This is a genomic window from Chromobacterium vaccinii, from assembly GCF_000971335.1.
In the GTDB taxonomy this organism is placed as follows: domain Bacteria; phylum Pseudomonadota; class Gammaproteobacteria; order Burkholderiales; family Chromobacteriaceae; genus Chromobacterium; species Chromobacterium vaccinii.
The window spans coordinates 56432-167782 of record NZ_JZJL01000004.1 but is presented as its reverse complement, the minus strand read 5'-3'; the positions used below and the strand labels follow the sequence as shown (position 1 = coordinate 167782).

Here is a 111351-nt window from a genome sequence, read left to right as displayed (position 1 = left end):
CGTGGTGCTTAAGGGCGAGCGGCCGCAGGGCGACGCCGCCAAGGCGGTGGCGGCCGAGCTGAAGAACTGGGTGGCGCACGAGATCGGCAAGATCGCGCAGCCGGACGACATCCGCTTCGGCGAAAACCTGCCCAAGACCCGTTCCGGCAAGATCATGCGCCGCCTGCTGCGCTCCATCGCCAAGGGCGAGGAAATCACGCAGGACGTGTCCACACTGGAGAATCCGCAAATCCTGGCGCAGCTGCAACAGCCGCTGTAAATCCCCGGTCCGCCGAGCCGGAGCCGCATCGCGGCTCCGGCTTTTTCATGTGCGGCCGCTCCTCTATTCCCCGTCATGATATTATGCCAAACTCAAATGGCATTCACCCCAGCCATACCGCAAGAGCTTCCTCCATGAAGAACAAGATCCTCCCCCTCGTCCGCCTCTCCTCGCTTTTCCTGGCGGCGGGATGCCTGTTCGCCGCGCCCGCCCGCGCCGACGAAGGCGGCCTGGGTTTCTGGCTGCCCGGCCAGATCGGCACCTTCGCCGCGGTGCGGAACGATCCAGGCTGGTCATGGACCTTCAGCGGCTATCACGCCTACGCCAATTCCGAGACCCGCAAGCAGAACAAAAACGGGCGGGTGCAGGACAGCGCCCTGAGCACGCCCAGCGACACCCTGTTCATCGCGCCCGCCTACACCTTCGCCACCCCGGTGGCCGGCGCGCAGGCGGCATTCTCGCTGACTGGCCTGTACGGCCGCACCGACGTCTACGACAACGAATCCACCACCACGGCGCGCGGCCGGACCCGCTCCGCCAGCAGCGACGACAGCCGCTCAGGCATCGGCGACCTGTACCCGATGGCCACGCTGAAATGGAAGCTGGGCAGCCACAACTACCTGGCTTACGCGACGATAGGCGTGCCGACGGGCGACTACGACGTCAACCGCGCCGCCAACCTCGGCCTCAACCACTGGTCGTACGACGCCGGCGGCGGCTACACCTATCTCAACGAGAACAGCGGCACCGAGTTCTCCGCCGTGCTCGGCTTCACCGTCAACCAGAAGAATCCGGACACCGGCTACCGCAACGGCGCCGACGCCCATCTGGACGTGTCGCTGTCGCAGTTTCTGAATGAGGATTTCCACATCGGCCTGGTCGGCTACGCCTACCACCAGCTCAGCAACGATTCCGCGCCCGGCATCGGCAACAAGAACCTGAAATCGCAAGTGGCCGCCCTGGGACCGCAAGCCGGCTACTTCTTCAAGGTGGGCAAGAACAAGTGGTACGCCAATCTGAAAGCCTACGACGAATTCGACGCCAAGAACCGCACCGCCGGCTGGAACGCCTGGCTGTCGCTGTTCGTGCCAATTTGATTTCCCACAGGATGGGCAAGCCCCAAGGCTTGCCCGCGCGAGCCTGTCAGGCTATCACGCTCCCGTCTTCATTCCGCAGGCCCCCACATGGGGGAAAATGGCTTTCCAGGCGTTCCGCCAATGCCGGCCCAAGCCTTCGGAATACCAGCTCCGCCCGCAGACTTGCGCCCCTCCGGCAAACGCATGGCGAAAGCCTACAACCTCCAAATGAAAGCCTGTAGCCGATGACGCCTTCCCCACCAGACTTCACTACCCTGAATGAAACAGAACTGGCTCGCCTTGACGCTCTCCTCGCCAGCGCTAATGAGAAATGGCCGTCGTTCTACGTGAATCGGCAACGCCCCTGCCCTTTCTTCATCGACGCGCCGGACGAAAACCTCGCTGGCTGGCTGGACGCTGGCCGCGTTGCGCCGGGACTAGCCATAGATCTGGGCTGCGGCCACGGCCGCAACGCCGTGCACCTGGCCGGCAAGGGATTTCGCGTTCGGGCCGTGGATTTCTCCGAATCCGCCATCGCCTGGGCCCGCGAGCGGGTCGCCGCCAGCGGGCAGCGCGTCGAAATCATCCAGGCCTCGGTATTCGAATTTCCATTCGAGGAAGGTTCGGCCGATCTGGTCTACGACGGCGGCTGCTTCCATCACCTCGCTCCGCATCGGCGGCATCAATACATGGCGCGTGTCGCCCGCATGCTGAGACCGGGCGGTCATTTCGGCCTGGTGTGCTTCGCGCCGTCAGGCGGCAGCGGACTCAGCGACGCCGAGGTATACGAGAAAAACAGCCTGGGCGGCGGGCTGGGGTACGACGAACGGCGCTTGCGCGAGCTATGGTCGCCATGGCTGGAAATAGAGGCCATCGCGCCGATGCGGGAGATGCCCGCATCCAGCCAGCTGTTCGGCAAGGATTTTCTGATGACGATGCTGGCGCGCAAAAAATAGGGCGGAAGCCCGGCGATATCGCGCTTCCGCCGCTGTTTGCAACTACGTTCCGGCTCACTCCAGCCGGAACCGCCCTATCATCTTGTCCTGCTCGGCCACGTCGGCGGCGGTGTCGTCGCAGTGCTGCAGCTGCACCTGGGCCGCGTCGCTGACGCGCTGGCCGATGTGCTGGATATTGCCGGCGCTGTCGTTGATTTCCTGCGTCATCCGGCTCTGGCGGTCGACCGCGCCGGCGATCTCGCCGTTCTTGGCGTTGATGTCGGAAATCACGTCCTGGATGCGCAGCAGCATCTCGCTGATCTGCTCGGCGTCCTTGACCGTGCTGCTGGCGCGCTCGCGGCTTTCGTCCATCTTCTGCCTCGCCTCGCCGACGCCGCGCTGCAGCTGCTCGATCATCGCGCGGATTTCCTGCGTCGCCTGCTGGGTTTGCGACGCCAGCTTGCGCACCTCGTCCGCCACCACCGCGAAGCCGCGCCCCATCTCGCCGGCTCGCGCCGCCTCGATCGCCGCGTTCAAGGCCAGCAAATTGGTTTGTTCGGCCACGCCGGTGATCACCCGGACGATGGACTCGATGTTCTTGCTGAACTCGGCCAGCTCGTTCATCGAGCGGGAGGTTTCGTCCAGCGTGTCGGCCAGGCGGCGTATCGACTGGCTGGACTGCGTCACCAGCGACACCCGGCTGCCGGTCTCCTCATGCGCCAGCCGCGCCGACTCGGCCACCGCGCCGGCGCTGGAGGTCATCTCGCCGGCGGCTTCGGCCATCTGGCGGATGGCCGCCACCAGTTGCTCCAGCTCCTGCTGCAGCCGGCTGGCCTCGCCGCTGCTCTGCCTCGCCTCTCCGGCGCTCTGTTCCGCGCCCTGCGACACCCGCGTCGAAATCTGGCGGATGTCGCCGATCAGCCGCTGCAGGTAGGCGATGAAGCGGTTCAGCTCCCGCGCCACTTCGCCGAATTCGTCATTGGACGATTCATCGACGCGGCGGGTCAGGTCGCCGTTGCCGCTGTTGAGCTCGGCCAGCGACAGCTTCAACTGCTGCAACGGCCGGCGCAGGATCTGCTGCATCAGCGTGCTCAGTATCGCCATGCTCAGCACCACGCCGATCACCGCGCCCCAAAAGCCGCGCCAGCCTATCTGCCTGGCCTCGGCCATCACCTTGTCCTCGTCCAGCACCACCCCCACCAGCCATTTGGCCGGCTGCAGGCGGTCCAGCGGGTGGAAGGCCACCATCAGCCGCTGGCCCCCGACCTCGAGCTCCTGCACCTTGTCGCCCAGCGCGGGCGCGGTGCCGCCGAACAGCTCGGCGACGCTCTTGCCGTTCAGCTTGGCGTCGGGATGGCTGATGATCTTGCCGTCGGACGACAGCAGGAAGGCGTAACCCGCGCCGTTGAACGTGGCGGTATTCAGCGCGTCCGAAACCGACTTCAGGCTCAAGTCGCCGCCGAAAGCCCCCTTGAACGCGCCCTTGTCGGTCAGCTTGGCCACCACCGAGATCAGGATCTCGCCGGACGCGGCGTCGGGGTAGGGATCGGTCAGGCCGACGCCGGCGGCGGCCTTGGCCACCGGGTACCACGGCCGCTTGCGGGCGTCCCAGGTCGGCGGCGGATTCCATGACGAATCGTTGGAGATCTTCTTGCCGTCGGTGTCCAGGCCGCCGAAGATCAGCTTGAATTCCTTCTTCAGCATCGGGCGCTGGAACACTTCCAGGATGCGATCGCCGCTGAAATTGGAATCTATGGTCTCCGACATCAGCTGGATTTGCGCCAGCTTGCCGTTCAGCCAGTTGGCGATCTGCTCGGCCAGCACCTGGCTGGTCTGGACCACCTCCTGCTCCTTGCCGCTGCGTATGCTGTCGGCGACGCTCAGGTATTGCAGCCACGACAGCGTGGACAAGGTGGCGGCCAGCACCAGCGCGGAAATCAGGCCGGCTTTGTGGGCGATTTTCATGACAGGCTGCCCGGAAAAGTGAGTATTTTCACCATAGCGCACCTGTACATACGTCCAAGCCATCTTGTTCATTTTTTTTACAAAAACCGTCTGTCCCTGCTAGCCGAGCGATACCCTGCCCACCCGGTAAAACTCGCTGACGCCGCCGCCGGCGGGCTCGCGCATCCGCCGCGACAAGCTCAGGCGGACCAAGGTCCAGCTCGCGGGATCGAAGGCTGCGGCGACGGCCAGCACATCCTCGCCGCCGCGCCAGCCTTCCTGAGCGGCCTTCAGAACATCCATGCCCGCCGAAGCCGCCATCGGCAGCCTCTCCACCAGCGCATAGCGAGCCTCAGCCACGTCGCCTCTCCATTGGCCGAACCAGGCAAACGCGCTCTCCACCGCCGGCCGGCCAAACGACGCGCACAGGGCGGCGAAGCCCGGGCCGGACAGGAAGTCGCGCATGCCTTCCGAAGTTCGCCACAGGTAGAACGGCGCGTAGGCGTTCACAGCCGCGCCATCCTCGCCCGCTCGGCTGTACAAATAGGCTTTGAGGCCCAGCCCCAGCAGGCCGTCGGTCAGATGGCCTCGCTCAGCGATGCGGCGCTCGATGATTTCCATCGGATAATCGGCCGGCAGCGCGATCCGGTAGCGCATGGCTATCATGGCCGCAGCGTCTCCGGCGGCAATTGCGACGCCTGGCGGCCATGGCTGAACGACCAGTTGTCCATCTCGCCATCGATCAACACCACCATCAGATCGGCTGGCGCCAGGCCCGGCGACGCGCTCAATCGCTCGGCCATCCTGGCGTAGAGCGCCGCCTTGGCCTCTTTGGTACGCGGCCGCCCCAAATGCAGCGTCACCTGCACGAAATCGTCGGAACGCGGGCCGCCGCCGTAATCCGGGTCGATGATCATCTCTTCGGCCTCATGTTGATGAATCACCTGGAAACGGTCCTTGGGCGGCACGGCGATGCACTCCACCATCGCTTGATGAATGCCGTCGGCCAGCGCGCGCAGATACTGCGGCGGCTTGCCTTTGCGCAGGGAAATGCGGGCATAGGGCATGACGCTCTCCTTATTCAGCTTGCGGGGTCAAAACCGCGTCCAATTGCTCAAGCGCGGCGGTGGCGGCTGGCCAGCCAGCATAGAAGGCCAGGTGGGTCAGCAGCTCGCCCAGCGCCTCGGCGCTCAAACCGTTCTCCAAGCCGCGACGCAAGTGGAAGTCCAGCGCATGCGGCCGGGCCTGGCCGATCAGGGCGGCAATGGTGGCCAGGCTGCGCTCGCGCGGGCTCAGGCCCGACCGCCGCCAGACATCGTCGAACAAGACCTGGCGCGACAATTCCGCCAGCTTGGGGGCCAGCCGGGGCATGGCGTCTGCATGGTTAAACATTCCTGGCTCCTTGGGTTGGGATGGCCATTGCACTGTAAACCAGTCACTAAATCCTTAAAATCAGATATATTTTTACAAATAGTTCCAAATTTCAGGACGGTTATCATGAGACGAACTTTATTGGATCTGGACGTGCTTGCCAGCCTCGCCTGCGGCGTGGAGCTGGGCAGCTTCGCCCGCGCGGCCGACAGGCTGGGCCGCTCCACCTCTGCCGTCAGCGCCCAGATGAAAAAGCTGGAGGAGCAGGCTGGAGTGGCCATTCTGCGGAAAAGCGGCCGCGGCCTGGAGCTGACGCCGGCCGGCGAGGTGCTGCTGTCCTACGCCCGCCGGCTGCTGGAGCTGAACGACGAGGCGGTGGAAGCGACGCGCGGCGCCTCATTGGCCGGCTGCGTGCGCCTGGGCCTGGCCGAGGATTTCGGCGAGGGCCTGCTGCCGCTGGCGCTGGGACGTTTCGCCCGCGCCTGCCCCGAAGTGCGGGTGGAAATGCGGGTGGCCCGCAGCCAGGAATTGCAGCAGCTGGTGATGGCCGGAGAACTGGATCTGGCGCTGGCCTGGGATTCCGGCCCCCGCGCGCCGCACAGCGCGGCCATCGGCCGCTACGCCGTGCACTGGATCGGCTCGGCCAGCGGCCAGCTCGCGCCCGGCCCGCTGCCGCTGGCGCTGTTCGATCCGCCCTGTGTCATCCGCGCCCAGGCATGCGGCGCGCTCGACCGGGCTGGCCGCCCCTGGCGCATGGCGGCCAGCGGCAGCAGCCTGGCTGGACTGTGGTCGGCGGTTCGCGCCGGGCTGGGCGTCAGCGCCCGCACCGCCGTCCAGCTGCCGCCCGGCCTGCGGATACTGGACCCGGCCCAGCACCGCCTGCCGCCCCTGCCCGCCATCGACCTGCTGCTGTGCCGCGCCGAAGCCCGTCCCGCAGCCCCGGCGCAGCGGCTGCACGACATTTTGCTGGCGCAATTGACCGCTCCGGGTGTTGAAGCGGAGGCGCTTAACATCGATAATTAACGGTTTTTGAAGCGGAATTCGAAGCATGCCCGTGATCAGCCTCGTCGAACGGATCGACGCCCTGCTGCCCCAGACCCAGTGCGGACAATGCAGCCACGCCGGCTGCCGCCCGTACGCGGAAGCGTTGGCGGAAGGCCGCGACCCGATCAACCGCTGCCCGCCGGGCGGCGAGGACGGCATCCGGGCGCTGGCGGAATTGCTGGGCAAGCCGGCCATCCCCTTCGATCCCGCCGGCCCGCAGCCCAAGCCGCGCGCGCTGGCCGTGATCCGCGAAGACAGCTGCATAGGCTGTACGCTGTGCATCCAGGCCTGTCCGGTGGACGCCATCGTCGGCGCGGCCAAACAGATGCACACCGTGATCGCCGACGAATGCACCGGCTGCGAACTGTGCCTGGCGCCCTGTCCGGTCGATTGCATCGACCTCGTCCCGGTGGCCGACCCCGCCGACGGCGAACGCGAGCGGGTGATGGCGCGCGCCGCCCAGGCGCGCAAGCGCTACGACGCCCGCCAGGCGCGCAAGGAACGCGACGCCGCCGACAAGGCCAAACGCCTGGCCGAGCGCGCCGCCGTGGCGGCGCAGCCTCAGTCAACCACGCCCTCCGCCCCAAGCGCCGAGCCTTCCCCGACGGTAAGCGCCGCCGACAAGAACGAGCTGATCCGCAAGGCGATGGAGCGCGCCAAACAGCAGGCGCCGGCAGCCGCCACCGCGTCCTCCGACAAGATGGCGGTGATACGCGCCGCGATGGAGCGCGCCGCCGCCATGAAGGCCGCCCAGCAAGAAGCAGACAAGGACCAAGAGTGAACGCCGCCACACGCCAAGAAATCTTCCGCCGCCTGCGCGACGACAACCCGCGTCCGACCACCGAACTGGAATATACGACGCCGTTCGAGCTGCTGATCTCGGTGCTGCTGTCGGCCCAGGCGACCGACGTGGGCGTCAACAAGGCGACGCGCCGGCTGTACCCGGTGGCCAACACCCCAACCGCGATGCTGGCGCTGGGCGAGGAAAGCCTGACCGAATACATCAAGACCATAGGCCTGTACAAGACCAAGGCCAAGAACGTGATCGCCACCTGCAGGCTGCTGCTGGAAAAACACGGCGGCGAGGTGCCGCAGACGCGCGAGGCGCTGGAAGCCCTGCCCGGGGTCGGCCGCAAGACCGCCAACGTGGTGCTCAACACCGCCTTCGGCCAGCCCACCATCGCGGTGGACACGCATATCTTCCGCGTCGCCAACCGCACCCGCATCGCGCTGGGCAAGGACGTGCGCGAAGTGGAGGACAAGCTGGTCAAGTTCGTGCCGGCTGAATTCAAGCTGGACGCGCACCACTGGCTGATCCTGCTCGGCCGCTACGTGTGCAAGGCCAGAAAACCCGAATGCCAACGCTGCGTGATCGCGGACCTCTGCGAATATCCGGCAAAACCGTTATGATAAAAATAGAGTCGAAATTCGATATCGATGACAGAAGACGGATTGTATATTCCACTGTTCGCCCCCATTTACCCTTTCGAATCAGCCAGCTAACAAGAGGATTGCCAGTGACAACGAGTCTTCGCATCATGGCCGGCGCCCTGCTCGCGGCGTCGTTACTGTCCGGCTGCGACAGAATCGAGCAGCTTGTCAAAGGCAGCAACCAGCCCGCCCCCGTCGCCATTCCCGCCCAGCAGGATGGCCGCGTAGCCATGCTGTTGCCCGACTTCACCCAGCTGGTCAGCCGCGACGGCCCGGCCGTGGTCAATATCCAGGCTACCCGCGAAAGCGGCGGAGCCGCGCCGCAACAAAGCGGCAACATGCCCTTCCCGGTGCCGGAAGACGACCCGCTGTACGACTTCTTCCGCCGCTTCATGCCCAACCAGCCGCCGCAGCAGGAGCAAGGACCGGAGGAAAGCGTATCCTACGGCTCCGGCTTCATCATCAGCAGCGACGGCTTCATCCTGACCAACGCCCACGTGGTGGCCGACGGCGGCCAGATTCGCGTCACGCTGACCGACAAGCGCGAACTGCGCGCCAAGCTGATGGGCCTGGACAAGCGTAGCGACGTGGCGCTGCTGAAGGTGGCCGCAGCCGACCTGCCGGTGGCCAAGATAGGCAATCCGGCCGATCTGAAGGTAGGCGAATGGGTGGCCGCCATCGGCGCGCCGTTCGGCTTCGACAACACCGTCACCGCCGGCATCGTCTCCGCCAAGGGCCGCAGCCTGCCGGACGAGACGCTGGTGCCCTTCATCCAGACCGACGTGGCGATCAATCCTGGCAATTCCGGCGGCCCGCTGTTCAACCTGCGCGGCGAAGTGGTCGGCATCAACTCGCAGATCTACAGCCGCTCCGGCGGCTTCATGGGCATTTCCTTCGCCATTCCGATCGACCTGGCGATGCAGGTGGCCGACCAGCTGAAGACCAAGGGCAAGGTCAGCCGCGGCCAGTTGGGCGTCAACATCCAGGAAGTGACCCAGGAACTGGCGCAGTCGTTCGGCCTGCAGCGCCCGTCCGGCGCGCTGGTGGTGCGCGTCGATCCCAAGGGTCCTGCCGCCAAGGCCGGCCTGCAAGCCGGCGACATCATCCTGAAGCTCAACAACCAGTCCATCGACAGCTCCAAGGACCTGCCGATGCTGGTGGGCTCGCTGGGCCCCGGCACCAAGATCAAGCTGGTGGTGTGGCGCAAGGGCTTCGAGAAGACGATGGAAGCCACGCTTGTGGAACAGGCGCCGGAGCCGGGCAACACCACGAAGCCGGCCAGCGACAACTCCCCGCAGGGCTACCAGTTCGGCAAACTGGGTCTGACGCTGAGCGAGCTGACGACCGACCAGCGCGCCGACCTCGGCATCCGCGGCGGCCTGCTGATCCAGAAATCGCAAGGCCCGGCCGCGCGCTCCGGCCTGATGCCGGGCGACATCATACTGGGGCTGAACCAGAACGACATCACCAGCATCAACGCGTTTGAAAAAGCGCTGGCCGGCGCCGGCGGCCACGCCGCGCTGCTGGTGCGCCGCGGCGAAGCGGTGCTCTACATCGCGCTGCGCACCGACTGAGCCCGTCCGCTCCGAATAAGCAACGCCGCCCAATGGGCGGCGTTTTTTCATCCCGTTTCCGCGTCTATAAATCGGACATGACTCGATTTCCCACCAATGGAGAACGCAATGGGCAAGCTGCGCGTAGCCTGCTTTTCCCTGTCCATAGACGGTTTCGGCGCGGGACCGGCGCAGAGCCTTGAGCACCCGCTGGGCATTGGCGGCATGGCCTTGCACCAATGGGCGTTCGCCACCGCCGCCTTCCAGCGCCTGCACAGCGGCGGCATCGGCGGCGAAGCCGGGGTGGACAACGGTTTCATCGAGCGCGGCTTCGACAATGTCGGCGCCTGGATATTGGGACGCAATATGTTCGGCCCGCTGCGCGGCCCCTGGCCCGATCTGGAATGGAAGGGATGGTGGGGCGAGGAACCGCCCTACCGCGTCCCGGTGTTCGTGCTGAGCCATCACCCCCGCCCCACTCTCGTCATGAAGGGTGGAACGACTTTCCACTTCATATCCGACGGCATCCTCTCCGCCCTGGATCGGGCCCGCGAAGCGGCCGGCGGCCGGGACGTGAGGCTGGGCGGCGGCGTCGATACGGTGCGGCAATACCTGCGCGCCGGCCTGATCGACGAGCTCCACCTCGCCATCGCGCCCACGCTGCTGGGAAGCGGCGAAGCCTTGTTCTCCGGGCTGGATCTTCCCGCGCTCGGCTACCAGTGCGAGGAGCTAGTGCCGGGCGAGCGGGCCTCCCACCTGCTGCTGCGCCGGCTCTGCGCGCCAGCCTGAGGCGGAAACAAAAAACGGAGCCCATGGGCTCCGCTTTGTCCGAACACGGCCCAGATCAGGCCGGATTGTGCAGCAGCGAGTTGCGCCGCGAGTAGCCGAAGTACACCACCAGGCCGATGATCAGCCAGGCGGCGAAGCAGGTCCAGGTCAGCAGCGACAGCTGGGTCATCAGGAAACCGCAGCACAGGATGGCCAGCGCCGGGATGGTGGGCACCGCCGGGCAGACGAACTTGCGCGGCAGGTCCGGCTCGCGCTTGCGCAGCACGATCACCGACAGCGCGATCAACGCGAATGCCGCCAGCGTGCCGATGTTCACCAGCTCGGCCAGCGTGTGCAGCGGCACGAAACCGGCCAGCAGCGCGATGATGGTGCCGATCAGCCAGGTGGCCTTGTACGGCGTGCCGTATTTCGGGTTCACCTCGGAGAAGATCTTGGGCAGCAGGCCGTCGCGGCTCATCGCGAACAGGATGCGGGTCTGGCCGTAGGTCATCACCAGGATCACCGTCATCATGCCCAGGATGGCGCCCAGATCGACGAAGCCGGCGAACCAGTCCAGCTTGGCCACCTGCAGCGCCAGCGACACCGGGTGGTCTACTCCGGCGAACTGCATGTAGGGCACGATGCCGGTCATGATGGCGGCCACCACCACGTACAGGATGGAGCACACCGCCAGCGACCAGATCACGCCGCGCGGAATGTCCTTGGCCGGGTTCTTCACTTCTTCAGCCGCGCAGGTGACCGCATCGAAGCCGATGAAGCTGAAGAACACGATGGCCGCGCCGTGGAACACGCCGGAGAAGCCGAACGGCAGCGCCGGTTCCCAGTTGGCAGGCTTCACGTGCCACACGCCGATGGCGATGAACAGCACCACCACCGCCACCTTGATCAGCACCACGATGTTGTTGACGCGCTTGGATTCCTTGATGCCGAAGGCCAGCAGCGCGGTGATGATCATCGCGATGCAGAAGGCCGGCAGGTTGAACAAGGTTTCCTTGCCCGGCACCGAGCCGGCGGCGGCGGTGAGCGCCTGCGGCAGCGTGACGCCGAAGCCGGACAACAGGCTCTGGAAGTAGCCGGACCAGCCGACGGACACCGCCGACGAGGCCAGCAGGTATTCCAGCAGCAGATCCCAGCCTATGATCCAGGCGATCAGCTCGCCCAGGGTGGCGTAAGCGTAGGTGTAAGTGGAGCCGGAAATCGGCAGCATGGAGGCGAATTCGGCATAGCACATCGCCGCGAAGCCGCAGGCGAAGGCGCTGATGACGAAGGAAAGCACCAGGCCGGGGCCGGCGATGGTGGCGCCGGTGCCGGTGAGCACGAAAATCCCGGTGCCGATGATGGCGCCGATGCCCAGCATGGTAAGGTCGAACGCGGAGAGCTCTTTTCTCAATCCGCGCGAAGTCTGAGCGGCGGCCAACATGCCCTGCACGCTCTTCTTGCGCATCAAACTCATTGTCTACTATCCCGTATCTTGCCCGCACCGGCCCGCGCCGCCGTACATGGCGGCGGCGCTGAAACGACAAGACGCCCGCTGTCCAGGCGGGCGCCTCATACTCGGATTCGGCTGTTTGTGATCTGATTTGTCCCACTGCGGCTGCCCTGTCTTGTCTGCCATATGCAGGCCATGCGCGCCGAGGCCATCGATACTACCGCAGGAGGCTGCGGTCACAATACGGGAAAACACCAATATCACACAAGCAAATAATCAATAGTCATAACAAACCAGTCACGGCAGCGGCATCCTGTCCACCAGCCGTCTCGCGGCCCGCTCCAGCTTGGCGCGGCGGTTGTCTCCATCGCCAAGCCGCTCCCGGCCGCTCCACAGTACCGCGCCATTTTCGCCCTTCACTGTCAGGCTCAGCTCGGCCCACTGCTCCAGCCGGTACGGCGGTTGCCGCCAGTAGCCGTCGTAACGCCAGTCCATAGGCTGCTCCACCCACTGCTGCCGCTGCTCCTCGGCGAAACACAGCCGCCAGCCCGGCGGCGGCCCCTCCTCCAGGCCCCGCAGCGCCAGCCTGGCGGACAGCCAGCCATGCCAATCGGCGCCGTCGCCGTCGGGCAGGCACTCCAGCCTGACGCGGGGCGTCGATGCCGCGGAGTCGCCGATATCCGCCCAGGCCAAGCCGGAAACCAACAGCAAGGCGGCCAAACCGCCCGTCAGCAAACCGCTCATCGCCCTCTCCCGATATGTCGTCATGCCAGACAGACTATCCCCAAACGACAAAGTGCCGCGACTCTCGCCGCGGCACCGTAAACAATCGTTTGCAAAACCGCTCAAGCCGCGTTTACCACCACGCCTCCAGCTGCACGCCGAAGGTATTGGCGTGGGTGCGGCCATTGGCGGCGAAGGTGGTCAGGTTGGCCTGCGCCGCCGCGTTGTTCCAGTTGTAATGGCTGGCGTACACCCGCAGCTCCGGCCGGGTCCAGAAGTCGGTATTGGGCGAGAACGCCACCGCCAGCGTGGCCTTGTTCAGCTGCTGCGCCGGCTGATCGTCGGCATTGCGCCGGGTCAGGCCGATCTCGGTCAGCAGCTTGATGTTGGCCGCCACGCCGTAGGACAAGCGGCCGCCGAGGGTGGCATCGCGGTATTTGGCGGCGTTGTCCGGCGCCGTCGTCTGCCAGCCGAGCACCGCCTGGCCGCCGAAGCGTCCGCGCTGCCAGTCCACCACTTCGGCGATGCGATTCTGCCGCGCGCCGGCCTGCGCCGCGCCGTTATTGTCGAGGTTATAAAACTGCCCGGACAGCGAGGCATGGCCGGTGGACGTTTGCAGGAACAGCGAATTGTTGACGCCCTGAGCCAGGAAATCCTTTTGATTGTGCAGCAGGCCCAGCGCCGCGCCGGGCTTGCCGATGGCGAAATCGCCTCCTATCGCCGCGCCGGTCAGCGTCAGTTTGCCGCCCGGGTTAGTCTCGATGCCGGCCAGCTGAAAATTGGCCCGGCGCGCGTTGTTGGGCGTGGCGTTGTCGTTGGCGTAGCTGCCGGACGAGGACACCGACAGGTTCAGCCTGACCTTGCCGACGGCGATGCCGTCCACGCCGGCGCCGTAGTTGTCGCCGTCCTGCATCAGCCAGTTGTCCAGGATGTGGATGTCCTGGACGCGGTGGTAGCGCTGGCCGGCCCACAGCGTCAGATTGGGCGCGAATTCCAGCCCGCTGATGTAGCCATAAACCTGCGAGGCGCTGGTCTTGCCGTTGTAGATGGTGGGCATCACGTAAGCGCCCCAGCTGACGCCGTTGCCCAGCGTCCATTTTTTGCCGACGCCGAATTCGATATAGGTGTCGCCCTCGTTGCCCAGGCGGAAATGCTGCAAATCGCCGCCCAGCTGGTATTGGCCCTTGGGCAGATTGTCGCCGGCGCTGCCGTAGAAGCCGCTGCGCAGATAGCCGTCGAACTGGAAGCCCATGTCGTCCAGCGCCTTCTTCACCGCGCCGCTCAATTGCTCGGCGCTGATCTGCGGCGCCGGCGCAGCGGCGGGCGCATCGTCCGCCCAGGCCGGCAGCACATTCCCCAACGGCATCAGCACGCACAGCCAGCTTATCGTTTTCGTCCTCATTCTTGTCTCCTTGTACTTATCGATGGTCGCGCGCCAGGCGCGGGCAAAGCTCCGCCCTGCCGGCCTGGCGGCCGGCATGAAAGCGGTATTCGGGTGCGGGGGCGGTTAGGAAACGCTTGGCGGCGCGGCCCGATACAGCAGCGAATGCCAGGGCCTCAACTGGCCATCGGCATGCGGCGGGTGGTTGGACAGCAGCAGCTCCAGCGCCCAGCCCTCCGGCACGGCGTCCGGCGGCGGCTGGTAATGGATGTTGTCGGCGCCGAAGTGGTTGATGACCAGCAGCACTTCACCGTCGCAGCGGCGGGTGTAGGCCCACAGGCTGGGATGGTCTGGCGTCAGGCAGCGGTAGTCGCCGTCGGCGAATACCCGGTATCGCTTGCGCAGCTGGATCAAGCGGCGGTAGTGATGCAGCGCGGAATGCTTGTCGCCGATGGCGGCGGCGACATTGATCTCGGCCGCGTCCGCCGCCACGGCTATCCACGGCTCCGCCGCGCTGAAGCCGGCGTTGGGGCTGTCGTCCCACTGCATCGGCGTGCGGGCGTTGTCGCGCGAGCGCTGGCGTATCACCGCCATCGCCTCGGCGTCGGCATAGCCCTCCGCCAGCAGCTGGCGATAGGCGTTCAGGCTTTCCACGTCGCGCAGCTGGCCGATATCGGCGAAGCCAGGGTCGGCCATGCCGATCTCCTCGCCCTGATAGATATAGGGCGTGCCCTGCAGACCGTGCAGCGCGGTGGCCAGCATCTTGGCGGACTCGGTGCGCCAGCGGCCGTCGTCGCCGAAACGCGACAGCGCGCGCGGCTGGTCGTGATTGCACCAGAACAGCGCGTTCCAGCCGCCGCCGGCGTGCATGCCGTTTTGCCAGTCGGACAGGATGCGCTTGAGCGCGATGAAGTCCACCGACCCCGGCCGCCACTTTTCGCCATCCGGATAATCCACCTTCAGATGGTGGAAGTTGAAGGTCATGCTCAGCTCGCGCCGGTCCGGCCGGCTGTAGGCGATGCAGTGCTCCAGCGAGGTGGACGACATCTCGCCCACCGTCATCAACTCATGGCCGTCGAACACTTCGCGGTGCATCTGCTGCAGGTATTCATGCACGCGCGGGCCATCGGTGTAGAAGTGGCGGCCGTCGCTGTCGTCTTCGGAGAAGGCCGGGTCCTTGGAGATCAGGTTGATCACGTCCAGACGGAAGCCGGCCACGCCCTTGTCGCGCCAGAAGCGCATCATCTCGAACACCGCCTGGCGCAGCGCCGGGTTGTCCCAGTTCAGATCGGCCTGGGTCTTGTCGAACAAATGCAGATAGTACTGGCCGCTGGCGGGGTCCTTCTCCCAGGCGCTGCCGCCGAACTTGGACTGCCAGTTGTTCGGCGCGTCGCGCCAGATGTAGAAGTCGCGGTAAGGGTTGCCCCTGCCCTTCAAGGCCTCCTGGAACCAGGCATGCTCGGTGGAGGTGTGGTTGACCACGATGTCCAGCATCACGCCAATGCCTCGCCGCTTGGCCTCGGCCAGCAGCAGCTCGAAGTCTTCCATGCTGCCGTAGGCCGGGTCGATGCTGTAATAGTCGCTGACGTCGTAGCCGTTGTCATGCTGCGGCGAGCGGTAGAACGGCGTCAACCACAGGTAGTCCACGCCCAGCCAGGCCAGGTAATCCAGCCTGTCCGCCACGCCCAGCAGGTCGCCGGTGGCTTGGTTGCGGTGGCTGCTGAAGCTCTTGGGGTAGATCTGATACACCACCGCCTGTTTCATGTCCTTACGCATGTTGCGTGGCCTCCTCTTGGGCAGCCGCCGTCAACTGGCGGCGCGCCAGCAGCCAGGTCAGGCCGAAGGGCACGATCAGCGCCACCAGCATGCCCGCCAGGAACAGCGGGATGTACTGCGGAATGATGGAGATGAAGGCCGGCAGGCCGCCGACGCCTATCGCCGACGCCTTGACGTGGCCCAGGCTGATCAGCACCGCCGCGCAGGCGGAGCCGGCCAGCGCCGCGTAGAACGGCAGCTTGTAACGCAGATTGACGCCGAACATCGCCGGCTCGGTGATGCCGAAGAAGGCCGATATCGCCGAGGTGGACGCCATGTTCTTGTCGTTGGCGCTCCTGGCCAGCCAGAACATCGCCAGCGCGGCGCTGCCCTGCGCGATATTGGACAAGGCGATCATCGGCCAGATGAAGGTGCCGCCCTGGCTGGCAATCAGCTGCAGGTCTACCGCGATGAACATATGGTGCATGCCGGTCAGCACCAGCGGCGCGTACAGCGCGCCGAACAAGGCCGCGCCCAGCCACGGCGCCAGATTGAACACATAGACCAGCGCGTCGGTGACGGCGATGCCGAGGTGGCGGGCCAAGGGGCCAATCACCGCCAGCGCCAAAAAGCCGCTGACCGCGATGGTGACAATCGGCACCACCAGCAGTTGCACCGCGTTGGGCACCCGGGGCCGCAGCCACAGTTCAACGCGGCACATCACCCAGGCGGCGGCCAGGATGGGCAGGATCTGGCCCTGATAGCCCACTTTTTCGATATGCAGGCCAAACAGGTCGAAGTAAGGCACCGACGCGCCATCCAGCCCCGCCGCCGCCTTGCCGTAACCCCAGGCATTGAGCAGGTCCGGATGCACCAGCAGCAGGCCCAGCACGATGCCCAGAATCTCGCTGCCGCCAAAGCGCTTGGCGGCGGACCAGCCCACCAGCGCCGGCAGGAAGACAAAGGACGTGTTGGCCATCATATTGATCAGCCCCCACAGTCCGGACAGGCCCGGATAGGCGTCCAGCAGGCTCCTGCCCTCTATGAACATGCCCTTGGCGCCCAGCAGGTTATTGGCGCCCATCAACAGGCCGGCGATGACGATGGCCGGCAATATCGGCATGAACACGTCCGAGAACACCTTCACCAGTTGCTGCAGCCGGTTCTGCTTGGCGTCGCCGCTGGCCTTGACGTCGGCGATGGTGGCGCGGGCCACGCCGCCCTGCTTCACCATCTCGGCGTAGACGCGGTCCACGTCGCCGGCGCCGATGACGATCTGGAACACGCCGGCATTGCTGAAGTGGCCCTTCACCAGCGCCACCTGCCGCAGCGCGTCGCTGTTGACCTTGGCTTCGTCGTGCAAAGAGATGCGTAGCCGGGTGAGGCAGTGCGCAGCCTGGCGGATATTGGCCGCGCCGCCGATGTTTTGCAGTATCTGCGCGGCGATCGCCTGATAGTCGTGACTCATCATCCCTCCCTGTACCTTGTTGCGGCGGTCGGTTTGCTTCCGGCAACGATGCCGGAAATCCGCCTATTTGTGGTGATTGTCTGCATAACAACTTTGGGCAAGTTAACTCGTACATACAAGTTGGTCAACACTCGTCTGTACGAGTTTGCGAAAAGTCAAACCGACTGCCGCCATTTCGCAACAGCGGCAAAGAGAAGGCCCGGGCGGATGACTCCGCGCCGGGCCGGTCTCATTCATCTGCTTTGCAATCAACGGTGGATCGCCCCTGCGGGGCATCCACCCTACGAAACACCGCCTGCCGTAGGGCGGAATCCCGGCAAAGCCGGGAGTTCCGCCGGGTCGCCGGGTCGCAGAGTCCCAGAAATCATGGCAGTATCCGAGATACGTGGTATTTGCCGCATTCCTATGGGCAGGACGCGGCAATGAATAGCGCTCTAACCTTGTGCTCAAGCCGACTCGCAACGGCTGGGCACTACAGGCCGGCCATTTCATTCCAAGCCTTCCATGCCCAGCCGCCGCTCGCGGCTCAGCTTGAAAATTAGCACTCACATGAGCGTCATGAGATTTGAAAATTCTGGTTCCCATTTCGAGATGTCTATTGCCATTGAGGACGATCCGGCCACTCAGAACCGCGGCGACGTATACATCACGATTGACGTACTGTCAGGTGGTTTTAGGGGGCGCAACGATCTTTGGGTTTTTGATGGGGAGTTCTCTGCCTTTTGCGCTGCTCTCATTTCACTAGAGCACTCGCTCAATGGCGAGGCCACACTAGAATCCATGTCGCCCGATGAGCTTAAGCTCCGCATCTTTTCCGTGAATAGTCGCGGGCACTTGGCGGTAGAGGGCAACACGGGATACTGGTCCCAAGACCAAGAGGGCTCTTTTTGGCATTCCGTGTCGTTTGGCTTTTCGTTTGAGCCTCAGCAACTCACAAGAGCGCTCACGGCACGGTGGATACGGGGCGAGGGCTAACAATTCATTCAAGCCGAACCGGCGCCGCCGGTCGGCTTAACTCAGCCGCGGGGCCACTTAGTTCATCCTCTGGTGGGCTTATGTACTATTTAACTTCTTCAAACATCGTACTCCTCGAAGGAACAGACCACGATTTCCACCGATTCAGCCAGATGAAATTAACCGTGGCCTGCCTCCCCTTCCCAAAGTCCGCTTACACAAAACTCCGGGCCCCCTCGCCCTGAGAGAAAACGCTAGCGCCGCGCAATATCCGTGAAATAAAACTTGTCCAGCCGATGCCGCGATTCGGTGTATTCGAATAGCCGGCCGTCGTAGAGGTGGGTCAGGTTTTTGACCACGATCACATGGTCCATGCCGTTCAGGTCCAGGTAGCGGCGGTCGTCGTCGTTGCAGGGTTGGGCTTCGATGATGCGCTGGGCGTAGCTGATGGTCAGCCCCAGATCCTGCTCGATGTAGCGGTAGATGGAGCCGGCGGCGATGTCCGCGTTCAAGCCGGGCACCAGGCCGGCGACAAAGTGGTTGATGTCCAGGATCACGTTTTCGCCGTCGATATTGCGCACCCGCTTGATCTTGACGATGCCGGTGCCCTCGGCCAGACCGGTGGCCTTGGCCAGCGGCGCGTCGGCCGGCTGTTCCGCCAGCTCCGCCACTTGCGACACCACCTTGCGCCCCATGCGCTCGTTCATTTCCTGGAAGCTGACGATGCCGCTGAGCTGGAATTCGATATTGCCCGGCTTGAGCACGAACATGCCCTTGCCGTGGATTTTCTGCACGTAGCCGCGCTCTTGCAGCATGTCCACCGCCTTGCGCACGGTGCCGCGGCTGGCGTCGTAGCTGTGCATCAGCTCGGATTCGGATGGGATGCGCTCGCCCTGGGCGTAGCGCCGGTTATCGATGTCGGCGACGATGTCGGAATAGATCTGATGGTATTTGTTCACGTTGTTTGTCTTCTTGTGCGCGCGGCCCCTGCGCGGCGAGGCCCTACCTTAGCAAGCCGCGGCCGGCGCGGCAAACCGCCCTCAATCCCAATAGCCCGGCGCGGCGTAGGCAGCTTTCAGATGTTCGATGAAATGCCGCACCCTGGCCGGCAGCAGCTTGCGCTGCGGCACCACCGCGTACACCGGGTAGTCCGGTGACGAGAAATCGTCTAGCACCGTCGCCAGCCGGCCCTCGGACAGATCGTCCTTCACCTCCCACAGCGAGCGCCAGGCCAGGCCCAGGCCCTGCAGCGCCCAGTCGTGCAGCACCGCGCCGTCGTTGCACTCCAGCGCGCCTGACACTTTCAGGTTCACCGGCTTGCCGTCCACCACGAAACTCCAGCCGCGGCTCTGGCTTTCCCCCAGCGACAGGCATTGGTGATGCTGTAGATCCTCCAGCGCCCGCGGCGCGCCGCGGATGGCCAGATAAGCGGGCGACGCCACCACCACGCGATGGTTTTCCGCCAGCCGGATCGCCACCAGGCCGGAATCGGACAGGTCGGAGATGCGGATGGCGCAGTCGACGCGGTCGCGCTGCAGGTCCACCAGCCGGTCGGACAGGTCCAGCGTCACCTTCACCTCCGGATGCAGGCGCTGGAAGGCGGCGACATGCGGCGCCACGTGGCGGCGGCCGAAGCCGGCCGGCGCGGACAAGCGCAGATGGCCGCGCGCTCTGCCGCTGCCGGACGCCACCGCCGCCTCGGCCTCTGTCAGATCGGCCAGTATCCGCTGGCAGTCCTCGTAAAACGCCTCGCCCTCCTGCGTCGGCGTGACGCTGCGGGTGGTGCGCGCCAACAGGCGCACGCCCAGCCGCTCCTCCAGCGCGTCCAGGCGCCGGCCCACCATGGCCGGCACCACGCCCAGCTGCCGCGCCGCGGCCGACAGGCTGCCCAGCCCCACCACCGCGACAAAGGTCTCCAGCTGCTTCAGCTCGCTCATTATCTACCTAAAAGTAAAAAATGTTATGTTTTTCATGCCATTTCTTTTTACTTGGATGGCGAATAGACTGTCAAACATTGCATTGCAGCATCATCATGTCATTTCCCCTACCAAGGAGCGCGCGCATGGCAGTCAATCTCCCGCAGGGCGTGGAAGTTCTCGCCGACATCACTCCGGCCTACGCCGAAATCCTCACCCCCGAGGCGCTGGCCTTCGTCGCCAAGCTGCATCGCCGCTTCGAGCCGACCCGGCGCGAGCGCATCGCCGCCCGCGCCGCGCGCCAGGCCGAGCTGGACGCCGGCAAGCTGCCGGACTTCCTGCCGGAAACCGCCGCCGTGCGCGCAAGCAACTGGAAAATCGCGCCGCTGCCGCAGGACCTGCTGGACCGCCGCGTGGAAATCACCGGCCCGGTGGAGCGCAAGATGATGATCAACGCGCTGAATTCCGGCGCCAAGAGCTTCATGGCCGACTTCGAGGACTCCAACTGCCCGAGCTGGGACAACCAGATCGCCGGCCAGATCAATGTCCGCGACGCCTACCGCAAGACCATTTCCTTCCAGAGCCCGGAAGGCAAGCAATACCAGCTGAACGACGCCGTCGCCACCCTGCTGCTGCGCCCGCGCGGCTGGCACCTGATGGAAAAGCACGTCAAGGTGGACGGCGAGATCGTGTCCGGCAGCCTGTTCGACTTCGGCCTGTCGTTCTTCCACAACATCCATTACCTGCGCGAAAACGGCAGCGCCACCTATTACTACCTGCCCAAGATGGAAAGCCATCTGGAAGCGCGCCTGTGGAACGACGTCTTCGCGTTCGCCCAGAGCGAGCTGAACGTCCCGCAGGGCACGATCAAGGCCACGGTGCTGATCGAGACCATCCTCGCCGCCTTCGAGATGGACGAAATCCTCTACGAGCTGCGCGAGCACTCCGCCGGCCTCAACGCCGGCCGCTGGGACTACATCTTCAGCTGCATCAAGAAGTTCAAGCAGAACCGCGACTTCTGCCTGGCCAACCGCGCGCTGATCACGATGACCGTGCCCTTCATGCGCGCCTACGCGCTGCTGCTGCTGAAAACCTGCCACCACCGCGACGCGCCGGCCATCGGCGGCATGGCGGCGCTGATTCCGATCAAGAACGACGCGGCCGCCAACGAGAAGGCGCTGGCCGGCGTCAAGGCCGACAAGGACCGCGACGCCACCGACGGCTACGACGGCGGCTGGGTGGCCCACCCGGGCCTGGTGCCGATCGCCGACGCGGCGTTCACCGCGGCGCTGGGCGAAGCGCCGAACCAGATCGCCAAGCAGCGCCCGGACGTGCAGGTTTCCGCCGCCGACCTGCTGAACTTCCAGCCGGAAGCGCCGATCACCGAAGCGGGTCTCGCCATGAACATCAACGTCGGCATCCAATACCTGGGTTCCTGGATTTCCGGCAACGGCTGCGTGCCCATCCACAACCTGATGGAAGACGCCGCCACCGCCGAGATCTCGCGTTCGCAGATCTGGCAGTGGATACGCTCGCCCAAAGGCGTGCTGGACGACGGCCGCAAGGTGACGGTTGAGCTGTTCCGCGAGCTGCAGGCCCGCGAAGTGGCCAAGCTGCAAGCCGAATACGGCGCGCGCTGGACCCGGCAATACGAAGACGCGGCCAAAATGTTCGACCTGTTGACCACCTCGGACGATTTCGTCGAGTTCCTGACGCTGCCGGGCTACGAGTACATCGCCTGATCGGCTCTCCGGCTATCCGAACGGCCCCTTCCGGGGCCTTTTGGCATTTTTGCCCACGGCGGAGGCATCCGCAGGCACGGAACCTGCGCTTGCCAAGCCGATCGAAGCGGAGTCTACTTCCCTCACATTCAGCCAAGGAGCCGAAATGAGAAAAAACCGAATCAAGCCCATGCTGCTGTGCTTCATGCTGGCCGGCGCGGCGCCGCTGGCCTCCGCCGCCGACGGCGTTCAGCTCAATCTGTCGGCCAGCGCCCAGCGCGATGTCGCCAACGACCAGATCAGCGCCACCCTGTATGTGCAACAAAGCAACAACCAGGCCGCAGTGCTGGCCGATAGGCTGAACAAGGCCACCGCCAACGGCATGGCCATCGGCCGCGGCTACAAGGACGTGCAGCTGTCCAGCGGCAGCTACAGCACCTGGCCCAGCTACGACAAGAACGGCAAGATCACCGGCTGGCAAGGCCGTTCCGAAATCCAGCTGAAGAGCAAGGACTTCGCCCAGGCCGCCGAGCTGATCTCCAAGCTGCAGCAGACCATGCTGCTGGAAGGCGTGCAGTTCGGCGTCTCCGACGAGGCCCGCCGCAAGGCCGAGCAAAGCATGATTCCCGAGGCCATCTCCAATCTGAAGAATCAGGCGGAAGTGGCCGCGCGCGCGCTGGGCAAGAACACGGTAAACATCCAGCAGCTGGACATCGGCCAGCAGAACCACGGCTTCCGGCCGCCTGTCATGATGATGAAGGCGGCGATGGCGGGGGCCGAGTCCAACGTCAGCCAGCCCGACCTGCAGCCGGGCCAGACCCAGCTGCAACTGCAAGTCAGCGGCAAGGTTGAACTCAAGTAAGGCTTTCAGCCCCCGCCCGCTTGCGCTAAAGTAAGCACTACGCTCGCCGGCCCCGCCTCGGGGCCGGCGTCATCTTCCGATCCCTCGCCATCGCTCCTAACATGAAACTGATCGCCTCTTTGACCAGCCCCTATGCCCGCAAGGTGCGCATCGTGCTGGCTGAAAAGAAAATCGACTGCCCGCTGGAGGAGGACGTGCCCTGGAACGCGGACACCCGCGTCACCGAGTACAACCCGCTGGGCAAGGTGCCGGTGCTTGAGCTGGACGACGGCTCCACCTTGTACGACTCCCGCGTGATCGTCGAATACCTGGAAAACAGCTCGCCGGTATCGCGCCTGCTGCCGCAGGACAACCGCCAGCTGATCGGCGCCCGCCGCTGGGAAGCGCTGGCCGATGGCATCATCGACGCGATGGTAGCCATCGTGCTGGAGCGCCGCCGTCCGCCAGAGAAGCAGATGGAGGAAGTGGTGGAGCGCCAGCGCGGCAAGATATTGCGCGGCCTGGCCACGCTGTCGGAGGACCTGGGCGAAAAGCCATGGTGCACCAGCCACGGCTACAGCCTGGCCGACATCGCCGTCGGCTGCTGCCTGGGCTACCTGGACTTCCGCGCGCCGGAAATCGACTGGCGCGCAGCTCACCCCAATCTGGACGCGCTGCTGCAACGGCTGCATGCCCGCCAGTCCTTCCAGGACACCGAGCCGCCGGTCGCCTGAGCCTCGCCTTCGGATAAAAAAACGCCACCGCGAGCGGTGGCGTTTCGCATTGTCGGCCAGCCGCTCAGATCAAGCCGGCTGCGATGTTGATCATCAAGGCCAGCACGGTGGCGTTGAAGAAAAAGGCCAGCACGCAGTGCACGGTGCCGGTGCGGCGCTGGCTGCCGTCGGTGAAGCTGACGTCGGCGGTCTGGCCCGAGGTGCCGATGATGAAGGCGAAATACAGGAAGTCCTCATAATCCGGCTGCCGGGTGCCGGGAAACTCCAACCCTCCCGGCAGGCCATGCGCCTCCCTGGCGTAGAAGCCGCGCGCGTAGTGCAGCGCGAACATCACATGGGTGAACGCCCACGACGACAGCAGCGTCAGCACCGCCAGCGCGATATGGGCGGCGCGCGGCCAGCCATGCATGTCCTTCACCACCGCCAGCTCCATCACGATGGCCGACAGGCTGGCCGCCGCCGCCAGGCACACCAGCAGCAACACCAGCCACTGCCCCTCGTCCTCCACCCTGGCCCAGTGCCGTATCGGCTTGCGCCCGGTCCCGAACATCATCCAGCCGACCAGCGTCAGGTACAGCCAGGCCCCCGCATTCCAGCCGATGATGTAGCGCGTGACGTCGTGCATCGCCACGACATGCGGCAAGGCCACGATCGCCAGCAGGCCGAACAGCGCCGACCAGGCCAGCCTGGGCCGCGCCAGCACCATGCGCGCCAGAATGAAACGGCGAAGCAAGCTCGTCATCAATGAATACCCTCCCGTGTCGAATGCGCGCAACACGCGCCCCCCAAACTATCTGGCGGGCATTGCCGCAGATTAAATTCATATTGCATAAAATATTTCTCTTTTCGATTCAGTTACAGCAGAATTCAGACTACAAACACAAGAACCATTGGAGAGACCATGAGCTCGGCACTCGCCGCCCACCACCCTCAAACCCCGCCCCACCCCGAACCGCAGTTGGAGCAGATCTGCCAGCGCCTGGCGCTGCAGGACTTCTGCCTGCTGCCGGCGGAGCAAAGCCGTCCCCTACTGCAACGCTTTCCGGGCGCATTGGCTGACTGGGCGGCCTTTCAGGACAGTTGGAACCATCTGCAGCAGGACAAGTTCATGGCGGATGGCGGGCGCTACCGCAAACGGCTGCACGCGACGCTCAGCGCCGAACCGTCCGCGCGCGCCGCGCGCGCCGAAGCCCACCGCCCGCATTACCAGAGCAAGCTGTACAACCCGCTCAATGGCGGCGTGCCGCGCCATTTCGAGCCGATACGCAACGAGATCCTGCACGGCGCCACCATGCAGGCCGCTCTGAGCCTGGGCTGCGCCGTCTTCGGCCAATTGTCGCCGTATACGCCGTGGCATATCGAAGCGCACCAATTCCGCATCGAAACGCGTAACCGCCAGCCCGGCTGGCCGACGCCGGAAGGCGTCCACCGCGACGGCGTGCACTTCCTGATGATGATGATGGTCAAGCGCCACAATCTGGTGAACGGCGCCACCGAGCTGTTCAACCTGGAAAAACAGCCGCTTACCTCGTTCACGCTGACCGATCCGCTGGACATCGCGCTGGTCAACGACGAGCGCGTGCTGCACGGCGTCACCCCGGTCAGCCAGCTGGATCCATCCCGCGACGGCAGCCGCGACGTGCTGCTGATCAGCTTCCGCCGCCGCTGACCTTCTCAGGCCATCCAGTCCCGCCGGAGGCCAGGCGCGCCGGCGCGGCATCGGGACATTTTCCGGCCACGCCAAATGGTAATCTTCTTGGCCTATGCTGATGTAAACAATGGCGACGACAAGCCGGATGGAGTGGACCGTGATGAGAAGCATGCTGGCGCTGATGGCGGCCTGCTGGTTCGGCTGCGCGCCGGCCGCGGAGCTCCATGCCTATACCGAAGACGTTCCGCCGCTGAACTACCTGGACAACGGCAGCGTGAAGGGTTACTCCACCGAGGTGCTGCAACTGGTGGCGCGCGAGGCTGGGCTGAATCTGACGATCGAGGTGCTGCCCTGGCTGCGCGCCTACGCCAAGGCCAGGGATACCCCGGGCGGCCTGCTCTATACCGTGGTGCGCACGCCGGAGCGCGAGGCCCAGTTCCAATGGGTGGGTCCCATCGGCTCGCGCCGCATCTACATGTACCGCCTCGACAAACGCGCCGATATCCGCGTCGATGCCGCCAGCGACCTGGTGCGCTACCGCAACGGCGTGCTGGCGGGCTCGGCCTCCGCCAACCAGCTGCACGCGCTGGGACTGCAAAGCGGCCAGAACCTGGACCTGGGCCAGAGCGACGCGGTGAATCTGAAAAAACTGCTGCTGAAGCGGGTGGATTTGGTAGCCATGCTGGACTGGGCGATGGCCTGGCAGATGCGCCAGCAGCGGCTGCCGGAAAAGAACGTTTCCCCCGTCTGGCTGCTGGACGGCAAGCTGCAGTACTGGTTCGCCCTGAATCCGCAGACGCCGCCGGAACAGACCGCCCGGCTACAGGCCGCGCTGGAGAGGGTGCGCGCCGACGGGCGGCTGCAAGCCATCCGCCACCGTTATCGCGACGACTGACGCCGCGCGCGAAAACGCCCCGGCGGCATCCGCTCGGGGCGTTGGCGAAAAACCGGCGGCGCTTACTCGGCGCCGAGCGCCTTCAGCAAGGCGTCGGCCGAATCAGCTCCCGCCATCGCCTCCCGCAGGCGGTTGAACGCCTCGGCGGCTTTTTCCGGATGTTTGGCGAACGGCACCAGGCCGTCATGGCTCCAGCCGGCGGCGGCCAGCGCCTGCTTGCGGAAATTCATGCCATCGTTCCCGCCTCCTCCCATCGCGACCAGCGCCTGCTCGATCAGCGTATGCGGCAGCGGCGTGCGGCTGAGGGTAACGAAATGCTTGCTTTGGATCTCATCGAAATGCATGGAAACCTTCCCCGGGGCATAGAGTTGTTTTATTAGTATTAGTCTCAACTCTGCCGATTTGCAGGCCGGAAATCGCAAAGCCGGCGCAAACGGCCGGCTTTCGGATCTCCGCCTCGCCTGCGAATCAGGAGGCGCGAGCCTTCAGCAACGTGTAAAGCTCATCCTTCAGCTTCAGTTTTTCCTTCTTCAGCGTTTCGATCTCTTCATGCGTCGCGGACAGGATGCGCTCTTCCATGTTCTTGATCTGCTGGTCCAGCTGATTATGCTTGTCGAACAGGCGGGCGAAATGCGTGTCCTCGGTTTTCAATCGGGTGATCAGTTCGCGGTATTCGGGAAACATCGGCCATCTCCTTCGCGGTGGGTGGGGCCGGCGCCGCCGGCCATGACTTCATGCTAACGCCCGTGCGCCCGGTTTCATTTGATCTGTCTCAGGCATTGCCGTATCCCTAAATCTGCGCTCCTTGTCATCCTTTCGGCATTTGCCGCGTTAAACCCGACAGCAAGCATGGTTAAAATCAGGACAAGCCCGACATGCCCGATCCCCGTCTCCCGACACCGCCCCTCCCCTCCACCCTGGCCGCGCTGCGGCAGCGGCTGGACTACACGCTGGAACTGCTGGGCATGCGCGGCAAGGGCTTGGCGCTGCTCGCCGGCATCGTCGCCATCCTCTGGCTGGCCTCCGGCGTCTACCGCGTGGAGCCCGACGAACAAGGCGTGGTGCAGCGCTTCGGCCGCTGGAGCGACACCACCTCGGCCGGCCTGCACTACCACCTGCCCTGGCCAGTGGAAACCATCCAGCTGCCCAAAGTCACCCAGATCAAGCAGCTGAAGCTGGCCAACCTGTACGAAAGCGGCCCGCCCGACGCCGCCGACCCGCGCGAGAAGCAGATGCTGACCGGCGACGAGAACATCGTCGAGGCCGACTGCGCGGTGTTCTGGCGCATCAAGGACGCCGGCCAGTTCCTGTTCCGAGCCAACAAGCCGGAAGAAGCGCTGCGCATCACCGCCGAAGGCGCGCTGCGCGAGGTGATCTCGCGCACGCCCATCCAGGCCGCCATGTCCAACCGCCGCCAGCAGGTGGCCGAAGAGGCCCGCGGCCTGATCCAGCAGCGGCTGGACGCCCAGCAGGCCGGCATCCTGATCACACAGGTGCAGCTGCAGCGGGTGGACCCGCCGGCGGCGGTGATCGACGCCTTCAACGACGTGCAGCGCGCCCGCGCCGACCAGGAGCGCGCGCGCAACGAAGCACAGGCCTACAGCAACGACATCCTGCCCAAGGCGCGCGGCGAGGCCGAGCGCATCCGCCAGGAGGCCGAAGCCTATCGCAGCCAAGTGGTCAACCTGGCCCAGGGCGAGGCCAAGCGCTTCGACTCGGTGTACCAGACCTACGCCCAGGCCAAGGACGTCACCGCGTGGCGGCTATACCTGGAAAGCATGGACGACATGCTGAAGAAGGCCAGCAAGGTGGTGATAGACGGCTCAGGCAAGAGCGGCGCCGGCGTGCTGCCGTTGCTGCAGCTGCAAGACAAGCCCAAGGCCGGCAAGGAGAACCGCTGATGGACAAGCAATGGCGCGGAATCGGCTGGGCGGCGTGCCTGGCGGCCGTCTGGCTGGCGCTGTCGGCCCAATACACGCTGAACGAGGGACAGAAGGCGCTGGTGGTGCGCCTGGGCGCGCCGGTCAACGTGGACGGCGAGCCGGGGCTGAAATTCAAGCTGCCGCTGATTGATAGCGTGCAGTATTACGATACCCGCCTGCAGATGCTGGCTCCGCCGCCGGAGCAGATCATTCTGGGCGACGAGAAGCGGCTGGAAGTGGAAACCTATACCCGCTATCGCATCGCCGACACCCTGCGCTTCTACCAGGCGCTGCGCACCGAGGAGCAAGCCCGCGCGCAACTGACGCAACTGGTCAGCACCTCGCTGCGGCGCGAGCTGGGCAAGGCGCCGCTGACCGACCTGCTGTCGCCGCGCCGCCGCAGCATTGTCGAACGCATCCAGCAGGAAGTGGCGGAACGCGCCCGGCCGATGGGGCTGGAAGTGACGGAAGTGCAACTGCACCGCGCCGACCTGCCCCTGGAAACCAGCCAGGCCATATACGACCGCATGAAATCGGCCCGCCAGCAGGAGGCGAAGGAATTGCGCGCCCAGGGCGCGGAATGGGCACAGCAGATCCAGGCCAAGGCTGACCGCGACCGCACCGTGATCCTGTCCGAAGCGCAGCGGCAAAGCGCCATCATCCACGGCGAGGCCGACGCCGACGCCGGCCGCACCCTGGCCCAGGCCTTCAGCAAGGACCCGAAGTTCTACAAGTTCTACCGCTCGCTGCAGACCTACCGCCAGTCGCTGGCCGACTCCGCGCCGACGCTGGTGCTGTCGCCCGACTCCGCGCTGCTGCATGACCTGAAAACCGGCCCCGCGGGCGGCAAGCCATGAACGGAGCCGACATGCCGCTGCAAGCCTCCACGCTGCGCCATCTGCTGGCCGCGCTCGGCCCCGGCCTGGTGGTGATGCTGGCCGACACCGAAACCGGCAGCGTGATCGCCGCCGCCCAGAGCGGCGCGCACTGGGGCTACCGCATGCTGCCGCTGCTGTTCGTGCTGATTCCCTTCCTGTATCTGGCGCAGGAGTTGACGATACGGCTGGCGCTGGGCACCGGCAAAAGTTATGGCGAGCTGGTCCGCCGCCGCTGGGGCCGCCGCGCCGAGCTGGCCTCCGCCGCCGTGCTGCTGCTGAGCTGCCTTGGCGCGCTGGCGACCCAGCTGGCGGGTCTGGCCGGCATCGGCCAGCTGTTCGGCATCCCGGCCTGGCAGACGATAAGCCTGCTGTGCGCGCTGATCCTGGCCATGGTGTGCAGCGGCAGCTACCGCTCGGTGGAGCGCATCGCCATCTGCCTGGGCGTGTTCGAACTGGCCTTTCTGGCCGAAGCCTGGCTGGCCCACCCCGATCCGGGCCAGATGGCGGCGCAGCTGTCCAGCCTGCCGCTGGGCAACCACGACTTCCTGCTGCTGGCCGCCGCCAACATCGGCACCTGCGTGATGCCGTGGACGCTCAGCTACCAGCAGTCGGCGCTGCTGGACAAGGGACTGACGCTGGACGACCTGAAGCCGGCGCGGATGGACACGCTGCTGGGGGCCATTCTGTGCCAGATCATCACCGCCGGCATCCTGATCGCCGCCGCCGCGGCCTTCGGCAACGGCGCGGGCGGCCAGAGCCTGGACAGCATCCCCGAGATCGCCGGCGGCTTCACCCGCCTGCTCGGCCCCACCGGCGGCCGCCTGCTGTTCGCGCTGGCGCTGGGCGGCGGCGCGCTGGTCGCCGCCATCGTGGTCTGTCTCACCAGCGCCTGGACGCTGGGCGAGCTGGCCGGACGCCGCGACTCGCTGGAAAAACATCCGCTGGACGCGCCCTGGTTCTACGGCGGCTTCGCCGCGATGCTGGCCGGCGCCGGCGCGCTGGTGGCCTCCGGCGTCAACCTGGTCAAGCTGTCCATCGTCACCTCGGTGGCCAACGCGCTGCTGCTGCCCGTCATGCTGGCCGGGCTGTACTGGCTGGCCTGCCGCGAGCTGCCCGCGCCGCTGGCGCCCAGCCGCCGCTACCGGATGGCGCTGGCGCCGCTATTGCTGCTGCTCGCCGGCTTCAGCCTCTACGCCGGCATCGTCGGCAGCCTGGGCTGAGGCCCGCCCCTCAAGGAATACGGTATGGAACCCGACAGCCTCGCCCACTCGCTGAGCATGACCTTCCAGGTCTCCTTCCTGGACCTGATCCTCAGCGGCGACAACGCGCTGGTGATCGCGTTGGCCTGCCGCTCGCTGCCGGAAGCATTGCGCCGCCGCGCCGTGCTGTGGGGCACCGGCTTCGCCATCGTCCTGCGCCTGCTGCTGGCGGCCGCCACCGGCGCGCTGCTGCGGGTGCCGATGCTGAAGCTGATCGGCGCCGCCATCCTGCTGGCCATCGCCATCCAGCTGCTGCTGGGCGGAGACGAAGACGGCGGCGAGGCCCTGGCGGAACAAGCCGGCCACAGCCAGCAGTTATGGAACGCGGTGATGCTGGTGGTGGGGGCCGACCTGGCGCTGAGCCTGGACAATGTGGTGGCGCTGGCCGCCGCAGCCCAGGGCAACGTGCTATTTCTGTTGCTGGGCCTGGCGCTCAGCGTGCCCTTGCTGATGTACGGCAGCCTGCTGCTCTCCAAGCTGATGGACGACTACCCGCTGCTGATCCCGGCCGGCGCCGCCGTGCTCGGCTGGCTGGCCGGCGGTCTGGCCGCCAGCGACGCGCTGTGGGGCGACTGGGTGGCCAGCCAGGCGCCGGCGCTGCTGGTCGTGGCGCCGCTTATGGGCGCCGGCTTCGTGCTGCTGCAAAGCCGCATCGTCCGCGAACAGCGGGCCAAACTGCCCGCCGCGCCGCCTCCCCTGCAGCTGTTCGCTCCCCTGGCCCGCAAGCTGGCCAGCCTGGGCGATGCCGGAACCCTTGCCGGCCTCCCCGCAACCATCTCGGCCCAGACGCCCGCCGAGACGCAGGTAGCCCATCCTGACTCCACACCGGCCGTGACCGCCATCACTGCGGAAACGCTTCCGCCCTCGATGCCGGTCCCGGCCGAGCCGCCGCCAAGCGGCGAGCGGAACGACGCCCGCCTCAGTCCCGCGCTCAAGCTGCTGGTCGGCCTCGCCGCAGTGCTAGGCGCGCTGGTGCTGCTGTGGCTGGCCTGGCGTCTGCTCAGCCAGGGCCTGCTGCCCGCGCCTCACCATCGCGCGCCATCGCCCCATCCCTGACATCTGGTATGTATCTGGTATGCAACACTTTCAGGACAGACCCACTGACCTGATGACCAGCCGGCCTTGAAACCAAGGCCGGCGCCAACACGCCCGGCCTCCCTCTCTCCCCATCCCCAGCCAGTACCTCAAGGCTTGCAGAATCTCGCCCCACAGGCCTTTACCCATCCCATTCAAAGACAATGTCATTTAGTGCTTTTCCTCTAATAACCGAGATTGATTAATAAAGCCAATTCAATCTGAAAGTTATTAATTACAAGATCGACCTGTAAAAAAGTACAGGGTCATTTTTCATCCTAGTCGCTACATTCCAATTTGCAATACCACTTCAATACAACTCAAGCGCTTGTTTCGCACCCAATCACAATAGGGAGATACCGAGTGAGCAAGACCCTGATGCTTGTGAAAAGCGGCCTGGCGGCCGGCGCCATAGGCGGCGTCGCGCTGGTGGCCGGCACCGTGCCATCCGGCGCCCCGTTCCCCGCGGCGCATTCCTCCTATCTGCTCAAGACCGCTGACAGCAGTTGCGCCGACCCTGCCTGGAACGCCACGACCGTCTACACCGGCGGCCAGCGCGTCAGCTACCAGAACCAGACCTGGCAAGCCAAGTGGTGGACCCAGGGCAATACGCCGTCAGCCGGCGACGCCAGCCCCTGGCAACTGATCGGCCAGTGCGGCGGCGGCAATCCGCCGCCGGTCGATCCGCCGCTGGTGCAGGTGCCCGCTCCCACCGGCAACGCGCTGTGCCGGCCCGAGGCGCTGGCGCAGACCCAGGGCGTGGACGTTCCCTACTGCGCGGTTTACAAGCAAGGCGGCTCGGAACAGCTGGCCAACGGCAGCCGCCGCCGCATCATCGGCTACTTCACCAGCTGGCGCACCGGCAAGGACGGCAGCCCGGCCTATCTGGCCAGCGACATCCCCTGGAACAAGCTCACCCACATCAACTACGCCTTCGCCCATGTCGACGGCGACAACAAGCTGTCGGTCAATGACGCCGCGCCGGGCAACCCGGCCACCGACATGACCTGGCCGGGCGTGGCCGGCGCCGAGATGGACGCCAGCCTGCCGTACAAGGGCCACTTCAACCTGCTGACCCAGTACAAGCGCAAGTATCCTGGCGTGAAGACGCTGATTTCGGTGGGCGGCTGGGCCGAAACCGGCGGCTACTTCGACGCCAGCGGCAAGCGCGTGGCCAGCGGCGGCTTCTACAGCATGACCGTCAACGCCGACGGCACCGTCAACCAGGCCGGCATCAACGCCTTCTCCGACTCCGCGGTCGCCTTCCTGCGCAAGTACGGCTTCGACGGCGTCGACATCGATTTCGAATACCCGACCTCGATGAACAACGCCGGCAATCCGCTGGACTGGAGCTTCTCCAACGCCCGCCTGGGCTCGCTGACCAAGGGCTACGTGGCGCTGCTGCAGACGCTGCGCGACCGGCTGGACCGCGCCGCCGCCCAGGACGGCCGCTACTACCAGATCACCGCCGCGGTGCCGGCTTCCGGCTACCTGCTGCGCGGCATGGAGACCTTCCAGGGCTTGAAGTATCTGGACTTCGTCAACGTGATGTCGTATGACCTGCACGGCGCGTGGAACCGCTTCGTCGGCCCCAACGCCGCGCTGTACGATGACGGCAAGGATGCCGAACTGGCGTTCTGGAACGTGTACAGCACGCCGCAGTACGGCAATATCGGCTACCTGAACACCGACTGGGCCTACCACTACTACCGCGGCGGCCTGCCGGCCTCGCGCGTCAATATGGGCGTGCCCTACTACACCCGCGGCTGGAAAAACGTCACCGGCGGCAGCAACGGCCTGTGGGGCAGCTCGGTGGGCAGCAACTGCCCGACCGGCCTGACCGAATGCGGCGACGGCGCGGTGGGCATCGACAACATCTGGCACGACCTGGACGACAGCGGCAAGGAGATCCCGGGCGGCTCCAACCCGATGTGGCACGCCAAGAACCTGGAGAAAGGCCTGGCCGGCAGCTACCTCGCCTCCTACGGCATCGACACCACGCTGCCGATCAACCAGCTCTCCGGCAGCTACCAGCGCAGCTACAACAGCGCGCTGGCCGCTCCGTGGCTGTGGAACGCCGGCAAGAAGGTGTTCCTGTCCACCGAGGACGAGCAGTCGATCGCGCAGAAGGCCGCCTGGATAGACGCCAACAACGTCGGCGGCGTGATGTTCTGGGAACTGGCCGGCGACTATGACTGGAAAGCCCAGCGCAACAACGGCCAGGGCGAGTACTTCATCGGCACCACGCTGACCTCGCTGCTGTACAACACCTTCAGCCAGCCGCCCAAGGTCAGCGCCCGCCGCGCCGACGCCGCGCCGGCGCCGACCGCGGCGATAGACGTGGGCTTCAGCCTGGGCGGCTTCAAGCTGGGCGATCAGAACTATCCGATCAACCCCAAGCTGACCATCGTCAACCGTTCGCAAACCATGCTGCCCGGCGGCACCGAGTTCCAGTTCGACGTGCCGACCTCGGCGCCGGCCAATATCGCCGACCAGTCCGGCTTCGGGCTCAAGGTGATCAGCGCCGGCCACAGCGGCAGCAACGTCGGCGGCCTGAAGGGCGACTTCAACCGCGTGTCGGTGAAGCTGCCCAGCTGGCAGAGCCTGGGCGCCGGGCAAAGCGTGACGCTGGACGTGGTGTATTACCTGCCGATCTCCGGCCCCAGCCACTACACGGTGGGCCTGAACGGCAAAACCTACGCCATCCGCGACGAAGCGCCCTACCTGCCTTATCTGCGCTGATCGCCCTGGGTCCGCGTCCTCGCGGACCCGACCCAATCCCTTGTTCCTCCGCTTGCGGCCGGCTCATCCCGGCCGTCTTTTTTTTCGTCGTCCCATTGCATCACCTCACTCAGGCGGCTCAAGGCCTCTTGAGGATCAATGCCGAACAACGGGCGCTGTCCGCTCAGATAATCATGTAAAAAACGCGACAATGATTTGGGCTCCATTTTGGACTCCTCGTGCTGGATGCCGCATTGTCGCGCTGATAACATGAACAAAAAATTGCTGACTTTTTCCTACAAATTTCCCCTTTATGAGCCATAACCGCCTGTTGCAACAATACAGCCGCCTGCGCCAGGGCTTCGCCGGCCAGGATGGCGAGGCCTCGCTGCAGCAGCTGGCCGACCTGCTGTGCTGCACCCGCCGCCACATGCGCAGTTTGTTGGTCCAGATGCAGGGGCTGGGCTGGCTGGAATGGGATGCCCGCTCCGGGCGCGGCAGCCGTTCCGGCCTGCGTTTCCTGCGCAGCGTAGGAGAGCTGCAGCGGCGGCAAGCCGAAGCGCTGCTGGAACAGGGTAAGGTGGAGCAGGCGGTGGCGCTGCTGGACGACGATCCCAGGCAACTGGCGCCGCTGCTGCTGTCCCGCCTGGGCCACCGCTGGAGCCAGGACCGCCAGGTGCTGGGCGTGCCTTATTACCGGCCCATGCCGAATCTGATGCCCGGCACGCCGCTCAGGCGCTCCGAGCGTCATCTGGTGTCCCAGATCTTCAACGGACTGACCCGGCTAAACGAGGAAAAAGGGGAAATAGAAGGCGATCTCGCCCATCACTGGGAACAGCATTCGGAGCGGGAGTGGCATTTCCACCTGCGGCCGCGGGTACGCTGGCACGATGGCCGCGAGCTGAGCCTGGACGACATCGCCGCCACCCTGGAACGCTTGCGCACCCAGCCCCTGTTTTCCCATCTAACGGGCATGCGCCGGCTATCGCCGCGCAGCATCGCCATCCAGTTGTCCGAGCCCGACCTACGGCTGCCCCGGCTCTTGGCCGACCCCGCCGCGCTGGCACTGCCGGCCGACCACGGCGCCCGCCCCGGCTTCGCCTCGCATCCCGTCGGCACCGGACCTTACCGGGTGGCGATCAACGATGCTCACCGGCTGTCGCTGCAAGCCTTCGACGACTACTTCGGCCACCGCGCGCTGCTGGACCAGGTGGACATCTGGATGGTGCCCAAGCTGGGAGACCAACTGGAGCTGGACGTTCAGGGCATCTGCGATCTGACCGTGGAAATCAATCCGCGGCCGGCGCAGGAGCAAACCGAAATGTCGCTGGAAACCGGCGTCTATTTCCTGCTGTGCGACGGCCGCTCGCCCCTGATGCGGGACGACGCCGTCCGGCGATGGCTGGCCCAGGCGCTGACGCCGCTGGCCATCATGCAGCAAACCCCGCCCGCTGCCCGCCAGTTCTGGGTGGCCGCGGCCGGCCTGCTGCCGCGCTGGCACCACAGCCGGCCGGAGACGCCCTCGCCGGCGCCGCGCCTCCCGGCGCTGCGGCTGGCCTATTACGAGCAGCACCCCGAATACCGGCAGATCGCCGCCGCCATCGCCGAATGCCTGGCGCCGCACGGCATCGCCGTCCAGTGCCGGACATGCAGTTATCAGGATTGGGAGTTCGGCCGGGAAAAAGCCGATCTATGGCTGGGCACGGTCAACTTCAGCTGCGACATAGACTACGCGGTGCCGGCCTGGCTGCTGGGCACGCCGCTGCTGCGCCATTGCCTGGAACCGGCGCTGCCGCTGGAACAATGGCTGCGCGGCTGGCGCCGCGGCGAGGAGCAGGCGCACAGCCTGGCCGCCCAGACCGTGAGGCGGCACTGGATGCTGCCGCTGTTCCACAATTGGCTGCGCTTGAAGGGGCCGGGCCAGATCGAAGACTTCCGCCTCAACAGCATGGGCTGGTTCGACTTCAAATCGGTCTGGCTGCGCCCCGGAGAAGTCTAGGCCGCGCAAAAGACGGCCGGCTCAGTTGTACGGCAGCTCGTACACGTGCAGCGTCTGCAGGGCCAGCGGATTGACCGACTCCACCTTGCCGCTGCTGTAATCGACGATCAGCGGATGCTTGGCCGGATCGCAGGTGGTCGCGACGCCGCCCGCCCTGTCGCCCCCCGAGATGTTCACCGAAGTCGGCCCGATGCCGGCCGGCTTGCGGCCCAGGTTGTTCAGCTCCAGCGCATTGGCCAGATCGCCGGACAGAAACAGCGAGCGCACGCCCTGAGGATGGTTGCGCACGCACAAGAAGGACTGGAAATAACGAACCTTGCGGTTGTTGATCAGGTAGAAATCCTTGTCATAGATGGCTTCGTTGACCACGTAGGCCATGTCCTGCACCGCGCCCTCGGCTCCAGCGGCGTTGACGATGAACCGGCTGCCGGACTTCAGGCAGCCCAGACGCTGGTCCAGCCACATGTCCTCCATTTCCGACGCCGCGCACTTGAGCGGCCCCTGATACGGTCTCACCGCCTCCGCGGCGAACGCCGGCATGCCCAGACAGGCCGCCAATGGCAGCCACGACAGTATTTGTAATATCTTGTGCATTTGCCCACCACCCAAACCGAATACATGCGCCGCCGGTCCGCGTCGTTCGCAACGCGCCACCGGCCCCATATACCCCGCCCGGCCCACCCTCTTTATGTTCCCCGGAAACAGGCGACCGCCTCTTCCCGTCATTCGCCTTCACGCAAACGGCCTCCCCAGGACGTTCGCCATGCCAAAACCCATCAAGAAACCTTTTAGCATATTCCTGGGGCAAGTTTATGTCACCAAGAATTTACAAATCAGCCGCCCTGCATGCGTCGCCCGGCTTTGCCGGACACACCCCCGCCAAAGCCAGGGGGCGAGCGACAAGGCCAACCGATAGCAACATATTGAAGCCGAAACGGCGCGCGCGCCTCGGCCCCCCGCCGGCTTCGCGGCAAACGGCCTCATCCGATCCCCATCTCCAGCGAGCCTCCTCGGCGACTTTGCCTATAGTGAAATCCGATGCCCACATTCAAGGCATTCGGATCCCACCATCCCCAAAAGGGAGAAGCGCATGCTGTCCAGGCTATCGATCGCCAGCAAGCTGCTATTGCTGCTGCTGCCTTTTTCCCTGGCCTTGGTAGGCCTCGCCGGCATCCTGTCGCTGGACCGCCTGCAAACCCTGAACGAGTTGCAACGTTCGGACCGGCTGATCGCCATCGCCGGCGACTCCAGCCAGCTGATACACGACCTCCAGACCGAGCGCGGCCTCAGCAACGGCTTCCTCAGCGGGCAGGCCGCCGCGCTGCCTCCGCCATTGCAGGCGGCGCGCGCCAACGGCGACAAGTCGCTGGCCGGCTTCGCCTCCGCCAGCGGCGAGCTGGGCGACAGCCGGCTGAAAGAGACGCTGGGCGCGCTGAACAGCCAACTGCAAGGCTTGGCCCAGTTGCGCGCGGATGTCGAAAAGCGCGGCATCGCCGCCCCGGACGCCTTCGCGGCCTATTCCAAGGACATCGACGGCTTGATCGGACTGATCGCCCGGCTGGCGCAAGCCAACAATGACGGCGACCTGCTGCGCAGCACCATGGCCCTGCTCAATCTGCAATGCGAGAAGGAGTTCGCGGGACGGGAGCGCGGCTATGTCAACGGCCTGCTGCAGACCGGCGTGCTCAACCAGCAAAGCCACGCGCAGGCCGCCAGCCTGATCGCCAAGCAAGACGCCTGCGCCAGCCAGTTCAAGCTGATCGCCGACGATGCCCTCCGCAGCCAGAAGGAGGCGCTGGACGGCGGCGACGAAACCCGCGCCGTGCAGGCGCTGCGCGCCAAAGTGATGAGCCAGCCCCTGGGCCAGCCGGTGGGCGTGGCGCCGGCCGCGTGGTTCCAGGCCACCACCAGGCGCATCGACGCGCTGAAGGGCGGACAAGACCAGCTGCTGCGGCAGATGGCGCAGATGGTGGCCGTCAAGGTGGCGCAGGCGCGCTCGGACCTGGCGCTGACGCTGGGCGGGTCCGCGCTGGTCATCCTGCTGCTGGGCGGCCTGGGTTTCGCCATCTACCGCGGCATCCACATGCCGGTGCAGCGGCTGGAAGTGCTGATGACGTCGATGAGCCAGGATTTCGACCTGCGCCCGCGGGCGACGATCCGCGGCCATGACGAAATCGCCCGCATGGGGCAGGCATTCGACCACCTGGTGGACGCTTTCGCGCACACGCTGAACGAAGTCAACCGCAACGCCCATACCCTGGTGGACGCCGCCAACAGCATGCTGGACATCGCGGAGCGGGCGGCCAAGGCCTCGGAGACGCAAAGCCAGTCGGCGACCGAAATCGCCGCCGCCGTCGAGCAGATGTCCGCCGGCATCGAGTCGGTCACCAACAACACCCAGCAATCGCTGACCCTGGCCCAGCAGATGCAGCGCAGCGTCCACGACGGCCGCGAACGCATGGGCGACACCACCTCGGCCATGCACCAGACCTCGTCGGTGCTCGGCGACGCCGGCAACCGCATCGAATCGCTGCAGCGAAAGTCCGAAGACATCCGCTCCATCATCACCGCCATCCGCGAGATCGCGGACCAGACCAATCTGCTGGCGTTGAACGCCGCCATCGAGGCGGCGCGCGCCGGCGAGATGGGCCGCGGCTTCGCGGTAGTGGCGGACGAGGTGAGGAAACTGGCCGAGCGCACCGGCAAGGAAACCCTGGACATCACCGCGCTGATCGAAGACATCCGCGGCGAAACGCAGACCGCCGCCCATCACATGCAGGAGGCGCAGGACAGGATGGAGTCCGGACTGCAGCTGGTCAGCCGCACCGTCGACGACCTGGAGCAAATACATGCCGAAGCCGGCCACGCCGCCAACAAGAGCCAGGACACCGCCACCGCGATGGCCGAACAGACCTCGGCCAGCAACGAGGTGGCCACCAATATCAGCGTGATCGCCTCGCTGGCCGAGGACAACGCCTCGCTGGTGCAGGAAGTGGCCAAGCTGTCAGACCGGCTGAACGCCTCCGCCGGAGAACTGGTCCGGCTAGTGGACCGCTTCAAGCATCTCGCGGAATGACCCAGCCATGCCCTATCGTTTGAAATTAGTCCATCGGCTGGTGCTGCTCACCGCGCCGCTGGCCCTGCTGCTGCTGGCGGGCGGCGCCGCCTACACCATGGATCGGCGGCATGCCGCGGACCAGTTGCAACAGGACGTGAAGCTGGCCGACAACGCGGCGCTGATCGGGGAATTGATACACGCGCTGCAAAGCGAGCGCGGCCTCAGCAACGGCTATCTGAACGCCTCCGCGCCGATGCCGGACGCGCTGCGCCAGCGCCGCGCGGAAGCCTCCGCGCTGCTGGACAGGTTGCGCCGGCAGCCGGGCGATGGCCTGAAGCCCCGGCTGCGCGCCTTCATCGACGATAGCGTGCCCGCCGCGGACCGGCTTGAGCGCCTGCGCGCGAGCGTCAATATCCACCGCATCGCGCCGCTGGAGATGTTCGCCGCTTATTCGGCGATGATAGAGCAGCTGTCGGGCGTGGTCGCGCTGTTCGACGCGCAAAGCGAGGACATCCGGGCCAGCGTGCAGCAATGGTCGGCGCTGCAGTGCCAAAGCGAATACACCGGCCGGACCCGGGGCCTGGTCAACGGCGTGCTGTCCTCGCGCCGGATGACGGTGGCCGACGTCCGCCGGGTCAGCGGGGTGGTATCGCAGGAGGCCTTGTGCGAACAGCTGTATCTGCAGCATGGCGGCAATCCCTCCACCCTGGCCCAGGCCTTGCAATCCACCCGCGACTTCGAAGCCATGCGCGACGCGCTACTGGAGCGCGAGCCCGGCGCGGTGGAGCAGCGGCTTTCCCCTGCCGCCTGGTTCCAGGCCGCCAGCGCGCGGCTCGACGCCTTGTATGGCTTGCAGCGGCGACTGCTGGACGACATCCGCCAGCGCGCGTCCGATCAGGCCGAACACGCCCGCCGCCAGGGCTGGCTGGCGTTGGCCGGCTTGCTGGCCTTACTGCTGCCGATAGGCGCGTCCATCCTGCTGGCCCGCGACGTCATCCGCACGCTGGGCGCGGAACCGGACGACGTCGCGCAGGGCATGCGCGAACTGGCCGACGGCAGGCTGGCCTTCACCCTGCCGCTGGCCAAACACGATACCCGCAGTCTCGCCGCCCACATCCGCAAGATGGGCGAGAAGCTGTCCGCCGTGATTTTGCAAGTGCAGACCGACGCCGACGCGGTGGCCAACGCCTCGCTGCAGCTGAACACCGCCTCGCAAAGCCTGTCCGCCAGCGCCTGCGGCACCTCGGCCAGCATCGAGCAGACCTGCGAGACGGTGAACGACATCAGCCGCCAGATGTTCGACATGGCCGACCAGGCCAGCCATACCGGCGACATCGCCAACGAAGCCGCCAACCAGGCCGACGCCGGCAACCGCGTGGTCGGCGAGGCGATACAGGCGATGCGCCGCATCGCCCAGCGCACCGACATCATCGACGACATCGCCTACCAGACCAATCTGCTGGCGCTCAACGCCGCCATCGAGGCCGCGCGCGCCGGCGAGGTGGGCAAAGGCTTCGCCGTGGTGGCCGACGAAGTGCGCAAGCTGGCGATACGCAGCCAGGATGCCGCAAAGGAAATCGGCCAGGTGGCCGCCCGCAGCGTGCAACTGGCGGAAAGCGCCGGCGCCAGCCTGGACGCCATCGTCGCCTCCAGCCGCGAAACCCGGGAGTTGGTGGAAGGCATCTCCCGGGACGCGTCAGCCCAGGCCCGCCAGGTCGGCAACATCACCTCGGTGATGCAAGGCCTGAGCCATCTGTCCCAGGACAACGCCGCCACCAGCGAAGAGCTGTCGGCTGCCGCGCACGAGACGGCACAGCGCGCCGACAGCCTGCGCCGGCAAATGGAGTATTTCCAGCAGCCGACACGGAACTGAACCCCGAACGGCCTCTAACGATATGCCAGCCCCCTCACCGCGATGAAGCCGCCCCCGACCGACCACTCGATGAAACGCCGAACGCGCCCCGCCGCCCCGAGCCGCCGGCGGCTGGCTGCCTTGCTATGCGCGGCATGGACGACGACGACGATGGCGGCGGGAGAGCCTGCGCTCATCCGCTATCCGGCCTTTCCACAGGGATCCGAGACCCGCTTCCAACCCTACCTCGACTTGCTGCGCGAAGCCATCGAACACTCCAACGCCAAATACGGCCCCGCCGCGCTCCAGCCCTCCTCCCGGATCATGAACGAGTCCCGCTACCTGCAGGAGTTGCAGCAGGGCAATCTCGACGTGGTCTGGAGCTCCGCCACCGAAGAGCGCGAGCGGCAGATGCTGGCCGTGCGCATCCCGCTGGACAAGGGCTTGCTCAGCTATCGGATCGCGCTGATCCCGGCCGACCGCCAGGCTGCCGTAGCCGGCGTGCGCGACCTGGCAGGCCTGCGCCGGCTGCGCGTCGGCCAGGGGCTGGGCTGGGGAGACATCCCGCTCTACCGCTACAACGGCATCAAGGTGACCGAAGCCGGCTACGAACTGCTGTTCTCCATGCTGGACAAGAAGCGCTTCGACCTGTTTCCGCGCGGCATCGGCGAGATCTTTTCCGAATTCGACAGCCGTTCGCCAAGCTACCCCGGCCTGGCCGTGGACAAGACCCTGCTGCTCTACTACCCGTGGCCGTATTACTTTTTCTTCAACCGAGAACGCGGAGCCGAACTGGCGAAGCGCGTGGAGGAAGGCATGCGCCGGATGCTGAAGGACGGCTCCTACGACAGATTTTTCCTGCAGCATTACGGCGCGGCGATACGGCGCGCCGAGCTGGACAACCGGACGCTGATCCAGCTGGAAAATCCGATGCTGCCGAAAGACACCCCCCTGGACGACGCCAGGCTGTGGTACCGGCCAGGCCGCTGACAACGAGGGTCGCGCCCCGGCCGCGGCCGCTTTGCCTCCCCTCCCGCGCGGAGCCAGCCCCGACCCCACGCGAACCCTTTCGCATCAATCACTTAGGAAAACAAAGCGCGCCGCCTTGGCGAAATCGAACCCGAACGGTGATTTTGCTGCGCCGCAAAATCTTGCCAATCCTGGCGAAACCCGCTAAATTCGTCGGCTCTAGAAGCGCGCGGGTGTAGCTCAATGGTAGAGCAGAAGCTTCCCAAGCTTACGACGAGGGTTCGATTCCCTTCACCCGCTCCACAGGCTTCCCGCACCTCCCAGACAACTCCATGCATGGCCTCTCCGAGCGATCCCGATGAAATTGAACTCCGGCCGGCTGTGGCTAAGAATCGCGACCTACGGCACCCTGGCCGTGGTCCTGCTGCTGGTATTGATCCGCGCGCTGATCTACTGGCAATTCGACGAAGCTGCCGTGCGCGGCAGCCTGACCCATGCCCTGCAAGACACCGGGCGCAGCGTCCGCATCGACGGCCGCATCACGCCCCAGGTTTTCCCCTACCCCGGCATTGAAATAGAAAAACTCAGCATCAGCGAGCCCGGCAAGCCCGACGCCTTCGCGCGCGTGGAAATGCTGCGCGTGTCGCTGGCCTGGCTGCCGCTGCTGCTGGGCAACCGCGAAGTCAAGGCGCTGGATCTGTACGGCCCCAGCGCCGGCGTCAGCCGCGGCCTGGACGGGCAACTGAACATCGCAGACCTGTTCCAGCGCCGCCGCCAGGACAGCTACATCCTCAAGCTGGACCGGCTGACCATGCGCGAAGGCACGCTGCTGCTGTCCGACCAGCTCACCCACACCGACAAGCGGCTAGCCAGCATCAGCCTGGACGCCGACAACCTGCGCGGCACCGCCGACGTCAGCTTCGGCGCCATTCTGGACGACGACAAGCGTCCGGTGCGCCTGGCGCTGACCACCCCGCTGGCGATACAGGACGACCAGGTCAGCCTGCCCGAGCTGGAAGCGGTGGCGATCAGCACCATTCCGGGCCTGGGCGAAACCAAATTGACCGTCGCCGGCCAGTACAAGCTCAACTTCGCGTCGCTGCAAGCCACCGGCAGCGACGTCACCGTCAGCTTCACCAGCGAGCGTCCCAGCAGCGAGGTCAAGCTGACCCTGCCGCAGATCAACGCCAGCCTGCGCGAGCTGACCATGCCGTCCGGCACGCTCAGCGCCAAGCTCAGCTACGCCCGCAGCCAGTACCAGCTGCAGGCGGCGCTGGACAATCTGAAGCTGAGCGAGAGCGGCCTCTACGCCGACAAGCTGGACGGCGAGTTCAACTGGCTGGCCGGCTCCAGCAAGGTCAACGTCAAGCTGAACGCGCCGCTGTCGCTGGCCGGCATGAACCAGCTGCTGATGCAGCCGCTGAAGCTGACCAGCACTATCACCACGCCGGCGCTGCCGCGCGGCCGCCTGGTGGCCAGCATGGAAGGCGCGCTGGACGGCGACATCGACGAGCCGCGCTTCAATCTGCGCGTCGCCGGCAAGCTGGACGGCTCCGACGTGTCGGCCACGCTGAGCCAGTACGGCCTGATCAAGCCGCGCCACGAAGCGATGCTGTCCATCGGCAAGCTGGACCTGAACCGCTACCTGCCCGAAACCCAGGGCGATCCGGTGGCCATTTTCCAGAACACCAATGAAATCCCGCTGGACTGGCTGGACTTCTTCGACCTGAACGGCAAGGTGGCGATAGGCGAGCTGGCGATGGGCCGCTTCCGCATCAACCACATCACCAGCAATGTGCGCATCAATCCGCGCGCGCTGGAGCTGGACCAGATGTCCGCCGACATCTACGACGGCCGCCTGCAGGGCGACGCTTCGCTGAGCCGGCGCGACGTGCCGCATCTGCAAGTGAAGCAAACGCTGCAGGGCATGAAGATCCGCCCGCTGCTGGCGGACCTGTTCAACTTCAACCGCCTGGACGGCAAGGGCAACGGCAAGATCGACATCAACGCCGACGGCAAGTCCTTCGCCGAGCTGCGCAACACGCTCAACGGCGACGCTTCCTTCAGTCTGAACAACGGCGCGCTGACCGGCATCGACCTGGTGGCCGCGCTGAAAAACCTGCCGGCCGAGCTCAAAGAGTGGAACGCCGCCGCGCAAAACGACCAGAAGACGACCTTCTCCACCCTGTCCACCAGCTTCAAGCTGGACAGCGGCGTAGCGCGCAGCCAGGACCTGAAGCTGGCCTCGCAGCTGGTCAACGTCAACGGCGGCGGCAAGGTGGACCTGAAGCAGAGCATCGTCGACTATACGATGGACGTGCAGGCCAATCCGCAGGAGTTCGTCCGGCTGAAAGGCGTCAACGTGCCGCTGAAGATCACCGGCCCGCTCAACTCGCCGGTGTACGCGCTGGACTTCAACGCACTGGTCAAGGGCAAGAAGACCGAGGGCGAAAAGCAGCAAGCGCTGAAACAGCAGTTGCAGAAGCAGATCACCACCATCCTGCCCTGAGCCCCAGGCTCAAACGAAAAGCCCCGGTTTCCCGGGGCTTTTCGTTGCCGGCGCGCCTCTCGCGCAATCACCGCCCTGCCGCGCTCAATCGCCCTGCAGTATCCGGGACTCCGCCAGCGCCAGCTGTTCCGGCGTGCCCAGCAGCACCATCACGTCGTCCGGGGAGATTTCGAAACTGTCGTCGAAATCGGTGCGGCGCACGCGATTGCGGCGGATCGCCTTCAGCTCCACGCCCAGGCCGGCCAGGCCCAGCGCGCCCAGCGGCTGGCCGATGGCCGCCGCGCCGCCGCACACCTGCACGCTCAGCAAACGGGGCACCAGCGACTCCTCCAGGCTCTCCGTCTCGTCGCTGCTGCCGCGGAAGAAGCCCCGGAACAGGTCGTAGCGCTCCTCCCGCACCGCGCGGATGCGCCGCAGCACGCGGCTGGGCGGCACGCCCGCCTCCAGCAGCGCCTGCGAGGCCAGCATCAGGCTACCCTCCATCACCTCCGCCACCACCTCGTCGGCGCCGGCCTGGCGCAGCACGTCCATCTCGCTGTCGTCTATCGTGCGCACGATCACCGGCAGCTCCGGCCTCACTTCACGCACCGCATGCAGGATGCGCAGCGCGGCGTGGGTGTCGGCGAAGGTCACCACCACCACCTTGGCCCGCATCAGGCCGGCGGCAAGCAGCACCTCCTTCTTGCCGGCGTCGCCGAACACCACCGGATCGCCGGCCTCCCCCGCCTCGCGCACCCGCTCCGGATCCATGTCCAGCGCGAAGGTATTGATCTTCTCGGCCTCCAGCAGCCGGGCCAGCGCCTGGCCGCTGCGGCCGTAGCCGCAGATCAGCACGTGGTCGTCCTTGCCCATGCTGGCCACCAGCATCTGGTGCAGATCCAGCGACTGCAGCATCCAGTCCTGCTTGATCAACCGGCGGGTGATGCGCTCGCCGTGCATGATCAGGAAAGGCGCCGCCAGCATCGAGATCAGGATGGCGGCGATGGCCGCCTGGGCCATGGGCGCGGCCACCAGGTTCAGGCTCAGCGCCAGCGACAGCAGCACGAAGCCGAACTCGCCGCCCTGCGCCAGCGCCAGCGCCGAGCGCATCGCGTCGTTGGAGCGGTGGCCGAACAGCCGCCCCAGGCCGAACACCACCGCCAGTTTCAGCGGCAGCAGCAAGGCCAACAGCAACAGCACATCGCCGAAGCGGCCGAACAATACCGACAGCTCCAGCTTCATGCCCACGGTGATGAAGAAAAAGCCCAGCAGGATGTCGCGGAAAGGCTTGATGTCCTCTTCCACCTGGTAGCGGTATTCGGTTTCGGAGATCAGCATGCCGGCGACGAAGGCGCCCAGCGCCAGGCTGAGGCCGGAGAGCTCGGTCATCCAGGCGATGCCCAGCGTCACCAGCAGCACATTGATCATGAACAGCTCGCCGGAACGCTGGCGCGCCACCAGGTGGAACCACGGCCGCACCAGGCGCTGGCCGAAGAACAGCAGCAGCGCCAGCACCACCAGCACCTTGCCGCCCGCCTTGGCCAGGTCCAGCCACAGCGTGTCGCTGCCGCCGGCGAAGGCAGGCAGCATGATCAGCAGCGGCACCACGGCGATGTCCTGGAACAGCAGCACGCCTATCGCCAGTTGGCCATGCGGATGGTTCAGCTCCAACCTTTCCGCCAGCAGCTTGCTGACGATGGCGGTGGACGACATCGCCAATGCGCCGCCGATGGCGAAACCTGTCAGCGGGCTGCCGGTCAGATAGGCGATGGCCATCGCCACCAGCAGCATGGTGAGCGCCACCTGGGCGAATCCCACCCCGAACACCAGTTGCCGCATCGCCCTCAGCCTGGGCAGGGAGAACTCCAGGCCGATGCTGAACATCATGAATACGATGCCGATTTCGCCGAGAAAGGCGGTTTCCTTGCCTTGCGGGATCAGGTTCATCACACCCGGGCCGGTCAGGAAGCCCACCACCAGATAGCCGAGCATGGCCGGCACCTTCAGGCTTCGGCACAAGGTGACTACCAGCACGGCGGCCAACAGGACAAGGACGATGGGGGCCATGGAATGCATCGGCGATCGGGACTCCAGGGAAAAGATTGGCAACGGAAAACACGACCGCCAAGCAAAACTTGCACCAGCACCCGCGTCAATCGATTATAACCTTTGATATACTTTTGCCTTATGGAAAAAAATCACACCAGCCGGCTGGAAACGGCGCGCGAAGTGCTGCATGAAGAAGCGGCCGCGCTGAACACTCTGGCCGAACGCCTGAACGGCGACTTCCTGGAGGCTGTGGAGATCATCCTGTCCTGCGAGGGCCGCGTGATCGTCACCGGCATGGGCAAGTCCGGCCACGTGGGGCGCAAGATCGCCGCCACGCTGGCCAGCACCGGCACGCCGGCCTTCTTCGTGCACCCGGCCGAGGCCGCCCACGGCGACCTGGGCATGATCACCGGCGACGACGTGGTGATCGCGCTGTCCAACTCCGGCGAGTCGGCCGAAGTGGTGTCGCTGCTGCCGGCGCTGAAGCTGAAGGGCGGCAAGCTGATCGCGGTGACCGGCCGGTCCGAGTCCACGCTGTCCCAGGCCGCGGACATCCTGCTGCACACGCATGTCGAGCGCGAAGCGTGTCCGCTGAACCTGGCCCCGACCACCAGCACTACCGCGCAGATGGCGCTGGGCGACGCGCTGGCCGTCACGCTGATGGGGGCGCGCGGCTTCGGCCAGAGCGATTTCGCGCTGTCCCACCCGGGCGGCAGCCTGGGCCGGCGCCTGCTGGTGCATGTAAAGGACTTGATGCACGCTGGCGGCGATCTGCCGCGGGTGGCGCCGGGCACGCTGCTGAAGGACGCGCTGCTGGAAATGTCGCAGAAGCGGCTGGGCATGGTCGCGGTAGGCGACGCCGACGGCACGCTCCACGGCATCTACACCGACGGCGACCTGCGCCGCACGCTGGAAAAAGGCGTGGACGTCTACAGTCTGAAGATAGACGAAGTGATGGGCCGCAAGCCGCGGTCCATCCAGCCGGACAAGCTGGCGGCCGAAGCCGGCTTCCTGATGAAACAACACCAGATCACCAGCCTGGTGGTCGTCGACGCCCAGGGCAAGCTGGCCGGCGTGCTGCACATGCACGACCTGCTGCGCGCCGGCGTGTTTTAAAACCAGCCGGCCAGTCCCAGCGACTGGCGGCGGCAAGGATCAAGCAATGCGTATGATTTCCGAGCAGGCCCGCAAGGTGAAACTGCTGATCATGGATGTGGACGGCGTGATGACCGACGGCCGCATCTACTACGACGCCCGCGGCGAAGAGAGCAAGTCGTTCTACGTGCAGGACGGCCTCGGCCTGCGCCTGCTGCAAGGCACCGGCGTGCAGCTGGCCATCATTTCCGGCCGCGCCGACCGCTGCGTCGAGCACCGCGCCCAGGCGCTGAAGATCGATCACTACTACGGCGGCGTCCACGACAAGAAAGTCGCGCTGGCCGAGCTGCTGGACAAGACCGGCCTGTCCGCCGAGCAATGCGCGTTCATCGGCGACGATCTGATCGACCTGCCCATCCTGACCCGGGTCGGCCTGGCGGTCGCGGTGCCCGAGGCCCCGCCGCAGGTGCGCCAGCATTGCCATTACGTGACCGGCAACCCCGGCGGCCATGGCGCGGTGCGCGAGCTGGCCGAGCTGATCATGCAGGCCCAGGGCACGTTCGAAGGCGTGCTCGCCCGGTATCTGGCATGATCAAGCTGCTGCGCTCCCATCGCCTGTTCCCGGTGCTGCTGATCGGACTGACCGCGCTGCTGACGATATGGCTGGACCAGATTTCGCGCTGGGACAGCCACCGCCGCGAACTCGATCCGGACAAGCCCGAGTACGTTGCGGAAAACATGATCGCCACCCGCTACGACAAGCAAGGCAAGCTGATGGACCGGCTGATCGCCACCCGCATGTGGCAGTATCCGGGCAAGCCCGACGCCTATTTCGAGAACCCCGACCTGTACCAGTACCAGCAGGGCGTGCTGCAATACCATGTGACCGGCGAGACCGGCCGCTACAACAACAAGAGCCAGCAGGCCTACTTCGACAAGAAAGTCGTTTTGATCAAACCCGCAGACAGCAAGCAGCCCGAAACCCGGCTGGTCAGCAGCGCGATGTTCGTCGATACCGGCAAGCGCTTCGCCAGCTCCAAGGCGCCGTCGGTGATCTACCAAGGCAACTCGGTCGCCAACTCCATCGGCTTCAGCTATCTGGAGTCGCAGGGCCTGCTCAATCTGTATTCCAAGACCAAGATCGTCTATGCCAAATAACTCCCGCATCCTGCTGGCCGGCTTGCTGCTGGCCGCCTCCGCGCTGGCTCACTCCGAACAGGCAGACAAAACCAAGCCCATCGAAATCACCAGCGACAACGGCTGCACCATGGAGCAGACCAAGGGCGTCTCCACTTGCACCGGCAACGTGGTGGTGATCCAGGGCACGCTGCGCCTGAACGCCGACAAGGTGGTAGCCACCCAGGACCCGCAAGGCAACCAGACGCTGCAGGCTACCGGCCGCATCGTCACCTTCCGCCAGAAGCTGGACAACAACAGCGGCTGGATCGAAGGCCAATCCAGCAAGCTGGACTACGACAGCGCCAAGCACTTCGCGGTGCTGACCGGCAACGCCCGCGTCAAGCGCAACGGCGACCTCGTGATCGGCAACGTGATCACCTACGACACCCAGAGCGAGGTCTACCAGGTGATAGGCGGCGGCGCCAACGCCGGCAAGGGCGGGCGCACCACCGTGATCCTGCAGCCGAAGAACACCGCGTCGCAACCGGCGGCCGCCAAACCCGCCGCCGGAGCCGCCGCGCAATGAAGCACAGCATCCTCACCGTCACCAATCTGAAAAAGCGCTTCAAGAAGCGCACCGTGGTCAAGGACGTGTCGCTCAGCATCGAGAGCGGCGAAGTCGTCGGCCTGCTCGGCCCCAACGGCGCCGGCAAGACCACCAGTTTCTACATGATCGTCGGCCTGATCGGCGCCGACGACGGCGACATTCGCCTGGACGACGCGTCCATCACTCACTACCCGATCCACCAGCGCGCCCAGCTCGGCCTCGGCTACCTGCCGCAGGAAGCGTCCATCTTCCGCCGCATGACGGTGGAAGAGAACATCGCCGCCATCCTGGAAATCTCCGGCCTCAAGGGCAAGGAGCTGGAAAAGGAGCTGGACCTGCTGCTGGACGACCTCAACATCGGCCACCTGCGCGACAGCAACGCGCTGTCGCTGTCCGGCGGCGAGCGCCGCCGGGTGGAGATCGCCCGCGTGCTGGCCACCCGTCCGCGCTTCATCCTGCTGGACGAACCTTTCGCCGGCGTGGATCCGATCGCGGTGATCGACATCCAGAAGATCATCTCCTTCCTGAAGGAGCGCGGCATCGGCGTGCTGATCACCGACCACAACGTGCGCGAGACGCTGCGCATCTGCGACCGCGCCTACATCATCAGCGACGGCTCGGTGCTGGCCTCCGGCGAGCCGGAAGAACTGGTCAACAACGAGAGAGTGCGCGAGGTCTACCTCGGCGAGCACTTCCATCTGTAAACGATGAAACAGGCCCTTCAGCTCAAGGTATCCCAGCAACTGACGCTGACGCCGCAGCTGCAGCAATCGATCAAGCTGCTGCAACTGTCCACACTGGACCTGCAGACGGAGGTGGAGCGCTTCCTGCTGGACAATCCGCTGCTGGAGCGCGGCGACGAGCCCCGCGACGGCGAAGCCGCTCCCGACAGCGCGGAACAGCAGGAAAGCCCGGCCGAGGCCCAGGACGCCGACAGCCGCGACGACGGCGCCGGCGAACTGCTGGACTGGGGTGCCGGCAGCCGCAAGGGGGACGACAATGACTTCGACCCCATGCTCAACGTGCCCTGCCCGGTCAGTCTGCGCGAGCACCTGCTGACGCAACTGGGCGAAATCGCCCTCTCCGACCGCGACCGCGCGGTGATGCGCCTGCTGATAGAGGAACTGGACGACGACGGCTACCTGCCGCTGCAGCTGGACGAGCTGGCCGGCAACCTGCCGCTGGAACTGGAGCTGGAAGTCGACGAGCTGGCGGTGGGCCTCAGGCTGCTGCAGCAGTTCGACCCCGCCGGCGTGGGCGCGCGCTCGCTGGCCGAATCGCTGACGCTGCAGTTGCAGCGCCTGCCCGGCGTCGAGCCTGAGCACGCGCTGGCGCTGGCCATCGTCCGCGAGCACCTGGCCCTGCTCGGCAGCCGCGACTACGCCCGGCTGAAAAAGCTGCTGCGCTGCGACGACGCGGCGCTGCGCGGCGCGCAGGCGCTGATCGCCCGCCTCAACCCGCACCCGGCCACCGGCTTCGGCCACGGCGAAACCCATTACGTGATTCCCGACATCAGCGTGCGCAAGCTGCGCGGCCGCTGGGCGGCCGAGCTCAACCGCGCGGCGATGCCCCGCCTGCGCGTCAACCGGCTGTACGAGCGCATGCTGGCCGACCAGCGCGCCGGCGGCGAAATGTCGGGCCGGCTGCAGGAGGCCCGCTGGCTGGTCAAGAACATCCAGCAACGGTTTGACACCATACTCAAAGTGGCGGAAGCTATCGTTGAGCGCCAGCAATCGTTCTTTGAGCACGGCGAAGTGGCGATGCGCCCGCTGATCCTGCGGGACATCGCGGAAGAACTGGGCCTGCACGAATCCACCGTTTCCCGATCCACCAGCCAGAAATACCTGCTTTGTTCGCGGGGCTTGTTCGAGCTCAAGTATTTCTTCGGCAGTTCGCTGGAAACTGAAAGCGGCGGAGAGTGCTCCGCCACCGCGATCAAGGCCCACATCCGCGGCATGATAGACGCCGAGGACCGCGCGAAGCCGCTGTCCGACAGCGCCATCGCCGACGCGCTGGCCAAGCAGGGAATACAGGTTGCCAGACGCACCGTAGCCAAGTATCGTGAAGCCATGCAGATTCCGGCGGTGAATCTGCGCAAGGCGCTGTAGGGCGCCTCAAGAATACAATGCCGCCCGGCAACCCGACCGGGTGGTCAACACCAGAAGGAGCTAGGGTATGAACCTCAAAGTAACTGGCCTGCACCTGGAAGTCACCCCGTCGCTGCGCGAATACATCGAGAACAAGCTGGAGCGCATTACCCGCCATGTCGACCATGTGATCGACATCTCCGTCACCCTGTCGGTGGACAAGCTGGTCCAGAAGGCTGAAGTCAATGTGCACCTGTCCGGCAAGGACATCCACATCGAAGCTTCCGAGGCCGACCTCTACGCCGCCATCGACGTACTGATGGATAAGCTGGACCGCCAAGTCCTGAAGTACAAGGAAAAGCTGACCGAGCACCGCGCGACGGGCTCGGGCGAAGCGTCTCAGACCCAGGCCTCGCTGTAAGGCCTGACTGAAGACAACGGGAGCCTGACGGTTCCCGTTTTTCTTTGCGCTTGCCGGTTTTCAGTACTATCAAGGCAACGTAGAATTCACAGTTTCACCCCAAGAGCCGCATGCATACTCCAACATGACTCTCATCGGCAAGATCCTGACCCCGGACCATATCCTGCTGGATCTGGACGTCGCCAGCAAGAAGCGGGTGTTCGAACAAGTGGGACTGCTCGTGGAAAACACCCGCGGCATCGCCCGCAGCGAGGTTTTCGACAGCCTGTTCAGCCGTGAAAAACTGGGTTCCACCGGACTCGGCCAGGGCGTGGCCATTCCCCATGGCCGCGCGCGCGGCCTCAAGGAAGCCACCGGCGTGTTCATCCGCCTGAAGGCGCCCATTCCCTTCGACGCGCCGGACGGCAAGCCGGTGCAATGCCTGTTCGTGCTGCTGGTCCCCGAGCACGCCACCGACCTGCACCTCCAGGTGCTGTCGGAGCTGGCGCAGCTGTTCTCCAGCCGCCAGATGCGCGAGCAGATGCTTGGCGCCGGCGCGCGCGACGACCTGTACAAGCTGCTTTGCGAATGGACGCCCCATGCCTAGCATCACCGTGCGCCGGCTGTATCAGGAAAACCAGCAGAAGCTGAATCTGACTTGGGTCGCCGGCACCGGCGGCTCCGACAACGTGATCGGCAACGACGACCAGCGGCCGACGCTGGCCCTGGTCGGCCACCTGAACTTCATCCACCCCAACCGGGTGCAGGTGCTGGGCCTCGCCGAGGTCGACTACCTTAACAAGCTGGAGCAGTCGGCGGCCAAGACCGCGCTGGACCAGCTGTTCCACAAGAGCATGTCGGTGGTGATGGTCACCAACAACCAGCCAGTGCCCCGGCTGCTGCGCGACTACTGCCACAGCCACAACGTGCCCCTGATGTGCAGCACGCTGGAAAGCCCGTACCTGATGGACGTGCTGCGGATATACCTGGCGCGCGCGCTGGCGGTGTCCACCGTGCTGCACGGCGTGTTCCTCGACGTGTTCGAGATCGGCGTGCTGATCATGGGCGACTCCGCGATGGGCAAGAGCGAGCTGGCGCTGGAGTTGATCTCCCGCGGCCACGGCATGGTGGCCGACGACGCCGTCGAGCTATACCGCATCGGCCCGGACACGCTCGAAGGACGCTGCCCGCCGCTGCTGCGCGACTTCCTGGAAGTGCGCGGCCTCGGCATCCTCAACATCCGCACCATCTTCGGCGAGACCGCGGTCCGCCCCAAGAAGGTGCTGAAACTGATCATCCATCTGGTCAAGGCCAACGACCAGGCGATGCAGGCGCTGGACCGGCTGAACATCCAGTCGGAAACTCAGGACATCATCGGCGTCACCGTGCGCAAGGTGGTGCTGCCCGTGGCCGCCGGCCGCAACCTGGCGGTGCTGGTGGAGGCCGCCGTGCGCAACTACATCCTGCAGCTGCGCGGCATCGACAGCACCCGCGAATTCATCGAACGCCACACCAATTTCTTGCGAGACCAGGAAAATGCGCCTGATATTGATTAGCGGCCTGTCCGGTTCCGGCAAGTCGGTGGCGCTGCGCGCGCTGGAGGATTCCGGTTTCTACTGCGTGGACAATCTGCCGGCCACCATGCTGCCGGAAGCGATGGCGATGTACGCCGACTTCGGCTACAAGGACATCGCCATCAGCGTGGATACCCGCTCCGGCCCCACCCTGGGCGCGCTGCCCAAAGTGGTGGAATCCCTGAAGGCCCAAGGCATGGATGTTCGGCTGCTGTTCCTGGAAGCCAAGCCGGAAACGCTGGTCAAACGCTTCTCCGAAACCCGCCGCCGCCACCCCCTGTCCGACACCGGCATCACGGTGGAGGAAAGCATATTGCTGGAGCAGGAGATGCTGGCCGAGGTGCTGGAGCTGGGCACCCGCATCGACACCAGCGAACTGTCCGCCAACGCCCTCAGAAGCTGGGTGCGCGAACTGGTCGATGCCGACAGCAGCCAGCTGACGCTGATCTTCGAATCGTTCGGCTTCAAGCATGGCGTGCCGCAGGACGCCGATTTCGTCTTCGACGCCCGCTGCCTGCCCAATCCCTATTACGATCCGCAGCTGCGCCCGTTCACCGGCCGCGACCAACCCATCATCGACTTCTTCGCCGGCCATCAGGAAGTGGCCGAGATGATAGCCGACATCCAGGCGATGATCGCCAAGTGGCTGCCCTGCTACGGCAAGGAAAACCGCAGCTACCTGACGGTGGCCGTCGGCTGCACCGGCGGCCAGCACCGCTCGGTGTACATCATCGAGAATCTGGCGCGCTCCTTCCCCGACCGCCAGGTATTGGTCCGCCACCGCCAGTTGTACCGCGAACACTGACCATCGGCAGGGCCCGCCGCCCTGCCCGTCCAGCCCGGCTGGAGAAAGAAGCCGATGCCCCGCAAAACCGTCACCGTCGCCCTCACCGGCGCCTCGGGCCTGCCTTACGGCCTGCGCCTGATCGAGGCCCTGCTCGCCGCCGGCGCGCGGGTGTGGGTGCTGTATTCCCAAGCCGCCCAGGTGGTGGCCAAGCAGGAAATGCAACTGACCCTGCCCTCGCGTCCGGCCGAAATGAAAGCCTGGCTGCAGGCCCGCTATCCCGCCGGCGACGGCCAGTTGGAAGTCTACGGCCGCGAGGAATGGTTCGCGCCGGCGGCGTCCGGCTCCAATCCGCCGGACGCGATGGTGGTGTGCCCGTGTTCGATGGGCACGCTGGCGGCTATCCGCCACGGCATGAGCGACAACCTGATCGAACGCGCGGCCGACGTCTGCATCAAGGAGCAGCGCAAGCTGGTGCTGGTGCCGCGCGAGACGCCGCTGTCCGCCATCCACCTGGAAAACATGCTGGACCTGGCGCGCCTGGGGGTGGTGATCCTGCCCCCCGCCCCCGGCTTCTACACCCATCCCAAGAGCGTGGACGACATGGTGGACTTCGTCGTCTCCCGCATCCTCGATCAACTGGGCGTCGAACAAACCTTGACGCCGCGCTGGGGAGCATGAACATGGACGGCGGCCCGATCCTGAGCCTGGAAGCGCTGCGCCGGCTGGAACAGGCCGCCGCCGGCCATGGACTGAACCTGATGCGCCGCGCCGCGCTTGCCGCCGCGGACTGGGTCACCCGCCACAGCCCCCCGGCCTCGCCGCTGCTGGTCTGCGCCGGCCCCGGCAACAACGGCGGCGACGCGCTGCACGCGGCGCTGGCGCTGCGCAAGCGCGGCCATCCGCTGACCATCCTGCAGCCCATCGCTCCGGCCAGCGACGAATGCCGCGCCGCGCGCCGGCAGGCGGAAAAAGCAGGCCTCTCCATCCTGGCTGAATTGCCCGGCGGCGCGCCGCCTCCGGCGCTGCTGATAGACGGCCTGTTCGGCATCGGCCTGTCCCGTCCGCTGGGTCCCGCCTGGCAAGACCTGATAAATCGGCTGAACCGCCTGGATTGCGCCAAGTTGGCGCTGGACTGCCCCAGCGGGCTTGACGCCTATACCGGGCAGCCGCAAGGCGCGGCCATCCGCGCCGACCACACCCTGACCTTCCTCTGCCACAAGCCGGGGTTGTTCGGCGGGCCAGGCGCCGACTTTGCCGGCCAGGTGGAGCTGGCTATGCTGGACTGCCCCGCCGGCCTGTATCCGGAAGCCGAAGGCGAGCTCAACCGCCCGCCGGTCGCGGCGCTCGCCCGCAACCGGGACAGCCACAAGGGCAGCTACGGCTCCGTATCCGTCATCGGCGGCGCGCCCGGCATGCTGGGCGCGGCGCTGCTCGCCGGCCGCAGCGCGCTGGCCGGCGGCGCCGGCAAAGTCTATCTGTGTCCGCTGGACGACCGGCTGCCGGTCGACCCAGCCGCGCCGGAACTGATGGTGCGCCCGGCGGACGAAGCCGCGGACCTGCCCGTCGCCGACGTGCTGGCCGTCGGCCCAGGCCTGGGCCGGCAGGAGCTGGCCGAGCGGCTGCTGGAGCAGGCCATCGCCCGCGCCGTTCCCCTGGTGCTGGACGCCGACGCGCTCAATCTGCTGGCGGTCCGCCGCGATCTGGCCGCCCTCGTCGCCGAGCGCAGGGCGCCTACCGTGCTGACGCCCCACCCCGCCGAAGCCGCCCGGCTGCTGCGGCTGGGCGGCGCCCAAGAGATCCAGGCCGATCGCGTGCCCCATGCCCGCCGGCTGGCCGCCGGCCTGAACAGCGTTGTCGTCCTGAAAGGCGCCGGCAGCCTGATCGCAAGGCCTGATGGCTACTACCGCGTCAATGACAGCGGCGGACCGGAACTGGCCGTCGCCGGACAGGGCGATGTATTGACCGGCCTCATCGCCGCGCTGCTGGCCCAGGGCCTGGACGCTTTCGACGCCGCCTCGCTGGCGGTCCGGCTGCACGGGCTGGCCGGCGACGACTACCGCGCCGAAAACGGCGGCCCGATCGGCCTCGCCGCCTCCGCGACCATGCCACGCCTCAGCCGCGCGCTCAACCGCCTGCTGGCCGGGATCTGAAGCGCTTTGCCGATGACGACGGTTTGTGGTTAACATCGACCGGCAAGCCACCACACCGGAGAGCCGTCTTGTCGTCCGCCCATAATCAGAAAAAAGCCTACGCCTTCGGTCTCGGCGCCGTGCTGGCCTGGTCCACTGTCGCCAGCGCCTTCAAGCTCAGCCTGCAGCACCTCAGCCCGATGCAACTGGTGCTGTACGCCAGCGCCGCCTCCCTGCTGTCGCTGCTCTCCATCCTGGCCTGGCAGCGCCGCCTGCCCGAACTGGCCGCCGCCTTCCGCCGCCACTGGAAAAGCTCGCTGCTGTTCGGCGCGGTCAATCCCTTCATCTACTATCTGGTGCTGTTCCAGGCCTACTCGCTGCTGCCGGCGCAGGAAGCGCAGGCGATCAACTACACCTGGGCGCTGACGATGACCCTGCTGGCTGTGCCGCTGCTGAAGCAGAAGCTGCGCGCCCAGGACGCCGCCGCCGCGCTGATCTGCTATCTGGGCGTGCTGGTGATCGGCACCCGGGGGCGCTTGCTGGAGCTGCACTTCTCCAACCAGCTGGGCGTGCTGCTGGCGCTCGTTTCGACGCTGCTATGGGCCGGCTACTGGATCTTCAACACCCGCGACGCGCGCGAGCCGGTGCTGGGCCTGACGCTGAATTTCGCCTGCAGCCTGCCGCTAAGCCTGGCCTGGTGCGCCTGGCATGGCCAACTGGCGCTCCCCGCCTGGCAAGGACTGGCCGGCGCCGCCTATGTCGGCGCGCTGGAAATGGGCTTCACCTTCGTGCTGTGGCTGTCGGCGATGAAGCTGACGCGCAGCACCGCCAGCATCGCCAACCTGATCTTCCTGGCACCGATGGCGTCGCTGCTGCTGATCCACCTGATCGTCGGCGAGGCTATCCTGCCGTCGACGCTGCTGGGCCTGGCGCTGATCCTGGGCGGCCTGCTCGCGCAAAAGTTGCCGCTGCGCCGCGCGCAAACGCAACCGCTGGCCGCGCCTCCATCCTGAGCCGCGGCCGCGCGCGGACCAGAAGCCGTTCTCGATCCGGCATGGCAATTCCTTCGCCCTCTGCCTACGATTCATTCTGAGGGCACGGGTAAACAGGCACCATGAAAAGTATCAAGACAAGGTTAATGTTATGGCTGATGGCATGGATCACCACCATTCTGGGGACGACTGGACTGTATTTCTACATCCATGACTACAATATTGACCAGAATGACTTCCAGACCCAGCGCGCCGCCGTGCAGTCGCGGCTTTCCCTGTCCCTGCCGCACGGCATCTGGCAGCTAGACGACGAAAACGTCCGCCTGGCGCTGGACAGCGAATTGAGCTGGCCCTCGGTTATCGCCATCAACGTCAAGGGGGAAAGCGGCCTCAACCTGGGCCGCACCCGCGACGCCAACGGCAGTCTCCGCGACATGCTGCCCAACGAGCAGCCCAAGGTCGACGACACCCTCAGCATTCCCATCATCTACCAGGGCAAGGAGCACCTGGGCACCGCCACCGTCTACCTGTCGCACGACGCGCTGCGCGCGCGCGAAGACCAGCACCTGATCACCATCGTCGCCCAGATCGTGCTGCTGGACGGCCTGATCTTCTTCATCATGTCGTTCAATCTGCAGCGCTTCATCTTCCAGCCGCTGGCCAAGCTGCAGCAGGCGCTGAACACCGCGATCCGCGCGCCGGACGCCAGCGGCGCCCAGATCACCCACCTGGCCGACGACGAGATCGGCGGCATCGTCAACGGCTTCAACCGCATCGTCGCCCGCACCGCCGCCGACCTGGTGAAACGGACCGCGGCCGAGGCGATCGCGCGCGAGGAAAAGGAAAAGGCGCAGCAGGCCTACAGCCAGCTGATGGCGACGCAGGAAACGCTGGTGGAAGCGGAAAAGATGGCGTCGCTGGGCAGCCTGGTGGCCGGCGTCGCCCACGAGATCAACACCCCGGTCGGCATCACGCTGACCGCCGCCTCGCACCTTGGCACCGCCACCTCGCACATCACCGGCAAGCTGGACAGCGGCAACATCAAGAAGAGCGACTTCCAGAGCTATCTCGAAACGGCGCAGGAATGCTGCGAGCTGATCCTGGCCAACTCCGAGCGCGCCGCCAACCTGATCCACAGCTTCAAGCAGGTGGCGGTGGACCAGACCAGCGAGGCCAGGCGCAGCTTCCACCTGCACGATTACCTGAACGAGGTGATCACCAGCCTGAAACCCCGCTTCAAGCACACCAAGGTCTCGATAGACATCCAGTGCGAAGAGGACATCCTGCTGGACAGCTACCCCGGCGCGCTGGCCCAGGTGCTGACCAATCTGGTGGTCAACGCGCTGATACACGGCTACGAAGGCGGCGAGATCGCCGGCGCCATCGTCATCGAGGCCCACCGCAACGCCGCCCAGCATGTATCGATGACCATCAGCGACAGCGGCCAGGGCATCTCGCAGGAAAACCTGAGCCGGGTATTCGAACCCTTCTTCACCACCCGCCGCGGCACCGGCGGCAGCGGCCTCGGCCTCAACATCGTCTACAACATCGTGCGGCAGCGACTGGGCGGCAACATCGAGGTTCACAGCGAGGTTGGACAGGGCACCCGATTCACGCTGGACATGCCTTGCATCGCCCCCACCGTCCAGCATAAGGAGAATGTGGCATGAGCCAACAAGCATCCCTTCCAGACGACGACAACTGGCTGCTGGACGACAACGACGGCGAGGAAACGCCCCGTCCGTCCGAAGTGCGCAAGCCCTGGAAAGTGCTGATCGTCGATGACGAAAAGGACGTGCACACCGCCACCCGCATCGCGCTGCGCGGCATCAGCTACAAGGAGCGCCCGCTGGAGCTGCTGAGCGCCTACAGCGGCGCCGAGGCCTTTCAGATGCTGCAGCAGCATCAGGACATCGCGCTGATCATGCTGGACGTGGTGATGGAAAGCGAGGACGCGGGCCTGAGGCTGGTGCACCGCATCCGCGAGGAGCTCGACAACGGCGTGGTGCGCATCGTGCTGCGCACCGGCCAGCCCGGACAGGCGCCGGAGCAGGAGGTCATCCTCAATTACGACATCAACGACTACAAGACCAAGACCGAACTCACCACCCAGAAGCTGTTCACCACCACCATCGCCTCGCTGCGCGCCTACGAAAACCTGGTGTCGCTGGAAAAGAACCGCCAGGGCCTGGCCAAGATCCTGGAGAGCGCGTCCGATCTGTACCAGCTGCACTCGCTGCGGGAGTTCGCATCCGGCGTGCTGCGCCAGATCAGCGCGCTGCTGGACATCGGCACCGACGGCATTCTGTGCGTGCGCAACGACAATATGGTCGGCCGGCCTGAACTGGAAATCCTGGCGGTGTCCGGCGCCTACGAATACCTGGCGGAATCCGGCGACCTGTCCAACGAGCCGCACCTGGAAGCGGTGTTCCAGCAGGTGTTCAAGGAAAAGCGCAGCATTTACCAGCATCCCTACGACGTGCTGTACATCTCCTCGCGCAACCGCCGCGAGTTCGCCGTCCACTTCATGCCGCAATGGCCGCTGGACGCCGTGGAGCGCGACTTGCTGGACGTGTTCTGCCAGCGCATCTCGGCCGCCTACGACAACCTCTACCTGTACAACCAGCTGCGCAGCGCCCAGGAAGCCACGGTGGTTGCGCTGGCCGATCTGGCGGAATTCCGCGACACCGACACCGGCGACCACGTGCTGCGGGTGCAAAAGCTGACCGACGCCATCGCCGAGGAAATGGCCGGCGACAACCATTACCCCGAGCTGATGACCCGGGAGTTCATGGACATGGTGGGCATGGCCAGCATCCTGCACGACATCGGCAAGGTGGCGACGCCTGACAATATCCTATTGAAACCCGGCAAGCTGGATCCTGACGAACGCGCCATCATGGAGCAGCACGCGACGATAGGCGCGCAGATCCTGGCCAAGTCCGCCCAATTGGTGGAGGGCGCCAGCTATCTGTCGCTGGGCTCGGAAATCGCCGGCGGCCACCACGAACACTTCGACGGCAACGGCTATCCCAGCAAACTCAAAGGCCAGGACATCCCGCTGTCCGCCCGCATCGTCGCGGTGGTGGACGTGTTCGACGCGCTGCTCAACAAGCGCCCCTACAAGGAGCCGTGGAGCATGGAGGACACGATGAAGTACATCAATGGCCGCGCCGGCACCCAGTTCGATCCGCATGTGGTCGCCGCGCTGAGCCGGCTGGTGGACGAAGACAGGCTGCCGGTGCAGTTCGGCGACTAGATCGGCTTGCCCAGCAAATGAAAACGGCAGCGCTCGGCTGCCGTTTTTCGTTCCCGCGAAATGCGCTCAGGCCACGTAGTTCAACACGCAAAGATACTGGCAGATGCTGCCGCCCAGCACGAACAAATGCCAGATGCCGTGGCCGTGGCGTATCTTCTCGTCGTTCAGGAACCAGTAGATGCCCGCGCTGTACAGCAGGCCGCCCAGCGCCAGCCAGAACAAGCCGCCGGGCTCCAGCGCCTCGATCAGCGGCTTGATCGCGATCAGCACCAGCCAACCCATCGCCACGTACAGGATCATGGACAGGATGCGGGTGCGCCGCCCCAGCGTCAGCTCCTGGATGATGCCGAACAGCGCCAGCCCCCAGCTGACGCCGAACAGGGTCCAGCCCCAGGCGCCGCGCAGCGTCACCAGCGCGAACGGCGTGTAGCTGCCGGCGATCAGCAGATAGATCGCCGAATGGTCGCACTTCTGCAGGATGGCCTTGGCCCGCCCCCTGAAGCTGTGGTACAGCGTCGAGATCAGGTACAGCGTCACCAGCGTGCCGCCGTACAAGCTGAAGCTGACGATTTTCCATGGATCGCGCTGCATGGCCGCCTCGACCACCAGCACCACCAGACCGGCTATCGCCAGCAGGGTGCCGGCAAGATGCGAATAGCCGTTGAAGCGTTCGCCGCGATACATAATTGTTTTTCCTCGAGGCCGGCATCCAGCCGGCGCTTGCTGCAGTTTGGAGCCTCATTCGCTCCTCGAGGTTCCATTGTCCCCCGTCCGACGATCCAAGACCAGCGGTTTGCTCAAACAAAAAGCGGGCCGAGGCCCGCTTGTTTCCCGACAACCGCCAAAATCAGGCGCCCAGCGCCTTCAGCACCTCGTCGCGCACGGTTTCCACCGCGCGGGTGCCGTCGATCTTCACGTACTTCGGCGCCTTGGCGCTGCCGCTCTCGGCCAGCTTGCCGTAGAAGCCCACCAGCACGGCAGTCTGTTCGTGGTAGACGGACAGGCGCTTCTTGACGGTTTCTTCCTTGTCGTCGTCGCGCTGAACCAGCTCCTCGCCAGTCACATCGTCCTTGCCGGCCGCTTTCGGCGGGTTGAAGGCGACATGGTAGGTGCGGCCCGAGGCCAGGTGCACGCGGCGGCCGGCCATGCGCTCGACGATGGCGGCGTCCGGCACGTCGATCTCAACCACGTAGTCGATGTCCACGCCGGCGGCGATCATCGCCTCGGCCTGCGGAATGGTGCGCGGGAAGCCGTCGAACAGGAAGCCGTTGCCACAGTCGTCCTGGGCGATGCGCTCCTTGACCAGGCCGATGATGATGTCGTCGCGGACCAGGCCGCCGGCATCCATGATGGCCTTGGCTTCCAGGCCCAGCGGGGTGCCGGCCTTGACCGCGGCGCGCAGCATGTCGCCGGTAGAGATTTGCGGGATGCCGAACTTCTCGCGGATGTAGTTGGCCTGGGTGCCTTTGCCGGCGCCCGGAGCGCCCAACAGGATCAATCGCATTTATGTGACTCCAGTCTGTTTGATTTATGAATTCTTTTGGAGCGCCTACAGCCCCCTCAAGCGAACAGCCGTCGTACCCGTTCCAGGTCTTCCGGCGTATCCACCCCGGCGGCCGGCGCCTCGTCCGCCAATGCCACCGCGATGCTGTAACCATGCCAGAGCACGCGCAATTGTTCCAGCGCCTCGTATTGCTCCAACGGTCCCGGCTCCAGCCCGGCGTAAGCGGCCAGGAAGCCGGCGCGGTAGCCGTACATGCCGATGTGGCGGTAGACCGGCAGTCCTGCCGGCAGCGCCGAGCGGTCGGCAGCGTAGGCGTCGCGGGCATAGGGAATCGGTGCGCGGCTGAAATAGAGCGCGCGGCCGTTCTTGTCGAGAACCACTTTCACCACATTGGGATTGAAATGGTCGGCCGCGTCGTGCAGCGCGTGCGCCAGCGTCGCCACCGGCGCGTCGCCGGCGGCCAGCAGCTCGGCCAGCCGGTCGATCAGCTCGGGCTGGATCAGCGGCTCGTCGCCCTGCACATTGATCACCAGCGCGTCGGCCGGCAGCGCCAGCTTGGCGGCCACCTCGGCCAGGCGGTCGGTGCCGCTGGGGTGGTCTGCCCGCGTCAGCGCCGCCTCGACGCCGTGGGCGGCGCAGGCGGCAAGGATGTCGGCGTGGTCGGTGGCGACGACGACGCGGGAAGCGCGGCTCTTCGCCGCCTGCTCGGCCACGCGCACCACCATCGGCTTGCCGGCGATGTCGGCCAGCGGTTTGCCCGGCAGGCGGCTGGACGCCATCCGCGCCGGAATCACCACGACGAAACCGTTCATTTGACTTCTTCTTCCGGCGGCAGCTCGCGCGCCTCGCTCTCCAGCATCATCGGAATGCCGTCCTTGATCGGGAACGCCAGGCGGTCGCCCTTGCAGATCAGCTCTTCCTTGCTCTTGTCGAACACCAGCGGACCCTTGCACAGCGGGCACACCAGGATTTCCAGAAATTTAGCGTCCATGTTTCGTCTTCAAGCGGGCTAGTATCCATTCGCACAGATCAGGCGCCAGCGTGGCCTGAACCGGCAAAACCCATAGTCTAGCACGCTGCGCCGCGTCATGAAGCGCGCGCGCGAGCTTGACCGCGTCCTTGCTGGTGACGATCACCGCGTCGGCGTCGGCGGGAATGTCGCCAGGCGCGAACGCGTGGTGGTCGGGAAAGGACAGCCGCCGATCAACGGCGATGCCCTGCGCCGCCAGCGTGTCGAAAAAGCGCTCGGGATGGCCGATGCCGGCCAGCGCCGCCACCTTCAAACCTGCGAAGCCGGCCGCGTCCCGCGTGCGCGACGCGTCATCCAGCGCATGGCAGGCGCCGGGGCGCAGCGTCATGGCGAAGCGCGGCAGCGCCGCCGGCAAGGCCAGCGCCACGCCCGCGCCGTTGACCACGGCGGCGTCCACCGTCTCCAGCCGCGACGGCGGCTCGCGCAGCGGGCCATTGGGCAGCAGCCTGCCGTTGCCGAGGCCGCGCCGGCCGTCCAGCACCGCGATCTCCAGATCGCGCGCCAGCCGGTAATGCTGGAGGCCGTCGTCGCTGAGGATCAGCTCGACGTCCGGATGCAGCGCCAGCAGGCGGCGGCCGGCGGCGACGCGGTCGCGCCCCACCACCACCGGCGCGCCGGCGGCGGCCAGCAGCAACGGCTCGTCGCCGACCAAGGCCGGATCGCTGTCGGGCTTCACCTCGGTCGGCGTCGCCGCCTCGCCGCCGTAGCCGCGGCTGATCACCCCGACTTTGACGCCCCTCTCGGCGAAATCGCGCAACAGCGCCAGCGTCAACGGCGTCTTGCCGACGCCGCCGACATTGATGTTGCCGATCACCACCACTGGAACCGCGAGCTTTTCGCTCGTTTTCCAGCCGCGGCGGAACGCTTGCCGGCGCAAAGCGGCCAGCAGCGCAAAAAGCCCTTCCAGCGGAGCCAGAAGGGCCATCAGCCAGCCTCGCGGCCGGTACCAGTGTTGTTCTATCAAACGCATGCCGCCTCAGGCTTCACTTCAGGTTCTGGGTGGCGAAAGTCAGTTGCGACAGACCGGCCTCGCGGGCCGCCTCCATCACGGCGATCACCGACTGGTGGGTGGACCTGGCGTCGGCGTTGACCACCACCACCACGTCGCGCTTGCCGGCCGCGGCGGCCCTCAGGCTGGCCAGCAGCGCGGCCTTGTCGCCGCCGGGCAGCTTGGCGTCATTCACCGCCATCGCGCCGTCGGCGGCCACCGCCACCTTGATCTCGACGGTCTTGCTCTGCTGCTGCTCGCCCTGCGCGGTCGGCAGATTGATCTTCAGTTCGGAAAAATGCGAGTAAGTGGTAGTGACCATCAGGAAGATCAGGATCACCAGCAACACGTCGATCAACGGGATGAAATTGATCTCTGGCTCTTCCCGGGCCCTGCCGCGACGAAAATCCATGTTCAGCCCCCGTTCTTGCGCTCGCCGTGCGCCACTTCCACCAGCTTGATCGCCTGCGCCTCCATTTCCACCAGCAGGCCGTCCACCTTGGAGCGGAAGTAGCGGTAGAACATCATGCTGGGAATCGCGACGATCAGGCCGAAGGCGGTGTTGTACAGCGCGACGGAAATACCGTGCGCCAGCTGCTGCGGATTGGCGCCGCTGGCGTTCTGGGAACCGAAAATCTCGATCATGCCGATCACCGTGCCCAGCAGGCCCAGCAGCGGCGCCATCGCGGCGATGGTGCCCAGCGTGGTCAGCAGACGCTCCAGCAGATGGGCGACCTGGCGGCCCTCGTCCTCGATCGCTTCCTTCATCACCTCGCGGCTGCCGTGCACATTGCGCAAGCCGGCGGCGAACAGGCGGCCCAGCGGCGAATGGCCCTGCAGGCGCTGCAGCAGCTCATCCTTGTCGCCTATGCGCCGGTATTCCTGCAAGGTCTGCGCCAGCAGCCCCTGCGGCACCACCGCGCCGCGCCGCAACGTGTACAGGCGTTCCAGAATGATGGCCAGCGACACCACCGACGCGGCGATGATAGTCCAGATCGGCCAGCCGGCCGCTTCAACGATAGCCCACACGAAGCATTCTCCGTCATCGATACAAACGCCAGACTTTATTCCCTACAGCCGGGTTCAGGCAACCATGCGGGAATAAATTTCACGCCTCTTGCCACTTTTTTGGGCAAGCACTGTCAAATGCCGTTGCCACCGGCTTGCCGCGCAACTTATCCACAAGGTTATTCCGCGATTGCTGTGGATAAATCGACAAGCGCATGGACGGTTTTCCCCGCGATGGCATTGACATCGCTCAAAGCATTGTCGACGATGAATCGTCCAAACAATCGTTTGAATGAATATGAACCTGCCCATCTGGCTGATCAAGCTGTTGTTCAATCTGTGGCCGCCCTTCCTCGGCGCCGGCATCCGCGTGCACAAACTGTCTCCCGACTTCCGCCAGGCCGAGGTCAGGCTCAAGCTGGGCCTGGGCAACCGCAACTACGTCGGCACCCATTTCGGCGGCAGCCTGTACGCGATGACGGACCCGTTCTACATGCTGATGCTGCTGCGCCAGCTGGGCGGCGACTACTACGTATGGGACAAGACCGGCAGCATCGACTACCTGAAACCCGGCCGCGGCACCGTGCGCGCGCTGTTCGACCTCTCCGACCAACAACTGGCCGACATCCGCGAGCGCACCGCCGACGGCGAAAAGCATCTGCCGGAGATGACGGTGGAGATCCGCGACGCCGACGACGAACTGGTGGCCTTGGTGCACAAGACGTTGTACGTGCGCAGAAAGCCGGATCGCCGCTAAACAGGTGGGGCCCATGTAGAAAAAGCCGCGCAGAGCGGCTTTTTCTACATGGGCCCCGGGAAGCGTTTACTCCCCGAAACCACAGAACACTTCGCGCATCATCCTGAGCACGTCCAGCGTGCGGATGTCGCCCACCCGGTAGTAGACCCGGTTGGCGTCCTTGCGCGTGCGCAAAACGCCCTTGTCCCGCATAATGGCCAAGTGCTGGGAAATATTGCTCTGGGAAGTGCCAACTTGCTCGACGATGTCTTGCACGCTCACCTCCCTGTCTTCCAGCACCGATATGATCTTCAGACGCAGCGGATGCGACATGGCCTTCATCGCCCGCGATGTCTGTTCGATCTGGTCGTCGTTGAACAGCAAAGCTTTTCTCCTAATGTAGCCTGACATTTTTTTGATTTGACTGCGGTACAATAGTATCCACAAAACCAGATACTATCAAGGTTTTCTAATATTCTGAATGCGAATGCCATGAAATCCATCAAGCCAGTGTTGTTATTGATCCTCGACGGTTTCGGCCACCGCACGGAAGGCGATGACAATGCCATCCTGCACGCCAGAATGCCGGCATGGAACCGCCTGCGCGAACAGTACGCGTACGGAACGATCAACGCCTCGGAAAACTTCGTCGGCCTGCCCTCCGGCCAGTTCGGCAACTCCGAGGTCGGCCACCTGAACATCGGCGCCGGCCGCATCGTCCAGCAGGACATCAGCCGCATCGACTGCGACATCGAGGACGGCCGCTTCGCCGACAATGACACGCTGCAGCAAGCCATGAGCAAAGCTCAAGGCTCGGCCCTGCATATCCTGGGCCTGCTGTCCGATGGCGGCGTTCACAGCCACGAGAACCACATCCACGCGCTGATCCGCGCCGCCCAGGCCGCAGGCGTGCCCAAGATTTACGTCCACGCCTTCCTGGACGGCCGCGACACGCCGCCGCGCAGCGCGAAAACCTATCTGGAACGGCTGGACGCCGTGCTGGCCGAGTGCCCGAACGCGCGCCTGGTCTCCGTGACCGGCCGGTACTGGGCGATGGACCGCGACAAGCGCTGGGAACGCGTCGAGCCCGCCTATCGCCTGCTGGTGGAGGGCGAAGGCCTGTTCCACGCCGCAACCGGGCTGGAAGCGCTGCAAGCCGCCTACGCCCGCGACGAGAACGACGAGTTCGTCAAGGCCACCGGCATCGGCGCGCCGGTGAAGATGCGGGACGGCGACGCGCTGATCTTCATGAATTTCCGCGCCGACCGCGCCCGCCAGCTGACCACCGCGCTGACCGACCCGGCCTTCGACGGCTTCAAGGCCCGCCAGCCCAAGTTCGGCTGCTACGCCACCCTCACCAGCTACGGCGAAGCTTATTCCGCGCTGCCCACCGCCTACGCGCCGCAAAAGATCCACAACGGCATGGGCGAATACCTGTCGTCGCAGGGCCTGAAGCAGCTTCGGATCGCCGAAACCGAGAAATACCCGCACGTCACCTATTTCTTCAACGGCGGCGAGGAGCAGGTCTACCCGGGCGAGGATCGCATCCTGGTGCCGTCGCCCAAGGTGGCCACCTATGATCTGCAGCCGGAAATGAGCGCCGGCGAAGTCACCGACAAAATCGTCGCGGCGATCCAGTCCGGCCAATACCAGGCCATTTTCTGCAACTACGCCAACGGCGACATGGTCGGCCACAGCGGCGTGTTCGACGCCGCGGTCAAGGCGGTGGAGGCATTGGACGGCTGCATCGAACGCTGCGTGGAAGCGATGCTGGCCGCCGGCGGCGAGGTGCTGATCACCGCCGACCACGGCAACTGCGAGCAGATGTACGACGGCGAGCACCACCAGCCGCACACCCAGCACACCACCAACCAGGTGCCCTTCCTGTATATCGGCCGCCCGGCCAAGATTCGCGCCGGCGGCTCGCTGCGCGACATCTCGCCGTCGCTGCTGAAAATGATGGGACTGGAACAACCGGCGGAGATGACCGGTCAATCGCTGATCGACTTCCAATAATCGCCTCACGGAGCGGCGGCCATGCTCCGGCATGGCCGCCGCTATTGCCTCAAGCGAAAGAACATCCAGGGCATGAAACCTTACCTGCTGCTGGCCTTGCTGGCCGGCGCCGCCCAAGCGGCCAACACCAACGCCTCCTCCACCAGCCTGTCCACCACGCCGCACCAGCAGGACCTGAAAAACGTGCGCAAAGAAATCGACAGCCTGAGGAAGAACCTGGCGCAGAAACAGACGGTCCAGAAAGAGGCGCAGTCCGCGATCCAGGAATCTGAGCAGGCGATCACCCAGACCAAGCAGGCGCTGGCCACGCTGGAACAGCGCCAGAGCCGGTCGGAACAGCAACTGGCCGAGCTGCGCGGCAAGATCGAGCAAACCCGCGCCAAGCTGGCCGGCACCCGCCAGCGCGTCGGCCAGATGCTGGTGCGCCAGTACAAGAACGGCCGGCATGACGCGATGAAGCTGATGCTGAACGCCGACGACCCGAACCAGAGCGCCCGCGACCTCGCCTACTACCAGCACATCGCCCGCGCCGAACAGCAACTGGTCCAGCAACTGCTCGCCCAGCAAAAGCAGCTGGAAACGCTGTCCGCGCAGCTGGAACAGGAGCTCGCGCGGCTGAACAATCTGTCCGATCGCAAGTCGCAGGAAAAGAGCGATCTGGAAAAGGACAAGACCCAGCAGGTGCAGCAGCTGAACAAGGTGGCCGGCGAGATCAAGCAGGGCCAGAGCAAGCTGACCCAGCTGCAAGAGGATGAGAAGCACCTGGCCAACGTGATCGCCCAGATCAACCGCGAAATCCAGCGCCGCAAGGCGGAAGCCGCGCGCAAAGCCGCCGAGGCGCGCAAAGCCAAGCTGGCCGCCGCTCGCGAAGCCGCGCGCAAGGAAAACGAGCGCCGCCGCAAGCTGGCCGAGCAAGCCAAGAAACAAGGCAAGCCGGTGCCGGAAGAAGCGAAGAAGCCGGTGATCGTCAAGGAAGAGCCGGCCCAGAAGGTGGACGAGGTCGCCGACGACAGCGCCTCCGGCCGCGCCTTCGCCAGCCTGCAGGGCAAGATGAAGATGCCGGTGGCCGGCCAGATCGGCGGCGCCTACGGCAAACCGCGCAAGGAGGGCACCACCTGGAAGGGCGTGTTCATCCGCGCCGCCGCCGGCCAGCCGGTGCGCAGCGTGGCCGACGGCACCGTCGTCTATGCCGATGAGTTGCGCGGATTCGGCAAGGCGGTGATCATAGACCATGGCGGCAATTACATGACGGTGTACACCAATCTGTCCGCCATCGCCAAATCGTCCGGCGGCAGCGTCAAGGCCGGGGAAACACTCGGCAACACTGGATCGCTGGACAACGGGGAATCCGGATTGTACTTTGAAATCCGGCACCTGGGCCGCACCCTCAACCCGCAAGCCTGGACACGCTAAGGTGCCGGACACGGAGAATCAGCAAAGCATGAGCAGCCAAAAAATGAAGAAAATCGCATGGTTGGTGGCAGGCGCCATGGCCGGTGGCGTACTGACCCTCAGCATGCAGGCCCTGGCCGACAAGGAAGCCTCGCCGCTGCCGCTGAACGAACTGCGCACCTTCGCCGAGGTGTTCAGCGTGATCAAGCAAAGCTACGTCGAGCCGGTGACGGACAAGAAACTGATCGACGAAGCCATCAAGGGCATGCTGACCGGCCTGGATCCGCATTCCGACTACATGGACGCCGAGGAATTCAAGGAGCTGCGCGAAGGCACGCAGGGCGAATTCGGCGGCCTGGGCATCGAGATCGGCGCCGAGGACGGCCTGGTCAAGGTGGTGTCCCCGATCGAGGACACGCCGGCGCAGAAGGCCGGCATCAAGAGCGGCGACCTGATCATCAAGATCGACGACACGCCGGTGCGCGGCCTGTCGCTGAACGACGCCGTGAAAAAGATGCGCGGCAAGCCGGGCAGCAAGGTCACGCTGACCATCGCCCGCAAGAACGAAGCCAAGCCGCTGGTGTTCACGCTGGCGCGCGCGGTGATAAAAACCAAGAGCGTCAAGTACAAGATGCTGGAATCTGGCTACGGCTACGTGCGCATCGCCCAGTTCCAGGAGCATACCGCGGAAGATCTGGCCGCCGGCCTGCAAAAGCTGTACCAGGAGAACAAGCAGCCGCTGAAGGGCCTGGTGCTGGACCTGCGCGACGACCCGGGCGGCCTGCTGAACGGCGCCGTCGGCGTCGCCGCCGCCTTCCTGCCCAAGGACAAGCTGGTGGTCTACACCGAGGGCCGCACGCCGGACGCCAAGATGCGCCTGACCGCCACGCTGCAGAACTACGCCCGCCAGAACGGCAGCGACCCGCTGGCGAAGCTGCCGGTGGCGGTGCGCAGCGTGCCGCTGGCCGTGCTGGTCAACGGCGGCTCGGCCTCGGCGTCGGAAATCGTCGCCGGCGCGCTGCAGGACCACAAGCGCGCGGTGCTGGTGGGCACGCAGACTTTCGGCAAGGGCTCGGTGCAGTCCATCCTGCCGCTGGGCAGCCAGGGCGGCATCAAGCTGACCACCGCCCGCTACTTCACGCCTAGCGGCCGCTCGATCCAGGCCAAGGGCATCACGCCGGACGTGGTGGCCGAAGACGCGACGCTGACCGCGGCCGACCAGGCGATGCGCGTGCGCGAGGCGGATCTGGAAAACCACCTGGCCAACCCCAACGGCGACGACAAGCCGGCCAAGACGGCCAAGCCCGCTGCCAAGCCGGTGCCGCCGCCGGCCCCCGCGCCGGAGGGCAAGGACAAGGAGCCGGCCGCGCCGGACGCGCAGGGCGGGCAGCGGATGCCGAATCCGAAGAACGACTACCAGCTGTCGCAGGCGCTGAATGTGCTCAAGGTGCAACAGATCCTGCAGAAAAACGAGAACTGAGCCTCCGGTTCCCGACATCGTGCCGCCCGGTCCCGCCGGGCGGCATTTTTCATGCCGCCGCGCTTACTTTCCGAAACACAATGCCGCGGCAATCCTGATATTCTTGATGGTTATCCATCCCTTCCACCGGCCGGAGCCCGCCGCATGCTGACCCGCGAGTTCGTCCACACTTTCCGCGAAGCCGCGCCCTACATCAACGCCTACCGCGGCAAGACCTTCGTGCTGGCCATGGGCGGCGAAAGCCTGCTCGACGGCGACTTCTCCAGCATGGCGCAGGACATCAACCTGCTGGTCAGCCTGGGCGTGCGCATCGTGCTGGTGCACGGCATTCGGCCGCAGATCGAAACCCTGCTGCAGCGCCAAAGCATCGCCCCCCAGTTCCACCTGGGCCGACGCGTCACCGACGCCGCCACCATGGACATCGTCAAGCAGGCGGCCGGCGCCACCCGCCACGACGTGGAGGCGCGGCTGTCGATGGGCATGCCCCACTCGCCGATGCATGGCGCCCACTTGCGGGTAGCCGGCGGCAATTTCGTCACCGCGCAGCCGCTGGGCGTGCTGGACGGCATGGACATGCAATACACCGGCCAGGTGCGACGAGTAGACGCCGCCGCCATCCGCCTGCGCCTGGACGCCGGCGAGCTGGTGCTGCTGACCCCGGTAGGCTATTCGCTGACCGGCGAAAGCTTCAATCTGACCATGGAGGAGCTGGCCGCCCACGCCGCCATCGCGCTGAAGGCGGAAAAGCTGATCTACGTGGTCGAGGGCCGCGGCGTCGTCGAACACGACGGCCAGCTGGTCAGCTCGCTGACCGCCCATCAGGCAGAAGAGATGCTGCAATCGGGCAGCCTGCCCGACGACGTGGCCACCTACCTGCCCTACTGCATCCGCGCCACCCGCGACGGCATCCCCCGCGCCCACTTGGTCAGCCGCCATCAGGACGGCGCGCTGCTGCTGGAGCACTTCACCCGCGGCGGCAACGGCACCATGATCGCCCGCGATCCGCTGGTGCGGGTGCGCAACGCCAGCATCGAGGACGTCGGCGACATCCTGGGCCTGATCCGCCCGCTGGAGGAGCAAGGCATTCTGGTGCGGCGCAGCCGCGAGCGGCTGGAAGTGGAGATCGGCGAATACTCGGTGCTGGAGCACGACGGCAAGATCTACGGCTGCGTGGCGATGCACCCGTTCCCGGAGGCCGAGACCGCCGAGCTGGCCTGCCTCGCCGTATCGCAGGAGAAGCGCGACGGCGGCTTCGGCGAAACGCTGCTCAAGCACGTCGAATACCAGGCGCGCACCCGCGGCCTGCAGTCGCTGTTCGTGCTGACCACCCAGACCTCGCACTGGTTCGTCGAACGCGGCTTCGCCGAGGCCGACAAGAGCTCGCTGCCGCTGGCCCGCCAGCAGTTTTACAATTACCAGCGCCGTTCCAAGGTATTCGTAAAGAAGCTGTAACAATTAACGGCGATGATGCCGCCACGGTTGGAACGGCGCGGGCTCTGTGACACAATAGCCTGTTGTTTCAATCCGATTTCAAGCAAGGATTTCAAGCGATGAGCCGAACCGTTAACTGCATCAAGCTGGGCCGCGAAGCCGAGGGCCTCGACTTTCCCCCGCTGCCGGGCGAACTGGGCAAGCGCGTTTACGAAAGCGTGTCCAAGGAAGCCTGGCAAGGCTGGCTGCGCTACCAGACCATGCTGATCAACGAGAACCGCCTCAGTCTGGCCGACGCGCGCGCTCGCCAGTATCTGGCCAGCCAGCTGGACGCCTACTTCTTCGGCCAGGGCGCCGACGCGCCGGCGGGCTACACGCCGCCGCAGAACTAAAGCCGTGAACAAGCCCTCCAAGCGAGGGCTTTATTGTTTCCGATCACCGTCATTTTGGCTCGCTACCGTATGTCACAACCGCAAGACCTGCTGCTGAACCGTGAACTGGGACTGATAGAATTCAACCGCCGGGTGCTGGCCCAGGCGGAGGACCCGGACCTGCCGCTGCTGGAACGCCTGAAGTTCCTCTGCATCGTCTCCTCCAATCTCGACGAATTCTTCGAGGTCCGCGTCGCCTGGCTGCAGGACGCGTCCCACGCCACGCCGGACCGCATCCTGGCCGACGGCGCCACGCCGGAGCAGGCGCTGGTCAAGGTGGCCCGCGCCAGCCACCAACTGGTGCGCGATCAATACGCAGTGATGAGCGACGTGCTGTTCCCGGCGCTGCGGGAGCAAGGCATCGTCTTCCTGCGCCGCAGCGAGTGGACCGAGCAGCAGCAGGAATGGGTGAAGAACTATTTCTTCCGCGAGCTGATGCCCATCCTGACGCCGATCGGACTCGATCCGTCCCACCCCTTCCCCAAGGTGCTGAACAAGTCGCTGAACTTCGCGGTGGAGCTGGAAGGCCGCGACGCCTTCGGCCGCGCGTCCGGCACCGCCATCGTGCAGGCGCCGCGCATCCTGCCGCGGGTGATCAAGCTGCCGGCCGACGCCTGCGAAGGCCGCCCGCATTGCTTCGTCTTCCTGTCATCCATCCTGCACTCGCACGTGCACGAGCTGTTCCCAGGCATGACGGTCAAGGGCTGCTACCAGTTCCGCGTCACCCGCGACAGCGAGCTGTCGGTCGACGACGACGACTTCAAGAATCTGCGCACCGCGCTGCAGGGCGAATTGCGCCAGCGCCAGTTCGGCGACGCGGTGCGGCTGGAGATCGCCGACACCTGCCCGCAGCACATGGAATCCTTCCTGCTGACCCAGTTCAATCTGCAGCCGCGCGACGTCTACCGCGTCAACGGCCCGGTGAACCTGGTGCGGCTGATGCAGGTGCCCGACCTGGTGGACCGCGCCGACCTCAAGTTCGCGCCGTTCACGCCCACGCTGCCGCTGCCGCTGCAGAAAAAATCGAAGTCGTCGCCGCTGTTCGAAACGATACGCAAGGGCGACATCCTGCTGCACCACCCGTACCAGAGCTTCCAGCCGGTGATCGACTTCCTGACCCAGGCTGCGACCGACCCGCACGTGGTGGCGATCAAGATGACGGTGTACCGCACCGGCACCGACTCGGTGCTGATGGAGTCGCTGATCGCCGCCGCCCGCGCCGGCAAGCAGGTGACGGTGGTGGTGGAGCTGATGGCTCGCTTCGACGAGGAGGCCAACATCGGCTGGGCCAGCCGGCTGGAGGACGCCGGCGCCCACGTGGTGTACGGCGTGATCGGCTACAAGGTGCACGCCAAGATGCTGATGGTGGTACGCCGCGAAGGCCCCGGCCTGCACCGCTATGTGCATCTGGGCACCGGCAACTACCACCCGCGCACCGCGCGGCTTTACACCGATTTCGGCTTGTTGACCTGCAACGAGGAAATCGCCAGCGACGTCAACGACATCTTCATCCAGCTGACCGGCCTGGGCCGCGCCAGCAGCCTGAAGCGGCTGTATCAAAGCCCGTTCACGCTGCACAGCATGATCATGGATTCGATACAACGCGAGACCGAACACGCGCAAGCCGGCAAGCCGGCGCAGATCATCGCCAAGATGAACTCGCTATTGGAGCCGCAGGTGATCCACGCGCTGTACCGCGCCAGCCAGGCCGGCGTGAAGATTCAGCTGATCGTGCGCGGCGTGTGCGCGTTGCGCCCCGGCGTGCCGGGCTTGTCGGACAACATCTCGGTTCGCTCCATCGTCGGCCGCTTCCTCGAGCATCCGCGCATCTTCTATTTCTACAACGACCACAAGGAAGATCTGCTGATGTCCAGCGCCGACTGGATGAGCCGCAACTTCTTCCGCCGCATCGAAACCTGCGCGCCGATTCTGGACAGCAAGCTGAAACGCCGCATCATCAAGGAAGCGTTGCGCCTGTACCTGGAAGACAACGTCAACAGCTGGGAAATGCTGCCCGACGGCGGCTACAAGCGCCGCGGCAGCCGCGGCAAGCCGCACTGCGCGCAGCGCGAGCTGCTGGCATCCTACACCAACAGCCCGGAAGCGGAATAAGCGCATGGAAATACTCGGCTATTTCGCGGCCGCGCTGATGGTGCTGGCCGGCCTCGCCGGCACCATCCTGCCCGCCATCCCCGGCCTGCCCCTGATGTTCGGCGGCCTGTTGCTGGCCTCCTGGCTGGATGGCTTCAACCATCTGGGCGCCATCAGCCTGACCATACTCGCCGTGCTGGCCGCGCTGGGCCTGCTGATCGACTTCGTCGCCGGCCTGCTCGGCGCCAAAGCGACCGGCGCCAGCCGCCAGGCGCTGTGGGGCGCTTTCATCGGCAGCCTGGTCGGCATGTTCTTCGGCATCGCCGGCGTCATTCTCGGCCCGCTCGTCGGCGCCGTCGTCGGAGAATTCATCGCCCGCAAAGACGCGTTCCAGGCCGGCAAGGTCGGCGTCGGCACCTTCATCGGCTTCATCGTCGGCGCGGTGGCCAAGGTGGCCTGCGCCTTCGCGATGCTGGCCACCGCCGCGCTGGCGCTGGCGCTGTAACCCCCTGGCCATGCGGATGGCCGGCGCGGCCATCCCGCACCAAGCGCGAAGATTTTGCTATGCTGCTGCGATCGATAGCGTCCGACCCTTCAGCCGAGGACATTCGCCATGGCACTGCAGCACCTGATCTACGTCAGCACCGCCCGACGGGAGCTGAGCAACGCGGAACTGGAAACCTTGCTTGAGTCCTGCGTGCGCCACAATCTGCAGAACGACATCAGCGGCGTGCTGCTGTATGGCCCCGGCAACTTCATCCAGGTGCTGGAAGGCGAAGCCGAAGCCGTCGCAGAAACCTACCAGCGCATTCTGGACGACACCCGCCACCACAATCTGATAGAAATCCTGCTCGAGGACATCGAGCGGCGCAGCTTCGCCAACTGGCGCATGGGCTTCACCCGGCTGGACGACGCGGCCATCCGCAGCCAGCCGGGCTTCGTCGACGTCTACGGCCCGGACTTTCTGCCCCAGCGACTGGCTGAGCGGCCGACGCTGGCGATGAATATCCTGCTGAGCTTCCGCGCAAACTGCCGCTGAGCGCCCATGCGCGCATCCTGCGCGCTGAATGAGCGCGGATTTCGTTATAATCAGCGATTAGCCCCATCCAACCAATGTGAACGCACTCATGGCCCAATACGTGATGTCGATGCTCCGCGTGAGCAAGATCGTCCCGCCCAAGCGGCAAATCATCAAGGATATTTCCCTCAGTTTCTTCCCCGGCGCCAAGATCGGCCTCTTGGGCCTGAACGGCGCGGGCAAATCCACCGTGCTGCGCATCATGGCCAACGTGGACAAGGAATACGACGGCGAGGTGCAGCACCTGGCCGGCGTCAAGATCGGCTACCTGGAACAGGAGCCGAAGCTGGACAATGACAAGACCGTGCGCGAGGAAGTGGAAAGCGGCATGGGCGACGTAATGGGCGCGCAAAAGCGCCTAGAGGAAGTGTACGCCGCCTACGCCGAACCGGACGCGGACTTCGACGCGCTGGCCGAAGAGCAGGCCAAGCTGGAAGCCATCATCTCCGCCGGCGCCGGCGACAATGTGGCGCTGCAGCTGGAACTGGCCGCCGACGCGCTGCGCCTGCCGCCGTGGGACGCCAAGATCGGCCCGCTGTCCGGCGGCGAGAAGCGCCGCGTGGCGTTGTGCAAGCTGCTGCTGTCCAAACCGGACATGCTGCTGCTGGACGAGCCGACCAACCACCTGGACGCCGAGTCGGTGGAATGGCTGGAGCAGTTTCTGGTGCGCTTCCCCGGCACCGTGGTGGCCGTCACCCACGACCGCTACTTCCTCGACAACGCCGCCGAATGGATTCTGGAGCTGGACCGCGGCGAAGGCATCCCGTGGAAGGGCAACTACTCGTCCTGGCTGGAGCAGAAGGAAGAGCGCCTGGCGCAGGAAGCCAAGAGCGAAGGCGCCCGCATGAAGGCGATGAAGCAGGAGCTGGAATGGGTGCGCCAGAACCCCAAGGGCCGCCAGGCCAAATCCAAGGCGCGTATCGCCCGCTTCGAGGAACTGTCCAGCTTCGAGACCCAGAAGCGCAACGAGACCCAGGAAATCTTCATCCCGGTGGCCGAGCGCCTGGGCAATGAGGTGATCGAGTTCGACGGCGTGTCCAAGGGCTTCGGCGACCGCCTGCTGATCGACAATCTGAGCTTCAAGGCCCCGCCGGGCGCCATCGTCGGCATCATCGGCCCCAACGGCGCCGGCAAATCGACTCTGTTCAAGATGATCGCCGGCAAGGAACAGCCGGACAGCGGCGAGGTGAAGATCGGCCAGACCGTGCAGATGGCCTTCGTCGAGCAGAGCCGCGAAGGCCTGGACGGCGACAAGACCGTGTTCGAGGACGTGGCCGCCGGCGCCGACATCCTCACCGTCGGCCGCTTCGAGATGTCCAGCCGCGCTTACCTCGGCCGCTTCAACTTCAAGGGCGCCGACCAGCAGAAAAAGGTGGGCATGCTGTCCGGCGGCGAGCGCGGCCGCCTGCACCTGGCCAAAACCCTGCTGAAGGGCGGCAATGTGCTGCTGCTGGACGAACCGTCCAACGACCTCGACGTGGAAACCCTGCGCGCGCTGGAAGACGCGCTGCTGGAATACGCCGGCACCGTGTTCGTGATCTCGCACGACCGCTGGTTCCTGGACCGCATCGCCACCCACATCCTGGCGGCAGAAGGCGAGTCGCAATGGACCTTCTTCGACGGCAACTACCAGGAATACGAAGCCGACAAGAAGAAGCGCCTGGGCGAGGAAGGCGCCAAGCCCAAGCGCATCCGCTACAAGCCGATCAGCCGCTGATCCGCTGCGCGTCGCCAAGCCCCCGCCCGCGGGGGCTTTTTGCCGCCCTCAATCCAGGTAACGCGCCACGATGCGGGCGCTGGCGCCCTCGTCGCGCAGTTGCTTGAGCGCGGCGCCCAGTTTTTGCGCCACGTCTTCCGGCATATTCCGGCTGCAGGCCAGGTAGATTCCGGTGCTTTGCAATTTCAGGGCCTCGCGTATCGGCACGCCGCCGCTGCCCTGCTTCTTCACCATGTAACGCGCCACCAGGCTGTGCACCGCCCAGACCTCCGCCACGCCGCTGCTCAGCTCGCGGTAGGCGTCCTCGGTGGTCGGCAGCTCGGAAAACGCCACCTGATGCTGCCGCAGCCAGTCCGCCATCGACGAGCCGAGCAGCGTCACCACGCGCAAGCCCTTCAGATCCGCCACGCCGCGAAGCTGCAGCTTGCTGCCGGCGGCCACGAACAGCGATTGGCTGCTCTCGTCTATCAACCCCACCCAGCGGTAGGTATCCTCGCGCTTGGGCGAGCGGGTCAGCGGCAGCAGGCAACCGTTTCCCTCAGCCTGCACCTGCATCTGCGCCCGCTTCCAGGGCAGATCGACATATTGCGCGCGCATCCCGCTGCGCGCCAGCGCCTGCGCCAGCAGCTCGACGGCGATGCCATGAGGGGTGTGGTCGGCGCCTTCGCGGATCACGAAGGGCGGGTAATCGACGGTATACAGATTGATGGCGGGCTCAGCCCGGCAAAGGGAACCTATGCAGCACAAGCCAAGCCAAAACCATTTCCTCATCGCGAAGCCCCGTTCGTCCGCCCCCTGGACAACAGTCCGGACAGCGGACGATGATAGAATCCCAAACCATGTCCTTGCGTACCCTTATTCTTTGTAGCAGCTTATTGCTAGCTGCCTGCGCCACCCCGTCCTCGCCGAGCGCGCCTGCGCCGGCGGGGTATTACCGCGTGCAGCCGGGCGACACGCTGTACCGCATCGCCCGCCAGAACAAGCAGAGCGTCGCCAACCTGGCGCGCTGGAACCAGCTGGCCGACCGCTCCAGCATCCAGGCCGGGCAATTGCTGCGGGTTCAGCCGCCAGGCGGCGCGGCCAAGCCCGCGCCATCCGGCGCCGGCAAGCCTGCGGCGTCTAAGCCAGCGGAAACCAGGCAGGCGCCGCCGCCGACGAAGCTGGACATCAAGCTGCAATGGCCGGCCGACGGCGCGCTGATATCCGGCTTCGACGGCAACCGCAACAAGGGGCTGGATCTGGCCGGCAAGGCCGGCGACCCGGTGCGCGCCGCCGCCGCCGGCAAGGTGATATACGCCAGCAAAGGCATACGCGCCTACGGCAATCTGCTGATCGTAAAGCACAATGAAAGCACGCTGACCGTCTACGCCCACAACCAGAAACTATTGGTACAGGAAGGCCAGCAGGTGAGCGCCGGCCAGCAGATCGCCACCATGGGCGATTCCGGCGCCAGCCGGGTGATGCTGCACTTCGAGCTGCGGCTGGGCACCCGGGTGGTGGACCCGGCCGCCTACCTGCCGCCGCGCTGACCGCCCGCGCGGGTTGGGAGCGAACAGCGCGCCAGGCTTCGCTTGCCCGCGGCGGCGGCTTGGCCTAAGCTCGCCGCTGTCGCACCCTCGCTCCAAATACAATGAGAACATTCAGCCTGATGCTGTTATGCGCGCTGCTGACCGCTTGCGCCGGCACGCGCCCCCCTCAGTCTTCCACGCCGGCGCTCCTGCCCGAAGCCGCGCCGCCCCCGACAGAACCTCTGCCCCAGCAGCCCGCTATCGTCGAGCCGCCACCCGCCGCTCCCGCAACGCCGCCTGTCAGCCAGCCCAAGCCGCAGCCGGCCTCGCGCGCCGTCATCGCCGCAGCCGTGCCGAGCAACGCGCGCGACCGCCAGGGCTGGATCGCCGACATCGACGCCGCCTTCCGCCATTTACAGATTCCCGCCACCGCCGACAACGCCTGCGCGCTGGCTGCGGTGATCGAGCAGGAGTCCAGCTGGCAGGCCGATCCGGTGGTGCCGGGCCTGCCCAAGATCGTCTGGGGCAAGATCGAGGAACGCGCCCACCGCTACCTGGTGCCGCTGACCGTGGTGAAAGGCGCGCTGCTGAAGACCTCGCCCAGCGGCCAGAGCTACAAGACGCGGATAGACAATCTGCGCACCGAGCGCGAGATGAACCTGCTGTACGAGGACATGTCGCGCGAAGCGCAGAAGCTCGGCCTGCCGCTGGACATGAAGAATCCGATACGCACCGGCGGCCCGATGCAGGTCAGCGTGGAATTCGCCGAAGGCCACGCCAGAGTCTGGCCCTACCCCTATCCGGTGCAGGGCAGCATACGCCACGAAGTGTTCAGCCGCCGCGGCGGCGTCTATTTCGGCGCGGCCATCCTGCTGCAGTATCCGGCCCCGTACCAGGACATGCTGTACCGCTTCGCCGACTTCAACGCCGGCCGCTACAGCAGCCGCAACGCCGCCTTCCAGGCCGCGCTGTCCCAGCTTTCCGGCCGCAAGCTGGCGCTGGACGGAGACCTGCTGAACTACCAGGGCAAGGCCGCCTCCGGCAGCCAGCAGGCGGCGCTGTCTCTGTCTGGCCGGCTAGGCATGTCCGCCGCCGCCATCCAGCGCGACCTGCAGCTGGAAAAGAACGCCGCCTTCGGCCAGACCCCGCTCTACCGGCAGGTGTTCGCGCTGGCGGACAGGCAGGCAGGCCGCGCACTGCCGCGCGAGCGGATGCCGCAGATCGATCTGAAAAGCCCCAAGATCATCCGCAAGCTGACCACGGAGTGGTTCGCCAAGCGGGTGGACGGCCGCTACCGCCAATGCCTGGCCCGCGCGGCCGGCGCGCGCTGATGCGCAAGCGCTGACGGCGTCATATAATGCCCGCGCGACGGCCGGTCCTTCCGGCCGTTCATGCATTCAAAAAAATAGCGGCGACGCCGCACTTGCTCAGGTTAACCCCATGCGTTCCACTTTTTCCTATTTTCGCGGCTCGCTGCTCTTCGGCATCGCCGTGCTGGCCGCCGTCGCCTGGTACGGCCACGCGCGCGGCGGCGTCGAACAGGCCGGCGCCTTCCTGCTGACCGCCGCGGTGCTGGCGGTGCTGGAAACCAGCGTCTCCTTCGACAACGCGGTAGTCAACGCCACCGTGCTCAAGGCGATGAGCCATCGCTGGCGGCAGATCTTCATGACCGTCGGCATCGCGGTGGCCGTGTTCGGCATGCGCGTGTTGTTCCCGCTGTTGATCGTCTCCACCGCCGGCGGCGTGTCGCTGGCCGAGGCCTTCGCGGTGGCCACCAAGCAGCCGGAGCGCTACCAGCGGATCATGCATGACAGCCACCTGATGATCATGGGCTTCGGCGCCACCTTCCTGCTGATGGTGGTGATCGAATATTTCGTCAAGCACGAGAAGGACGAGCACTGGCTGCCCGGCATCGAGCCGCTGCTGGCCAAGCTGGGCAGCGTGGAAAACGCGCAGTCGCTGGTCACCATTGTCGTCGTCGCCGCCATTGCAGCGCTGCTGCCGGCCGGCCAACGAATGGCTTTCATCAGCAGCTGCTTCTGGGGCTATGTGGCGTTCATGGTGCTGCACATGTTCAAGCAGCTGTTCGGCGGCGTGGACATCCAGACCGCCGCGGCCAAAAACGGCCTGATCGGCTTCGTCTATCTGGAGGTGCTGGACGCCAGCTTCTCGATGGACGGCGTGATCGCCGCCTTCGCCATCACCAACGATTTCTGGCTGATCGCCGCCGGCCTGGGAATAGGCGCGATGTTCGTGCGCTCGCTGACCCTCTACCTGGTGGAGCGCGATGTGATGGGCCAGTTCAAATACCTGGAAGTTTCGGCGTTCTGGGCGATCGCCGCGCTGGTGGCCATCATGTTCGCCGCCGCCCTGCACGTGGAGCTGGGCGAAGTGACCACCGGCCTGATCAGCGTCGCCATCATCGGTCTGGGCGTGCTGACCAGCCTGCCCTCGCGCAACAAGCGCTGAGCCGCTGCCGCGGACAGGAAAAAGGCCGGGTTTTCCCCCGGCCTTTTTCCATCCCGACCCGGCGCCCCGCGCGGGGCAACCTGGTCAGGCGGAAGTGCTCAGCAAAGCGCCGACGCCGGCATTGGCGCCAGGCTGGTTCTGCTGCAGATCCTTGGCCAGATTCTGCAGAAACGCCTGCAGCGAAGACGACTGTCCAGACTGTCCCGAAGTCAGTCCCAGCGCCTGCTGCAAGCTCTGGAACGCGGACTGGATGCCAGAGGTGGCGTCGTTCTGCGTGCCATTGGCGAGATCCTGCAACAGCTGCTGCAGATTGTTTTGCAAACCGCCGTAACCAGCGCCGCCGGCCGCCGCCGCCCCGCCATCCTGATCCTGCCCCCCGGTGTCGACATCGCCGTCGTTGTCGGCGGCCGAAGCCGAGGCGCCGGCAGAAGACGCGCCCTCCTGTTGCAAGGCCTGGAACAGCGAATGCATGAAGGTGTGTATCGCCTGCTGGCTGCTGCCGGCCGCGCCTACTGCGCCGTCGCTGCCGCTGTCGGATGCCCCGCTGCCGTCACTGGAAGAGCCTGACGATGCCTGCTGCAGCAAGCCCGATTGCTGCAAGGCCTGCAACACGCTCTGCGCGAACTGGCCGCCGCCTCCCCGGTGGTGATGGCCGCCGCCGCCCTGGATGGCGCCGCTGCCCGCCGACTGTCCCGAATCCGAAGAGAAGCTTTCCTGTATGTCCACTTGCGTGTACTGCAAAGAAATGGAGCTATTGCCGAGAGAACTAACTGACATGACGCTCTCCTTCCAAGGAAGAACCGAATGGCCCACGCCCAGCCTGCGCTGATATCGGTATATCGGCACCCAGGCTGCGAAGCACAGCAACAAAATGCAAATATTTGTTAATTCAAGGAAAACATCAAAATCGCCATTGCGCAAGGTTGATCAGCGCCGGTCCATCTCAGCCACTAGTCAAACTCAGGCTGAAGTGTTGACCAGAGAGCCCAGCGCCCCCGACGAGTTCAGCGGGCTGTTTTGCAGGGTGACCAGATTTTGCAGAAAATCATGCAATGAGCCCTGCCGCGACATGGAGGCGGCGGCCGAGCCGCCCAGTGAATGCTGCAGATCGCGGAAGGCTGAAGCCCGGTTTTGCGTGGCGCTGCTCTGCACGCCGTTGCCGACATCCTGCAGCAGCTTCTGCAGATTGTCCTGGAACGCGCCATACCCGTCGGATGGCGAGCCCAGGCCTCCGTCGGAATCGCCGCTGGAGAAACTCTCGGCCTGCGCCGCCTGGTATACCGTGTGGACAAAAGCATGAAGCGCCTGCTGGGCCTCGCCGGATGCCCCGCCAACCGCGCCTGGCCCGGACTCCCCCGCCGCGCTAGAGGCCGACACATTGATCCCGCTCAGTTGCAAAGCCAGCATGACGCTTTAGCCGAAGCCGCCGGCAGATTGGCCGCCTCCAGAAGAAGCGCCAACGGTCTGCGACGCATCAGCGCCATTCTGGGCCAGCGGGGGTGAAAGCGGATTGATCGCAGGCGCGTAGCCAATGGACGAGAAGGGGTCGCTGATGGCGCTGATGGACATGGCACTCTCCTCTCAACCAGTGCCACGTCCGCGTTCCAGCCAGCAAAACTCGAGCCGCCATCCGGAAATAGGAAGCACTAGTACATTTTAAATGACAAATACATATACCTTGCTTCACTATAAGCACAGAATGGTAGGCAGGCCGCCTCAACCCCGTCGGTTAAGCATTGCCGCTTAACCGCTTGCGGCCTGATCAAATCCGCGCCAGCAGCCCAAGCGCCGCCAGCGTGCCCGCCGCCGCCACGCCGTAGGTCAGCGCCTTGGCCAGCGGACCGCCATGGACGCCTACATCGTGCAGGCTGTGGTAGATGCGGTGCGCCGCGTGCCACAGCAGCAGGCTGACCAGCCCCCACAGCGCCGCCTTGCCCACCAGGCTCTGCGCCAGCGCCAGCATGCTCTGATAACTGGCGGCCTTGGCCGGCAGCCAGCCCAGCGGCGCGGCGAAGCCGGTGAGTAAAACCAGCATCGGCCCGAACAGCGCCGCCAGCATGCCTCCGGCGCCGAACAGCCCCCAAAAGATGGGCGCATGGGAACGCTTCAATTGTCGGTTTTTCATTGCGAGATCCCCCAGACGATGCCCAGCAGCGCCAGGCTGGCCAGCAAGGTGGCGGCGAAGCCGCCGGCGGTGATCGCGGCGGCGGACACGCGCCTGCCGCCTATGATCACCGGCGGCATGGTGCGCGGCATGATCTTGAACCAGGTGTAGCCGTGGTAGCCAATCATGGCGAGCAGGATCAGGTGGAACAACAGCGCCAGCGGGCTTTGCAGCGCCGCCATGAAACCATTCCACGCCGCCTCGCCCTGGCTCAGCCGCCACAGGCCGAACAACAGCGCGAAGGCGTAGGCGGCGACGAACAGCGCCGTGCCCTCGTGGATCATGTACTCGATGAAATAAGGGTTCTTCTTCCACCAGCCGTCCATGGGCCGGACATAAGGCTTGCGCTTGCTCATTTGCATGCTCCCTTCGGCCGGGCGAAGCGCAGGAAATAGTCCTTGGCCACCGCCGTCTTGTTCAGGTTCACCGCGTTGGCCGGGTCCACCGCCTTGGGGCAGACTTCCGAGCAGTAGCCGACCGCCGTGCAGTTGAACACGCCCTCCTGCGCGGCCAGCAGCTCCATGCGCTGCTCGGACGCGCCATCGCGGCTGTCCTGGTTGTAGCGGTGCAAGAGCGCGATGGCGCCGGGGCCGAGGAAATCCGAGTTCAGGCCGTATTGCGGACAGGCGGCGTAGCACAACAGGCAGTTGATGCAGCCGCTGAACTGGGCGTACCAGTCCATCTGCGCCGGCGTCTGCTGGTATTCGCCCTCGGACAAGGGCTTGTCTTCCTTGGGCACGATATAGGGCGTGATGCTTTCGAGTTTCTCGATGAAGTCGTCCAGCACCACCACCAGATCGCGCTCGATCGGGAAGTGGTTCAAGGGCTCGATGCGCACCGTGCCCGGATAGTCGCGCAGGAAGGTCTTGCAGGCGAGCTTGGGTACGCCGTCCACCATCATGCCGCAGCTGCCGCAGATGGCCTGGCGGCAGGACCAACGGAAGGCCAGCGTGCCGTCGAGATAATCGCGGATGTATTGCAGGCCCTGCAGCACCGACATGTCGTCGCTGTACGGCACGTCGAAGCCTTGCAGCCACGGCTCCTGGTCCAGCTCGGGGCGGTAGCGCAGCACCTCGATATGGATGGTTTTGTCCGTCATGCCTGTTCTCCTTGCTCTGCGGCCACGCCCGCCGCGCCATAGGCGCGCACGCCGGGTTGGGACGTGGTGATCTTCACTTCGCCGTACTCGATGCGCGGCCCGGCATCCGGCTGATAAACCGCCAAGCTATGCTTGAGGAAGTTGGCGTCGTCGCGTTGTTCGTAGCCGTCCAGCCGCTGGTGGGCGCCGCGCGATTCGCGGCGTTGCAGCGCCGAGTGCGCCATCGCCTCGGCCACGTCCAGCTGGTAGCCCAGCTCGATGGCCAGCAGCCAGTCGCTGTTCCACACACTGGACTTGTCTTCCACGTTGACGTTGTTAAAGCGCTGCTTGAGTTCGGCCAGCTTGTCGCAGGTGGCGCGCATGCTGCCCTCCATGCGGTAGATGCCGCAACCCGCCTCCATGGTTTCCGCCATTTCGCGGCGCAAATCGGCGATGCGCTCGGTGCCGTCCTTGGCCCGCTGCGCGTGCAGGCGGGCCTCAACCGCTTGCGCCTGCTTCAACAGCCCCTCGCGCTTGGCCGGCTTGCTGTCGCGGGCGAAGCGCGCGGCCTCGATGCCGGCCACCTTGCCGAACACCGACAGCTCGGCCAGCGAGTTGGACCCCAGCCGGTTGGCGCCGTGGATGCCGACGCTGGAGCACTCGCCCGCCGCGTACAGGCCGGGCATGGGCGCGGCGCAGCGGCCATCCACCAGGATGCCGCCCATGGTGTAGTGCACCGCCGGACGCACCGGGATAGGTTCCTGGGCCGGATCGATGCCGAGGAACTCCTCGGCCAGCTCGCAGATCTGCGGCAAGCGCTCGCGCAGCTTGGCATGGCCCAGATGGCGCAGGTCCAGATACACGGCGGAACCCCACGGACCCTGCACCGTGCGGCCCTTTTGCTGCTCGTACCAGAAGGCCTGGCTCAGCCGGTCGCGCGGGCCCAGCTCCATGAACTTGTTGCGCGGCTTGTCCTCCGCCGGCCCCAGGCCGTAGTCCTGCAGATAACGGTAGCCGTCCTTGTTGATCAGCAGCCCCCCCTCGCCGCGGCAGGCCTCGGTGAACAACAGGCCGGTGCGCGGCATGCAAGTGGGGTGGTATTGGACAAACTCCATATCGCGCAGCGGCACGCCGTGGCGGTAAGCCAGCGCCATGCCGTCGCCGGTGACGATGCCGCCGTTGGTGTTCTCGCGGAACACCCGCCCGGCTCCGCCGGTGGCCATCACCACCGCGCCGGCTTCGATCAGCAGGCTTTCGCCGCTGGCGATCTCGATGGCCAGCACGCCGCGCGCCTGGCCGTCATCGACGATCAGGTCGGCGCAAAAGTATTCATCGAAGCGCTGGATGTTCGGAAACTGGATGGAGGTTTGGAACAAGGTATGCAGCATGTGGAAGCCGGTCTTGTCGGCGGCGAACCAGGTGCGCTCTATCTTCATGCCGCCAAAGGCGCGCACATTGACGCTGCCGTCGTCCTTGCGGCTCCACGGACAGCCCCAATGCTCCAGCTGCACCATTTCTTCCGGGCACTGGCGGACGAAATACTCCACCACGTCCTGCTCGCACAGCCAGTCGCCGCCGGCCACGGTGTCGTGGAAGTGGGCATCGAAGCTGTCATGGTCCTGCTTGACCGCCGCCGAGCCGCCCTCCGCCGCCACCGTGTGGCTGCGCATCGGGTAGACCTTGGACACCAGCGCGATCTTCAGCTTGGGATCGAACTGGGCGGCGGCGATGGCCGCCCTCAGGCCGGCGCCCCCGGCGCCGACAATCACTACGTCTGCTTGGCAGGTCTTCACGCGATTCCCCTGTCAGAAGTAAAAATGCGTCAATGCGTAGGCTGCTACCGTGGACACGCCCACCCCGATCAGGCCCGGCATCATGAAACTGTGGTTAAGCAAATATTTGCCGATGCGGGTGGTGCCGCTGCGGTCCATATTGATGGCCGCCAGGTCGCTGGGATAAAAGGCGAAAAAGAAATAGGCGTAGCAGGACGGCATGATGGCCAGCAACTGATGCGGCGTCAGGCCCAGCGCCAGGCCGAACGGCACCATGATGGTCAAGGTGGCGGCCTGGCTCTTGACGAAGGCGGACACCGCGAACATCGCCAGCGCGAAGGTCCACGGCGCGTAGGCCACCATCACCTTGATGTTGTCGACCAGGAAGGCCTCGTTGGCCTTGACGAAGGTGTCGCTCATCCAGGCGATGCCGAAGATGGACACCACGGCGATCATGCCGGCGGTGAACACCTCGGAACGGGCGATGGTGGCGGCCTTGGCGTTGGACAGAAACAGGATGAAGGCGCCGAAGGCCAGCATCACGAACTGCACCGCCGTCGTCATCGGCACCGTCTTGCCCTTCTCATCCATCGGCAGCCAATGCGGGAACAGCGCCAGCAGCACCACCACCAGAATGCCGGTGAAGAACAGGATGACGGAAGGCTTGGCGTGCGCCGGCAGCACCTTGTCCAGGGTGGTCACGGATTTTTCTATCGAGGCGCGAAATTCCGGGTCCTGCAGCCGCGCCTGGTACTCCGGGTCCTGATCCAGCTCGGCGCCGCGCTTCAGGCTCCAGAAGGCGGCGGCCACCACGCCGATCAAACCAGCGGGAATCGTGACCATCAGAATCTGCCACAGTGTCAGCGGCTGGCTGCTGTGCGCGGTCATCGCCAGCAAGGACGTCACGGCCGCGGCGGCCGGGCTGGCGGTGATCCCCATCTGCGAGGCCACGCTGGCCATCGCCATCGGCCGCTCCGGACGTATCTTGGTCTTCAGCGACACGTCGGCGATCACCGGCAGCAGCGAATACACCGCGTGGCCGGTGCCGACGCACATGGTCAGCAAAAACGTGGACATGGGTGCGAGAAAGGTGATCTGCTGCGGATGCTTGCGCATGACCTTTTCCGCCTGCTGCACCAGGAAGTCCAGCCCGCCCGCCACCTGCAGCGTGGCCGACGCCGTCACCACCGCCAGGATGATCAGCATCACCGTGATGGGCGGCTCGGCCGGCGCCACCCGGAACACGAAGGCCAGCACGGCGACGCCCAGGCCGCCTATCATGCCCAGCGCCACCCCGCCGCGCCGGATGCCGATCAGAATCGCCGTCAGCAACAGCGCGAATTCAATCCAGAAAGTCCACATGCCTGCTCTCCGTGGCCCGTCCCGCCGGCCCCGCCTGGACCGGACCGGAAACTCAGCCGGTTGCTATTGCGACCGTTTATAGGACATGCGCGGATGCTGGTGGTAGACCTTGATCAAGCAAGCGGGGCGCGGGTTGACAGGATATGAACGCGGCATGGCAAATCCGGACCAAATTTGAGCCAGGACAAATAAAAAGCCGGCACAAGGCCGGCTTGGAGACGCGATATCGCTTGAGACGCCGATTTCACAGGTGGTAGCTGCTGCCGGTCATCACCTTGGCCGACAGCCTCATCGCCGCCTTCAAGGGCGCGGGCAATTCAGCCGCGCCCAGCTCGTGCGCCATCTCGGCATGCTGCAGCTCGTCGTCGCGCATCTGGCTGACGATGGCGCGGCTCCTGGCGTCATCCTCGGGCAAGGCGCTCAGATGGCTGTCCAGATGCGCGCCGACCTGGCGCTCGGTCTCCTGCAGAAAACCCAGGTTCCACTTGTCGCCCAGCACGCCGGCCGCGACGCCCAGCGCCAGCGAGCCGGTATACCACAGCGGGTTGAGCAGGCTGGGGCGGCCGCCCAGCTCGCGGATGCGGCGCTCGGTCCAGGCCAGGTGCTCCACCTCCTCCTGCGCCGCCTGCCTCAGGGCTTCGCGCGCGGACGGATCGCGCGCGGTCAGCGCCTGGCCTTGATACAAGGCCTGGGCGCACACTTCGCCGCAGTGGTTGACCCGCATCAGCCCCAGCGCGTGGCGCTTCTCGGCCGAGGAGAGCTCGGCTTCGTCGACGCCCTGGTCCGGATGCGCGCGGGCGCTGTGCGCCGGCGCGCACAATGTGCGCAGGCCCTTGTCCAGTTCGGTGATCAGCTTGTCCAGCATCGGCGCGTTCTTCCTCGCGTGAATGGCGTCAAACGGCCGATTATACCTCGCGGGCACAGCGCCGGCAGCAGCTGATATAATCGGCCGGTTAAACCCATTTATTACTCAACACGAAGGATTGCGCGCAATGAACCTCGCAAGCATCGGCCCGGGCAAGGACATGCCGGGCGACTTCAACGTCGTCATCGAAATCTCCGCCAACGCCGCTCCGATCAAGTACGAATTCGACAAGGAATGGAACACGCTGGTGGTTGACCGCTTCATGGGCACCTCCATGATGTATCCGGCCAACTACGGCTTCGTGCCGCAAACCCTGGCCGGCGACGGCGATCCGGTCGACGTGCTGGTGGTGACCCCGTTCCCGCTGCCGCCGGGCGTGGTGGTGCGCTGTCGCGCGCTGGGCCTGATCAAGATGGAAGACGACGGCGGCGTGGACGCCAAGCTGGTCGCCGTTCCGGTCGAAAAGTTGTGCCCGATGTACAAATCCATCCAGAAGCTGGAAGATCTGCCGGAGCTGCTGCGCGCGCAGATGGTGCACTTCTTCGAGCACTACAAGGATCTGGAAAAGGGCAAATGGGTCAAGATCCAAGGCTGGGGCACGCTGGAAGACGCCAAGACCGAACTGGTCGAAGGCATCGAGCGCTTCGGCAAGTAAGCCGTTCCCCGCGAAACAAACCGGCCTCATGGCCGGTTTTTTTATCGCCCGGCGCATGCTGCATTGCACAACACTCATCTTCCACGGGATAATGGTTTGCTGTGGCCGGCGTTATCTGCCACGCTTCCCATGCAACCTCGCTTCATGGTGGTCCGTGGTATCCGAATGATGGTCGTTTCCTACCGCATCGGGGGACAAGCCCCCCATCTTCCCTGGTTCTTGCGCCGCCTCGCCGCGCAAGGACTGGCGGCTGCGCCGGAAGGCGACCAACCCGGCCGGCTGCCCGCCGACTGGGCGGGCCTGGAATTCGCCGACTGCTGGCTGGATCTGGGCCGCGATGGCGACCAGGCGCTGGCGGAGCGCGCCGCCCGTTGCCGCGACGCTGGCCTTTCCTTCGTGGAGCTGGCCGGCGGCTGGGCGCCGCCAGGCGCCGAGTTCGGTTTCATCCTGCTGGTGGGCGACCCGCCTCCGCCCGGCGCGCCAGGCCGTCTGGCGCTCGACGCGCTGGCTCCCCAGCCCGGCTGCTGGCTGCACAGCGGCCCCATCCACAGCGCGCGCTTCTGCCAACGCGCGTTCGATGCCCTGATGCATGCCGGACGCGCGGCGATGCCCGAACCCGACAGCCAGCCGCGCGCACTGGAATGGGAAGCGATACTGCAGAAGCAGTGGATGCTTGCCGGCAAGCTGCGCCAATTGGCGGAAGCCTATCTGACCGAACGCATCGGCCTGCTCCCACCCTACTCCGCCCCTCTTCCCAAAACCGCTGTCCATTACGCCGCCAACCTGGCCAGAACCATCATGCTGGCGCTGCCCGATAGCCGCGACTGGGCCGCGCTGCAAAACGAACTGGCCGCCCATCTGCAAAGCCGGGACGACGCCCGGAAATGAAAAACCCGCCGCGGCATGCCGTCGGCGGGAGTGACTTGACCAGAGCGCGGGATCAGGCGGCGCTAGTGGTGGTCTTCTTGCTGCGGGAAACGGCGGCGCTGGCGGCCTTCGCGGAGTTGGTGGCGGCCTCCACACCGGCTTCGGCGATTTCGGCGCCCACTTTCTTCGCGGTCTTGGACACGCTTTCAAACGCGGCGGTGGAGGTGTTCAGCAGCGTCTTCAACGCGGCTACGGCGACGTCGGAGCCGGCCGGCGCGTTCTTGGACAGGCGGTCCAGGCCGGATTGCAACGCCTTGCTGTTCTCGGCGATCTGCTCTTCGACGAAGCTGCTCAGCTCGTTCTGGGTGGTCAGCGCGGCGTCGTAGACGTTGCGGGCGGCCGAGAATGCCTGGTCCAGCGCCGGCTGCGCCAGGCTGGTCTGCAATTCGCCCAGCGTCTTGGCGTCCTTCACTTCGCTCAGCGCCTTGAAGGTCTCGGCATTGTCGTTCAGCAACTTGCGGGACAGGTCCAGCTGCAGGCTGGCGAAACGCTCGGCGCCGGCCAGGACGATGGAAGACAAACGAACGGCCTTGTCGAACTGCGACTGGCCGAGGGCGGAGAGTTCCTGGGTAGTGGTAAACATGTGATCGGCTCCTAGTATGTCGGATAGACAACGACTCGGTACGGCAGCGACAACACCGCTGTTCCGCGAATGCTGCATTGCAACAATTCCACTTTAACGCCGGACAACTCGCCCAGTCAAGAATTTGACGCAACGCACAATGCACTAAATGGCTATTTCGCCACGGTTTTATCATGCGATTATTCCATAATCATGACAACGCCACACCTGTCCGCCGAGGCAAGATTCCATCGCCGAGTTTTCGCGCCGCAACAACCATGACCGCATCCCGGGCCAGGCGCCGGCCCGCCGATGTCTGACCTCCGCCACGACATGGCCCGCCAACGGATCGCCGCCATTGAAAGGCCGCGCCCAAGCCAGTACACTCGCGCCATAGAAGAAATCTATCTACCAAAATTAAAGCTAGCCCAATGAGCCCCGTGGCCAACGCCTTCGACATTAAATCCGCCAGCCTGGACTTGCTGGCGCTCTTGCTGCGCACCGACAACCTGGACGAACTGAGCCAGGCGCTGGACGCGCGTTTCGGCGACACCAGCGACGCCCCCGCCGAGGCCTTCGTCCTCGACGTGGAAGCGCTGCCCAATCCGGCCGAGCTGGACTTGGGCCGCCTGCTGCCCCTGCTCAGCCGCCGCGGCATCCGCGCGGTGGCGCTGCGCCATCCGGACAACGCGCTGGCCGCCATGGCCAGCCGTTTCGGCCTCGCTTTCGCCAACAGCGCCGCCCAACCCCGCTCGGCGCAAGCCGCCGCGGAACCGGCGGCCAAGCCGGCCGTCGAAACAGTTGCGTCGCCCGCCGCCGCGACCATGATCGTCGACCGCCCTGTCCGCGCCGGCCAGCAGATCTACGCCAAGGGCGGAGACTTGGTGGTGCTGGCGATGGTCAGCGCCGGCGCCGAAGTCATCGCGGACGGCAACATCCACGTTTATGCGCCTTTGCGCGGCCGCGCCCTGGCAGGCGCGCGCGGCAATCACGCCGCCCGCATCTTCGCCCGCAGCATGGAGGCCGAACTGGTGTCCATCGCCGGCGTGTACCGCACGATCGAACAGGCCTTGCCGGACAGCATTCTGGGCAAGCCGACCCAAATCTATCTTGAGAACGAGCGGCTGGTGATGACCGCGCTCGGCGAGTAACACTTTCAAAGGAAAGCCCCGTGGCAAAAATCATCGTTGTGACATCCGGCAAGGGTGGAGTAGGCAAAACCACCACCAGCGCGAGCTTCGCCTCCGGCCTGGCACTGCGCGGCCACAAGACTGCCGTGATCGACTTCGACGTCGGCCTGCGCAACCTGGATCTGATCATGGGTTGCGAACGCCGCGTGGTGTACGACCTGATCAACGTGGTCAACGGCGAGTCCAGCCTGAACCAGACCCTGATCAAGGACAAGCACTGCGACAACCTCTACATCCTTCCCGCCTCGCAAACCCGAGACAAGGACGCGCTGACGCTGGAGGGCGTGGAAAAAGTGCTGAAGGAGCTGGAAGAAGCCGGCTTCGACTACATCGTCTGCGACTCCCCGGCCGGCATCGAGAAGGGCGCGCTGATGTCGCTCTATTTCGCCGACGAGGCGCTGATCGTCACCAACCCTGAAGTGTCGTCGGTGCGCGACTCCGACCGCATCCTGGGCATTTTGTCGTCCAAATCCAAACGCGCCGAGGAAGGCCGCGAGCCGGTCAAGGAGCACCTGCTGATCACCCGTTACTCGCCGGGCCGCGTCGACAAGGGCGAAATGCTGTCGGTCGACGACGTTAAGGAGATCCTGCGCGTGCCGCTGATCGGCGTCATTCCCGAGTCGCAAAGCGTGCTGCAGGCGTCCAACTCCGGCACCCCCGCCATCCACCTGAAAGGCAGCGACGTGGCTGACGCCTACGGCGACGTGATCTCGCGCTTCCTGGGCGAAGAACGCCCGATGCGCTTCCTGGAAGCCCCCAAGGTAAGCATCCTCAAGCGCCTGTTCGGAGGTTAAGCCATGTCATTGATCGATATGATTTTCGGCAAGCGCCAGAAATCCGCCGCCATCGCCCGCGAACGCCTGCAGATCATCCTCGCGCACGAGCGCAACGGCCGCCACGCGCCCGACTACCTGCCCGCACTGCAGCGCGAGCTGATGGAAGTGATCTCCAAGTACGTGTCCGTCAACCTGGAAGACATCAAGGTGCAGGTCGAGCGCCAGGACGACTACGAAGTCCTGGAGGTCAACATCGTGCTGCCGGAACACCAACGCTAAGCCATGACGCTGACCGAACTGCGCTATATCGTGGCGGTGGCGCGCGAGCGCCACTTCGGCCGCGCGGCCCAGAGCTGCTTCGTCAGCCAGCCGACGCTGTCGATCGCCATCAAGAAGCTGGAAGACGAGCTGGGCATCACCCTGTTTGAACGCGGCGGCCAGGAAGTGGCCGTCACCGAAATAGGCGAACGCATCATCGAGCAGTCCCAGCGCGTGCTGGAAGAGGCCGAGGCGGTCAAGCGCCTGGCCGGCGAGCACCAGAACGAGCTGGCCGGGCCGCTGAAGCTGGGGGTGATCTTCACAATCAGCCCCTATTTGCTGCCCAAGCTGATTCCGGCGCTGCGCATCCTGGCGCCCGACATGCCGCTGATCCTGGAGGAGAACTACACCTCCCGGCTGGCGGAAATGCTCAAGCGCGGCGAGGTCGACGCCATCATCGTCGCCGATCCCTTCGAGGAAACCGGCATCGAAGCCTGGCCGCTGTACGACGAACCCTTCGTCGTCGCCACGCCCAAAGGCCATCCCTGGGAAAAGCAGCAGGTCATCGACCCCTGTCAGCTGGCTGAGGAAAGCGTGTTGCTGCTGACCCAGGGCAACTGCTTCCGCGACCAGGTTCTGCAAACCTGCAGCGAACTGTCCAGCCGGCAGAACCACGGCAACAACCTGGCCAGCGCGCTGCAAGGCAGCTCGCTGAACACCATACGCCACATGGTGGCCAGCGGCATGGGCGTCACCGTGATGCCGGCCACTTCGGTCGGCGCCGGCGACGAATCGCTGCTGTCCATCGTCCCCTTCGACGCGCCCGCCCCGCAGCGCCGCGTGCTGCTGGTGACCCGCAAGCAGTTCTTCCGCAAGAAGGCGATAGAGACGCTGCGGCAGGCGGTGTTCCGCTCCGGCCTGCCCGATGTGGTGATGCTGGAAGGCGAGCCCAAGCTGGCTTGAGGCCGCCATTGCCGTAGTCCGATGACCCGCCCGGCACCGCCGAGGCGGGTTTTTCACATCCTGGAGGAGAGTCGTCGTGCCGAATCTGAATAGCGTCGAACTGAAAACCTTCATCCCCAGCCGCGATTTCGCTCTGTCCCAGGCCTTCTACCAGGACATCGGCTTCGAGAGGAAATTCGTCGGCGACGGCATCGCCTACTTCGCCCACGGCGATTGCAGCTTCCTGCTGCAGGACTACTACCATCCGGAATTCGCCGCCAATTGCATGATGCATCTGCTGGTCGAAGACGCCGCAGCCTGGCATGCGGAATTGAAGCGCCGAGGCGTCGCCGAGAAATACCGGATCGCAATGGGAGACCTGAAGCAGCAGCCGTGGCGCATGCTGGACTTCACGCTGACCGATCCATCCGGCGTGTTGTGGCGGATCGCGCAGAACCTGTGACATCCCGCCGGCATGGACTGGTTTGTTCCGACCAGAAACAATGCTAAAGTCATGAGCTCAACGCCAACCCAAACGAGAAGAGCGCCATGAACGCCAATCCCCTGCTGCAAGACTGGACCACCCCTCACCAGTTGCCCCCGTTCGAGCAAATTCGTCCCGAGCACTTCGAACCGGCCTTCGAGGCGCTGTTCGCCGAGCACCTGTCCCAGATCGACGCGCTGGCCGCGCTGACGGCGCCGGCCAGTTTCGACAACACCGCCGCAGCCTTCGACCGCAGCGGCCATAAGCTGGAACGCGCCCAGCTGCTGCTGGACAACCAGACTTCGTCGGAAACCTCGCCTGAGCTGCAGGAAGTGGAGCGCCGCATGGCGCCGAAGCTGGCCGACCACCGCAGCCGCATCTACATGCATGAGGGCTTCTTCGCCCGGCTGGACCAGGTCCACGCTCAGCGCGACAGCCTGGGCCTCAGCGAGGAGCAAGGCCGCCTGCTGGACCTGATCCACCGCGACTTCGTCCGCGCCGGCGCCAAACTGCAGGGCGATGACCGCGGCCGTTACGCTGAAATCGTGTCCTGCCTGGCCGAGCTGACCACCGCCTTCAGCCAGAACGTGCTGGCCGACGAAAGCGAGTACGCGCTGCAATTGGGCGAGGCTGACCTCGCCGGCCTGCCGCCCTTCCTGTTGGACGCCGCCCGCGCCGCGGCCGAGGCCCGCGGCTTGCCGGGCTGGGCGATCACGCTGTCGCGCTCGTCCATCGTCCCCTTCCTCACCTTCTCCGCCCGCCGCGACCTGCGCGAAGCCGCCTGGCGCGCCTGGACCGGCCGCGGCGAGCACCCGGAGCGCGACAACCGCCCGCTGGCCAAGCAGATCCTGGCGCTGCGCGTCGAGCAGGCCAAGCTGCTGGGCTACCCCAGCTTCGCCGACTACGCGATCGCCAACCGCATGGCCGGAACGCCGGCCGCGGTCCACGCACTGATGAACCAGGTATGGGAGCCGGCCAAGGCCCGCTTCGAAGCGGAAAAGACGATGCTGCGCGAAGAGGCCGCCAAGCTTGGCGAACCGGCCGACATCCAGCCCTGGGACTGGTTCCACCTGGCGGAGAAGGTGCGCATCGCCCGCTACGCGCTGGACGACGCCGAGATCAAACCCTACTTCGGCCTGGACAATATGATCGCCGCGATGTTCGACGTCGCCGGCCGCCTGTTCGGCCTGGGTTTCAGCGAACGCCATGACCTCAAGCTCTACCACCCGGACGTGCGCGCCTGGGACGTCAGCCGCGGCGGCAAGGTGATCGGCCTGTTCCTCGGCGACAACTACGCGCGCCAGAGCAAGCGCGGCGGCGCCTGGATGCATGTCTACCGCTATCAGGCCCGCAACGGCGGCGAGGCGCTGCCCATCGTCGTCAACAACAACAACTTCGCCAAGGCCGGCCACGGCCAGACCCTGCTGAGCTTCGACGACGTGCGCACGCTGTTCCACGAGTTCGGCCACGGCTTGCACGGCCTGCTGTCCAATGTGGAATACCGGTTGCTGGCCAGCCCCAACTGCCCATGGGACTACGTCGAGCTGCCGTCGCAATTGATGGAGAACTGGGCGCTGGTGCCGGAAGTGCTGGAAAAGCACGCCCGCCACGCTGAAACCGGCGCGGCCATCCCGGCCGAACTGGTCGCCAAGATCAAGGCGGCACGCCACTTCAACCAGGGCTTCGAGACGGTGCGCTACGCGGCGTCGACGCTGATCGACCTGGCGCTGCATGAGCGGGACGACGCCGAGGGCATCGACATCGCCGCCTTCGAAACCGCCGAGCGCGAGCGCCTCGGCATCTCTCCGGCGGCCGGCATGAACCACCGCCCGCCGCACTTCGGCCACATCTTCTCCGACGACGCCTACGCCGCCGGCTACTACGTCTACATGTGGGCGGAAGTGCTGGAAGCCGAAGCCTTCGCCGCGTTCGAGGAAGCCGGCGATCCGTTCAACCCGGAACTGGCGGACAAGCTGTACCGCCATATCTACAGCGCCGGCGACGCCCGCGAGCAACGCGCGGCCTTCCGCGCCTTCCGCGGCCGCGATCCGCAAGCGGAAGCGATGCTGAAAAACCGCGGCCTACTGTAAGCCCCAGGCCGACAGGATCGCCCGGCGGCCTCAACCGAACCTCCCCGCCGCGCCGACTGCAAACCGGCATCTGAACCCAAAACCTCCCAGGGACCGTGAGCCCGCCCGCCGACAAAAACAATAGAGGAACCATCATGAACAACCCGCTGCTGCAGGACTGGCTCACCCCGCACCAACTGCCGCCGTTCGATCTGATCCGCGCCGAGCATTTCGCGCCGGCATTGGAGCAATTGATGGCGGAACACCGGCAGGCCATCGCCGCCATCGCCGCGCAGACCGGCCCCGTCAGCTTCGCCAACACCGCGGAGGCACTCGACGCCGCGGCGCTGCCGCTGAAACGCGTGACGCTGGCGCTGCACAATCTGTGCAACTCCCACACCACGCCGGCATTGCGCGCCGCAGAACGCGAATTGATGCCCAGGCTGGCCGCCCACTACAGCGCCGTTTTTCTCGACGACCGCCTGTTCGCCAGGCTGGACGAAGCGATGCGCGCGGCTCCAGGCTGGGAGTTGAGCGAGGAACAGCGCCGCCTGCTGCAGCGCTGGCATCTGGACTTCACGCTGGCCGGTGCCCGGCTGCAAGGCGAAGCGCGGCGCGAATTCGCCGATTGCGTCGCCGAGCTGGCGTCGCTGTCCACCGCCTTCGGCCAGAACGTGCTGGCCGACGAAACGGAATACGCGCTCCAGTTGCAAAACGAGGCCGATCTCGCCGGCCTGCCCGGCTGGCTGCGCGACGCATCGGCCCTCGCCGCGCGCGAGCGCGGCCTGGACGGCCATGCGATCACGCTGGCGCGCTCCAGCGCCGTCGCCTTCCTCACCCACTCCAGCCGCGCCGACCTGCGCGAGACGCTGTGGCGCGCCTGGACTTCGCGCGGCGCGACACCCGCGCGGGACAACCGTCCGCTGATCAGCGGCATCTTGCAGTTGCGCCAGCGGCAGGCCCGCCTGCTCGGCTACGCCAACTATGCCGATTACGCGCTGAGCGACCGCATGGCCGGCACGCCCCAGGCTGTGTACCGCCTGCTGGAACCGACCTGGGAAGCCGCGCTCGGCCAGTTCGCGCGGGAAAAGGCGCTGTTGCAGGAAACAGCCAGGCGCGAAGGTCTGCCCGAAGACATCGCGCCCTGGGACTGGCGCTATCTGGCGGAGAAAGTCCGGCTGGAGCGCTACGCGCTGGACGACGCCGAAATCAAACCCTACTTCAGCCTGGAGAACATGATCGCCGCGATGTTCGACGCCGCCGGCCGCCTGTTCGGCCTGAGCTTCGCCGAACGCGGCGATCTGCCGCGCTACCACCCGGACGTGCGCGGCTGGGAAGTGCTTCGCGATGGCTCGCTGATCGGCGTGTTCCTCAGCGACAACTTCGCCCGCCCCGGCAAGAAGGGCGGCGCCTGGATGAGCGTCTACCGCGCACAGGGCCGCCACGGCGGCATCTCGCTGCCCATCGTGGTCAACAACACCAATTTTTCCAGGGGCGAGCCGACGCTGCTGAGCCTCGACGACGTGCGCACGCTGTTCCACGAATTCGGCCACGCGCTGCACGGCCTGCTGTCGGACGTCGACTACCAGCGCCTGTCCGGCACCCAGGTGCTGCGCGACTTCGTCGAGCTGCCGTCGCAGCTGATGGAAAACTGGGCGTTGGCGCCGGATATCCTGGACAAGCACGCGCACCACGCCGAAACCGGCCAGCCGATGCCGCCGGAACTGCGCGCCCGCATCCTCGCCGCGCAAAACTTCCAGCAGGGCTACGCCACCGTTCGCTACACGATATCGGCCCTGCTGGACCTGGCGTTGCATCAGGAAGCCGACGGCGTCGACGACCCGGCCGCCTTCGAAACCGAGCTATGCCAGCATTACGGCCTGCCGGCAGAAGCCGGGCTCGCCCATTCGCTGCCCCACTTCAATCACCTGTTCAACGGCGGCTACGCCGCCGGCTACTACGTCTACCTGTGGGCGGAAGTGCTGGAAGCCGAAGCCTTCGCCCGCTTCGAGGAAAGCGGCGACCTGTTCGACGCCGGGCTAGCCGACGCGCTGCGCCGCCACATCTACAGCGCCGGCAACGCCCGCGACTCGCGGCAGGCCTTCCAGGCTTTCTGCGGACGCGAACCATCGGCGCAGGCCATGCTGAAAAAAAGAGGGCTGGCAAGCTAGCGGACTGGCGCCTGGGACGTCGCGCCAGTCCAGCATCCCGCATTGAATCAGCCTCGCCGGAGGGCGCGACGCCAGGATTAGCGCTAACAAGCCCAGTCCCGCAGCCGCGCCGCAACACTCATCCCCCTCCTTACGGCGTGGAAATGAAAATGTCATTGATCTATTCAGTCGCTGCCGGGATACTGACGCATCCGTGACCAACCTATCCGATGGAGACGCGCATGCGCCGCTTCGCCGCAGCCTGCCTCGCCTTTTCCGCATTGTCCTGCAGCCAGGCCCAGGCCTTCGATCTGGGCTCGGTGCTCAATTCGGTCAACCAGGCCGTCGACACGGTCAAAAGCGTCGGCGGCGCCATCGGCTCCAACCAGACCGGCGACCAATCCACCACGCCCAGGCTGCGGCTGAGCCAGCCGTCGCCGGTCGCCTCGCCGCTGCCCGCCAAGCTGGATGAATACCGCCACAGCTACAAGGAGCTGGACGAGCAAACCGTATTCCTGAGCCGCCCCAACCTGAACAACGACGGCTCGATCCGCGTCGTCAAGTCGGAGCTGCTGCGCGGCCAGGTCTACAAGGATCTGTACGAACACCCGGACACCCAGAGCACGATGCAGGTGTGGGCCGCCTACCAGAGCCAACTGCGCCAGAACGGCTACGCCTTGGATTTCGTCTGCGACAAGCCCTGCTCCAACGACCCCAGCCTCTGGCAGACCGCCCAGAATTCGTCCTTCATCGTCTACCACAAGACCGACCGCTACCTGGTCGCGCACAAGGACGACACCTGGGTATCCGTCGCGGTAGGCGAAATCAGCTCCCACCCGCTTTCGAGCGTCAACGTGGTGATTCGCCAGCGCTGAAGCCATTCATCCATGCCGGCAGCCGCCGGCGCCCATCAACCTGAACAGGACACGACATGAGCCAGTCTGTTGCAAACAAGGAGGCGGAAACCGGTCTGGACACCCGGGCAGCGATCGAGATTTTCTACTACGCGTACAAGGCGTTGACCGCCAAACCGGACGAAATGCTGGCGCGGCGCGGCCTGGCCCGCGTCCACCACCGCATCCTGTTCTTCGTGGCGCGCTATCCCAAGCTGTCGGTCAAGGATCTGCTGTCCTTCCTCGGCGTCACCAAGCAGGCGATCAACATCCCGCTGCGCCAACTGATGGAAATGGAGCTGGTTCTCAGCCAGCCGGCTCCGCACGACAAGCGCGTCAAACAGCTGACGCTGAGCGAGGAAGGCCTCAGGCTGGAGGAAGCCCTCCACCGCGAGCAGCAGCGGGTGCTGCAGAACGCCTTCGACGATTGCGGCGACAAGGCCACCCGCGACTGGTTCATGATCAACGGCAAGCTGTCCGAGCACATGCAGCCCTGATCCCGCCCGCCGCCCAAACAGAAACGGCCCGGAATATTCCGGGCCGCTGTTTTTCCATCCGCGTTCCGCCTCAGTCCAGGCGGACGTAGCAGACCTCCAGCACTTCGATATCCTCGTCGCCGTCCGGACCGCGGAACAGCACGCTGTCGCCCTCGCGCGACTTCAGCAGCGCCCGCGCGATCGGCGAGATCCAGCTGATGCGGCCGCGCGCCAGGTCGATCTCATCGACCCCGACGATGGACAGGCGCTGCTCGTTGCCGTCGCCGCGCTGGATCAGCACGGTGGCGGAGAAGAACACCTGATCGGTGGCTTCGCGCGCTTCCGGGTCCACCACCTCGGCGATCTCCAGCCGCTTGGTCAGGAAGCGGATGCGGCGGTCTATCTCGCGCAGACGGCGCTTGCCGTACAAGTAATCGCCGTTTTCCGAGCGGTCGCCGTTGCTGGCCGCCCAGTTCACCACCTGCACCATCTCCGGACGCTCGCGGTTCACCAGGTGGTACAGCTCGTCCTTCAGCCGCTGCCAGCCGGCCGGGGTGATGTAGTTCTTGGTCGAGGCCGGCAGGCGGCGCTCGGCTGGCAGGTCGTCGTCCTGCTGCTCGTCTTCTTTGGTAAACGCCTTGCTCATGTCGTTCATCCTGATGCGGGTTGCGCCATTATGCCCCAGCCTGTCCCGCCGCCTCCAGCAGGGCCAGGCAATGCGGACGCAGCGACTTGGGCCGCAGCTTGATCCGCCCCAAGGCCTCGGCGTCCAGCCAGACCAGTTCGTAGAGATTGTCCGGCGACAGCTTGGCCAGCTCCGGGCCGCCCAGCCTCAGCATGCCGCGATGCTCGCGGGCGACGAACACGTGCTCGGTCCGGCTCTCGCTCTCCAGCACGCACAGCGGGCCGGGCACCAGCCAGACGTTCAAGCCGGTTTCCTCGCGCGTCTCGCGCACGCAAGCGATCGCCGCCGTCTCGCTTCGCTTGATATTGCCGCCGGGCAGCGAGTAATAGTCCTTGCCCGGCTTGACCCTGTGCATCAACAGCAGCCTGCCATCCTCGATGATGACGATGGACGCGCGCTGTTTTCGCTCCGGCGCCGGCAAGGGCAGGCCGGCTTGGCATTGACCGAATTCTTCCAACAGACCTCCCGAAAAACAAAACGGGCAACCGCCTCTCGGCGGTCGCCCATATCTTCGACGCGGATTCCGCTCTCGCGGAAACCCGGCTTACTCGCTGCGCGCGGCCTTGGGCTTGCGAGGCGAACCGCGGCGCTGGCCGCCGGTCTTCTTGCCGCCGGTGACAGTCAGGTTGGACCATTTCATCACCGCGGCGACCTCGGCGGCGTTCAGCTCATAGAACTGGCCGCGCTTCAGGCGGGGAGGCAAACCGATATTGCCGAAACGCACGCGCATCAGGCGGCTGACGGTCAGGCCGAAATGCTCGAACATGCGGCGCACTTCGCGGTTGCGGCCTTCCTTGATCACCACGTTGAACCACTGGTTGGCGGACTCTTCCTGGCCGCCGGTCTGGAAGATGCGGTCGAAACGGGCTTCGCCGTCTTCCAGCTCCACGCCCTTGGTCATTTCCTTCATGATTTCCGGCGTCAGGTCGCCCAGCACGCGCACCGAGTACTCGCGCTCCACTTCGAAGCTGGGGTGCATCATGCGGTTGGCCAGCTCGCCGCTGGTGGTGATCAGCAGCAGGCCGGCGGTGTTGACGTCCAGGCGGCCGATGGCCACCCAGCGGCTGGACTTGGCTTGCGGCAGGCGGTCGAATACGGTGACGCGGCCTTCCGGATCGTCGCGGGTGACGATCTCGCCCTCTTCCTTGTGGTACATGATCACGCGCGGCAGGCGGTCCGGCCACTTCAGCTTGATCTGGTCGCCCTTGACCAGCACCTTGTCCTGCGGACCCACCTTGTCGCCCAGACTGGCCTTCTTGCCGTTTACGGTGACCAGGCCGGCCTCGATCCACTCTTCCATCTCGCGGCGGGAGCCGACGCCGGACGAGGACAGGGCCTTCTGCAAGCGCACCGGCTCGATCTCGTTCAGATCGACGCGCACTTCCTTCAGCTTCTGCGCCTTGTTCTTGATGTCCTGGCTGGGGCTGCGCAGACGCAGCTTCTTGGCCTTCTGCACTTGCAGCTTGGGCTTGGCGTCCCCGCGCGGCTTGGCTTCCGCCGCCGGAGCCTGGCCGGCCTGGGCCTGGGCCTGGGCCTGGGCGGCCGCGGGCTTGCGGCCCCTGGCGGCATTGCCGTTGCCGGCCGGGCGCGCGGCGTTCTTGTTGCCGAAACGCTGCTCGTGGTCCAGCGCCACATTGCCGTTGACGTCGCCATTGCTGTCGCGTTGATACTGCGGCTTGCGGTTGGCCGCAGCCAGCGCCTGCTGCTCCTGCTCGCGGCGGCTCAGCTTGAACAGCGGAGCGCCGTTCTGCGTCGGCGCGATGGGGTTGCCGTAAGCGTCGCGCGCCTGGCGCGGTTGGCCGCCGCGGCGGCCCTGCTGGCCTTGTTGCGCTTGCTGCTGCGGGAAGCGCGGCTGGGCGCCGGCGGCGGTGTTCTTGCCCTGGCCTTGGCGCGACTGGCTCTGGCTGCGGCCGGCATTCTGGCGCGGCTGCGAGGTTTCATGACCTTTGGCACGCGCGACCGGTTGGCGCGCGTGGTTACGTTGTCCTTTTGTAGACATGTGCTTGCTCTTTCCATGCGAGCAACTGGCGGAAGCGTTATTCCGCGACTGGCTCTAAATTGTCCGCCTCATCGTCGAGGGGGAGATCGTCTGCGCCCGCGTCGGGGCCGTCGTCCTGCGTTTGGCTGTCCGGCACCACCAAGCTGCCCAACTCCGCCAGCGGCGGCAGGTCGTTCAGCGAGACGAAGCTCAGATCATCCAGAAATTTGCGTGTGGTGGCGTACAGGCCGGGGCGGCCCGGTACGTCCTTATGGCCGATGACTTCGATCCAGCCCCGCTCCAGCAGGGTCTGCATCACATTGGTGGACACCGATACTCCACGTATCGCTTCGATGTCGCCGCGGGTCACAGGTTGTTTGTAGGCGATGATCGCCAGGGTTTCCATCACCGCCCGCGAGTAGCGCGGCGGCTTTTCCGGGTTGAGCCGGTTCAAATACGGCGTGAATTCGGCCCGGGCGCGGAAGCGCCAGCCGGAAGCCAGCTTGACCAGCTCTATGCCCCTGCCGCGCCAGTCGCCCTGGATATCTTCCAGGATGTCGTTGATCAACGCGGCCTTGACGTCCTCGGTGAACAGCCGTTTCAACTGGGAAACCGACAAGGGTTCCTGCGCTGTCAGCAAAGCCGTCTCCAGCACAATCTTCAAATACTTTAAATCGGTAATGGTGGACATTAAACCGGGGTGCCGGGGAGTTCTGGGGTTTAAGCGCGGGAAGCCCGGGATTCTACACGACTTCCGCCGCGCGCGAAACTATTGCATCAGTCCCAACGACGCCAAGCTGTAACGCCTCAGCACCCGGCCGTCCGGCTGCGGCATGTCTTCCAGCCGCTGGCCGCCGCAGGCCTCTATCGTGCGCACCGACGCCTGATTGTCGGCGTCGCACACCAGCACCCAGTTGCCGCAGGCCGGCGGCGGCGCCATCGCCTGCACGTACTGCAGCAGCACCCGGCCATAGCCGTTGCCCCGCCACTGCGGCAGGACTTCGAAACCGATGTGGCCGATCACGTCCTGGATCACCGCGGTCTCGCCCTCCCGCAGCCTCGCCGCCCCGGCGATTTCGCCGTCGTCGCTCAGCAGAAACCAGGTCTGGCAAGGCACCCAGCCATCCGGCAGCGCCTCGCCGTCGGCGTGCTGCACCACCTTGTGCAGCCAGCCATCGGCGTCGCAGGGAAGGCCGCGATAGTATTCGAAGTCCTCATCGCGACAAGCCTGAAAATAACGGCGATAGACGGACAGATGCTGCTCGCTGGCTGCTTCGATTTTCATTGACGCCTCCCAGGGTCGATACTCACATCGTAAACAGCTGAGCGGCAAGGTCAAGCCTTTCGCGCATGTCCCCGCCGGCTATGCGACAATCGCCCCCTGACCGCAACGAGCAATACCATGAGCGACACCCCGCAAGCGATACTGCTGATGGGCCCCACCGCCTCCGGCAAGACCGGGCTGGCGCTGGAGCTGGCCTGTCGTTTTCCCGTCGAGATCGTCAGCGTCGATTCGGCGCTGGTCTACCGCGGCATGGACATCGGCACCGCCAAGCCCTCCGCCGCGGAAATGGCCGCCTGTCCCCATCATCTGATAGACATCATCAGCCCGCTGCAAAGCTATTCCGCCGCGCAGTTCCACGCCGACGCCAACCGGCTGATCGCGGAAATTCAGTCCCGCGGCCGGCTGCCGTTGCTGGTGGGCGGCACCATGCTCTATTACAAGGCGCTGCTGGAAGGCCTGTCCGACCTGCCGCAAGCCGACGCCGCGCTGCGCGCCGAACTGGACGCCGACGCCGCGCTGCTGGGCTGGCCGGCGATGCACGCCCGCCTGGCCGAGCTGGACCCGGCCACAGCGGCGCGGCTCAATCCCAACGACTCGCAACGCATCCACCGCGCGCTGGAAGTGTGCCTGCTCAGCGGCAGGCCGATGTCGGAGCTGATCGCCCAGGGCAAGGAAGCCGCCGCCGGCTTCCGCTTTCTGCCGCTGGCGCTGGTGCCGCGCGAGCGCGGCTGGCTGCACGCGCGCGTCGCCGAACGCTTCCGCATCATGCTGGAGCAAGGCTTTCTGGACGAGGTCAGCCGGCTGCGCGCGGAATATCCGGAGCTGACGCTGAATCTGCCCTCGATGCGCTGCGTCGGCTACCGCCAGGCCTGGGAGCATCAGGACGGCCTGTACGGCCTGGACGAATTCGTCGAGCGCGGCGTCGCCGCCACCCGCCAGCTGGCCAAACGCCAACTGACCTGGACCCGCAGCCTGGACGTGATCCCGGTGGACGCGCAGCGGGACGGCCTGGCGGCGCTGCTCGGCGACGCGGTGGACGACTTCCTGGCCGGCCGTCCCCCGGCCGCATCGCTGCGCTACGCCGGCGGCTTCTGAACGGCAAACGGCGGGCTCGGCCCGCCGTTCTCGCATCCGCCCTCCCGCTCAGGGGCTGACGCTCATCCTCAGCGTGTGAGTCCAATCGTGGTCGCTGGCCGACACCACGCTGTTGTACGAGGCGTAGGTCATCCCCTCGCCCGGCCACGGGTTCATCATGTACAGGTAATTGCCGCTGCCGGTCTGATAGCCGCGGCCGACGATGAAGTGGCCGCCGCCATTGGTCCAGCCGTAACGGATCACGAATGGGCGGTTGGCCTGGATGTCCTGCAGCACATGGGTCCATGACAGATAGTCGTAGACGGTAAAGTTGGACACCCCCCAATTGCTCAATATGTCCTGCAGGCTGCCGCCGCCGCCGAACATATTGTTGGGGCTGTTGGCCTGGCTGTTCCAGTTGAAGTTGCTGTTGCCGCAGGCGTAATTGATGCCGAAGGCCCAGTTGACGATCGCGCACTGGCTGGGCGTCTGCTTGTACCACGCCAGCACCGCCTTGCTCGATCCGGCCCAGCACCACTGGCTGTGCTCCTGCACCGTCAGGGGCACGCCCAGCACCTTGCTGTCCGCCTGAGCGGCGGCCGCCGCCGCCAGCAAGACCGCCGCCAGAATCGTCGTGTTCAAGCGCTTGTTCATGTTCACTCTCTCCTCAACGGAAGCTGGCCAGATTGGCGCGCACCGCGGCGCGCAGCGGCTCGATCAGGTCCGCGCCGTCCAGCAGCGCCGGCTGCTTTTCCAGCGACAGCGCCTCTCGGGCGGACATCAGCGCGGCGAAGCGCGGCTTGCCGTCCGCCTGCGCCACTTCCAGAAAATCGGACTGCGCCTGGTAGACCCGCAGAAAGCGGGTCTGGCCGGCATGGCCGGCTTGCGCGGCCTCGACATTTTTGGCCAGCTCGGCGGCGCCGAAGGCAATCGCTTGCCAGCGGCCCTCCAACTTCTCCACGGTAACCAGACCCACCGGCCGCGAACCGGACAGCGCCACGAAGCGCCAGCTGCCGGTGGGCGCCATCAAGCCGCTCAGGTCGGCATCGGCGGCGAGCAGGCGCTGCGGATTCACGCTGTACACCGGGAATCCCCGGCCGAGCCGCAGCGAGGCCAGTTCCCGCCCATCCGCCACCGAAAGCGGAAAGCCGTCCGGCAGGCGGACGCCGTATTCGGCCAGGTTCTGCTTGACGAAGCCGGCCAGGCCCTGGCGGGCGGCGTCGGCGATGCCCTGCTCCTGGACTACGCCTGATGCGGGAAGCGGCTGCGCAAACACGGAGCCGGCGGCGATGGCGGCCAGGCCGAGCGCGGCCGCCAGAATGATTGCGGATTTCGACTGCATGGCTGGACTCTCCTTGCTGGAAATGCGGTTTCGGTTCGCTGCGCCGTCAATACCAAACGCATACCAATAGTCTTAGCGGTCGAAAATCTGCGGTTCAAATTTGCCAACAAGGTCCAATTCATTGAATTTTCAATAAAAAATCAATGAATTACATTTACTTGCATGATGTTTTTAAAGTAAAAAATCAGACAAAAACTGTTCGGAAGATCAGGAGTCGTCTTGTTCTTCATGCAAAAGTCCGCCTATCGTGAAACATCCTCCCGGGAGACGCTCCATGCGCATCGCCATTCCGCCGCTCCTATCGGCCTTGCTGGCCGCGGCATAGATCCAGGCCGCCCCCGCTCAGGACCGCCAGCCCGTGCCGCCCGACGAGGCGTTCCAGGCCTGCAACGGCAAGCAAGCCGGCGACGCCGTATCGTTCACCACGCCCCGCGGCGAGAAAATGACCGGCAAGTGCAAGATGATGCCGGCCCGGATGGCGGCGGTGCCCGACCATCCGCCTCCCCCGCCGCCGAACGGCAAGCCGCCCCCGCCGCCGCAATGAGCCGCGCGGATGGCGTCCTGCCTGAAGCCGGAATAAAAACGGCGCGGCCCGTCCGGACCGCGCCGCGGCTACGCGCTCACTTGGTCAAAGCGCGCTCCCACAGCTGATTCAGCTTGGGATCGGTGAACGGCTTGATGCTCTCATAGATGTGGCTGACGCCCACCGTGGCCTTGACGTTGGTGTTGGTGGCCTTGCCGACGTTGTGGCAGGAAAAGCAGTTGTACAGCTTGTTGCCCAGGGTGACGTAGGTTTCCATCGTCGAATTGGCCAGCGCGTTGCCGCCGACATGATTGGGCTGGTTGTTGCCGCCTACCGGCTGGAAAGGGTTGTACGGATCGTTGCCGCCATTGGTCCAGGTGGCACCGATCAACAAATAGTTGCGCCGGATGTCGCCCTGCTTCAGCAGGCTGCGCACGCTGTTGTTGATCGAAATCACCTCGCTGTTGGCCTGCGCCGCGCTTTGCGCCGGCTGTATCGGCAAGGCCGCGGACACGCCCCAGGGGAAGGTCCGCAGAGTGTCGCTGGGCGAGATGGTTTGTCCGGTGCTGGCCTTGATCGTCAGCGGGCTGGCATCCGGATCGACGTACATGTGCTGGACGTTGAACGGCCCGGTCGCGCCATTGGCCGAAAACAGCATGCCGCGCGGCACTTCCTGCGGCACCGCCACAGTGGCGCCCTTGGCGTTGACATAGGAATAAGCGCCGTTGGGCGAGTTGTTGTCGTGCTCATAGGTGGCCCAGATCATTTCCGGATGCCCGGCCGCGCTGCCGACCACATGCAAGCCCACCAGCGCCAGCAACGCCTGGCGGCTGCCGGTTTGCACCCATTTCTGCGGATCGCTGGTATCGAACACCGGAATCTCGCCCACGGTGGTGATGTAGCGGTTGGTGTCCAGACCGCCGGCGTCCACCCAGGAAGCCTTCAACTCCAGCGCCAGCGCGTCGGCGTCCGGCACCTGATGATGGTGTTGCTTGGCCCAGGCCAGCACCTTGTCGAGCTCGGCCTGGGTGGTGGGAAAACGCAGTCTGGGGTTCTTGGTGCCGCTGGCAGATGCGAAGAAGGCATACACATCGTTGACCAGGATGGTGTAGTAGACCATCTTGCCGCCCTGCGCCATCAAGGCCGCGCCATCCGCCTGCTTCGGTCCGCTGCCGTCGGCCTGGTTGACCGCGCTGTCCTTGTCGACGGTATCGGTCTTGTCGAAGCGCGGCTTGTTCACCCGGATGTTGAACACCGAGGCCGGCTTGCCGCCGCAGGTGTTCACGCCCAGTTCACGATTGACCAGGCAGCGCGCCTTGCCGTCGTCGCTGTCCAGCACGCTGTAGAACGCCACCGAATCCATCACCGTGCCGTTGCCGCCGTACATGCGCATCGGCGAGGACGTCAGCCACAGGAATATCCGCTGCGACCACTGGTAGAAATTGCAATTGATGGTCTTGTTGCTGGCCGGAGGATTGACGGTGTCGTGGTTGAACTTGACGCTGTTGGCCGGCGTGACCGCGCCATTGGGCGTCACCCGGTCGAGCAGGAACCAGCTCTGGAATATGCCCGGGGCCACCGTACAGGTCGGCGCCACATCGACGGGAAGCGCGTTTTGCGCCTGGCTGGTTCCGCTGGCCAGCAACGCGGTAAGCGAAATCGATGCGACGGCAATCGGTTTGAGGATGAACATTGTGCCTATCTCCCTGGAAGCCTTCCCGGCCGGAAAATCAAACAGCCGGATATGAAAAAGGCGCCCATCCCTGCCTGCCGGCTTGAATGAAGCGCCTACATCCGTTCTAGCGAAGACAAAATGACGTTTCAATTGGAAAATAACTAATTGAAATTACTTAGGAATGTTATCCAACCCAACCGAATCCCGGCTGGGCGCGCCGTTGCGGCAAAGAGAAAATGGAAGACGATTGTCATCCGCCCGGGATCAACAGGTGCGCTGACGAAATGAAAAAGCCCGGAACCTGCGATGCAGGCTCCGGGCTTTCGAATCCCGACGGGACCGGCGTCGCCGCCATCAATCCCCCAGCAGTGTTGCACAGTTGATCAGCGCGCGGCCACCAGCTTGATTTCCACTTTCCACGCCGGATTCGCCAGCTTGGCTTCCACCGTGGCGCGGGCGGGCACGTTGCCGGCCGGCACCCAGGCGTCCCAGGCGGCGTTCATCGCGTCGTAGTCGGCCAGGTTCGCCAGGAAAATGGTGACGTCGACGATCTTGCTCTTGTCCGAATCCAGCTCTGCCAGCAGGGCATCGATCTGAGCGAGCACATTCTCGGTCTGGCCGCGCGCGTCGGCGTCGGTGTTTTCCGGCACCTGGCCCGCCAGGAAGATCAGGCCATTGGTGACCACGGCTTCGGCCAGACGGGCGCCCTGCTTGTGACGGTAAATGCTCATATCGTTCTCCTTATTGGATGAGTGGGTGGGCATGACGGCTGATTCTAGCGATAAAGCGCTCAGCTGTCCCGCTGCGCCCGCTCCAGATCCGCGATCAGCGCCGCTTCGCCCTCGACGCCGACCGACAGGCGGATCAGATTGTCGTGGATGCCCAGCGCCGCGCGGCGCTCGGCCGGAATCGACGCATGGGTCATCGCCGCCGGCAGGCAGACCAGACTCTCGACGCCGCCCAGGCTCTCGGCCAGCGTGAACAGTTTCAGCCTGGACAGGAAGGCCTTGACGTCGCCCTTCAGGTAGAACGACACGATGCCGCCGTAGCCCTGCATCTGGCGGCGCGCCAGCTCATGCTGCGGATGGCTTTCCAGGCCTGGGTACAGCACCTTCTCCACCCAGGGCTGCGCCTCCAGCCAGCGCGCGATGGCCAGGCCGTTGCGGTTGTGCTGCTCGATGCGCAGCGCCAGCGTGCGCAGGCCGCGCAACACCAGGAAGCTGGGGAAGGCATCCAGGATCGCGCCCACCGCGTTGTGCAGGAAGGCCAGCTGCTCGGCCAGTTCCGGCTTGTCGCGGCTGACCACGGCCACGCCGGCCACCACGTCGGAGTGGCCGTTCAGGTACTTGGTGGCGGAGTGGACGACGATGTCGAAGCCGAAGTCCAGTGGTCGCTGGTTGACCGGCGAGGCGAAGGTGTTGTCGACCACGCCGATCAAGCCGTGGCGGCGGGCGATGGCGGACACCTGCTGCAGATCCACCAGCTGGTTGAGCGGATTGGACGGCGTTTCCACCCAGATCATCCGCGTGTTCGGCCGGATCGCGGCTTCCAGCGCGGCGCTGTCCTCGGAGGCGACATAGGTCACCTCCAGGTTGGCGCTGGACTTGCGCACCTTCTCGAACAGGCGGTAGGTTCCGCCGTACAGATCATTGACCGCGATCAGGTGGCTGCCGGCCGGCAGCAGCTCCAGCACGGTGGAAATCGCCGCTAGGCCGGAACCGAAAGCGTAGCCGCGGGCGCCGCCTTCCAGTTCGGCCACCGCGCGCTCCAGCGCCTCGCGGGTCGGGTTCTGCGAGCGGGAATACTCATAGCCGGTATGCTCGCCCGGCGCGTGCTGACGGTAGGTGGAGGTGGCGTAGATCGGCGGCATCACCGCGCCGAACGGATCCTCGTGGGCGCCGGCGGTCACGGCCAGGGTATGGAAATCGGTCATGTTTTATCCTTTCTCAAAATCATGCGCCCCGGCGCATCGCGTCGGGGCGGGGAATCTGTTTAAGCGGCCTTCGGCTGCCGGCGCCAGAACGACAGCAGATCCGCCTGGGTGATCAGGCCCAGATAGCGGCCCTTGTCGACGATCAGCGCGATGTGACCATCGTTGAACACCTGCAGCAGATCCTGCAGCGAGGCCTGCGGCGACAGCGTGCGCACATGGCCGCTCATCGCGCTGGCCACGGTCTGGCGGAAGTTTTCCGGCTCGCCGTGCACCGACAGCAGCAGGTCCCACTCGTCCAGCACGCCGACCACCTTGTCGTCGTCCAGCACCGGCATCTGCGACACGTCGTGCAGCCGCATCCGCTGATAGGCGACATTGAGCGGCTCGTCCGGATGGCACGACACGGTGCTGCCGTCCTGGTGGCGGCGGACGATCAGGTCGGTCAGCCCGCCCACTTCGGGCAGGCGCAGCATGCCCTGGTCCACCAGCCAGTCGCGGTTGTACATCTTGGACAGATACTTGTTGCCGCTGTCGCACACCAGCGTCACCACCCGCTTGGGCTCGGTCTGCTCGCGGCAGTAACGCAACGCCGCCGCCAGCAGCGCGCCGGACGAGGAGCCGGCCAGAATGCCTTCCGCGCTGAGCAGTTGCTGCGCGGTGTCGAAGCTTTCCTGGTCGCTGATGCGGAAGGCGCGCTTCACCATCGACAGATCGGTCAGCGGGGGAATGAAATCCTCGCCTATGCCCTCGATCAGCCAGCTGCCAGCCTGGCCGAAACTGCCGGTCTCGACGTAGTCGGCCATCACCGAGCCCACCGGGTCGGCCAGCACGAAAGCGGTGGCCGGCGATTGCGCGCGGAAGAAACGGGTCAGGCCGGTCAGCGTGCCGCTGGAGCCGACGCCGACCACCACCGCGTCCACTTCGCCGTTCATCTGGCGGAATATCTCCGGTCCGGTAGTGGTTTCATGCGCCAGCGGGTTGGCCGGATTGTTGAACTGATCGATGTAGTAAGCGCCCGGCGTTTCGCTGGCGATGCGCGCCGCCATGTCCTGGTAGTACTCCGGGTGGCCCTTGCCCACATCGGAGCGGGTCAGCACCACCTGGGCGCCCAGCGCCTGCAAGTGCAGAATCTTTTCCCGGCTCATCTTGTCCGGCACCACCAGCGT

111 protein-coding genes and 1 tRNA gene (1 of these 112 running past the window's edge) are annotated in these 111351 nt (G+C 65.5%); 66 read left to right on the top strand and 46 right to left on the bottom strand.

Going from position 1 to position 111351, the window contains the following annotated elements; translation table 11 throughout:
* From VL52_RS03590 to VL52_RS03580, 3 genes are all read left to right on the top strand, one after another.
* Positions 1 to 259, top strand: a 259-nt coding sequence (locus tag VL52_RS03590; protein ID WP_438939060.1) for an AMP-binding enzyme, incomplete at its 5' end; no start/stop codon positions are given.
* Positions 260 to 393: 134 nt separating this feature from the next.
* Entirely contained in the window at positions 394 to 1356 is a 963-nt protein-coding gene (locus VL52_RS03585) for a SphA family protein (RefSeq protein ID WP_046155738.1), read from the top strand.
* A gap of 224 nt (positions 1357 to 1580) precedes the next feature.
* Positions 1581 to 2291 carry a class I SAM-dependent methyltransferase gene (locus VL52_RS03580; protein ID WP_046155737.1) on the top strand — a complete coding sequence of 237 codons (711 nt, stop codon included), beginning with the start codon at positions 1581 to 1583 and terminating at the stop codon, positions 2289 to 2291.
* A gap of 54 nt (positions 2292 to 2345) precedes the next feature.
* Here the strand turns inward: VL52_RS03580 and VL52_RS03575 are convergent, their stop codons facing one another.
* The 4 genes from VL52_RS03575 to VL52_RS03560 form a co-directional block, all read right to left on the bottom strand.
* Positions 2346 to 4235, bottom strand: coding sequence for a methyl-accepting chemotaxis protein (locus VL52_RS03575; protein ID WP_046155736.1), 1890 nt, complete (start codon positions 4233 to 4235; stop codon positions 2346 to 2348).
* 99 nt (positions 4236 to 4334) lie between these two features.
* Positions 4335 to 4880: a DUF4865 family protein gene (locus tag VL52_RS03570; protein ID WP_046155735.1), complete on the bottom strand. Its 546-nt coding sequence runs from the start codon at positions 4878 to 4880 to the stop codon at positions 4335 to 4337.
* Complete coding sequence (locus VL52_RS03565; protein WP_046155734.1) at positions 4877 to 5281, bottom strand: tautomerase family protein; 405 nt, start codon at positions 5279 to 5281, stop codon at positions 4877 to 4879. The genes VL52_RS03570 and VL52_RS03565 overlap by 4 nt, the downstream gene beginning before the upstream one ends.
* A 10-nt stretch (positions 5282 to 5291) precedes the next feature.
* Positions 5292 to 5606 carry a carboxymuconolactone decarboxylase family protein gene (locus tag VL52_RS03560; RefSeq protein WP_046155733.1) on the bottom strand — a complete coding sequence of 105 codons (315 nt, stop codon included), beginning with the start codon at positions 5604 to 5606 and terminating at the stop codon, positions 5292 to 5294.
* 105 nt (positions 5607 to 5711) lie between these two features.
* Here VL52_RS03560 and VL52_RS03555 point away from each other — a divergent pair, with 105 nt between their 5' ends.
* The 5 genes from VL52_RS03555 (at position 5712) to VL52_RS03535 (ending at position 10402) form a co-directional block, all read left to right on the top strand.
* The gene (locus VL52_RS03555) at positions 5712 to 6608 is read left to right on the top strand and encodes a LysR substrate-binding domain-containing protein (RefSeq protein WP_046155732.1); all 897 of its coding nucleotides are present in this window, start codon (positions 5712 to 5714) and stop codon (positions 6606 to 6608) included.
* 25 nt (positions 6609 to 6633) lie between these two features.
* Positions 6634 to 7410: an electron transport complex subunit RsxB gene (gene rsxB / locus VL52_RS03550; RefSeq protein WP_046155731.1), complete on the top strand. Its 777-nt coding sequence runs from the start codon at positions 6634 to 6636 to the stop codon at positions 7408 to 7410.
* Positions 7407 to 8039, top strand: a complete 633-nt coding sequence (nth, locus tag VL52_RS03545) for an endonuclease III (RefSeq protein ID WP_046155730.1) — start codon at positions 7407 to 7409, stop codon at positions 8037 to 8039. Before rsxB ends, nth begins: the two co-directional genes overlap by 4 nt.
* A gap of 128 nt (positions 8040 to 8167) precedes the next feature.
* Entirely contained in the window at positions 8168 to 9634 is a 1467-nt protein-coding gene (locus VL52_RS03540) for a DegQ family serine endoprotease (RefSeq protein WP_046155729.1), read from the top strand.
* 108 nt (positions 9635 to 9742) lie between these two features.
* Entirely contained in the window at positions 9743 to 10402 is a 660-nt protein-coding gene (locus tag VL52_RS03535) for a dihydrofolate reductase family protein (protein WP_046155728.1), read from the top strand.
* A 55-nt stretch (positions 10403 to 10457) separates the two neighbouring features.
* Here the strand turns inward: VL52_RS03535 and bcaP are convergent, their stop codons facing one another.
* From bcaP to treP, 5 genes are all read right to left on the bottom strand, one after another.
* Positions 10458 to 11855, bottom strand: a complete 1398-nt coding sequence (gene bcaP / locus VL52_RS03530) for a branched-chain amino acid transporter BcaP (RefSeq protein WP_021476537.1) — start codon at positions 11853 to 11855, stop codon at positions 10458 to 10460.
* 273 nt (positions 11856 to 12128) lie between these two features.
* The gene (locus VL52_RS03525; protein WP_046155727.1) at positions 12129 to 12575 is read right to left on the bottom strand and encodes a hypothetical protein; all 447 of its coding nucleotides are present in this window, start codon (positions 12573 to 12575) and stop codon (positions 12129 to 12131) included.
* A 112-nt stretch (positions 12576 to 12687) separates the two neighbouring features.
* Positions 12688 to 13956, bottom strand: a complete 1269-nt coding sequence (locus tag VL52_RS03520; protein ID WP_052729088.1) for a carbohydrate porin — start codon at positions 13954 to 13956, stop codon at positions 12688 to 12690.
* Positions 13957 to 14061: 105 nt separating this feature from the next.
* Positions 14062 to 15711 (bottom strand): alpha,alpha-phosphotrehalase, encoded by a 1650-nt coding sequence (gene treC, locus VL52_RS03515; protein ID WP_046155726.1) that lies wholly within the window; start codon positions 15709 to 15711, stop codon positions 14062 to 14064.
* Complete coding sequence (gene treP / locus VL52_RS03510) at positions 15704 to 17158, bottom strand: PTS system trehalose-specific EIIBC component (protein ID WP_046155756.1); 1455 nt, start codon at positions 17156 to 17158, stop codon at positions 15704 to 15706. Before treP ends, treC begins: the two co-directional genes overlap by 8 nt.
* Before the next feature lie 504 nt (positions 17159 to 17662).
* Here treP and VL52_RS25720 point away from each other — a divergent pair.
* Positions 17663 to 18133, top strand: coding sequence for a WapI family immunity protein (locus VL52_RS25720; protein WP_438939059.1), 471 nt, complete (start codon positions 17663 to 17665; stop codon positions 18131 to 18133).
* Between the two features lie 233 nt (positions 18134 to 18366).
* Here VL52_RS25720 and treR read toward each other — a convergent pair whose 3' ends face one another.
* Both treR and VL52_RS03495 read right to left on the bottom strand, forming a co-directional pair.
* On the bottom strand, positions 18367 to 19071 hold the full coding sequence (treR, locus tag VL52_RS03500; RefSeq protein ID WP_046155724.1) for a trehalose operon repressor: 705 nt from the start codon (positions 19069 to 19071) through the stop codon (positions 18367 to 18369).
* Positions 19072 to 19152: 81 nt separating this feature from the next.
* Entirely contained in the window at positions 19153 to 20049 is an 897-nt protein-coding gene (locus tag VL52_RS03495; RefSeq protein ID WP_046155723.1) for a LysR family transcriptional regulator, read from the bottom strand.
* Between the two features lie 125 nt (positions 20050 to 20174).
* Here VL52_RS03495 and aceB point away from each other — a divergent pair, with 125 nt between their 5' ends.
* From aceB to VL52_RS03480, 3 genes are all read left to right on the top strand, one after another.
* Complete coding sequence (aceB, locus tag VL52_RS03490) at positions 20175 to 21770, top strand: malate synthase A (protein WP_082113597.1); 1596 nt, start codon at positions 20175 to 20177, stop codon at positions 21768 to 21770.
* A gap of 145 nt (positions 21771 to 21915) precedes the next feature.
* Positions 21916 to 22611 (top strand): SIMPL domain-containing protein, encoded by a 696-nt coding sequence (locus tag VL52_RS03485; RefSeq protein WP_046155722.1) that lies wholly within the window; start codon positions 21916 to 21918, stop codon positions 22609 to 22611.
* Positions 22612 to 22712: 101 nt separating this feature from the next.
* Entirely contained in the window at positions 22713 to 23324 is a 612-nt protein-coding gene (locus VL52_RS03480) for a glutathione S-transferase (protein WP_046155721.1), read from the top strand.
* 64 nt (positions 23325 to 23388) lie between these two features.
* Here the strand turns inward: VL52_RS03480 and VL52_RS03475 are convergent, their stop codons facing one another.
* Positions 23389 to 24066, bottom strand: coding sequence for a DUF1345 domain-containing protein (locus VL52_RS03475; protein WP_046155720.1), 678 nt, complete (start codon positions 24064 to 24066; stop codon positions 23389 to 23391).
* 159 nt (positions 24067 to 24225) lie between these two features.
* On the opposite strand from VL52_RS03475, the gene VL52_RS03470 reads away from it, so the two are divergent.
* The gene (locus VL52_RS03470) at positions 24226 to 24993 is read left to right on the top strand and encodes a 2OG-Fe dioxygenase family protein (protein ID WP_082113596.1); all 768 of its coding nucleotides are present in this window, start codon (positions 24226 to 24228) and stop codon (positions 24991 to 24993) included.
* Between the two features lie 142 nt (positions 24994 to 25135).
* On the top strand, positions 25136 to 25870 hold the full coding sequence (locus tag VL52_RS03465; protein WP_046155718.1) for a substrate-binding periplasmic protein: 735 nt from the start codon (positions 25136 to 25138) through the stop codon (positions 25868 to 25870).
* A gap of 62 nt (positions 25871 to 25932) precedes the next feature.
* On the opposite strand, the gene VL52_RS03460 is transcribed toward VL52_RS03465, so the two are convergent.
* Both VL52_RS03460 and VL52_RS03455 read right to left on the bottom strand, forming a co-directional pair.
* The gene (locus VL52_RS03460; RefSeq protein WP_046155717.1) at positions 25933 to 26214 is read right to left on the bottom strand and encodes a hypothetical protein; all 282 of its coding nucleotides are present in this window, start codon (positions 26212 to 26214) and stop codon (positions 25933 to 25935) included.
* 124 nt (positions 26215 to 26338) lie between these two features.
* Positions 26339 to 26554, bottom strand: a complete 216-nt coding sequence (locus VL52_RS03455) for an HP1242/YdcH family protein (protein ID WP_021476553.1) — start codon at positions 26552 to 26554, stop codon at positions 26339 to 26341.
* Positions 26555 to 26745: 191 nt separating this feature from the next.
* Between VL52_RS03455 and hflK the strand changes: the two genes are divergently transcribed.
* The 6 genes from hflK (at position 26746) to sgrR (ending at position 35723) form a co-directional block, all read left to right on the top strand.
* Entirely contained in the window at positions 26746 to 27771 is a 1026-nt protein-coding gene (hflK, locus tag VL52_RS03450) for an FtsH protease activity modulator HflK (protein WP_046155716.1), read from the top strand.
* Entirely contained in the window at positions 27771 to 28649 is an 879-nt protein-coding gene (hflC, locus tag VL52_RS03445) for a protease modulator HflC (RefSeq protein ID WP_046155715.1), read from the top strand. The genes hflK and hflC overlap by 1 nt, the downstream gene beginning before the upstream one ends.
* Positions 28646 to 29890, top strand: a complete 1245-nt coding sequence (locus VL52_RS03440; RefSeq protein WP_046155714.1) for an NRAMP family divalent metal transporter — start codon at positions 28646 to 28648, stop codon at positions 29888 to 29890. Before hflC ends, VL52_RS03440 begins: the two co-directional genes overlap by 4 nt.
* 24 nt (positions 29891 to 29914) lie before the next feature.
* Positions 29915 to 30985: a YjbE family putative metal transport protein gene (locus VL52_RS23700; protein WP_082113595.1), complete on the top strand. Its 1071-nt coding sequence runs from the start codon at positions 29915 to 29917 to the stop codon at positions 30983 to 30985.
* A 381-nt stretch (positions 30986 to 31366) separates the two neighbouring features.
* Positions 31367 to 33745 (top strand): glycosyl hydrolase family 18 protein, encoded by a 2379-nt coding sequence (locus VL52_RS03430; RefSeq protein ID WP_052729087.1) that lies wholly within the window; start codon positions 31367 to 31369, stop codon positions 33743 to 33745.
* Positions 33746 to 34037: 292 nt separating this feature from the next.
* A complete protein-coding gene (gene sgrR, locus VL52_RS03420) occupies positions 34038 to 35723 on the top strand; it encodes an HTH-type transcriptional regulator SgrR (RefSeq protein WP_046155712.1) in 1686 nt (561 codons plus the stop codon).
* A gap of 21 nt (positions 35724 to 35744) precedes the next feature.
* On the opposite strand, the gene VL52_RS03415 is transcribed toward sgrR, so the two are convergent.
* The gene (locus VL52_RS03415; RefSeq protein ID WP_046155711.1) at positions 35745 to 36317 is read right to left on the bottom strand and encodes a hypothetical protein; all 573 of its coding nucleotides are present in this window, start codon (positions 36315 to 36317) and stop codon (positions 35745 to 35747) included.
* Between the two features lie 496 nt (positions 36318 to 36813).
* Between VL52_RS03415 and VL52_RS03410 the strand changes: the two genes are divergently transcribed.
* The 5 genes from VL52_RS03410 to VL52_RS03390 all read left to right on the top strand — a co-directional run bounded on the left by VL52_RS03410 (position 36814) and on the right by VL52_RS03390 (position 44111).
* Positions 36814 to 38799 carry a methyl-accepting chemotaxis protein gene (locus VL52_RS03410; RefSeq protein ID WP_046155710.1) on the top strand — a complete coding sequence of 662 codons (1986 nt, stop codon included), beginning with the start codon at positions 36814 to 36816 and terminating at the stop codon, positions 38797 to 38799.
* Between the two features lie 7 nt (positions 38800 to 38806).
* Positions 38807 to 40654, top strand: a complete 1848-nt coding sequence (locus tag VL52_RS23090; protein WP_052729085.1) for a methyl-accepting chemotaxis protein — start codon at positions 38807 to 38809, stop codon at positions 40652 to 40654.
* Between the two features lie 69 nt (positions 40655 to 40723).
* On the top strand, positions 40724 to 41623 hold the full coding sequence (locus VL52_RS03400; RefSeq protein ID WP_235429186.1) for a transporter substrate-binding domain-containing protein: 900 nt from the start codon (positions 40724 to 40726) through the stop codon (positions 41621 to 41623).
* A gap of 208 nt (positions 41624 to 41831) precedes the next feature.
* Positions 41832 to 41905: transfer RNA gene (locus VL52_RS03395), tRNA-Gly, on the top strand.
* Between the two features lie 55 nt (positions 41906 to 41960).
* Complete coding sequence (locus tag VL52_RS03390; protein WP_046155708.1) at positions 41961 to 44111, top strand: AsmA family protein; 2151 nt, start codon at positions 41961 to 41963, stop codon at positions 44109 to 44111.
* Between the two features lie 84 nt (positions 44112 to 44195).
* Here VL52_RS03390 and VL52_RS03385 read toward each other — a convergent pair whose 3' ends face one another.
* The gene (locus VL52_RS03385; RefSeq protein ID WP_046155707.1) at positions 44196 to 46166 is read right to left on the bottom strand and encodes a cation:proton antiporter; all 1971 of its coding nucleotides are present in this window, start codon (positions 46164 to 46166) and stop codon (positions 44196 to 44198) included.
* A 111-nt stretch (positions 46167 to 46277) separates the two neighbouring features.
* Here VL52_RS03385 and VL52_RS03380 point away from each other — a divergent pair, with 111 nt between their 5' ends.
* The 15 genes from VL52_RS03380 to VL52_RS03310 all read left to right on the top strand — a co-directional run bounded on the left by VL52_RS03380 (position 46278) and on the right by VL52_RS03310 (position 60188).
* Positions 46278 to 47255: a KpsF/GutQ family sugar-phosphate isomerase gene (locus VL52_RS03380; RefSeq protein ID WP_046155706.1), complete on the top strand. Its 978-nt coding sequence runs from the start codon at positions 46278 to 46280 to the stop codon at positions 47253 to 47255.
* Positions 47256 to 47301: 46 nt separating this feature from the next.
* Positions 47302 to 47826, top strand: a complete 525-nt coding sequence (locus VL52_RS03375; RefSeq protein ID WP_046155705.1) for a KdsC family phosphatase — start codon at positions 47302 to 47304, stop codon at positions 47824 to 47826.
* Positions 47823 to 48392 carry an LPS export ABC transporter periplasmic protein LptC gene (gene lptC / locus VL52_RS03370; RefSeq protein WP_046155704.1) on the top strand — a complete coding sequence of 190 codons (570 nt, stop codon included), beginning with the start codon at positions 47823 to 47825 and terminating at the stop codon, positions 48390 to 48392. The genes VL52_RS03375 and lptC overlap by 4 nt, the downstream gene beginning before the upstream one ends.
* A complete protein-coding gene (lptA, locus tag VL52_RS03365; protein ID WP_046155703.1) occupies positions 48382 to 48939 on the top strand; it encodes a lipopolysaccharide transport periplasmic protein LptA in 558 nt (185 codons plus the stop codon). The genes lptC and lptA overlap by 11 nt, the downstream gene beginning before the upstream one ends.
* Positions 48936 to 49664 (top strand): LPS export ABC transporter ATP-binding protein, encoded by a 729-nt coding sequence (gene lptB / locus VL52_RS03360; RefSeq protein WP_046155702.1) that lies wholly within the window; start codon positions 48936 to 48938, stop codon positions 49662 to 49664. The genes lptA and lptB overlap by 4 nt, the downstream gene beginning before the upstream one ends.
* A 3-nt stretch (positions 49665 to 49667) precedes the next feature.
* Positions 49668 to 51068 carry an RNA polymerase factor sigma-54 gene (locus VL52_RS03355; RefSeq protein WP_046155701.1) on the top strand — a complete coding sequence of 467 codons (1401 nt, stop codon included), beginning with the start codon at positions 49668 to 49670 and terminating at the stop codon, positions 51066 to 51068.
* 67 nt (positions 51069 to 51135) lie between these two features.
* Entirely contained in the window at positions 51136 to 51468 is a 333-nt protein-coding gene (gene hpf / locus VL52_RS03350) for a ribosome hibernation-promoting factor, HPF/YfiA family (protein WP_046155700.1), read from the top strand.
* A gap of 124 nt (positions 51469 to 51592) precedes the next feature.
* A complete protein-coding gene (gene ptsN, locus VL52_RS03345; protein ID WP_046155699.1) occupies positions 51593 to 52054 on the top strand; it encodes a PTS IIA-like nitrogen regulatory protein PtsN in 462 nt (153 codons plus the stop codon).
* Complete coding sequence (hprK, locus tag VL52_RS03340) at positions 52047 to 53003, top strand: HPr(Ser) kinase/phosphatase (protein WP_021476575.1); 957 nt, start codon at positions 52047 to 52049, stop codon at positions 53001 to 53003. Before ptsN ends, hprK begins: the two co-directional genes overlap by 8 nt.
* The gene (gene rapZ / locus VL52_RS03335) at positions 52984 to 53826 is read left to right on the top strand and encodes an RNase adapter RapZ (RefSeq protein ID WP_046155698.1); all 843 of its coding nucleotides are present in this window, start codon (positions 52984 to 52986) and stop codon (positions 53824 to 53826) included. Before hprK ends, rapZ begins: the two co-directional genes overlap by 20 nt.
* A gap of 54 nt (positions 53827 to 53880) precedes the next feature.
* A complete protein-coding gene (locus VL52_RS03330; protein WP_046155697.1) occupies positions 53881 to 54486 on the top strand; it encodes a flavin prenyltransferase UbiX in 606 nt (201 codons plus the stop codon).
* Positions 54487 to 54488: 2 nt separating this feature from the next.
* Complete coding sequence (locus tag VL52_RS03325) at positions 54489 to 55958, top strand: NAD(P)H-hydrate dehydratase (protein ID WP_046155696.1); 1470 nt, start codon at positions 54489 to 54491, stop codon at positions 55956 to 55958.
* 68 nt (positions 55959 to 56026) lie between these two features.
* On the top strand, positions 56027 to 56950 hold the full coding sequence (locus VL52_RS03320; RefSeq protein ID WP_046155695.1) for a DMT family transporter: 924 nt from the start codon (positions 56027 to 56029) through the stop codon (positions 56948 to 56950).
* 137 nt (positions 56951 to 57087) lie between these two features.
* Positions 57088 to 58599, top strand: coding sequence for a sensor histidine kinase (locus tag VL52_RS03315; RefSeq protein ID WP_144408693.1), 1512 nt, complete (start codon positions 57088 to 57090; stop codon positions 58597 to 58599).
* On the top strand, positions 58596 to 60188 hold the full coding sequence (locus VL52_RS03310; protein WP_046155693.1) for a DUF3369 domain-containing protein: 1593 nt from the start codon (positions 58596 to 58598) through the stop codon (positions 60186 to 60188). Before VL52_RS03315 ends, VL52_RS03310 begins: the two co-directional genes overlap by 4 nt.
* A gap of 66 nt (positions 60189 to 60254) precedes the next feature.
* Here the strand turns inward: VL52_RS03310 and trhA are convergent, their stop codons facing one another.
* From trhA to VL52_RS03275, 7 genes are all read right to left on the bottom strand, one after another.
* On the bottom strand, positions 60255 to 60872 hold the full coding sequence (gene trhA, locus VL52_RS03305; RefSeq protein WP_021475102.1) for a PAQR family membrane homeostasis protein TrhA: 618 nt from the start codon (positions 60870 to 60872) through the stop codon (positions 60255 to 60257).
* 163 nt (positions 60873 to 61035) lie between these two features.
* A complete protein-coding gene (adk, locus tag VL52_RS03300) occupies positions 61036 to 61692 on the bottom strand; it encodes an adenylate kinase (RefSeq protein ID WP_046155692.1) in 657 nt (218 codons plus the stop codon).
* Positions 61693 to 61748: 56 nt separating this feature from the next.
* Positions 61749 to 62504, bottom strand: a complete 756-nt coding sequence (gene kdsB, locus VL52_RS03295; RefSeq protein ID WP_046155691.1) for a 3-deoxy-manno-octulosonate cytidylyltransferase — start codon at positions 62502 to 62504, stop codon at positions 61749 to 61751.
* On the bottom strand, positions 62501 to 62683 hold the full coding sequence (locus VL52_RS03290; RefSeq protein ID WP_046155690.1) for a Trm112 family protein: 183 nt from the start codon (positions 62681 to 62683) through the stop codon (positions 62501 to 62503). Before VL52_RS03290 ends, kdsB begins: the two co-directional genes overlap by 4 nt.
* Complete coding sequence (lpxK, locus tag VL52_RS03285) at positions 62673 to 63692, bottom strand: tetraacyldisaccharide 4'-kinase (RefSeq protein WP_046155689.1); 1020 nt, start codon at positions 63690 to 63692, stop codon at positions 62673 to 62675. Before lpxK ends, VL52_RS03290 begins: the two co-directional genes overlap by 11 nt.
* Positions 63693 to 63705: 13 nt before the next feature.
* Positions 63706 to 64122 (bottom strand): ExbD/TolR family protein, encoded by a 417-nt coding sequence (locus VL52_RS03280; protein WP_046155688.1) that lies wholly within the window; start codon positions 64120 to 64122, stop codon positions 63706 to 63708.
* Between the two features lie 2 nt (positions 64123 to 64124).
* On the bottom strand, positions 64125 to 64739 hold the full coding sequence (locus VL52_RS03275) for a MotA/TolQ/ExbB proton channel family protein (RefSeq protein WP_046155687.1): 615 nt from the start codon (positions 64737 to 64739) through the stop codon (positions 64125 to 64127).
* Between the two features lie 277 nt (positions 64740 to 65016).
* On the opposite strand from VL52_RS03275, the gene VL52_RS03270 reads away from it, so the two are divergent.
* Positions 65017 to 65475 carry a DUF4442 domain-containing protein gene (locus VL52_RS03270; protein ID WP_046155686.1) on the top strand — a complete coding sequence of 153 codons (459 nt, stop codon included), beginning with the start codon at positions 65017 to 65019 and terminating at the stop codon, positions 65473 to 65475.
* Between the two features lie 66 nt (positions 65476 to 65541).
* On the opposite strand, the gene VL52_RS03265 is transcribed toward VL52_RS03270, so the two are convergent.
* Positions 65542 to 65838 (bottom strand): ArsR/SmtB family transcription factor, encoded by a 297-nt coding sequence (locus VL52_RS03265; RefSeq protein WP_021475094.1) that lies wholly within the window; start codon positions 65836 to 65838, stop codon positions 65542 to 65544.
* 108 nt (positions 65839 to 65946) lie between these two features.
* On the opposite strand from VL52_RS03265, the gene gpmI reads away from it, so the two are divergent.
* From gpmI to ettA, 9 genes are all read left to right on the top strand, one after another.
* Positions 65947 to 67470, top strand: coding sequence for a 2,3-bisphosphoglycerate-independent phosphoglycerate mutase (gene gpmI, locus VL52_RS03260; RefSeq protein WP_046155685.1), 1524 nt, complete (start codon positions 65947 to 65949; stop codon positions 67468 to 67470).
* A gap of 72 nt (positions 67471 to 67542) precedes the next feature.
* A complete protein-coding gene (locus tag VL52_RS03255; protein ID WP_046155751.1) occupies positions 67543 to 68883 on the top strand; it encodes a murein hydrolase activator EnvC family protein in 1341 nt (446 codons plus the stop codon).
* Between the two features lie 43 nt (positions 68884 to 68926).
* Positions 68927 to 70342, top strand: coding sequence for a S41 family peptidase (locus VL52_RS03250; RefSeq protein ID WP_046155750.1), 1416 nt, complete (start codon positions 68927 to 68929; stop codon positions 70340 to 70342).
* A gap of 144 nt (positions 70343 to 70486) precedes the next feature.
* Positions 70487 to 71794, top strand: coding sequence for an amino-acid N-acetyltransferase (gene argA / locus VL52_RS03245; protein ID WP_046155684.1), 1308 nt, complete (start codon positions 70487 to 70489; stop codon positions 71792 to 71794).
* 98 nt (positions 71795 to 71892) lie between these two features.
* Positions 71893 to 72165, top strand: a complete 273-nt coding sequence (locus VL52_RS03240) for an oxidative damage protection protein (RefSeq protein ID WP_021475089.1) — start codon at positions 71893 to 71895, stop codon at positions 72163 to 72165.
* Between the two features lie 69 nt (positions 72166 to 72234).
* Complete coding sequence (ppk1, locus tag VL52_RS03235) at positions 72235 to 74316, top strand: polyphosphate kinase 1 (protein WP_046155683.1); 2082 nt, start codon at positions 72235 to 72237, stop codon at positions 74314 to 74316.
* Positions 74317 to 74320: 4 nt separating this feature from the next.
* Positions 74321 to 74800, top strand: a complete 480-nt coding sequence (locus VL52_RS03230) for a DUF456 domain-containing protein (protein WP_046155682.1) — start codon at positions 74321 to 74323, stop codon at positions 74798 to 74800.
* 108 nt (positions 74801 to 74908) lie between these two features.
* Complete coding sequence (locus tag VL52_RS03225; RefSeq protein ID WP_052729083.1) at positions 74909 to 75334, top strand: BLUF domain-containing protein; 426 nt, start codon at positions 74909 to 74911, stop codon at positions 75332 to 75334.
* A gap of 88 nt (positions 75335 to 75422) precedes the next feature.
* Positions 75423 to 77090 (top strand): energy-dependent translational throttle protein EttA, encoded by a 1668-nt coding sequence (gene ettA / locus VL52_RS03220; RefSeq protein ID WP_046155681.1) that lies wholly within the window; start codon positions 75423 to 75425, stop codon positions 77088 to 77090.
* Positions 77091 to 77138: 48 nt separating this feature from the next.
* Here ettA and VL52_RS03215 read toward each other — a convergent pair whose 3' ends face one another.
* The gene (locus tag VL52_RS03215; RefSeq protein WP_082113594.1) at positions 77139 to 77861 is read right to left on the bottom strand and encodes a substrate-binding periplasmic protein; all 723 of its coding nucleotides are present in this window, start codon (positions 77859 to 77861) and stop codon (positions 77139 to 77141) included.
* A gap of 50 nt (positions 77862 to 77911) precedes the next feature.
* Here VL52_RS03215 and VL52_RS03210 point away from each other — a divergent pair, with 50 nt between their 5' ends.
* The 3 genes from VL52_RS03210 to VL52_RS03200 all read left to right on the top strand — a co-directional run bounded on the left by VL52_RS03210 (position 77912) and on the right by VL52_RS03200 (position 81067).
* The gene (locus VL52_RS03210) at positions 77912 to 78619 is read left to right on the top strand and encodes a LysM peptidoglycan-binding domain-containing M23 family metallopeptidase (RefSeq protein WP_235429185.1); all 708 of its coding nucleotides are present in this window, start codon (positions 77912 to 77914) and stop codon (positions 78617 to 78619) included.
* A gap of 101 nt (positions 78620 to 78720) precedes the next feature.
* Positions 78721 to 79929, top strand: a complete 1209-nt coding sequence (locus tag VL52_RS03205) for a DUF1615 domain-containing protein (RefSeq protein WP_046155679.1) — start codon at positions 78721 to 78723, stop codon at positions 79927 to 79929.
* A gap of 109 nt (positions 79930 to 80038) precedes the next feature.
* The gene (locus tag VL52_RS03200; protein WP_046155678.1) at positions 80039 to 81067 is read left to right on the top strand and encodes a DUF475 domain-containing protein; all 1029 of its coding nucleotides are present in this window, start codon (positions 80039 to 80041) and stop codon (positions 81065 to 81067) included.
* Between the two features lie 84 nt (positions 81068 to 81151).
* Here the strand turns inward: VL52_RS03200 and VL52_RS03195 are convergent, their stop codons facing one another.
* The 9 genes from VL52_RS03195 to coq7 form a co-directional block, all read right to left on the bottom strand.
* The gene (locus VL52_RS03195) at positions 81152 to 81844 is read right to left on the bottom strand and encodes a hypothetical protein (RefSeq protein WP_144410144.1); all 693 of its coding nucleotides are present in this window, start codon (positions 81842 to 81844) and stop codon (positions 81152 to 81154) included.
* Positions 81845 to 82027: 183 nt separating this feature from the next.
* On the bottom strand, positions 82028 to 82474 hold the full coding sequence (locus tag VL52_RS03190; protein WP_046155676.1) for a hypothetical protein: 447 nt from the start codon (positions 82472 to 82474) through the stop codon (positions 82028 to 82030).
* A gap of 6 nt (positions 82475 to 82480) precedes the next feature.
* Entirely contained in the window at positions 82481 to 82636 is a 156-nt protein-coding gene (locus VL52_RS24950) for a hypothetical protein (protein ID WP_160298906.1), read from the bottom strand.
* Positions 82637 to 82829: 193 nt separating this feature from the next.
* The gene (gene frdD / locus VL52_RS03185) at positions 82830 to 83192 is read right to left on the bottom strand and encodes a fumarate reductase subunit FrdD (protein WP_082113593.1); all 363 of its coding nucleotides are present in this window, start codon (positions 83190 to 83192) and stop codon (positions 82830 to 82832) included.
* Positions 83189 to 83587 carry a fumarate reductase subunit C gene (locus VL52_RS03180; protein ID WP_046155674.1) on the bottom strand — a complete coding sequence of 133 codons (399 nt, stop codon included), beginning with the start codon at positions 83585 to 83587 and terminating at the stop codon, positions 83189 to 83191. Before VL52_RS03180 ends, frdD begins: the two co-directional genes overlap by 4 nt.
* Positions 83584 to 84330, bottom strand: a complete 747-nt coding sequence (locus VL52_RS03175; RefSeq protein WP_046155673.1) for a succinate dehydrogenase/fumarate reductase iron-sulfur subunit — start codon at positions 84328 to 84330, stop codon at positions 83584 to 83586. The genes VL52_RS03180 and VL52_RS03175 overlap by 4 nt, the downstream gene beginning before the upstream one ends.
* Positions 84327 to 86102, bottom strand: coding sequence for a fumarate reductase (quinol) flavoprotein subunit (gene frdA, locus VL52_RS03170; protein WP_046155672.1), 1776 nt, complete (start codon positions 86100 to 86102; stop codon positions 84327 to 84329). Before frdA ends, VL52_RS03175 begins: the two co-directional genes overlap by 4 nt.
* 12 nt (positions 86103 to 86114) lie before the next feature.
* Positions 86115 to 87443 carry an anaerobic C4-dicarboxylate transporter gene (locus VL52_RS03165; RefSeq protein ID WP_046155671.1) on the bottom strand — a complete coding sequence of 443 codons (1329 nt, stop codon included), beginning with the start codon at positions 87441 to 87443 and terminating at the stop codon, positions 86115 to 86117.
* A gap of 244 nt (positions 87444 to 87687) precedes the next feature.
* Positions 87688 to 88308: a 2-polyprenyl-3-methyl-6-methoxy-1,4-benzoquinone monooxygenase gene (coq7, locus tag VL52_RS03160; protein ID WP_046155670.1), complete on the bottom strand. Its 621-nt coding sequence runs from the start codon at positions 88306 to 88308 to the stop codon at positions 87688 to 87690.
* A 127-nt stretch (positions 88309 to 88435) separates the two neighbouring features.
* Here coq7 and ppa point away from each other — a divergent pair, with 127 nt between their 5' ends.
* Complete coding sequence (ppa, locus tag VL52_RS03155; protein ID WP_021478635.1) at positions 88436 to 88963, top strand: inorganic diphosphatase; 528 nt, start codon at positions 88436 to 88438, stop codon at positions 88961 to 88963.
* Between the two features lie 165 nt (positions 88964 to 89128).
* Positions 89129 to 89851 carry a hypothetical protein gene (locus VL52_RS03150; protein WP_046155669.1) on the top strand — a complete coding sequence of 241 codons (723 nt, stop codon included), beginning with the start codon at positions 89129 to 89131 and terminating at the stop codon, positions 89849 to 89851.
* Between the two features lie 52 nt (positions 89852 to 89903).
* On the opposite strand, the gene VL52_RS03145 is transcribed toward VL52_RS03150, so the two are convergent.
* Positions 89904 to 90473 carry a phasin family protein gene (locus tag VL52_RS03145; RefSeq protein WP_021478633.1) on the bottom strand — a complete coding sequence of 190 codons (570 nt, stop codon included), beginning with the start codon at positions 90471 to 90473 and terminating at the stop codon, positions 89904 to 89906.
* Between the two features lie 410 nt (positions 90474 to 90883).
* Between VL52_RS03145 and minC the strand changes: the two genes are divergently transcribed.
* From minC to VL52_RS03100, 9 genes are all read left to right on the top strand, one after another.
* Positions 90884 to 91603, top strand: coding sequence for a septum site-determining protein MinC (gene minC / locus VL52_RS03140; RefSeq protein WP_046155668.1), 720 nt, complete (start codon positions 90884 to 90886; stop codon positions 91601 to 91603).
* Positions 91604 to 91623: 20 nt separating this feature from the next.
* On the top strand, positions 91624 to 92436 hold the full coding sequence (gene minD, locus VL52_RS03135; RefSeq protein WP_021478631.1) for a septum site-determining protein MinD: 813 nt from the start codon (positions 91624 to 91626) through the stop codon (positions 92434 to 92436).
* Between the two features lie 3 nt (positions 92437 to 92439).
* Complete coding sequence (minE, locus tag VL52_RS03130) at positions 92440 to 92697, top strand: cell division topological specificity factor MinE (RefSeq protein WP_011136924.1); 258 nt, start codon at positions 92440 to 92442, stop codon at positions 92695 to 92697.
* A gap of 3 nt (positions 92698 to 92700) precedes the next feature.
* Positions 92701 to 93639, top strand: coding sequence for a LysR substrate-binding domain-containing protein (locus tag VL52_RS03125; RefSeq protein ID WP_021478630.1), 939 nt, complete (start codon positions 92701 to 92703; stop codon positions 93637 to 93639).
* 76 nt (positions 93640 to 93715) lie between these two features.
* Positions 93716 to 94081, top strand: a complete 366-nt coding sequence (locus tag VL52_RS03120) for a VOC family protein (protein WP_046155667.1) — start codon at positions 93716 to 93718, stop codon at positions 94079 to 94081.
* An 86-nt stretch (positions 94082 to 94167) separates the two neighbouring features.
* Positions 94168 to 96192 (top strand): M3 family metallopeptidase, encoded by a 2025-nt coding sequence (locus VL52_RS03115; protein WP_046155666.1) that lies wholly within the window; start codon positions 94168 to 94170, stop codon positions 96190 to 96192.
* Positions 96193 to 96326: 134 nt separating this feature from the next.
* On the top strand, positions 96327 to 98342 hold the full coding sequence (locus VL52_RS03110) for a M3 family metallopeptidase (RefSeq protein WP_046155665.1): 2016 nt from the start codon (positions 96327 to 96329) through the stop codon (positions 98340 to 98342).
* 221 nt (positions 98343 to 98563) lie between these two features.
* A complete protein-coding gene (locus VL52_RS03105) occupies positions 98564 to 99196 on the top strand; it encodes a hypothetical protein (protein WP_046155664.1) in 633 nt (210 codons plus the stop codon).
* Positions 99197 to 99252: 56 nt separating this feature from the next.
* Positions 99253 to 99711 carry a MarR family winged helix-turn-helix transcriptional regulator gene (locus VL52_RS03100; protein ID WP_021478625.1) on the top strand — a complete coding sequence of 153 codons (459 nt, stop codon included), beginning with the start codon at positions 99253 to 99255 and terminating at the stop codon, positions 99709 to 99711.
* A 70-nt stretch (positions 99712 to 99781) separates the two neighbouring features.
* On the opposite strand, the gene greB is transcribed toward VL52_RS03100, so the two are convergent.
* The 5 genes from greB to VL52_RS03075 form a co-directional block, all read right to left on the bottom strand.
* A complete protein-coding gene (gene greB / locus VL52_RS03095) occupies positions 99782 to 100336 on the bottom strand; it encodes a transcription elongation factor GreB (protein ID WP_021478624.1) in 555 nt (184 codons plus the stop codon).
* A 28-nt stretch (positions 100337 to 100364) separates the two neighbouring features.
* Entirely contained in the window at positions 100365 to 100832 is a 468-nt protein-coding gene (locus VL52_RS03090) for an NUDIX domain-containing protein (protein ID WP_052717262.1), read from the bottom strand.
* An 87-nt stretch (positions 100833 to 100919) separates the two neighbouring features.
* Entirely contained in the window at positions 100920 to 102008 is a 1089-nt protein-coding gene (locus VL52_RS03085) for a pseudouridine synthase (RefSeq protein ID WP_438939061.1), read from the bottom strand.
* Positions 102009 to 102411: 403 nt separating this feature from the next.
* Positions 102412 to 103044, bottom strand: a complete 633-nt coding sequence (gene scpB, locus VL52_RS03080) for an SMC-Scp complex subunit ScpB (protein ID WP_021478621.1) — start codon at positions 103042 to 103044, stop codon at positions 102412 to 102414.
* 78 nt (positions 103045 to 103122) lie between these two features.
* On the bottom strand, positions 103123 to 103638 hold the full coding sequence (locus VL52_RS03075; protein WP_021478620.1) for a GNAT family N-acetyltransferase: 516 nt from the start codon (positions 103636 to 103638) through the stop codon (positions 103123 to 103125).
* Positions 103639 to 103755: 117 nt separating this feature from the next.
* Between VL52_RS03075 and miaA the strand changes: the two genes are divergently transcribed.
* Positions 103756 to 104733 carry a tRNA (adenosine(37)-N6)-dimethylallyltransferase MiaA gene (gene miaA / locus VL52_RS03070; RefSeq protein ID WP_046155662.1) on the top strand — a complete coding sequence of 326 codons (978 nt, stop codon included), beginning with the start codon at positions 103756 to 103758 and terminating at the stop codon, positions 104731 to 104733.
* A 48-nt stretch (positions 104734 to 104781) separates the two neighbouring features.
* Here miaA and VL52_RS03065 read toward each other — a convergent pair whose 3' ends face one another.
* Entirely contained in the window at positions 104782 to 105366 is a 585-nt protein-coding gene (locus VL52_RS03065) for a C39 family peptidase (protein ID WP_046155661.1), read from the bottom strand.
* Between the two features lie 13 nt (positions 105367 to 105379).
* Positions 105380 to 106054, bottom strand: a complete 675-nt coding sequence (locus VL52_RS03060; protein ID WP_046155660.1) for a hypothetical protein — start codon at positions 106052 to 106054, stop codon at positions 105380 to 105382.
* A gap of 358 nt (positions 106055 to 106412) precedes the next feature.
* Between VL52_RS03060 and VL52_RS03055 the strand changes: the two genes are divergently transcribed.
* Positions 106413 to 106598, top strand: coding sequence for a hypothetical protein (locus tag VL52_RS03055; protein ID WP_052729078.1), 186 nt, complete (start codon positions 106413 to 106415; stop codon positions 106596 to 106598).
* 76 nt (positions 106599 to 106674) lie between these two features.
* Here VL52_RS03055 and VL52_RS03050 read toward each other — a convergent pair whose 3' ends face one another.
* The 4 genes from VL52_RS03050 to VL52_RS03035 all read right to left on the bottom strand — a co-directional run.
* A complete protein-coding gene (locus VL52_RS03050) occupies positions 106675 to 108270 on the bottom strand; it encodes a hypothetical protein (protein WP_046155659.1) in 1596 nt (531 codons plus the stop codon).
* Positions 108271 to 108635: 365 nt separating this feature from the next.
* Positions 108636 to 108983, bottom strand: coding sequence for a RidA family protein (locus tag VL52_RS03045; RefSeq protein ID WP_021478614.1), 348 nt, complete (start codon positions 108981 to 108983; stop codon positions 108636 to 108638).
* 59 nt (positions 108984 to 109042) lie between these two features.
* A complete protein-coding gene (locus tag VL52_RS03040) occupies positions 109043 to 110185 on the bottom strand; it encodes a trans-sulfuration enzyme family protein (RefSeq protein ID WP_046155658.1) in 1143 nt (380 codons plus the stop codon).
* A 59-nt stretch (positions 110186 to 110244) separates the two neighbouring features.
* On the bottom strand, positions 110245 to 111351 hold the 3' portion of the coding sequence (locus VL52_RS03035; protein ID WP_046155657.1) for a pyridoxal-phosphate dependent enzyme. The gene runs 264 nt beyond the window's last position; 1107 of the gene's 1371 nt are visible here — the last part of the coding sequence; its start codon lies off the right edge, out of view; it ends in the stop codon at positions 110245 to 110247.

Bases quoted from the DNA above. Each gene is read 5' to 3' on its own strand.
- VL52_RS03495 (WP_046155723.1), bottom strand. From the start codon at position 20,049: ATGAGCGAGCTGAAGCAGCTGGAGACCTTTGTCGCGGTGGTGGGGCTG.
- coq7 (WP_046155670.1), bottom strand. From the start codon at position 88,308: ATGCTGGACAAGCTGATCACCGAACTGGACAAGGGCCTGCGCACATTG.
- VL52_RS03105 (WP_046155664.1), top strand. From the start codon at position 98,564: ATGCGCCGCTTCGCCGCAGCCTGCCTCGCCTTTTCCGCATTGTCCTGC.
- VL52_RS03575 (WP_046155736.1), bottom strand. From the start codon at position 4,235: ATGAAAATCGCCCACAAAGCCGGCCTGATTTCCGCGCTGGTGCTGGCC.
- VL52_RS03200 (WP_046155678.1), top strand. From the start codon at position 80,039: ATGCGTTCCACTTTTTCCTATTTTCGCGGCTCGCTGCTCTTCGGCATC.
- VL52_RS03075 (WP_021478620.1), bottom strand. From the start codon at position 103,638: ATGAAAATCGAAGCAGCCAGCGAGCAGCATCTGTCCGTCTATCGCCGT.
- VL52_RS03225 (WP_052729083.1), top strand. From the start codon at position 74,909: ATGGCACTGCAGCACCTGATCTACGTCAGCACCGCCCGACGGGAGCTG.
- VL52_RS03175 (WP_046155673.1), bottom strand. From the start codon at position 84,330: ATGACGGACAAAACCATCCATATCGAGGTGCTGCGCTACCGCCCCGAG.
- VL52_RS03455 (WP_021476553.1), bottom strand. From the start codon at position 26,554: ATGTTTCCCGAATACCGCGAACTGATCACCCGATTGAAAACCGAGGAC.
- VL52_RS03555 (WP_046155732.1), top strand. From the start codon at position 5,712: ATGAGACGAACTTTATTGGATCTGGACGTGCTTGCCAGCCTCGCCTGC.
- VL52_RS03290 (WP_046155690.1), bottom strand. From the start codon at position 62,683: ATGGACGCTAAATTTCTGGAAATCCTGGTGTGCCCGCTGTGCAAGGGT.
- minE (WP_011136924.1), top strand. From the start codon at position 92,440: ATGTCATTGATCGATATGATTTTCGGCAAGCGCCAGAAATCCGCCGCC.
- hpf (WP_046155700.1), top strand. From the start codon at position 51,136: ATGAACCTCAAAGTAACTGGCCTGCACCTGGAAGTCACCCCGTCGCTG.
- VL52_RS03145 (WP_021478633.1), bottom strand. From the start codon at position 90,473: ATGTTTACCACTACCCAGGAACTCTCCGCCCTCGGCCAGTCGCAGTTC.
- VL52_RS03540 (WP_046155729.1), top strand. From the start codon at position 8,168: ATGGCCGGCGCCCTGCTCGCGGCGTCGTTACTGTCCGGCTGCGACAGA.
- VL52_RS24950 (WP_160298906.1), bottom strand. From the start codon at position 82,636: ATGTCCATCAGCGCCATCAGCGACCCCTTCTCGTCCATTGGCTACGCG.
- VL52_RS03150 (WP_046155669.1), top strand. From the start codon at position 89,129: ATGATGGTCGTTTCCTACCGCATCGGGGGACAAGCCCCCCATCTTCCC.
- VL52_RS03255 (WP_046155751.1), top strand. From the start codon at position 67,543: ATGAAACCTTACCTGCTGCTGGCCTTGCTGGCCGGCGCCGCCCAAGCG.
- VL52_RS03045 (WP_021478614.1), bottom strand. From the start codon at position 108,983: ATGAGCATTTACCGTCACAAGCAGGGCGCCCGTCTGGCCGAAGCCGTG.
- VL52_RS03485 (WP_046155722.1), top strand. From the start codon at position 21,916: ATGAGAAAAAACCGAATCAAGCCCATGCTGCTGTGCTTCATGCTGGCC.
- VL52_RS03165 (WP_046155671.1), bottom strand. From the start codon at position 87,443: ATGTGGACTTTCTGGATTGAATTCGCGCTGTTGCTGACGGCGATTCTG.
- VL52_RS03560 (WP_046155733.1), bottom strand. From the start codon at position 5,606: ATGTTTAACCATGCAGACGCCATGCCCCGGCTGGCCCCCAAGCTGGCG.
- VL52_RS03050 (WP_046155659.1), bottom strand. From the start codon at position 108,270: ATGTTCATCCTCAAACCGATTGCCGTCGCATCGATTTCGCTTACCGCG.
- VL52_RS03065 (WP_046155661.1), bottom strand. From the start codon at position 105,366: ATGAACAAGCGCTTGAACACGACGATTCTGGCGGCGGTCTTGCTGGCG.
- argA (WP_046155684.1), top strand. From the start codon at position 70,487: ATGCTGACCCGCGAGTTCGTCCACACTTTCCGCGAAGCCGCGCCCTAC.
- adk (WP_046155692.1), bottom strand. From the start codon at position 61,692: ATGCGATTGATCCTGTTGGGCGCTCCGGGCGCCGGCAAAGGCACCCAG.
- VL52_RS03460 (WP_046155717.1), bottom strand. From the start codon at position 26,214: ATGCATTTCGATGAGATCCAAAGCAAGCATTTCGTTACCCTCAGCCGC.
- VL52_RS23700 (WP_082113595.1), top strand. From the start codon at position 29,915: ATGGAACCCGACAGCCTCGCCCACTCGCTGAGCATGACCTTCCAGGTC.
- VL52_RS03355 (WP_046155701.1), top strand. From the start codon at position 49,668: ATGAAACAGGCCCTTCAGCTCAAGGTATCCCAGCAACTGACGCTGACG.
- VL52_RS03535 (WP_046155728.1), top strand. From the start codon at position 9,743: ATGGGCAAGCTGCGCGTAGCCTGCTTTTCCCTGTCCATAGACGGTTTC.
- VL52_RS03565 (WP_046155734.1), bottom strand. From the start codon at position 5,281: ATGCCCTATGCCCGCATTTCCCTGCGCAAAGGCAAGCCGCCGCAGTAT.
- VL52_RS03230 (WP_046155682.1), top strand. From the start codon at position 74,321: ATGGAAATACTCGGCTATTTCGCGGCCGCGCTGATGGTGCTGGCCGGC.
- hflC (WP_046155715.1), top strand. From the start codon at position 27,771: ATGGACAAGCAATGGCGCGGAATCGGCTGGGCGGCGTGCCTGGCGGCC.
- VL52_RS03040 (WP_046155658.1), bottom strand. From the start codon at position 110,185: ATGACCGATTTCCATACCCTGGCCGTGACCGCCGGCGCCCACGAGGAT.
- VL52_RS03440 (WP_046155714.1), top strand. From the start codon at position 28,646: ATGAACGGAGCCGACATGCCGCTGCAAGCCTCCACGCTGCGCCATCTG.
- treP (WP_046155756.1), bottom strand. From the start codon at position 17,158: ATGAGTCACGACTATCAGGCGATCGCCGCGCAGATACTGCAAAACATC.
- VL52_RS03180 (WP_046155674.1), bottom strand. From the start codon at position 83,587: ATGAGCAAGCGCAAGCCTTATGTCCGGCCCATGGACGGCTGGTGGAAG.
- VL52_RS03385 (WP_046155707.1), bottom strand. From the start codon at position 46,166: ATGCATTCCATGGCCCCCATCGTCCTTGTCCTGTTGGCCGCCGTGCTG.
- VL52_RS03205 (WP_046155679.1), top strand. From the start codon at position 78,721: ATGAGAACATTCAGCCTGATGCTGTTATGCGCGCTGCTGACCGCTTGC.
- minC (WP_046155668.1), top strand. From the start codon at position 90,884: ATGAGCCCCGTGGCCAACGCCTTCGACATTAAATCCGCCAGCCTGGAC.
- VL52_RS03110 (WP_046155665.1), top strand. From the start codon at position 96,327: ATGAACAACCCGCTGCTGCAGGACTGGCTCACCCCGCACCAACTGCCG.
- VL52_RS03390 (WP_046155708.1), top strand. From the start codon at position 41,961: ATGAAATTGAACTCCGGCCGGCTGTGGCTAAGAATCGCGACCTACGGC.
- ptsN (WP_046155699.1), top strand. From the start codon at position 51,593: ATGACTCTCATCGGCAAGATCCTGACCCCGGACCATATCCTGCTGGAT.
- VL52_RS03400 (WP_235429186.1), top strand. From the start codon at position 40,724: ATGAAACGCCGAACGCGCCCCGCCGCCCCGAGCCGCCGGCGGCTGGCT.
- ppk1 (WP_046155683.1), top strand. From the start codon at position 72,235: ATGTCACAACCGCAAGACCTGCTGCTGAACCGTGAACTGGGACTGATA.
- ettA (WP_046155681.1), top strand. From the start codon at position 75,423: ATGGCCCAATACGTGATGTCGATGCTCCGCGTGAGCAAGATCGTCCCG.
- bcaP (WP_021476537.1), bottom strand. From the start codon at position 11,855: ATGAGTTTGATGCGCAAGAAGAGCGTGCAGGGCATGTTGGCCGCCGCT.
- aceB (WP_082113597.1), top strand. From the start codon at position 20,175: ATGGCAGTCAATCTCCCGCAGGGCGTGGAAGTTCTCGCCGACATCACT.
- VL52_RS03125 (WP_021478630.1), top strand. From the start codon at position 92,701: ATGACGCTGACCGAACTGCGCTATATCGTGGCGGTGGCGCGCGAGCGC.
- hflK (WP_046155716.1), top strand. From the start codon at position 26,746: ATGCCCGATCCCCGTCTCCCGACACCGCCCCTCCCCTCCACCCTGGCC.
- VL52_RS03215 (WP_082113594.1), bottom strand. From the start codon at position 77,861: ATGAGGAAATGGTTTTGGCTTGGCTTGTGCTGCATAGGTTCCCTTTGC.
- lpxK (WP_046155689.1), bottom strand. From the start codon at position 63,692: ATGCGTTTGATAGAACAACACTGGTACCGGCCGCGAGGCTGGCTGATG.
- rapZ (WP_046155698.1), top strand. From the start codon at position 52,984: ATGCGCCTGATATTGATTAGCGGCCTGTCCGGTTCCGGCAAGTCGGTG.
- gpmI (WP_046155685.1), top strand. From the start codon at position 65,947: ATGAAATCCATCAAGCCAGTGTTGTTATTGATCCTCGACGGTTTCGGC.
- VL52_RS03410 (WP_046155710.1), top strand. From the start codon at position 36,814: ATGCTGTCCAGGCTATCGATCGCCAGCAAGCTGCTATTGCTGCTGCTG.
- VL52_RS03475 (WP_046155720.1), bottom strand. From the start codon at position 24,066: ATGACGAGCTTGCTTCGCCGTTTCATTCTGGCGCGCATGGTGCTGGCG.
- VL52_RS03330 (WP_046155697.1), top strand. From the start codon at position 53,881: ATGCCCCGCAAAACCGTCACCGTCGCCCTCACCGGCGCCTCGGGCCTG.
- VL52_RS03570 (WP_046155735.1), bottom strand. From the start codon at position 4,880: ATGATAGCCATGCGCTACCGGATCGCGCTGCCGGCCGATTATCCGATG.
- VL52_RS03100 (WP_021478625.1), top strand. From the start codon at position 99,253: ATGAGCCAGTCTGTTGCAAACAAGGAGGCGGAAACCGGTCTGGACACC.
- greB (WP_021478624.1), bottom strand. From the start codon at position 100,336: ATGAGCAAGGCGTTTACCAAAGAAGACGAGCAGCAGGACGACGACCTG.
- VL52_RS03115 (WP_046155666.1), top strand. From the start codon at position 94,168: ATGAACGCCAATCCCCTGCTGCAAGACTGGACCACCCCTCACCAGTTG.
- VL52_RS23090 (WP_052729085.1), top strand. From the start codon at position 38,807: ATGCCCTATCGTTTGAAATTAGTCCATCGGCTGGTGCTGCTCACCGCG.
- VL52_RS03210 (WP_235429185.1), top strand. From the start codon at position 77,912: ATGATAGAATCCCAAACCATGTCCTTGCGTACCCTTATTCTTTGTAGC.
- VL52_RS03520 (WP_052729088.1), bottom strand. From the start codon at position 13,956: ATGAGGACGAAAACGATAAGCTGGCTGTGCGTGCTGATGCCGTTGGGG.
- treC (WP_046155726.1), bottom strand. From the start codon at position 15,711: ATGCGTAAGGACATGAAACAGGCGGTGGTGTATCAGATCTACCCCAAG.
- VL52_RS03060 (WP_046155660.1), bottom strand. From the start codon at position 106,054: ATGCAGTCGAAATCCGCAATCATTCTGGCGGCCGCGCTCGGCCTGGCC.
- kdsB (WP_046155691.1), bottom strand. From the start codon at position 62,504: ATGAACGGTTTCGTCGTGGTGATTCCGGCGCGGATGGCGTCCAGCCGC.
- VL52_RS03480 (WP_046155721.1), top strand. From the start codon at position 22,713: ATGAAACTGATCGCCTCTTTGACCAGCCCCTATGCCCGCAAGGTGCGC.
- VL52_RS25720 (WP_438939059.1), top strand. From the start codon at position 17,663: ATGCCCAGCCGCCGCTCGCGGCTCAGCTTGAAAATTAGCACTCACATG.
- rsxB (WP_046155731.1), top strand. From the start codon at position 6,634: ATGCCCGTGATCAGCCTCGTCGAACGGATCGACGCCCTGCTGCCCCAG.
- sgrR (WP_046155712.1), top strand. From the start codon at position 34,038: ATGAGCCATAACCGCCTGTTGCAACAATACAGCCGCCTGCGCCAGGGC.
- trhA (WP_021475102.1), bottom strand. From the start codon at position 60,872: ATGTATCGCGGCGAACGCTTCAACGGCTATTCGCATCTTGCCGGCACC.
- lptB (WP_046155702.1), top strand. From the start codon at position 48,936: ATGAAGCACAGCATCCTCACCGTCACCAATCTGAAAAAGCGCTTCAAG.
- VL52_RS03415 (WP_046155711.1), bottom strand. From the start codon at position 36,317: ATGCACAAGATATTACAAATACTGTCGTGGCTGCCATTGGCGGCCTGT.
- VL52_RS03380 (WP_046155706.1), top strand. From the start codon at position 46,278: ATGGAAAAAAATCACACCAGCCGGCTGGAAACGGCGCGCGAAGTGCTG.
- VL52_RS03240 (WP_021475089.1), top strand. From the start codon at position 71,893: ATGAGCCGAACCGTTAACTGCATCAAGCTGGGCCGCGAAGCCGAGGGC.
- VL52_RS03195 (WP_144410144.1), bottom strand. From the start codon at position 81,844: ATGTCAGTTAGTTCTCTCGGCAATAGCTCCATTTCTTTGCAGTACACG.
- scpB (WP_021478621.1), bottom strand. From the start codon at position 103,044: ATGTCCACCATTACCGATTTAAAGTATTTGAAGATTGTGCTGGAGACG.
- VL52_RS03585 (WP_046155738.1), top strand. From the start codon at position 394: ATGAAGAACAAGATCCTCCCCCTCGTCCGCCTCTCCTCGCTTTTCCTG.
- VL52_RS03465 (WP_046155718.1), top strand. From the start codon at position 25,136: ATGAGAAGCATGCTGGCGCTGATGGCGGCCTGCTGGTTCGGCTGCGCG.
- VL52_RS03315 (WP_144408693.1), top strand. From the start codon at position 57,088: ATGGCATGGATCACCACCATTCTGGGGACGACTGGACTGTATTTCTAC.
- VL52_RS03375 (WP_046155705.1), top strand. From the start codon at position 47,302: ATGCGTATGATTTCCGAGCAGGCCCGCAAGGTGAAACTGCTGATCATG.
- VL52_RS03280 (WP_046155688.1), bottom strand. From the start codon at position 64,122: ATGGATTTTCGTCGCGGCAGGGCCCGGGAAGAGCCAGAGATCAATTTC.
- hprK (WP_021476575.1), top strand. From the start codon at position 52,047: ATGCCTAGCATCACCGTGCGCCGGCTGTATCAGGAAAACCAGCAGAAG.
- VL52_RS03470 (WP_082113596.1), top strand. From the start codon at position 24,226: ATGAGCTCGGCACTCGCCGCCCACCACCCTCAAACCCCGCCCCACCCC.
- lptC (WP_046155704.1), top strand. From the start codon at position 47,823: ATGATCAAGCTGCTGCGCTCCCATCGCCTGTTCCCGGTGCTGCTGATC.
- VL52_RS03270 (WP_046155686.1), top strand. From the start codon at position 65,017: ATGAACCTGCCCATCTGGCTGATCAAGCTGTTGTTCAATCTGTGGCCG.
- VL52_RS03325 (WP_046155696.1), top strand. From the start codon at position 54,489: ATGGACGGCGGCCCGATCCTGAGCCTGGAAGCGCTGCGCCGGCTGGAA.
- VL52_RS03525 (WP_046155727.1), bottom strand. From the start codon at position 12,575: ATGAGCGGTTTGCTGACGGGCGGTTTGGCCGCCTTGCTGTTGGTTTCC.
- frdD (WP_082113593.1), bottom strand. From the start codon at position 83,192: ATGAAAAACCGACAATTGAAGCGTTCCCATGCGCCCATCTTTTGGGGG.
- miaA (WP_046155662.1), top strand. From the start codon at position 103,756: ATGAGCGACACCCCGCAAGCGATACTGCTGATGGGCCCCACCGCCTCC.
- VL52_RS03580 (WP_046155737.1), top strand. From the start codon at position 1,581: ATGACGCCTTCCCCACCAGACTTCACTACCCTGAATGAAACAGAACTG.
- VL52_RS03250 (WP_046155750.1), top strand. From the start codon at position 68,927: ATGAAGAAAATCGCATGGTTGGTGGCAGGCGCCATGGCCGGTGGCGTA.
- VL52_RS03190 (WP_046155676.1), bottom strand. From the start codon at position 82,474: ATGCTGGCTTTGCAACTGAGCGGGATCAATGTGTCGGCCTCTAGCGCG.
- ppa (WP_021478635.1), top strand. From the start codon at position 88,436: ATGAACCTCGCAAGCATCGGCCCGGGCAAGGACATGCCGGGCGACTTC.
- VL52_RS03310 (WP_046155693.1), top strand. From the start codon at position 58,596: ATGAGCCAACAAGCATCCCTTCCAGACGACGACAACTGGCTGCTGGAC.
- lptA (WP_046155703.1), top strand. From the start codon at position 48,382: ATGCCAAATAACTCCCGCATCCTGCTGGCCGGCTTGCTGCTGGCCGCC.